Below are 115,343 nucleotides of genomic sequence, written 5' to 3'. Positions count from 1 at the left end.
ATTACACTGAACGTGACTTGGAGGAAATTGTCAAACGGACAGCGGATATATTTGAAGTGGAGATTGTGGATCAAGGAGCGCTTGAGATTGCATTGCGAAGCCGAGGCACACCACGTATCGCAAATCGCCTGCTGAAGCGCGTTCGAGATTTTGCACAAATTATGGGTGACGGTCGCGTAGATAAAGAAATCACAGATAAAGCACTTCAGATTTTAGATGTGGATAATGCGGGACTTGATTATATTGACCAAAAAATCTTACGCACAATGATCGAAATGTATAATGGAGGTCCTGTAGGTTTAGGAACGCTAGCGGTTAATATAGCAGAAGACCAAGAGACTGTTGAAGATATGTATGAGCCTTATCTGATTCAAAAAGGGTTTATCATGAGAACTAAGCAAGGGCGTAAAGCGACACCCAAAGCTTATGAACATTTGGGCTATCCTTATCAAGAGAAATAAAAAATACTCCGTATGGAGTATTTTTTATATGTCTTACTTAAGTAAATTTCCATTATATGATATTTTTTATGCTCATAGCTGTGCTATAATGAAGATATGGAAAAAATAGTATTTGTCTGCTTAGGTAATATTTGTCGAAGTCCCATGGCTGAGTTTGTCATGAAGGACTTAGTTGAAAAAGAGGGGAAAAATTTCGAGGTGGAAAGTAGAGCCACATCGAGCTGGGAACACGGGAATCCCATCCATCCAGGGACACGTTCTCTTTTAACTACGTATGGCATCCCATTTGATGCTGCCAAAGGGAGCCAACAAATCTCACGGGAAAATTTCCAATATTTTGATCAAATTATTGCAATGGATGAATCTAACAAAGAAAATTTAGAGAAAATGGCTCCTGCAGATCAAAAATATAAAATAAAAATGCTTTTGAATAAATCAGTCCCAGATCCTTGGTATACGGGAGATTTTGAGGAAACTTATCGCTTGGTAAAAGAGGGTTGTTTAAATATTTTAGAAAATAATGGCAATTGATGTTATATGATGTGACATAAACCTTTGACAAGAGATAAAACTAGGTTTATAATATGGCCATAGAGTTGAAGTTGAGGAGATGACGGGTGAAAGAACGTGAATTGAGACACTCCCTAGCAGTGCTACCTATTGGTACTGTTATGAAACTAACAGGATTGAGTGCAAGACAAATTCGCTATTATGAGGAACAAGGTTTACTTTTTCCAGAGCGTAACGAAGGTAACCGTCGGATGTACTCTCTTAATGATATTGAGATTGTTTTTGATATTGCTGATTTACTGTCGGAAGGCAATAATATCGCTGATATTAAGCGTATCTATGCTCAAAGACAGAAAAAAGCTATGAAAAATCTCTCTATCAGTGAAGTACATCTTGCTTTAGAACGTGAATTTGCACAGCAAGGACGCTTCGGACATCCAACATCAACTCATTTTAACCAGCCGCGTATGTAATAAAAACTTACATCAAAGAAATTGAAGCATCGTTTATTCTTAAAAGGAGCCGTATTATGGGAATCACAGCAGCAAACATCCGTCGTGATGTCAAAGAAAAAAATATTAAGTTTCTACGTCTAATGTTTACCGATATTTTAGGAACACTTAAAAACGTAGAAGTTCCAGCAACTGATGAACAGTTAGACAAACTTTTTGACAACAAGATGATGTTTGATGGCAGTTCAATTGAAGGCTTTGTCCGCATCAATGAATCAGATATGTACCTCTATCCAGATTGGGACACATGGATTATCTTCCCTTGGGGAGATGAGTACGGAAAAGTAGCTGGCGTTATCTGTGATGTTTATACAGCAGAAGGACAACCTTTCCCAGGAGATCCACGTGGCGTATTGAAACGTAATCTTAAAAATATGGAAAAATTAGGCTTTAAAAAATTCAATCTTGGTCCAGAACCTGAATTTTTCCTCTTCAAGCTTGATGAAAATCAAGAACCAACACTGGAAGTAAACGATAAAGGTGGATATTTTGATCTCGCACCGACCGACTTGGCAGGAAATACACGTCGCGAAATCGTAAATGTCCTTACTGACCTTGGTTTTGAAGTAGAAGCAAGCCACCATGAAGTAGCTGTTGGGCAACACGAGATTGACTTCAAGTATGCCGATGCATTGAAAGCTTGTGACAATATTCAAATCTTTAAACTTGTGGTAAAAACAATCGCACGTAAACATGGTTTACACGCAACCTTTATGGCCAAACCTAAGTTTGGTATTAATGGATCTGGTATGCACTGCAACATGTCGCTCTTCACAGAAGATGGGCAAAATGCTTTCTATGATGAAGCAGGTGATATGGGACTTTCGGAAGCTGCAAACTACTTTATTGGCGGTTTGCTCAAGCACGCTTATAACTATACAGCCATCACTAACCCAACAGTTAACAGCTACAAACGTTTAGTGCCCGGATATGAAGCACCAGTTTACATTGCCTGGGCTGGTCGTAACCGCTCACCGCTAATTCGCGTACCAGCATCCCGTGGTATGTCTACACGTGTCGAGCTTCGTTCAGTAGATCCATCAGCCAATCCTTACTTGACAATGGCTGTTCTCCTTGCCTCTGGTCTTGATGGGATTGAAAATAAAATCGCCGCACCAGAAGCTGTTGAAGCGAATATTTATGTAATGACCGAAAGTGAACGTAAAGCACATGGTATTACAGACTTGCCGTCGACTTTACACAATGCTGTGAAGGCACTACGTGAAGATGAAGTAGTAACAGCTGCCTTAGGTGAGCATGTTTTGGTTAACTTTGTGGAAGCTAAAAAAATCGAATGGGCGAGCTATGCACAATTTGTAAGTCAATGGGAAATCGATAACTATTTGGAACTTTACTAAAAGAGATAAGCATCTTTAAGATGCTTTTTTTGAATTTTTATACTAAAAAGACTAAACTATACATATGGATATAAAAGAAAATTTAAAAAATATTATAGATAAATTAGACTATGGACAGGTTGCAAAACTTGCAATGTTGGAGAGAGGAGCTTATGCAGTATCTGGACCGCAGGAAGCAGCTGCTGATGGTGACCTGTTTGAGGACTTTGCATCCAAATACTTGTCGGAGAATGAAGATTTGACGGTTGTTAATCGCAAAGACCCAGAAGTTGCACTTCAACCAGAAGATTTTGAGGTATTGCTTGATCAACTGAAAGCTCCTCAACATATCATTTTCGTAGAATGTCTTGAATTAGGTACAACTGAAATTAAGGGCTTTTTGAATACTCTACTCTCGGCTGGTTTAATCGAAAGTAGCAAGGTAGTTCTCTTGGACTTGCCACAATTAGAATATATGGCATTACGTTCAAGTATGAAAGGAAAAATCGCTATTTAAAGCGATTTTTTTCTTGATATTCTCGGGAACGTTTCATAATTTCTTTATAGATAGAGTGGATAGCTGGCTCGTATTGGAGTTTCTCTGTCTTTTTTTTTATCTTTTCGAGAATAAAGTATTCTCGATCCGCATCGTAGACATTTTTATTTTCTTCTGCCTTAGCTGTGATTACCTCGTCAACCAAGGACATGCGTCTTTCTAAAAGCGCAATAATTTGATCGTCTAGTGCATCAATTTCTTTACGGGTTTTTTCTAAAGTCATATTTTTATTATGACACAAAAGCTTCTGGAGGACAATTTTTAAATAAAAAAAGCAATCTACATTTATTAAAATGAAAAAGTTTGTCTTTCGACTTTAATAATGTTAAACTTTAATAAATAATATTAAGGTTGGAGAAATTATGGATTGGTTTTTTAATCTGGAAGATGAAGAACAAGAATTTATCAAACAATTTATTTTTGCATCGGGTTCTTTGAAAGAGTTGGCCAGGTATTATGGGGTGAGTTATCCTACAGTGCGGTTGCGTGTAGACCGTTTAATTGAGAAAATTGCTCTGAATGACACTAAAAAGGATTCCTTTGAAGTGAGTATTATGCAAATGGTTATTGATGAAAAAGTGAGTCTGAGCAGTGCAAAAGAGATTATAAGAAAACATAGGGAGATTTGAGATGAATCATTTAATGGATATAGCAATAATTGGAGTCATTATCGCATTTCAGACATTAGCGGGTTATAGGGAAAATAAGTACTTGGGTGCCATACTTCCGCTTGCTTTCTTGGCCGCTGTAGGTGTTTTCTTATACAGAGGTGCTCTCGGGTTTAATTTTAAAGATATTGTGATGCCCTTTGTTGGACTCTTTGTCTTAATCATGCTGTATGAAGGAGGAAAAGAGTCAAGAAAAAGCAAGATAAATAAAGAGTTAGAGAAAATGAAAGCCAAAGATATTTCAAAAAGAAAATAAGAGATAATTTAACCGCAAGTATTGACTCTATTGTGGGTTAAGTTTATAATTATAAGATGAATAAAAGCGAAAAAATTGAAGGATATGAACTCCTTAACCTACAATTGAAAGGTTTACTTTCAACACAAAACTATACATTGTCAAATCTCTCCAACGCATCAGCTCTTCTTAATGACTTCTTGCCTAATCAAGTCTTTGCAGGGTTTTATTTGTACAACGGCGAACAACTTATTTTAGGTCCTTTTCAAGGTGGGGTTTCTTGTGTCGAAATAAAGTTAGGCGCTGGAGTATGTGGTGAAGCCGCAGAAAAACGCCAAACATTGATTGTTGACAATGTTAAAGAACATAAAAACTATATTTCTTGTGACAGCCGAGCACTGTCAGAAATTGTAGTACCGATTATTAAAGATGGCGAATTAAAAGGAGTTTTAGATTTGGATGCTTCAGAAACTTCCTTTTATGATGATGTCGATCAAAAATATCTTGAAGAATTTTGCCACATTTTGTCAGATATGACTGATTGGAAATTTTTTTGAGCGAGGTAAACAATGAAGGAAACAGTAAATAACTTTATAGCAGATAAATTTGGTACCAGTGAGGTGAAGCCTGTAGGTTTTAATGCTTTGGCTCAACCTAAAGCATTTGCTCAAGATTTGGGTAACTTTGTGTATCAGTTGCACCAATTAGAAGCAACGGGAGCCGAAAGCCCAGCCTTAATGTTGCCGGTCATCGAAGCTGAATTTTTGACACTGTTGGATCAAATGAAAAGAATTGCACCTGTAGAAGGTCTGCGCTTGTATTGGGATAAAGCTTCTAAAAATCCATGGACTAAGCCCGCGGTCGTGTTACATGGGGATTTGAACTTAGATACCGTGTGGAAGATGGCCGACAAATTTTCGGGAGTGGCTGAAACAACAGCTTCCATAGTTGGCGATCCAGCCTGTGATTTGACTATTGCATGGGAAATATTTGATGAGAAACAAAGAAAGATATTTTTCTCCGCCGCTGAAGCCGATAAGGCAACAGTCATCCGCGCTCGCGTTTGGGCTATTTACAAGGCAATGAAAAATTATAACGCTGCCGATATTGATCAGTCTATACTGGCGCGTGATGTTCTTTTCCGAATCAATGAAGAGCTCGGTCTTGGCGCAGAGCCAGACCTTTATTAGAAGGAATGAAAAATGGCTTACCAAGCTTTATATAGAAAATACCGTAGTCAAAGATTTGATGAGATGGTTGGCCAAGAAGTGGTGGCCACAACCTTAAAGAATGCTATCGTTAATGGGCAGATTTCCCACGCTTATCTTTTTAGTGGTCCACGTGGGACAGGAAAAACTTCCGCGGCAAAAATTTTTGCCAAAGCAATTAACTGTCCTAATCAGAAAGAGGGAGAGCCTTGTAACACTTGTGATATTTGTCAAGCTATTACCCAAGGCAGCCTTGAAGATGTGATTGAACTTGATGCTGCTTCGAATAATGGGGTTGACGAAATCCGTGAGATTCGAGATAAATCAACCTATGCAGCCAGTCGCGCAACTTATAAGGTTTATATTATCGATGAGGTTCATATGCTTTCAACGGGAGCATTCAACGCTTTACTGAAAACCTTGGAAGAGCCTACAGATAATGTTGTCTTTGTTTTAGCAACAACTGAGCTTCAAAAAATTCCGGCAACAATTATTAGTCGTGTGCAAAGATTTGCTTTTAAAGCTATCACAACAAATGATATTCGTCAGCACTTAGCAGAAGTTTTAGCTGATGAGAAGATTGAGTTTGAAGATGCGGCACTTGATGTCATTGCAAAATCTGCCGAGGGAGGAATGCGTGATGCCTTGAGTTTATTGGATCAGGCCTTAAGTTTTTCTGATGGCAAGCTTGCAGAGAAGGATGCTCTTTTAGTGACAGGCTCCATTGCCAATGAAGCGCTTGTCTCTTATGTTGCAGCATTGATCGCTTCAGATGGACCAACTGCACTTGATGCTTTGGAGAAAATCTTTCTTGAAGGTAAAAATATGTTACGTTTTACGGAAGATCTCTTAACTTATTTCCGTGATTTGCTTTTGCGGGAAAATAATGAAATCCCACGACCTCGTCTTTACCAATGGATCAATATTGCGATTGAGTCTCTGAAAATTATTAAAGAAACAACACAGAGTAAAATTGCTGCTGATGTGATGACGATGCGTCTTGTAGATGCAGGTGCTTATTCTTCTGCGGAAGATAAGGAAGTTCCGGAAAGTTTGAACCATGAGCTTCAGGCTTTAAAAGCAGAAGTTGCAGAGCTAAAAGCTAAAGTGGCAGAAACGGGCAGCCAAACGGTGGTATCCACTGTCAGTCAAGAAGTTCAAATTAAGCAGCAAGTGAAAACGAAAACAGTCACCGAAAAGTACACTGTAAATCAAGATTTGGTTTTTAAAGCTTTAAAGGAAGCGACCAACGAAGCTCGTCAAGCAGTTTTTGGTGCATGGCCTGAGATTGTTTCCAGCTTTACCAAACCTTCAGACCGTGCCTTAATCAATAATACTGCCCCCGTGGCAGCCTCAAGCAATTTTGTGGTAGTTACTTTTCCTCATGGTAATTTAGCAAAGCGTGTTACGGAAAATGAAAACCTACAATTAACTTTTGGCAATTTAATGTCATCAATATTGGGATTTTCGCCTGAGATTATTGCTTTAGCAGAGCAAGATTGGCAGGCTGTACGTCAAGAGTATGTCTTAAGCCTTAAAAAAGGGGAGCAGCATGTTACAAAAGATACGGAATCTGAGCCAGAAGAAGAAGAAGTTCTTGTAAGTAAGGCCAAAGAATTTTTTGGTGAAAAAGTGAAGATAATCAACGACTAAAAAAACGCCTTATGGCGTTTTTATATTCGTTTTAATCAATATCACGGCTTAAATCAACTTCTTCAAGCGGAATAAGTTTTGTTTTCTTCACGATTTTGTAAGAGAAATATAAAATCAAGAAGAGAGGTAAAGCAAGGTAGGTTGTAATGATGCTTTGCGCATTCATCGTTACGGTAGTAATTTGCCCGATAACGATAATGATTGAAAGAATAAGAGCGATGATTGGCCCAATAGGGAACCATTTAGCATGGTAGCCTAACTCAGAAAGTTTGTGACCTTGTTTAATAAAAGCACGGCGGAAGCGGAAATGACAGATAGCAATTCCAATCCAAGCCAAGAAACCAGATAAACCGGAAGCAGCGACCAAATAGAAATAAATCTCAGTTCCGAAGATACTTGTTAAGAAGGCCAAAAGACCGATGGCAACAGTCGCTAAAATTGCATAAATTGGTACCCCGTTGCTTGTATTTGTTTTAGCGAAGATTTTCGGTGCATGCCCCTCTTTTGCCATACCAAAAAGCATGCGAGAAGCAGCATATAACCAAGAATTGGCAGATGAAATAACCGAGGTTAAGATGACAGCATTCATAACGGATGCAGCAGCAGCTAAGCCAGCACGTTCAAATACCAAGGTAAATGGAGAAACGGTAATGTCGCTTTGGGTTGCTGCACGGAGAAGACTTGGGTCTTTATAGTAAACCAAGGCACCGATTACGAATATTGAGAGGAAATAGAAAATAATAATCCGCCAAAAGACTTGTTTAATCGCTGAGGGTACATTTTTCTCAGGGTTTTCTGACTCGCCGGCTGCGATACCAACGATTTCTGTACCTTGGAAAGAGAAGCCTGCAATCATGAAGACAGCAATCATACCTCCAATACCACCGACAAAACCATGATTTCCTCCAGCAGAAAGATTGCGTGCCACATCTGGCTTATAACTCATAACTCCAAAAATTGTTGCGAGACCAATCACGATAAAGGCGATAACAGCGATGACTTTAATTGTCGCCATCCAAAATTCTGCTTCACCATAAGCTTTAGCTGAAATGAGGTTAACCAAGAGGATGAGCGCAATCACAATAGTCGACCATATCCATGTGGGCACATGGGGCAACCAGAACTGCATAATAACACCAACTGTAGCTGCCTCAACCGCTACAGTAATTGCTGAGTTAAACCAATAGTTCCATCCCATAGCGAAGCCGAAAGCTTTATCTACATAACGGTCAGCGAAAGAAGCAAAAGAGCCTGATACTGGAAGATAGGAAGCCATTTCACCTAAAGACGTCATAAGGAAGAAAACCATGAGCCCAATGGCGACATAGGCAACTAACGCGCCTAAAGGTCCAGCTTGAGAAATCGTTGCGCCTGATGCAACAAATAGCCCGGTACCAATAGTTCCTCCTAAGGCAATCATTGTTAAGTGACGATGTTTAAGGCCACGTTTAACTTGCGTGGATGGCGTGGCCTCATTATTTGAAGTATTATCCATTACTTCTCTCCTAAATTTATAAATATTAATACAAAAAGCAATCCCTAGAGATTGCTAAACGTCAGAAAGATCTTTCATCCGAATAGCGCATCATGGTCATAGTTAGACCACGACAGTTTAACAGGTATTTCCCGCTAAACCAAGAAAAGTCGGTGAGCATAACTTCTCTTTCGGCAACCGCTCCTGGGCTAAACTTCTCAGCATGCTCTAGCTCTGCTTAGCTTATTATTGGTTGCGACCTCTATCGTTTATTAAGTATTTATGAATATTTTAGATTAATTTGAGAGGGATGTCAAGGACGAGCCTACTAGATTTGAATAATTATACATGCTGTTGTTTAAAATTACAGATTTTTTAATGTTTAGCCATTAAAAATCTAGACATTTGTTTTAGAGATTAAAAAGAGTTATAATATAAGAAGAGATGATTGCGTTTTCATCTCAATTATATCTGGAGGTGGTTTTCAATGACGTTTACCCCAAAATATGTATCTCCAACTTACGCGGGAGAAAAAATAGTATGCGTAACCCGTAGCCAGGAAGGGGAAATTTCCCACTTATACCAGCGCTTTGATAGCCGTTGCAAGTTGCATTTTATCGTGAAAAAGCTTGGCTATTATCAATCGAAAGAAGGTGAGTATCGCTACATTCCAGCTAATGTGCTTGATGTAGTCGCTTAATAATAAAAAATGATGAGAAATCTTCTGCAGAGGCAGAGGGTTATTTTTTATTTTATAATAGAATAAATAAGATAAATCAACTTGCAAAATGTAGCTAAATTTGATATAATATATACTTGTGAGTAAAAACTCATAACTTACACAGGCTCCAACCTGTGTCATTAGTCCAAAAGGAGGAAAAATCAATGACAAAATACGAAATTCTTTATATTATTCGTCCAAACATTGAAGAAGAAGCAAAGAAAGCCCTCGTTGAACGTTTCGATAGTATCTTGACTGACAACGGTGCTGCTAATCTTGAGTCTAAAGACTGGGAAACACGCAAACTCGCTTACGAAATTCAAGACTTCCGCGAAGGTATCTACCACATCGTAACTCTTGAAGCTGCTACTGATTCAGAAGCTTTGAGCGAATTTGACCGTCTTGCTAAGATTAACGGCGACATTCTTCGTCACATGATCACTAAAGTAGAAGCTTAATTCTAGTTTAGCTGGACAAATTTAAAGGAGAAGCATCATGATTAATAATGTTGTTTTGGTCGGACGCGTTGTGCGTGACCCTGAACTGCGATACACACCGCAAAATACTGCGGTTGCTACATTTACGATTGCTGTTAACCGTCGTTTTAAAAACGCGCAAGGCGAACGTGAAGCTGATTTCATTAACTGTGTCATCTGGCGCCAATCTGCTGAAAACTTGGCAAATTGGGCTAAAAAAGGTGCCTTGATTGGTGTAACAGGTAGTATTCAAGTGCGAAATTATGAGAACAAAGAAGGTCAACGTGTTTACGTGACTGAAGTATTGGCTGATAACTTCCAAATGCTTGAAAGTCGTGCCGCACGTGAAGGTGGCTCTGGTTCATATTCTGCACCACAGCAACAACAATCACAAAATCGTCCTTTTGCTGGCTCTAACAGCTCAGCAGGAAATTCAACACCTGATTTTGGTCGTGATGCAGATCCATTTGGTGGCTCACCAATGGAAATCTCAGATGATGATCTTCCATTCTAATAAGTAAGGCAGCTGTATAAGGCAGTCTATCTGAGCCCTATTCGTTGAGTATAAAAGCGGTATCCGTATTGACTTTTCTACTCAACAACATCATACAATAATATAAGGAGAAACACACTATGGCTTTTCAAAAACGTGGTGGCTTCAAACGCCGTAAAAAAGTTGACTTTATCGCAGCTAACAAAATCGAAGTTGTTGATTATAAAGACACTGAACTCTTAAAACGTTTTATCTCAGAACGTGGTAAAATCTTGCCACGTCGCGTAACTGGTACTTCAGCTAAAAACCAACGTAAAGTGGTTACAGCTATCAAACGCGCACGTGTTATGGCTCTCTTGCCATTCGTAGCTTCTGACGAAAACTAAGAAATAACTAGGCACCTTCGGGTGTTTTTTTGTTACGTGCTTTGATACAATAAGGAGCGTGAATCTCATTATGAAGAATAAAAAATCTGAATATGGTAAAATAAAGCAATGACATGGATTATAATTTTACTTTTCTGCCTTTTGGCTTATGGTATTTTCGTTGAACCGCATTTAATGCGTGTGCGACAAGTGAAAATTTCAAACACAGCCGGGCTGAAAGTTGCACACTTTACCGATACACATTTTAATTGGCACACACATCCACGCCGCTTTTTTAAATTTTCAAAACACATAAATAAAACACAACCTGACTTGATCTTGTTCACAGGCGACTTATTTGATAAAGTCGATTGGGCGCAAGCGCATGATGTTGATAAGGTAAAAGAAATTTTAGCAGAACTTGAAGCACCCTTAGGAAAATTTGCGATTTTGGGTAATCATGATTTTTCGCATGAAGGGGATGCTAACTATATAAGAACTTTTCTAAAGGAAGCGGGTTTTACTGTACTTACCAACCAATCACTCATGTCAGGAACAGTAGTATTAACCGGACTTGATGATTTACGTGAAGGACAACCAAATTTTAGTATGGTCCCTGAGCAAGGAAAGTTTTCGATTTTAATGATTCATGAGCCGGATACGATTTTGCAAGTAGAATTTCCTGAAAAATATGATTTAGTCGTTGCAGGACATAGTCATGGTGGGCAAATTCGTCTTGGTAATTTGCGCTTACGTAATGATGGCTCAAAGGTGTATGATTCTGGTCTATACTTATTAGGGAAATATACAAAACTTTTTGTCAATGCCGGTATTGGCTTAACCTTTTTACCAATCAGATTTGGTGTTCCTCCAGAAATCGTCTATTATGAAATTTAAAAAGTCTCCAGAATTTTATCTGGAGACTTTTGTTTAACGTTCTTGTGAAGAGATAATGGTTTCTTTACCATTATTATCAACAGCATGGAAATGCCGAGGCCAAGAATTATTAAAAGGGTATTGGAAATCAACTGTAATGGTTAAAGGATTGTGCGGCTGTGAAAATTTCACAGAAAGAAGTCCTTTTTGGTTGAGTAATTCAAAATTGATAAGAGGCTCAAGCGGGATAACGCCTTTTAGCTGATTGTCAATGATGAACCAAAAACTGTCAATGATTTCACCAGGAATACTAGAGACAGTTCCATAGCTTGCATAGCGTCCTTTTGTTTCAGTAAATGCCATTTTGGTCCTCCTTTATCATTAACTTTCTAGTTTAATTTAAACGGGTTTGGCTGATCACTTCTCGAATGTTTTCCAAAGTATCTTCGATTGAATCCTGAGCTTTCATCCCGTACATCAAAAAGATGGCATCTAGAAGACTAATTTGAGAGACGGTTGAAGCGACAGCTTCAGGTCGAAAAGATATTTCTTCAGCGATTGAAATAAGTGCCAAGTCGCTTTTTTTCACCAAGGCTGAGTTGGCAAATGACGTAATGGCAATCACAGGAACGTGATTGCTCTTCAAAATATCAACGATTTTCAGTGTATCTTTGTTTTTACCAGTATGTGAAATAACAAAAGCACAGTCTTTTTCGGTCAGTTTAGAAGCCAACATTTGTTGATAATGAAAATCCTGATGATATACCGTTTGCAGTGGCATACGCAAAAATTTATGGTAAGCAATTAAAGCAACGGCATTAGAGCCACCCAGACCAAAAAAACCACATGTTTTGGCGGATAGGAGGATATTCATAACCTTATCCAAAGTTTCGCTCTCTATCAGCTGCAATGTTGCATTGAGAGAAGAAATATTACTTGTAAAATTCTTGGCAAGAATATCTTTATAGCTATCTTCTGGCGATAGTTCGCTGAAAAAGTTGTCGGATTTAAATTTTTCGGTGCTGTGGATAGCTAACTTTAAATCTTGAAATGAATCAAAACCGATTTTTTTGGCAAAACGCGAAATGGTTGCAGTAGATACTTTAGTATTTTTTGCGAATTCTTGAATGGACAAGCGGGCAGCTGTGTCCATATTTTCAATCAAGTAATTTGAAATGGCTTGATCAGATTTACTGAGATTATCGTAATAAGAGTTGATACGTGTGATGAGAGATTGTGTCATATGCTTTCCAGTCTTGCTTTTATTATATCATAACACAATTTTGAGGTGGAAAATGGGAAATGCTTTTAAAGAGAAAGTTGATTTATTCCTCTTCAAAATCATAGTCTCGTATTGCGCTAGAAATATCACTAAAGTCGAATCCTTTACGGGCTAAGGCTTGGGTGATGCGTTGCTTAAGCTCATAGCCTTCGTATTTTCTACTGTATTTACGGGCACTTTTGTCGAGTTCAGTGTAAAGGAGCTCTAACTCATTTTCTTCATCCACTTCAAGTTCTAGACTTTCAAGAGCTATAGCGCTAATGGCATAGGAAAAACCCTTAGCAGTGAGTCCTTGTATGATTTTTTGTTTAAGCTGCTGTAGAGTGTGACGACTTGCTTTTTGGTGGACTATCTTTTCCGCAAGAGCGACAGCCACGTCAATTTGTTTTTCTTCATTAAAAACTTGCGCTATACCCTCATCAATAAGTTGTAAATCTAGCCCCTTTAGGTGGAGTTTCTGTTTGATCTGATAAGGACCAGCACTTGCTGTGCGTACTTTTCCCTGGATATAACTTTCGATATAAGCTCGGTCGTTGAGGAGACCATTTTTAGTAAGGCTGTCAATGATCGCTTCGATTTGAATTGGTTGGATATTATGGTCAGAGAGATATTTTTTGACTTCTGATGATGTCCGAGCTTTGAAGGAAATAAAGTAAAGTGCTAAAGATTTACCTTGTGCAAAATTATCAAAAGCTAACAGTTGCTCCAGCTCAGCTGTAGAAAAGGCTTTATCCCTCGTCAGCATATATTTTACAACTGTATCCTCACAGACGTAAATTTTATCTTTAACTTCCTCCCAGTCCTTATATGAAAAAGGCTCTGTTAGTATAACTTTATAAAGCTTTTTGAGTTTTGTGATTTCCTTGATTTTTATCATAACTTTATTATAACAGAGTATCGGATGAAGGGGAAATAGATTTTTTGGATCTAAGAAAAAAGCACTAGCGAATGAACTAGTAGCTTTTTCTAAAGTTGTCTTTGTTTTTTATCTTGGAGTGATTTATTTGATAGCAACTTTTTGTTTTTGAGCCCCAATAATGAGAAGCATAGCAAGGAGGACAATAACAATCCCTGCAAGTGGTGTATAGATAACACTACTTACTTTTGCCACCTCGCCCCCCGTAAATGAACCCAGTGTAATACCAATGTTGAAAGCTGAAATATTAAAAGCTGAAACAAGAGTGATGTCTTGGGGAGTAAATTTTTCAGCCAGTTGGACAACATAGAGTTGTAAACCAGGTACGTTCATGAAGGCAAATAAACCCAGCAAGAGCGTTGCAAGTAATCCAAGCCACTGAGAAGCCATTAGTGCTGCTATAAAAAGGATAAGCAAACTTGCAGTTAAAGCACCAAACATTTTGAGTAATACAGGTAAAATATTTTTATTTGAGTAATGTCCACCGATAGTATTACCGATTGCTACCATTATACCGTAAGCGACCAGAACGACAACAACAGTACTTGAGCTGAAATTAAAGGTATCTTCTAATAAAGGAGCTAAATAAGTATAAGCAGCAAAGGTACCACCGTAACCAAAAGCAGTAATAAAGAAAGAAGTCATAATGTATTTATTGCGGAAAATTCTCGCAAAACCACTTAAGTTTACTTTGCCTGGTATAGGGAGGTTTGTCGGAATTAAAAAGATGCTCGCTAATAATCCAATCAATCCAATTGCAGCAATGAAGATAAAGGACATATGCCATGTAGAATGTTGTCCGATAAAAGTTCCCAAAGGCACACCGATAACAGTTGCTACAGTAAGTCCTGTAAACATCAAAGCAATAGCAGAAGCACGTTTTTCAGGACGAACTACATTTGCAGCAATAAGTGTTGACACCGACATAAAGATACCATGTGCTAATGATGCTAAAATACGTCCAACTAAGAGCAGGAGGAAAGTTGGAGCAAAAGCAGATAAGAGATTACCGCTGATAAAGAGTAGCATAATAGCTAACATTAATGAGCGTCGATTCCATGTGCCTGTAACAATCGTAAGAAGAGGTGCTCCAATAGTCACACCTAAGGCATATAAAGAGACGGTAAGTCCTGCTTGAGATAAATTGATATTAAAAGTGTTCACAATCATCGGCATAAGACCAACACTGATGAATTCTGTTGAACCTATGGCAAAGGCATTAATGGCTAAAGCCAATAAGGTTAGGTTTGGTGAAATTTTTTTCATGAAGGTTTCCTATTTTTTAAAAATTAAATGTTTCTGGATCTGGTCCCACGCGAAGATTTTCATCAAGATTATTGAGGAGTTCCATATCATCTTGATCCAGAGAGAAATCAAAGATATCACGGTTGGCACGCATACGTTCTATTTTGACAGATTTCACGTTAACCAAAATACCTTGCTCTAAATGCCAACGAAGGATAACTTGTGCTGTTGATTTATTGTGTTTCTGAGCAATTGTTTTAATTGTTTCATTGGCTAACAGTTGTCCTTGCATCAATGGTGACCAAGCTTGTACTTTAATATCGTGTGCTTCTAAAAAGTGATGCAGTTCTTTTTGAGCAAGTTTAGGGTGAAGCTCGATTTGATTTACTGCAGGGATAATTTGTGCATAGCTAAAGAGACGCTCTAAGTGATGTTTTTGGAAGTTACTTACACCAATAGCTTTGATACGTCCGTCTTTGTAGAGGTCTTCCATAGCTTTCCAAGAAGCTTCAAACCCATAATCAGTACCTGGCCAGTGAATGAGATAAAGATCAAGGTAATCCAGACCTAATTTTTCTAAACTTGTTTCAAAGCTTTGAATGGTTTCCTCATAAGAAAGGTTGCTGCCCCATAGTTTTGATGTGATGAAGAGATCTTCGCGTGTAAGATTTGTGTCTTCAAGGCCAGCCTTGATCCCTTGTCCTGTGCCTTCTTCGTTACCATAAATTTGGGCGGTATCGATCAAACGATAGCCATTGATGATTCCGTTTTTTACGACTTCAGCAGTTTCCTCATTTGAGATTTGGAAAACGCCTAATCCTAATTCGGGGATATGTGTTGTATTGTTAAGTTTCATTGTCTTTTCTCCTTAGGTTTTCTTTTGACAAAAAATAGTATATAATAAAAATAACTTGTTGAATAGTACCTACTTTTTTGTCATATACATACAAAAAAGTTAGTTTTGTTTGAAATAAAGGATTTAGAAAGGAAATTTTTTTGGAAAAAACTTATAACATAGGTGTAGAAGCCACAATGGACGTCATTGGTGGAAAATGGAAATCTATCATTTTGTGTAACCTCAGACACCAACCCCGCCGTCCAGGGGAACTTAAACGAAGTATTCCAGGGATCAGTCAAAAAATGCTTACACAACAATTACGTGAATTAGAGCTGGATAATATCATTGTCCGCACCGTTTACAATCAAGTGCCGCCAAAAGTTGAATATTCGCTTAGCCCATATGGTGAAAGCTTGAATAACATTTTAGATAATCTTTGTTCTTGGGGGGAAGATCACGTCCGTAATCTCAAAGCTCAAGGAGAAGAAGTCTGCATCTTGGAAGAAGATGAGCTTAAGCCTTAAGAGTTAGAAGATAAGATAGAGGGAAACATGTATACACCAAATTTTAAGAGCATACATCATATCGCTATTATAGGGAGTGATTACGAAAAATCACGACACTTTTATGTAGATATTCTGGGATTTCCAGTAATCAGAGAAAGCCATCGTCCGGATAAAGGGGATGTGAAAATCGATCTTCAAATGAATGACAGTACGGAAATAGAGCTCTTCATTAAAATTAATGCGCCTGAGCGTGTCTCCTATCCAGAGGCGAAAGGTTTACGCCATTTGGCAATACAGACCGATGATATTGAAGCAGACATGGCTTATTTATCGGATCAAGGAATTAAAGTTGAAGAACTGCGCGTGGATGAGATTACCAATAAAAAGATGGTTTTCTTCTATGATCCTGATGAATTGCCAATAGAATTACATGAATAGAAAAAAATTCCAGTGAAGGTACTGGGATTTTTCTTTACAATTAGGAGAATCCTTGGATTTTAGTGGTCCAATTATAGGGAAATTATGTTAAAATTGGAATATGATTAATCTGAAAATTGGACAAAAAATCCCACTCAATATCGAGCGTATGGGTATCAATGGCGAAGGAATCGCCTCTTATCATGGGCGCTTGGTATTTGTGCCTTATGCACTGCCTACAGAAGAAATTTTGGCAGAAATTACAGAAAATGCCCGCAATTTTTCACGCGCAAAAGTTGTCAAGATAAATAAAAAGTCAAAATACCGTGTTAAGCCTGAAGATCGTGTTTACCATGAGCTGAGCGGCTCACACATCATGCATCTTGCTTATCCGCAACAATTAGAGTTTAAGCGTGATTTGCTCCGTCAAGCACTTGAAAAATACCGTCCAACAGGTTGGAAGAAGTACGAACTTCTGCCAACACTTGGTATGGAAAATCCTTTGCGTTACCGTAATAAGTTGCAATTTCAAGTGCGTCGTCTAAACAATGGCGATGTCATTGCTGGATTGTACAAAGAAGGCACACACCATTTGGTGAATTTAGAGAATTGCTTGGTTCAAGACGAAGTCATTCAAAATATCGCTAATCGTATCTGCCGTTTGATTGAAAAATACAATTTACCTGTTTATGATGAGCGTAAAGTCATGGGGATTCGCACCATCGTTGCGCGACGCAGCCAAAAAAAAGGTGAAGTCCAAATTATTTTCGTGACATCTGCACGCATTAGTCTAGATGGACAGGTTTGGCCTGCCCCACGTGAAGAGCTCTCAAAACGTCAACGCAAAGACTTGGTGAAGATGGATAATATTTTATCTGACTTGACGGAAGAGTTCCAAGAGATTGTTTCTGTATCAGCCAACTTCCATCCGAAGAAAACCAGCGAAATTTATGGTGACCGTACACAGATGCTTTTTGCGGAAAAAGAAACGATTACCGAAGGCGTTTTGGATTATGACTTTGAGTTGTCACCACGTGCTTTTTATCAACTCAATTCAGAACAAGCTAATGTGCTCTATGGTGAAGCTGTACGTGCGCTAAATCCGAAAAAAGATGACCGTGTGATTGATGCCTACTGTGGCGTTGGGACAATCGGTTTTGGTGTGGCCAAGAAAGTAAAATCTGTCCACGGAATGGATATTACGCCAGAATCTATCGCAGATGCTAAAATCAATGCAAAACGTCTTGGCTTTAAAAACTGTCACTATGAAGTAGGTAAGGCGGAGCGTATCATTCCTAACTGGTATAAGTCAGGCCATAGAGCCACAGCCCTTATCGTTGATCCACCGCGTACAGGATTGGATGATGCTTTGTTGGAAACAATCACCACTTATACACCAGAAAAACTGGTTTACGTGTCTTGTAATGTTTCAACATTGGCAAAAGACTTAGTGATTCTTTCGCAATTTTACAGCATCGAATATATCCAATCTGTCGACATGTTCCCACATACAGCGCGTACTGAAGCGGTAGTGAAAATGCGTAAACTTGCCCAACCTTTGGCAGCACCTTTCCGTGCGGAAAAACCAAAGCAACAATATGACAAGCCACGTAGAAAAAGAAAATAAAATAAAATAGTGCTTTTAGTTTGAGCGGGGAGAAAAAACATGATTTATTTAAGAAAGGCAACCACAGCAGATATCGTAGCTATTATGCCGATTATTGCTCAGGCGCGTGAATTTCTGGGCAAATCAGGCAGCGATCAATGGCAAGCAGAGTACCCCGCACAAAGTGATATTGAAAATTTTCTTCACAAAGCTGTAGGTTACGTTCTGATTGTAGATGAAAAAGTTGCAGGCTTTTGCGCGATCATTACTGGCGAAGATACGCAATATACGAAAATTTATAACGGTGAGTGGTTAAATGATAGCTTAGACTATGTCACTGTCCATTGTTTAGCACTGTCTGACCAATACCGTGGTCTGGGTCTGACAAAATATCTTTTTTCAAACATCTTTACTCTGATGCAAGCACGCGGATATAAGGACTTCCGCGTGGATACGCATCCAGCTAATGCAGTGATGCAGGCAGTCTTTGAACGTGAGGGCTTTGAAAAGCGCGGCATGGTTTTCTACGAAGGAGATCGCTTCGCTTATCAACTCCTTTTAGGAGAATAAGATGGATAAAGAAAACTGGCTAGAGTTTTGCTTAGCGCTTGGTCCAACTTTTGCAGATACACCTTTTGCAAAGTTGGAAAAAGGGCCAGCGACGATTGTAGTGAAGCATCTAAAAAATAAAAAATCTTTTGTCTACATCTCGGAGCGTGAAGGCGAGCTTGTTTTGGCTGTCAAAGGTTTACCTTCAGTCAATGAGGAACTGCGTGAATCTTTTGTCTCAATACGACCAGCTTGGCACATGAATAAAACGCACTGGAATGATATTCATTTTGGTGGTGACGTTTCAGAGAAGTAAGCGAAACAGATGATTGAGAACAGTTATCATTTAATCAAACCAAAAAGAGAATAAAAATGGAATATAAAGAAAAATTTTTAAAAGATTTTAGTGAGTGGGTGGACCAACAGGTTCAACTTTCAGAAATTGCAATGAAAGCCGCAGAAAAAATTGCGCATGAAGATAAAAAAATTGAAGCAAAAGAAGCAGCTATTCGTTATGAAAGTCGTCTCGATGCCTATCAATTTATTCAAGGGAAATTTGAAAACTATAAAGCAGGTAAAGATTTCCACGACGTACCAGACTTAGGTACCAAAACTTTTTAAGTAATAAGGAGGGTTTTATGAAATTAAATCCTATGGTTGGTAAACAAGTGCGAGTAACTGCTCTCGCGTAAGTTTACCGCTAAGTTAACAATATTCTCACTTAGCGGATAGTTAAGGAGAAAAAATGAAAGCATACGAATACAACAGAATAAAATACCTTACCTTTGACCTCATCAATGTCTACCATTCGGTTAATGATAAAGCCACGGTAGAAGCAGTTTATGCTCAAACTGTAGCTGAAATAGAAGAGCTCTCGAAAGCAAAAGAAGTCGGGGACTTTTTAGAGAGAATTGCTGACAGTAAAACAACTAAAGAGCAAGCAGAACGAGATTTGCTCCATTTAAAGAATTTAGTTGAACCTTTTGCTTTACCATCTGAAAGTCAGATTAAAAAGATTTTTAAGAAGGTTAAAAAGCTTAAAGTTCCAGCGCAAGCATCTTGGGACATGAAAGAAATCACCTATTTTGCTTGGAATGAAATTTCCAGTCAGCGAAAATATATCGTGACAAGTGACGGACGAGGTTTTTATGGGACGACTTCTGGAAGTATAAAAAATATCTGTGCGATTTGTCAAAAAACAAGCCAAGTGACACAGTTTTTAGCAACCACTAAAAGAGGTTCTGATGGTACCTATACTAAGAACGGAACATATATCTGTGTTGATAGTGTGAACTGTAATCGACAAATGCAAAAAATAGAAGGTTTAGAGCATTTCTTAGAAATAATCAAAGAACGCTGAGCGACCTTGCAAAAAACTGACAAATCTGATAGAATAAAAACACTAAATGAGGAGTAACAAGTCTAGTCTTTGAGAGAGAAATCGGTCGCTGTGAGATTTCAGATGAAACTTGTGAAGGTTGCATTGTGGTCAGTTAAATAAAATTAAGTGTCTGCTTTAAAAAAGGCAGGAATTTAGGTGGTACCGCGCGTGAGCGTCCTATTTTGGATGTTTAGGTGCGGTATTTTTTTATTGACATACTCTTGAACTTCTCCCTCGACATTATTAACTGTTTTCATACCGAAAGGAAAAATAAATGACAGAAGAATTATCAACAAAATTTAATCCTGCTGAAGTCGAAGCAGGGCGCTATGAAAAATGGCTCGAACAAGGTGTTTTTGCCCCTTCAGGGGACAAAAAAGCAAAACCCTATAGTATCGTTATCCCACCACCAAACGTAACAGGGAAGCTCCATTTAGGACATGCTTGGGATACAACCTTGCAAGATATTATCATCCGTCAAAAACGTATGCAAGGTTTCGATACCCTCTGGTTGCCAGGTATGGACCATGCAGGAATTGCAACGCAAGCCAAAGTGGAAGCACGTTTAGCTGAAGATGGTATTTCCCGTTATGATTTAGGCCGTGAGAAATTCTTAGACAAGGTTTGGGAATGGAAAGACGAATATGCCTCAACCATCAAAGAACAATGGGGTAAAATGGGTATCTCTGTTGATTATAACCGTGAACGTTTTACTCTAGACGAAGGTTTGTCTGCTGCAGTCCGCAAAGTTTTTGTTCAACTTTACAAAAAGGGCTGGATTTACCGTGGTGAGTTTATCATTAACTGGGATCCAAAGGCCATGACTGCGCTCTCTGATATTGAAGTTATCCATAAGGATGTCGAAGGTGCCTTCTATCACATAACTTATCCTTTGGCGGATGGTTCAGGTGCACTTGAAGTAGCGACAACGCGTCCAGAAACTTTCTTTGGAGACACTGCTGTTGCTGTTAACCCAGCAGATGAACGTTATGCCAAATACATTGGTCAAAGTGTTATTCTCCCTATCATTAACAAAGAAATTCCTATTGTTGGTGACGAACACGCAGATATGGAAAAAGGGACAGGTGTGGTTAAAATTACCCCTGCCCATGATCCTAACGACTTCTTGGTTGGTCAACGTCATAACTTGCCACAAGTTAATGTAATGAATGCTGACGGTACAATGAACGAGCTCACAGGCGAATTTAATGGTATGGATCGTTTTGAGGCCCGCGAAGCTATCATTAAAAAATTAGATGAGCTCGGCAACTTAGTTAAAGTTGAGAAAATGATGCACTCCGTTGGGCACTCAGAACGTACAGGTGTGATGGTTGAGCCTCGCTTATCGACACAATGGTTCGTTAAGATGGAAGAGCTGGCTAAAAATGCAATCGCAAATCAAAAAACAGAAGATGCGGTTGAGTTTTATCCTCCACGTTTTAACGACACTTTCCTCCAATGGATGGAAAATGTACACGACTGGGTTATTTCACGCCAACTTTGGTGGGGACATCAAATTCCTGCATGGTACAACGAAGCTGGCGAAATGTATGTTGGCGAGGAAGCCCCAGAAGGTGAAGGTTGGGTTCAAGATGAAGACGTACTTGATACATGGTTCTCTTCAGCCTTATGGCCTTTCTCAACTATGGGCTGGCCGGATGAAAAGGCAGAAGACTTCCAACGTTACTTCCCTACATCGACCTTGGTTACGGGCTATGACATCATCTTCTTCTGGGTTTCGCGTATGATTTTCCAATCACTTGAGTTTACAGGAAAAGCACCATTTAATAATGTACTTATCCACGGTTTGATTCGTGATGAAGAGGGACGCAAGATGTCCAAATCTTTGGGGAATGGTATTGACCCAATGGATGTGATTGAAAAATATGGTGCCGATGCTTTGCGTTGGTTCTTGTCCAATGGTTCAGCTCCTGGACAAGATGTGCGTTTCAGCTACGACAAAATGGATGCAGCTTGGAATTTCATCAATAAGATATGGAATGTTTCACGCTATATCCTGATGAATGCAGGAGATATCACAGCAGAAGAAATTTCTACTCATCTTGACCAAGTGGCAGCGAAAACAGCAGGTAATGTTACCGATCGCTGGATTCTCACACGTTTGAACGATACAATTGCGCGTGTTACGGAACAAATGGATAAATTTGAGTTTGGTGTTGCAGGTCATATTCTGTATAATTTCATTTGGGATGAGTTTGCCAACTGGTATCTTGAGTTGACTAAAGAAGTAATGTTTGGCGATGATGAAGCAGAAAAAGACGTCACACGTTCAGTACTTGTGCATCTCCTTGATCAAGTGCTTCGTCTGCTACACCCAATCATGCCTTTCTTCACAGAAGAAATCTTCGAAAAACTTCCGACAGCTGAAGGCAAATCTATTGTGGTGACTGAATATCCAGAAGTACGTCCAGAATTTGATGATGCAGAAGCTGGAGATGGAGTTGCCATGCTCATTGAAATCATTACCGCTGTACGTAATATTCGTGCGGAAGTGAATACGCCTTTATCAAAAGCCGTGCCAATGATGATCAAATCAGACAAAGAAACCTTCCTGAACAAGGTAGCGCCTTATATCAGACGTTTCACTAATCCAAGCGAGTTAACTATTGCAGCGGATGTGGCAGCACCAGAACAAGCCATGTCAGCAGTTGTTACTGGTGCGGAAATCTACCTTCCATTAGCAGGCTTGATTAATATCGAGGAAGAAATTGCTCGTCTCAATAAAGAACTAGACAAATGGCAGAAAGAACTCGATATGGTTAACCGTAAGCTTTCTAATGAAAAATTTGTGGCAAATGCCAAAGCAGAAGTTGTAGATAAAGAACGTGCTAAATTAGCAGACTATCAAGAGAAGTTTGAAAGCACACAAGCCCGTATTGAAGAGTTACAAAAATAGTTTATGAGACGTGGAAAAGTTCCTAATTGTGGGAACTTTTTCTTTTTGGTATAGATAGGTTTACAATATCTTAAATTTTCATTTCTTGTTAAACCTATGGAAAAGTGATAAAATAAACAAAGAAAAAAACTCTAAGGAGAGATATAAGATGGCACATATTAAATTTGACTATTCTAAATTGAAACCATTTGTAGCTGATAAAGAACTTGACGAAATTCAATGGCAAGTTGATGGCGCAGATAAACTTCTTCGTGAAGGAACCGGTGCTGGTTCTGACTTCATCGGTTGGTTAGATCTTCCAGAAGACTATGATAAAGAAGAATTTGCACGCATTCAAAAAGCAGCAAGCAAAATTCAATCTGACTCAGAAGTTCTTATTGTTATCGGTATCGGTGGTTCATACCTTGGTGCCCGCGCTGCAATTGACTTCTTGAACAACAGCTTTGTTAATCTTCAATCAAAAGAAGAACGTAAAGCACCACAAATTCTTTATGCAGGAAATTCAATTTCTTCAAGCTATCTTTCAGACTTGGTAGAATATGTGGCAGATAAAGATTTCTCTGTTAATGTTATCTCTAAATCAGGAACAACAACTGAACCAGCAATTGCTTTCCGTGTCTTTGAAGAACTTTTGGTTAAAAAATATGGCCGTGAAGAAGCAAATAAACGTATCTATGCAACAACAGATAAAGAAAAAGGTGCCGTTAAAGTTAATGCTGATGCAAACAACTGGGATACTTTTGTTGTGCCGGATTCAGTTGGTGGACGTTTTTCAGTTTTGACAGCTGTTGGTCTCTTGCCTATCGCAGCATCAGGTGCTGATATTACAGCTCTTATGGAAGGTGCTAACGCAGCGCGCAAAGAATATACAGCCACAGACGTACGTGAAAATGATGCTTATGCTTATGCAGCGCTTCGTAATATCCTTTACCGCAAAGGTAAACTTTCAGAAATCTTGATTAACTATGAGCCATCATTGCAATACTTCTCAGAATGGTGGAAACAGTTGGCAGGTGAATCTGAAGGCAAAGATCAAAAAGGTATTTATCCAACATCAGCAAACTTCTCAACAGACTTACACTCATTGGGTCAATTTATCCAAGAAGGTACACGTTCTGTATTTGAAACAGCTATTCGTGTTGAAAAACCACGTAAGAACATTAACATTCCTGAACTTGAAGCAGATCTTGATGGTCTTGGCTACTTGCAAGGTAAAGATGTTGACTTTGTCAACAAAAAAGCAGCTGACGGTGTTCTCCTTGCACACACAGATGGTGACGTTCCAAATATGATCGTTACTTTGCCTGAGCAAGATGAATTCACTTTAGGTTACACTATCTACTTCTTTGAGCTTGCAATTGCGATCTCAGGCTACTTGAATGGTATCAATCCATTTGACCAACCAGGTGTTGAAGCTTACAAACGTAACATGTTTGCACTTCTTGGCAAACCAGGATTTGAAGAATTGAGTGCTGAATTGAACGCACGTCTTTAATCAAAAATGAGATAAAAACAAAAACCACAGTACATCATTGAACTGTGGTTTTTTTGATGCTTGTGGGCGAAGAAGACACAGTGTGCTATAATAGAACAATGAGAGTTGTAGCAGGAAATTATGGTGGTAGACCACTGAAAACATTGGCAGGAAAAACAACACGTCCAACGACAGACAAAGTTAAAGGAGCAATTTTTAATATGATTGGTCCATATTTTGAAGGTGGACGAGTTCTGGATTTATTCTCAGGTTCGGGTTCGCTTGCTATAGAAGCTGTATCACGTGGGATGGACAATGCTGTAATGGTTGAAAAAGACCGTTCAGCACAGCTGGTGATTGCAGAAAATATTAAGATGACCAAGGAAGAGAAAAAGTTTCAACTTCTTAAAATGCCAGCAGAACGTGCTTTGGCTAATCTTTCTGGACAGTTCAACTTAGTTTTATTAGACCCACCTTATGCGAAAGAAAGTATTGTTGCTAACCTAGAAGAAATGCAGAAAAAAAACTTGTTGGCAGATGATGCTGTCGTGGTTTGTGAGACGGATAAGGAGGTCACACTTCCGGAAAATATCGGTCACTTGTCGTTAAGTAAAGAAAAAGTATATGGAATTTCAAAGGTAACCATCTATGAAAGATAAAATCGGTTTATTTACGGGCACTTTTGACCCGGTCACAAAAGGCCATCTTGATATCATTGAACGTGCCAGTAAGCTTTTTGATAAGCTTTATATCGGTATTTTTAAAAATGAAGCTAAAAATCCTTTGTTCAGTCTAGAAGAACGTGTAGCTCTAATCGAAACAGCCTTAGCAGATTTACAATTAACCAATGTGTCAGTCATTGCACATGCGAGTGATCTGACAGTAAATATTGCGGAGAAACTTGAGGTAACAGCGCTTGTTCGGTCCGTTCGCAATGCGGCTGATTTAGACTATGAGAAAAATATGATTTACTTTAACCGTGAAATGACAGGGATCGAAACCATCCTACTGACTGCAAAACCAGAACTCGAAAATATTAGTTCTACCCGAATGCGTGAACTTTATCATTTTGGTCAAGACCTAAGTCGATGGTTACCTGCAAATGTTATTGAAACATTGAATGAGAAAAAAGCACATGAAAAATGAAAAAATAAAAAAGCATAAAAAACTAAAGCTATTCTTTGCCATCGCGCTACCGCTTCTTATTGTAGTGGGTTTATTCTTCCCCTTACCTTACTATATCGAGCAGCCAGGAGGAACCATTCCAGTTAACCAAATGGTTGATGTTGCAGGGAAAAAAGACGAACATAAAGGCAACTTTTATTTAACGACAGTTGAAATGGTTCGCGCCAATGCAGCAAGTATGCTTTATTCCAAGTCGAACTCTTTTGCCACTGTTGTGAGTAGTGAAGAGATGACGGGTGGAATGACCAATCAGCAATTTGACTTGGTCAACCAGTTTTATATGCAGACAGCGCAAAACACGGCTATTTATCAGGCCTTTAAGTTGGCAGGGAAACCTTATGAGATGAAGTATCAAGGTGTTTATGTTTTGAGCATCACTGAGGATTCAACCTTTAAAAATGCCTTACAACTTTCAGATACGATAACGGCAGTTAATGGACATACTTTCAAATCTTCAACTGAGATGATTGATTATGTATCGCAACAAAAAGTTGGGGATAGCGTTACCATCAAATATACACGTGTGGATGGCAGTAATCATGAAGCCACAGGTAAGTACATTAAGTTGAGTAATGGTAAAACAGGGATTGGTATTGGTTTAGTAGATCATACCCAGGTTGTGACAGACCCTAAAGTTAAAATCGATGCTGGAAGTATTGGCGGGCCAAGTGCTGGTATGATGTTTACCTTGGAAATATATAGCCAAATTACAGGCAAAGATTTACGTCAAGGACGCGAAATTGCAGGTACTGGAACGATCAATGAGGATGGCAGCATCGGGCAAATAGGTGGCGTTGATAAAAAAGTTGCTACAGCAAGTAATGCGGGCGCAAAAATTTTCCTTTGCCCAGATGAAACGGAAGAACAGACAAAGGCTTCTGGTACAACAAATAACTACACAGATGCACTTGCGGCAGCTAAAAAGTTGAATACAGATATGAAAATTGTACCTGTAAAGACAATTCAAGATGCGCTAGATTATCTCGAAAAATAAAAAAAGCTGTAATTTACAGCTTTTTTTATGCTTAATATTGATCTTGTAAGAGTGTTTTAAGCTCTGAAATACTTGGCTGGCGTGGATTTCCAGGTGTGCATTGATCATCATAAACAAGGTTTGCAAGCTTATCGAGTTCACACTCCAAGTGGTTTTTATCAACACCATTTCCTGATAGAGTGACATCGATATCGATGCTGTCCGTCAATTTTTTAATTTCCTTAATAAGTTTGTCTACGAGTTCCGCATCATCTTTACCTGTAAGACCAATATAACGCGCAATTTCAGCGTAATCTTCTTGGGCACGGTAAATCTCATAACGTGGGTATGGTGTACGTTTAACGTTTCCTGTTACAGCGTTAAATTTAATGACGTGAGGCATAGCGATAGCGATAGCTAAACCATGTGGTAATTCAAACTCACCCCCCACTTTGTGGGCTAGGGAGTGATTAATACCGAGAAATGCATTGGCAAAGGCCATACCAGCTAAGGTTGCTGCATTGTGCATATTGGCGCGTGCGACTTGTCCTTCTTTAGAAGGCTTTGATGGGTCGTAGTGATATGAGGTTGTCAAATTATCAAAGATTAACTTAATGGCACGAAGTGATAATGGTTTAGTATAATCCGAAGCCATGACTGAAACATAGGATTCAAGCGCGTGACTGAGGGCATCAATACCTGACCAAGCCACAGTACGTTTTGGCACGGTCATAACAAATTCAGGGTCAACAATAGCTACTTGAGGTGTAAGTTGATAATCAGCTAAAGGATATTTAACATGGGTTTCATCATCGGTGATAACAGCAAAGGGCGTTACTTCAGAACCTGTACCAGAAGTGGTCGGAATACATACCAATTGCGTTTGATCTTGATGCGGGAATTTGACGATACGTTTACGAATATCGATGAATTTTTGCGCCAACTGCTCAAAGAGAGCTTTTAGTGCAACGTCATCATTGAGGTCAACCTCTCCACGAACAGAGTATTCATAAATCAAGCGGCCAATTTTTGCTGCATCAAGTGGAGAACCACCGCCGAGTGCGATAACTGTGTCAGGTTTAAAATCAGCCATTTGTCGAGCAATTTCAATCGCTTGTGAAAGTGTTGGGTCAGGTTTTACAGAACCATATATTGAAGTTTGAACTTGTGTTTCACGAACGGCCAATTGCTCAAGCATGTGGTCGACAAAGCCAAATTGCAACATGCCGTGGTCTGTGACGACAAAAGCACGCTCGATATTAGGCATTTCTTGTAGGTAAGAAATAGAGTTGTTTTCGTAGTAAATTTCTTTTGGCAGACGAACCCATTGTGGGCGATTACGACGACGTGCCACTGTTTTGATATTCAATAGATCATATGTACTCAAATTGTGTGAGATTGAATTTTTCCCCCATGAACCAGTTCCTAAAGTCAGCGATGGACGCATTGCATCAGTATAGATATCACCAACGCCTCCAATAGAATCTGGTTGGTTAACTAAGATACGTGCAGCACCAATAGCATCAGCATATTCTTTCACAAAAGGATCGTCTTGTGCACCTATCTGGATAGCCGCATTATGCCCAGCGCCTTGATAAGCCAAAAGTTTCTGAACGATGGTGGTACCATTTTCGCGTGAGGTAGATTTGTAAATTGACAAAAGCGGGCTAAGCTTTTCAGAAGAGAGAGCTTCACCAATGTTTTTTTCTTCCAATTCAAAGAGAAGAACATCTTTTCCTTCAGGTACTTTTACGCCTGCTTGTTCAGCAATCCATGGGCCAGGACGGCCGGCAACTGGACCAGTTACTCCGAAGCCCTCACCCGCACGCTCAACAAAAACAAATTTTTCGATGGCTGAATAATCTTCCTTTGGAACATTGTAAGCACCGTGAGCTTGAAGTTTTTCGAGGAATTCATCGTAAATTTCTGCAGCAACTACAGCAGAGTTTTCGGTAGCGCAAATCATGCCGTTATCAAAACGTTTAGAAAGTAGCAGGTCTTCAACTGCACGATCCACATTTGCAGTAGCATCAACGAAGACGGCACCATTACCTGCTCCCACTCCTAGTGAAGGGTTGCCTGACTTGAGTGCTGCATTAACCATTCCGGGTCCACCTGTAGCTAGAATAGAAGCAATACCGTGGTTTTGGATAAGTGCAGTAGTGTTGTAAAGACTTGGATCTTCGACCCATTGGATAAAGTTCTCAGGTGCCCCAGCTTTTAGGGCAGCTTCGTAGACAATACGTGCGGCATGAGAGGAACAATTTTGGGCTTGAGGATGAAAGGCGAATACGATAGCATTTCGTGTTTTTGCTGTTAAAAGTGATTTGAAAATTGTTGTAGAAGTAGGGTTGGTTGTTGGTACAATTCCTGCAAGCACACCCAAAGGGGCTGCAATTTCTACTGAGCCAGCAACTTTGTTCTCGCTGATTACTCCTACTGTTTTATCATTTTTAATTGAATTATAAACAGATTCTGAAGCAAAGCGGTTTTTAGTATCCTTATCCTCAACGATTCCTCGCCCTGTTTCATTATGAGCTTCGTGCGCAAGTTCCAGGGAATGTTCGCTTGCCGCTAAGGCCATTGCTGCGACAATTTTATCTACTTGCACTTGTGTGTAGCCTTCAAATTGTAAAGCGGCTTGATGTGCTTTTTTGACAAGACCGTCTGTATATTGCTCTGCTTTTTCCGCAAGTACAGCTTTATCAGCGGTTGTTAGTTCTTTTTTGGTATTCTTGCTTGACATATTTAAATTTCTCCTTTGTGAAATTTATCACGTATTATTTTAACAAACTTTGAAAGTGCTGTCAAATAATATTGTGTAAAACCACACAAACTTTTTTTGATAAAATACTATCTGCATTTTAATGATAAAAAAACCGCCTTAAGGGCGGTTTTCATTAGAGTGTTGGTAAAATACATGTGCCCTCTGGGCTATAAAAATCTTTTTGCTTAAGTGTGAGCATTCCTGTTTTCCTATTACGGCGGAAAAGACTAATATTATCGCTATCTTGATGTGCTACGATAATAAAATCTTCTGTACTGTTGAAATTGAAATCGCGGGGCGTTTCCCCTTCAGTTTTTACAATATCTTCTAAAGTTATCTTTGTCCCTAAGGGGCTCACACTGTAGATGGCGATAGAATTATGTCCACGATTTGAAGCATAAAGAAATGCACCATCGGAAGAAAGACGGAGAGCAGATGCGCTCTTTGTGCCTTCAAAATCTACTGGAAGAGTACTGATTGTTTCCAGTGCAGCAAAGCGTCCTTTTTCTTCATTATAGCTGAGAACAGTTACAGTAGAAGAAAACTCACCAATAGCATAAGCAATCTTACCATTGGGATGGAAAGTAAGATGACGTACTCCAGTACCTGCAGGCATACGATAGAGGCTTACAAGAGAGAGCTTGCCTTCTTCACCAACAACATCGTAAACTGTAATCTCATCTGTACCCAAATCACAAGTAACTAAGCGTCCGTCAGGTGTAAGATCTGTGTAATGCACGTGAGGGCGTTCTTGGCCAGGGTGTACTTTTGATCCCTCGCCTTCATGTTTTACAGTGTCTGTTAAGGTAAGCGACCCATCTTTTTGAATTTTGTAGACACGGATTTCCCCTAAGTGATAATTGGCACCGTAAACAAAACCACGTTTATTATCAACGGCTACATAGCACAGAGGTGCGCCAACACTAGTAACATAGTTGAGAAGCTCTGTTTTACCTCTTTTATAGCTGAGAGCAGCAATACCGCCACCATTTTCATCTGCAGCACAAGTGTAAAGGTGCTGTTTTGTTTTGTCCAAAGCAAAATAAGTAGCATTTTGAACATGAGCAACTTCAGTTAGATTAGAAAGTTCTTCCTTTGCAATATCTAGGTCAAAACTATAAATCCCCTTTGATTCACGCTTAGTGTAACCGCCAACTAGAATTTTTTCACGCATATCTTGGCTCCTTTAACATTTAATATTCGTATAATTATTTTATCATAAATGAGCGTTTTCAGGAAACTAAATCTCTTGGAATTTGCGAAGATAGGACAGCCAACAAAATGACACAACAAGCTCTTGCAATAAGGGAGTGTTTAGTGTATAATAGTACTGTTGTCTATGGGCAATAATTTCACATTTTGACTTGACAGTGTCGTAGTGCACTTGTGTAGCGGCATTGGCTGACAGTTAAAAGAGGAAAAACTATTTTAAAAGGAGACATTAATATGTCAGTTATTTCAATGAAACAACTTCTTGAAGCTGGTGTTCACTTCGGTCACCAAACTCGTCGTTGGAACCCAAAAATGAAACCATACATCTTCACAGAACGTAATGGTATCCACGTTATCGACCTTCAAAAAACAGTTAAACTTGTTGACGATGCTTACAACTATGTACGTAACGCTTCATCTGAAGGTGCTGTAGTACTTTTTGTTGGTACTAAAAAACAAGCTTCAGAAGCTGTTAAAGAAGAAGCACTTCGTGCTGGTCAATACTATGTAAACCACCGTTGGCTTGGTGGTATGCTCACTAACTGGAATACTATCCAAAAACGTGTAGCACGCCTTAAATCAATCAACAAAATGGAAGAAGACGGAACTTTCGAAGTATTGCCTAAGAAAGAAGTTGTTCTTTTGAACAAAGAACGCGAACGTCTTGAAAAATTCATCGGTGGTATCGCTGACATGCCTCGCATCCCAGATGTGATGTACGTTGTTGACCCACACAATGAACAAATCGCTATCCAAGAAGCTCAAAAATTGGGAATCCCAGTTGTAGCAATGGTTGATACAAATGCTGACCCAGATCCAATCGACGTTATTATCCCAGCAAACGATGATGCTATCCGTGCAGTTAAATTGATCACTGCTAAAATGGCTGACGCTATCATCGAAGGTCGTCAAGGCGAAGATTCAGTAGAAGCTGAACTTGCGGTTAAAGATACTGCTGCTTCAGAAGAATCACTTGAAGAACTTGCTGAAATCGTTGAAGGCAAATAATTTGTAATGAATAATACAGGCGAGGCCCTACGCCTCCCTGTTTTTTTATAAAATATAATAATAGGAGAATTATACAATGGCAGTAACAGCAGCTCAAGTAAAAGAATTGCGTGAAAAAACTGGTGCAGGTATCATGGATGCTAAACGTGCACTTGTTGAAACTGATGGAAATATGGAAGCAGCCGCTGAGCTCCTTCGTGAAAAAGGTATTGCGAAAGCTGAGAAAAAAGCTGACCGTATCGCCGCTGAAGGTTTGACAGGTATCGCTGTAAATGGTAATACTGCAGCACTTATCGAATTGAACTCAGAAACAGACTTCGTTGCTAAAAATGAACAATTCGTTGCTATCGTTAAAGAAACAGCTGAACTTATTGCAGAGAAAAAACCTGCAACTAATGAAGAAGCTTTGGCTTTGACAACTGCAGAAGGTATCAGCCTTGAAGATTCTTACACACAAGCTACAGCGACAATTGGTGAAAAAATTTCATTCCGTCGTTTCCAACTTATCGAAAAAACAGATGCGCAAACCTTTGGTGTTTACCAACACAACCAAGGTCGTATCGGTGTAGTTACAGTTGTTGAAGGTGGAGATGCTGAGCTGGCTAAAGCAGTTGCAATGCATATCGCTGCGATGAACCCAACTGTTCTCTCTTACAAAGAGTTGGATGCTGAGTTTGTTCATGATGAGTTAGCTAAATTAAACCACACAATCGATGAAGATAACGAAAGCCGCAAATTGGTAAACAAACCAATGCTTCCACATCTTGCCTACGGATCACGTAGCCAATTGACTGAAGAAGTTCTTGCAAATGCTGAAGCAGAAATGAAAGAAGAACTTTTGGCTGAAGGTAAACCAGAAGCGATCTTGGGTAAAATCATCCCTGGTAAAGTTGCAAAATTCATCATTGATAACACTAAAGTCGACCAAGCCTACACACTTCTTGGACAACTTTATGTTATGGATGACAGCAAAACAGTAGAAGCTTTCCTTGAGTCTAAAGGGGCTAAAGTTGTAGCATTTACACGTTACGAAGTGGGTGAAGGTATCGAGAAAGCAGAAAATAACTTCGCGGCTGAAGTTGCTGAAGCAGCAGGTCTTGCTTAATTATAAAAAAAACAGTTCATTAGAGCTGTTTTTTTTATGACTATTTGTGTGAAGCGCTTCTTTTTCATGGTTTTAAACTTATAGTGTGTGTAATCTAAAAAATGTAGAAAAGTGATGTAAAATCAAATATAATGTGCTATAATAAAGAGTGAAACTTTGTATTTAAAAATAAGTTTAAATAAAAAGATAAAATTACCTAAAGTTTTGGAGAGAAGATGTCAAGTACAATAATTATTCTTTTGGGCGTTCTCATAGTGATTGTCGTTGGATTCTATGTATTTTCAATGGTAATGCGTAAGAAAACAGAAAATCGTATTCTTGAGTTGGAAGAGCGCAAAGAGCTGCTTTTTGATTTACCTGTGCAAGAAGAATTAGATGCCGTCAAGAAGATGCATCTCGTTGGACAGTCACAGACCATTTTCCGTGAGTGGAACCAAAAATGGATTGATTTGTCATCAGATTCATTTGCTGATTTAGAAAACCATATTTTTGAAGCTGAGCAATTGAATGACTCCTTCCATTTTTTCCGTGCACGTGAGTCTGCTGATGATAGCGAAGCACAAATCGAAGTTATGGAATCTGAAGTCGAAGCGATTCGTGCAGGTGTTGCAGAGTTGGTCGAACAAGAAAAACGTAATTCGACAAAAATTCAAGAATCTCTTGACCTTTATGAAACACTCCGCGATGAAATCACTGATAACCAAGAAAAATATGGTACAGTTATTGACGAAATTAACCGTCACTTAGCAAACATAGAAACAGAATTTTCACAGTTTGTTACGCTTAACTCAACAGGGGATCCGATTGAAGCAGCCGAAGTGTTAGAAACTGCGGAAGAACATACAATTGCTTTGCGTGCAATTACAGAGCAAATCCCAGACTTGCTTGTTGTTGTCGATAAAGAGTTGCCAAAACAAATTGAAGAGTTAGAAGAAACAGTTCATAAGTTCGAAGAGGAAGATTACGTACTTCCTGCAAGTGTTAACCTTGAGAATGAAATGAAAGCTATCCAAGATGATTTGGAGGAAGCTAAAGCCCTTCTTGACAGTTTTGAACTTGAAGCAACGGAAGCCCGTATTTCTTCAATTAATGACCGTATTAACGGTATTTATGACATTTTTGAGCGTGAATATAAAGCACGTCGTAGCGTAGAAAAACGCGTCAATATTCTCCGAAGCTATATCGAACACACACGTGCAAACAACAAAAACCTCTTGTTAGAAATCGACCACACGATGCAGTCATATTTGCTGTCTGACAATGAAAAAGCAGCTGTACGTAGCTACTCTGAGCATCTTGATATCCTCGAAGGGGAAGTTGACAGTGTGCTTGAAGCAGTTAAAGAAAAACAAAAACCTTACTCTGCTTTAGGTGGAAATGTAAATTCAATTATTGAAGCTTTGGAAGATATCGAAAAGAACCAAATTAGTATTAGTGAAGGACTTGCTAACTTACGTGAGCAAGAAAAAGTTGCACAAGAAGCTGCTGATCGCTTTGACTCAGAATTACGCATCATCAAGCGTTATGTGGAAAAACGTAACCTTCCAGGTTTACCGAAAGATTATTTAGATCTCTTCTTTGCGACAAGTGAGCGCTTAGAAGCCCTCTTTAAAGAATTAGGTAAAGTACGTATTAATATTGATGTAGTGAACCATCAACTTGACACATCTACTCAAGATATGGAAGCCTTGAAAGATGCAACAGATGATTTAGTAGATCATGCCGTTCTTGCAGAACAGTTGATGCAATATGCTAATCGTTATAAAGCAAGTGATGAACGTATTGCTGGAGCCATTGCTCGAAGCTTACAACTCTTTGATCGTGCGCGCAACTATGATGGAGCTTTTAACGAAATTTCAAACGCTCTAGAAATGGTTGAACCAGGAGCAGCAGAACGTATTGCAAATGTATACAATAATCACAAAGAAAAACCAGATTATCGTTAATAAAAAGACGTAAGGAAACTTACGTCTTTTTATTTTATATCATTTTAAAATGTCCTTTCCTAACAAGCTCAAGTCTCGAATAAAAGGACAAATGGTTATTGTATGAAATATGTTATAATAGGCCTTTAACATAAAAAGAGTTTCTATGGCAGTAGATATATGATTTTGGAAAAGTAAATTTGAAACTAACCAAAAAACTAACCAAGCTCGTAAAATAGTGTGTATATAAAATTTATAAAATAAAGGATTGCTGAGATTGAAAACTTTCAGCAATTTTTTACTTTGTAAGTCTTATTATGTTATTATGTAGATAATATAAGTTGGAGGAAAGAATTTAATGAGAAATAAAAAGTGGTATATTATTGGATTAGTAAGTATAATTGTAATTTTATCAGGTGTTTTTTTAGGTCTAAGACAAGTGAAGTCAAATAGTATGAATGGTACATATTATGAATATTATTCTAATGATAAAGTAGGAGGAGAATATTTTAAAGAGGGGGATAAGATTGTTATTAAAGGGGATGTATTAACATATATTCCTGATACTATTGATTCTCCTACTTCTTGGATATTAGATAAGAAACGTAAAACAATGAAATACACTAATGTTGCAGAATATCCATATGACTATAAAGATGATGTTTTTAGTTTTAATAACTTAGATTTAGTTAAAGAAAATTCTAAAACTTATAAAAATAGTAAAGAAAAGTAGTAGATATGGAATTTTGGACAACTTTTTGGACTGCAGTTGGTTCGATTGTAGGAGCATTTGTTCTTGTAGTTACGGTATATCAATTAATACAACAAAACAAAAGGCAAAATGAATTAGATGAACGTCAGAAAAAAATAGAAGAACGTGAAAAATATCAAATTGACTTAAATATTAAGCAATCTTTATTTGAACGAAGAGTTACGAGTTGGAAAATTATTAAAGCGCTATATCTGTCTATCGATGACGAAAATTTTATCCTTAACAAGGAAGATAGTGAGTTTCCAATTTTCATGTATATAAAATTAACTAACAATTATTATTTACAAGATATTGGGAATTCGATTAGGGGGAAAAATGAAAAAGACCATACTTGGCGAAGAAAGCAAGACAGTTTCTTAATGAAAATGAATGATATGACGTTACTTTCTTATGAAATTCCTTTATTGTTTTCAGGAAAAGAAGGGGAGCACATCAGTAATTTTATTAATTCATATAAAGAAATGATTAAAAGTGTACGTAGGTATGAGTGGAATATGGATAATCTGCGAGAGCTATCTGAGCTGGAAAAAGAAGTATTTAATAAACATACCGATGTATCTAAAATAAAATCTCAGAGAGAAGATTTGTATGAACAGTACAAATTACTTTTTGAAATGTATAAAGAGATTAAAGAAAATAAGTATATTGATGAATTGTATCAACAGATAAAATTCACAAAATAAAAAAGAGTGGAATTCAATATCTACTCTTTTTTTGTTACCAAAAATTTAGTATTCAGCTTGATATTTTTTTAAAGCTTCAGAAATTACTGGTTTATAATACTCAGGATCAACTCCAAGATATTCCGCAATTTTTAAATAGTTAGGCTGAGGTATTTCTTCAGTTGCTAGTAAAGATATTAAATCCGCAATTCCATCTTTATTTGCTGAAGCTTCTACTTTAAGTATTTGTAAAGAATTATAAAATCCTATATCGCCATGTCTAACATGTTCTAATTCATGTAAGATTACTTTTAATTCTTCTAATTCAGGAAGTCCTGCTCGAACAATAATATAATCATTTCCGTTATCATGGATATATTTTCCTTTAGATTTTAAAGTTCCTGTATAGTCGTAAAGAAGGGTAACATTTTCGTCTTTACAAAATCGCCATACTTTATGTATCAAAAAATTACTTTCCTTTACTCTCGAGATAATCCTTTATTAAGTTATGGATAATTTCTTTATCCTCATCATCTAGGGGGCTTCCATCAAAACTTTTTGAGTTTTCAATACTTTCATCAAGACGTTTAGAGTCATAATCTTTAGCAGTAGTATTTCCGAGGAGATAATCTGTACTAACATTAAAATATTCCGCTAATTTAGTCAGTTTATCATTACTAGGATTTACTTTTTTATAATGATACATAGAATTTTTGGAATAACCTAAATCGGCTTCGATTTCGTTAAAAGATTTTTTGTTTTCTTTTGCGAGAGATTTTAGGCGTTCGTAAAACATTTTGAGACCTCCTTAAAAATAATAAAAAAATATAGTTATCAGTTGACAAAATTAACCTGTTGCGTTAAAATGATAAATGTAGTTAACGCCAAACGTTAAAAAACTACAAAAAGAATAAGCAAATAGCCCCAGTGAGTGGAGCTTCTTGCAAGTTGTTATTTAATAACATAGAACATTATTATTATAACAATTTTTAAGGAGAAAAGCCAATGGCGACAAATGCTTATAAAGGGTTGCTACTTACAGCACGCTTAGCAGAGCGTAAATTGTTATAGGACGAGAAATGAAGACAGCCACCTAGATTATTCTAGGAGTGTATAAGTTGTACGCTTGAAGAAGTCGGGAAAGTTTTGGGAAGTCAAGTATGCTTAGAGTAACGCTTGCTTCTGTCTAACAGGTAATACAAGGGGTATTATTTCAAGGAAAACAAAATTTTCATTTTAAAACCGATACTGTACCCACTCACAGCTAAGGGGTTATCGCAGTCGCTGTACGAATCCTACCGTCGCCTATTTCTCTATAAGTCTTGAAATAGGTCTTAAGTGGTTGACTGTCGAGATGATAGACAATGGCGGAAGGTTAATAGACGAAAAACTGTCTGTTAACTTATGAATACTTTTTTGGTATTCATTTTAATAGACAATAAGATAAAAAGAAAGCCTTAAAAATTAGGGCTTTTTATTATGAATGAAGTAAAAACTTATATTTTCTTGTGGGTGTGATAATGACTACCTAAGACAAGAGCTATAAGTTTTTTTATGGGTACATAAGATAATGGCTAGTCCGCAAGTCTCCAAAACTTGCTGTGGGGGTTCAAATCCCTCTGTACCTGTTCTACTTTGTGATATACTAAGAGTAGAAAGAGATACTTCTGAAAGGAGACAACATGATTTTAACTATTGAAGAAATTACAGAAAAAGTAGCACCTATTGCGAAAAAATATAATTTGAAAGAAGTTTATTTATTTGGCTCTTATGCAAGAGGTGAAGCAAGAGAAGATAGTGATATTGATTTATTGTATGTGAAATTTGATAATTCAATGTCACTAACAACTAAGTACATGTTGCTTGATGAACTAGAAGATAGTTTAGGAAAGAAAGTAGACTTAGTTTCATTACAGGCTTTTGTAATGAATAAAAAAGTACCAGGCACAGATGAAATCTTAGAAAATATTGAACAGGAGAGAGAAGAAATTTATGCAGCATAACCGTGATTTATACTATTTAGAACAAATGGTATATCATGCAGAGGAAGCTCTTGAATTTTTTAGTCAAATTGATAACTCAGAAGAACGTTTATTTAATGATAGCCTATATCAAAAAGGTATTTCTAAGAGCTTAGAACAAATGGGGGAAATGCTTGCGGTTGGTCGTATTTCTGAGGAGTTACAGGAACGGTATAACTATATTCCATGGCGAGCTATTAAAGGTTATCGAAATATGGGTGTACATGAATATGACCGTATAGACTGGAGCGAGGTTTCAGCATTATTAAAATCAGAGCTAAGAGGTAATATAGCAGATTTACAAATGATTATTCAAAAAGAAAGAATGAGAAATAAACAGCTTTAAGGCTGTTTTTTTTATTGGATTTTTTATGATTTCGAATAGAGAACAGTTATTTATTAATATTGAAAAATTAGAAGATAAAGTACAGAAGTATGAACAACTTTTTTTATTAAATATCTCTGTAGATGTAAATAAAGAAATTAAACAGATTATCTTTCAATTGAAACAGGGATTGTTTATAAATTACTTGGTTCTTTTGATTTCATATAGTTTTTAAAGGAGAATACTATGACATCAATTTCTCAAAATTTAATTGGGTTAAGACGTGCAAGAAGTTTAGAGCGTAAAGAAGTATGCGAAGCTTTAGGACTGCTTCCTACAAGCTATGCAAGATATGAAACAGGCTTACGTGTCCCTGATATAGAATTATTAGGAAAGTTTGCATGCTATTATAACGTTACGATTGATTACTTAACAGGTCACACTGATCTAGTGAGTAAAGAAGAATACTTTCAAGAAGTATTAGAAATGATTGCGGATATGGGCGGTTGTGCAGGAGCTATGGCAAGTGAAGCCTTGAATGCGTGGAGCAAATGAAATTTCCAGTTAGTGAGTGTAAATATTGTGGAGGTAATTACTTTGAAGTGAAGGGAACTACAAAGGGAGTATTTGCAGACTTATATAATTCAGATGGCGAATTTATCAATACTACAGAACCTACGGATAGTTTATCTTATAAGTACGGAAAACGTTGGTTTTGTGCTAATTCAAAATGTGGACGGCAATTGTTTACAGAAAAAGATATTAAGGGGTAAAAAAATGATTGATATAAAAAAACATACAGTAACAGAAGGAAAAACAACTTATGATGTACGTATTTATACTGAATTGAGTAAGTTACCTCATAAATTTATTCAACGAGTGAAGCTCACAAAAGAAGAAGTATTAAAGGTTATTGATACTTATAAGCCATCACCAACTGTATTAAGTCAAAGAATTTATAATAATTTGCTTGGGATTAAGGAGAATTAAATATGGAAAAAGAAGCTATTTCTCATGCCTCAATTTTACGTTATGCTAAACGTTCAGGTATTCTGGGCTTGTTAGAAAAAATGTAGATATTTACAGTTCATTGAATCCTTATTTTATCTACATTATTTTAATATAGAGTTTTCTGTGTTTATATCCTTAAGTGTTTTATCTATAAGATATTTTATTATTACTATTTATAAAGTAGACATAAAAAATCTATTTAAGAAAAGATCTTATTCCTATAGATATGTTATAATTATCATAGTAAGAAGCTGTTGAATTGATATTTCAAAGCAGCGAATAATAATTATATAGGAGAAAACTATGGGTCTATCATTAGAAAATTGGAAGGAACTTTCAGAGAGTGAAAAAATAAAAGTTGTAGAGTTTTTAAAGGATAATTGTCGAATTGATCGTGAATTGGCAGAAGCCCCGGAAAACAAACCTAATGCCTATATTATAAAAGAAGGAGTAACTTCTGGTGGTTTTCCTAAAAAGTATGGAGATCAGTACCGAATTAATATTACGGATATTACTGATATTCCGGAATTTCTAGCAGCTGAATTAAAGGAACCAGGAAAAAGAAATAGAATAGGAGGGTCAAAAGCAATAAGAGAAATCATGGATTTTGGTGGTTTTAGAATTGGAAGAAATTGATTATCTTTCTATTAAGCTTGCGAAAGTATGGTAATAAAATTATAGAAAAAAGTACAAAAAGAAACGAGTTAGCAAATATCTGTCTCGTTTCTTTTTGCATTTTTGACAAAAGAATAAAAATTTTAAAAAATAAACTTAAATTCATGTTATAATGAAAAAATGCTATTGAACCAAAAGTATATGAAGTTAATATTTTTTCGACGAAGTGACTATTGATTATTAAAATAGCAGTATATTAAATAAAATAGATTTAACACTCATAAGTCTCTGCTTAATCTCAAGGTGGATTAAGTTGAAGTTTAAAGGAATAAAATAGTGTTTTAGATATGCTCTGAGTAACATACAGAGTTTTTTGTTGTTTACGAAATTTTTTAATGAAATTAAATATTTTTTAAACGAACAATGAGGTATTGAAGGATGAGAGGAAACTCAATTTTAAATAAAGCAAAGCACTCAGGAAATACTGATGAGTGGTATACAGATTATCAAACTGTAGAAAATGAAGTTAGTAGGTATAAAGATCAGTTTGAAGGAAAAATTGTACTTTGTAATTCAGATGATCCCTTTGAATCGTCATTTTCTAAGTATTTTATAAATAATTTTAATGATTTGAAGTTGAAAAAATTGATATGCACATCGTATAGTTTTTCAAGAATATATGAAATGGTTAATTGTGAAAATGAGTTAGGTATAGAACAGGGATATGGAATGATTGTGGAAAACATTCCTAAGCAATTAAGTCAAAAAGATAATGAAAACTATCTTGTGGATTATATTAAAAAAAATGAAAAATTATTTAAATTAAAAGGAAATGGGGACTTTAGAAGTGAAGAATGTATAAACTATCTAAAGGAATCAGACATTATTGTGACTAATCCACCTTTCTCAAAGTTTTCTGAAATGTTTTCGCTATTAGTAGAGCATAAGAAAAAATATTTGATTATAGGTAATCAAAACGCATTATTATATAAGGAAATTTTTCCGTATATTAAAAATAATTTAGCATGGGTTGGTTATCATTTTGGAGATATGGCTTTTAAAGTACCTAGCGATACTTTACCAAGAAAAACAAGGTTTTGGGAAGATGAAGATGGTCAAAAATGGAGAAGCTTAGGGAATGCTATGTGGCTCACTAATCTTCATGTTAATAAAGAAAATATGAAGTTAGTTTTGAAACACAGATATTTACCAGAACTATATCCCAAATATGATAATTTTGATGGGATTCATGTTTCTAGAGTAGCTGACATTCCTTTTGATTATGAGGGAATTATGGGGGTCCCACTAACCTATATTAAATATCATAATGAGGATGACTTTGAAATAGTTGGAGAAGCAAACCATGGATCAGACAATGAGTATGATTTATTCAAACCAATAGTTAATGGAAAAGAAGTTTTTAAACGCATATTGATTAGAAAGAAAAAGAGAAAAATAAATGTTTAAAATATTAGATTTGTTTTGTGGTGCTGGGGGAATGTCTCATGGAATGCATATGAATCCTAATTTTAAAACAGTAGTTGCAGCAGATATAAATGAGAATCTTGCACAAACTATGAAACAAAATAATATAGATGTTGAATTAATAGTAGGAGATATTCAGGAAAAATCTGTAAAGGATCATATTATTAATCTTTCTCGAGAACGGAAAGTAAATATGGTGATTGGTGGTCCACCGTGCCAGGGCTTTTCACTAAAAGGAAAAAAACTAGGTTTAGATGACCCTAGAAACTTTTTATTTCTAGAATATCTAGATATAGTAAAACAATTAAAACCTGAAGTTTTTGTAATTGAAAATGTAAAAAGTTTACTATCTACTTCAAATGGATGGTTTAAGGATCAAATTCTTACTGCAATTAATGATTTAGGGTATCAAGTATCTGTGGGTATATTAAAAGCTATAGATTATGGTGTTCCACAGAAACGAGAAAGGACAATTTTTTTATGTTCCAAATATAAAAAAATTTCCTTGCCTGCTCCGACTACAAAGGATATTGTTACAGTTAGAGAAGCAATTGGCGATCTTGCTTATCTAAATTCAAATGAAGGTGATTTTGAACAAGAATATATAACTGAAGCAATATCTGATTATCAGAGAATGATGCGATCTAACAGTAAAAAACTTTATAATCACAAAGCTTCTAATCATAGTAATATAGCAATTGAAAAGCTTAAGATGATTCCGGCAGAAAAAGGGAAGGAGTTTTTACCTAAAGAATTATTGGGAAAACAAAAATTTAAAACTACATGGGGAAGGCTAGTGTGGGATGAGCCATCAGGTACAATTGATACTAGATTTGATGCTTCATCAAACGGGAAAAACAATCATCCGTTTTTGCACCGTTCCATTACTCCCAGAGAAGCTGCAAGATTACAATCTTTTGATGATCAATATATTTTTTATGGAAAGAAAGTTGACATAAGGACCCAAATTGGTAATGCTGTACCTCCTCTTATGGCTAAGGCGATAGCAGATCAAATTTATAATACATTAAATTCTCAGAACTAATAGAGAGAACTTGTAAAAAAACTGAGTATCTTATTTAATGTGAATTACTTATTGTGAAGATAGTATTATGATGATTGATAACTGTAGAAAATTCCGATAAAAATTTTAATAATAAAGCAAAATAGATATTTGGAGCTATGACGTACATATATCATAGCTGTGTTTAAGCTTTCTACTTTTTGAAGCTAAAAAAGAGTGCAAATTTTTGCTTCAAAAAGAATAAAAATATACTAATGCGGTGAGCTAATTGCTCATTATTAGTACTTATATTTATATTAAAAATCTACACTATTTTAGTGTAGATTTTTTGCATTTAGGGTCTAAAGAGGTTTTTCCTTTACTTCTAGGGCAAGACACTTATATTGTGGCTATATAAGTAATACAGGTTCGATTCCTGCTAAGTGCTTTGTCAGAAATGACGTTAAACATTAAAAATAAAGAGCATAAGGAGAAAAAATATGCAATTACAAGAAGTTCCTGTAATGGAATTAAAAGAACTCACAAATGATGGTAAGGTCTATGTTTTACCAGAATATGAAACTGTCGCACGTACAGCAGATATGCCTGAACATACAGTTTTCTCAGGCGCAGGTGATGGGGAGAAAAACTTCCATATCGTCTGCTTTGGTAAAGTGCCTAAAAAGGACGAGTTACGAAAAGCCGTTCTTGGTGGATTGGTTGAAATTGAAGTCGAAGGACATGAACCAACACTTATTGATTTTAATTATGCAGAAAATGGTGTTACAAAAAATCAAATGGCTTTACGCTTAAATGAAGTCAAAATCAAAGGAGGAAAATAACAATGGCAAAATACGGACTTAATCAATTCAATCGCACAATTACACAAAACCCTAAAAAACTTTTTGGCACTATGACTTATCTTGGTATTGAAAATATTCCAGAAATGGTTTATTACGATGAAAATGGTGAAAAATTTGAAACACAAAATGAAGAAGGTACACTTAAAGCAGTTCCTACTGGTGAAATTGCTGAAAAGTATATTATGATTGCTTCTCCAAATTATCCAAAACAAATTGATATTAAAGTACCTCTTGACTTTGATGAAAAAACAGTTCCTTTCCGCAGTGAAATTGAACTTGTTGAACCTGTGACAGCTTCTGTATACAAATCAAATCATGAAGTTGTAGGAAATAATGGTCGTGTACAACGTGTTCCTAAAATTACTTTCCCGTTGAAGGCATCAGGTGTTAAAGTTGTGACAGGTTCAAATTCTAATGTAAATACGAACTCTGAACCACCACGTACAAATGCACAAGAAGAGCAGTCTAAGCCAAAAAATAAATAAAGGATAGGAGGGAAACATGAACAAATTGTTTCCAAAAGGTCATCGTTTAAAAAAGCGTGACCGTCGCATTCCTTTAAGATTGTATGCTCTTGTTGCTGTTCCAGTATTTTTAGTGACAGGGGGCGCTAGTGTTGCTCTCTATCTGCTTTACGGAAAAGCTAAAATTGCTCTTGTTGGAGGGCTTTCCTTTGGGCTTATTCTTTTTGGGTTCTTGCTTTCATATTGGCTGTATCGGATTCTCTTGAAAAAGAGTTTTTTCTTTATACGTAAAAATAGGCATTTTCTTTTATGGCGCTTTATGTACCAAAATAATTTCTATTTTACGAAAGAAAGAAACAGTAATAATAGGCAAGGAAAACCTAAAATATATTTTCCTAAGGTTTATCTTAAGCAAGAAAAATATGAGCTTCGAGCAAGTTTTCAACTTGAAGGGATTAAGTTCCAGGAACAATTCCTCAAACTAGGAGGCATACTTGAAACAATGTTCTCAGGTGACCTTATGGGAACTTCGGACGAGAAGGGCTATGTCGTGTACTCTTATGCGATAGACTCTGTACGTAGTCGTATTTCTGCTAAAGATGTTGTGGCGGATGTTAAACAAGGTGTGAAGCTCGCAGAGGGTGTATATTGGGATTTTGTTCATGATCCGCACTTAATTGTCGCAGGTGGTACTGGGGGAGGTAAGACGGTGTTCTTGCGCTCACTCTTGACTGGTTTGTTACGTATAGGTGTAGTAGAAATTCTTGACCCTAAGCAGTCAGATTTTGTAAAGCTAGAAAATCTTAATGTTCTAAAAGGTCGAGTGACCTATACGACAGAAGAAATGGGGCAACGTTTAATTGACCTCAAAGAAGAAATGGAACAGCGTTATGAAATCATGCGCCAAAGATCAGAAGAACAAAATGAGGAAGAATTAGGTGCTTTTTATAAGTATGACATGAAACCTCTTTTTATTTTAATTGATGAAGAACCTTCTCTTGTTTCTGCTTTAGAAGATTTGCCTTATGGCGGTGTGATAGATTCTATGAAAGTCATGAGTGCTTTAAAGCAAATTATTCTTAAAGGACGTCAAGCAGGTGTTTATGTTATTATTTCGACTCAAAATGTGAAAGCTGATGATTTACCTTCAACATTTAAAGATAATATGATGACTCGTATAACTTTAGGTCGATTGGCACAGTTTAGCTATGACACGCTTTATGGTGAAGAGAATAAACAAAAACACTTTAAATACGTTGAAAAAGACGGAGACACAGGTAAAAAGATTTTTGGACGAGGCTATTATGGTATTTTTGGAGGGAGTGCAAGAGAATTTTACGCTCCTTTACTGCCTGACCCTAAAACCTATAGTTTTTATATGGACTTTAAAACCTTGCCACGTATTGAAAAAGAAACGTCACCTATTATTGTAGTTGAGGAAAAATTCACACTTGAAGAAATGGCAAATGAGCTTAATTCTGATGTGAGATTGCTCAAAAAAATAAAAAGTAAACTGATAGAAAATAGCTATGAGTTTGCTTCAAAAGACTACTCCCTGAAAGATAAGGGGCTATTTGAAGAAATTCTTAAAGTGAAGTCAGGTAGTTCTGATACCTTAGAGGACATAGTTTGTAATGTTGTGAGCCAATATTAAAACGGCTCGTCTTTGGCTTCTCTCGAAGTGGCGAAGGTAAGCTATAGACAAAGAAAGCCGATAAAGTGTAGGTTAAACGCTGACGTGGCGAACGAGGGGCGAAAGCCCCGGAGTGAGTGCGAAGCGGAGAACCGTACAAATTTACGGTCTTTTTTTGTCGTGAAGTAGCGGCTGAGTGCGAGAGAAAGAGCCATTAGAAAGAGTCTTAGTCCAGACGTAGTCTGGGCTAAGCAAGTGTTTGCGGTACCCCGTTTGGTAACACGGGGTACAAGTAGTATACCAATACAACAACCTTAGTAGCTTACAGGGTTTATTGAGGTATACCCCTTAAAAATATAGAGAGGTTGAAAGTGGATTTATTAAAAGTTAGAAAGTCTTTTGGGCTTTCTCAAAATGATGTATCAAGAATTATGGGGGTGAGTAAGGGCTTTGTATCGGCTGTAGAAAATGGGCGTAAAACATTAACGGCAGAAAAAGAAGAAAAACTCGTTGCTTACTTGAACATAAAGCCAAAAGCTGATGTGACCGTTTTGATTGACTATTTAAAAATTCGTTTGAAAACTTTTCAATATGAAAATGTTGTAAAAAAACTCCTTCAAATTCCATTGGATAAGTTCAATGTAGGGCGAGGGGGAGGTCAAGGTTATCCTTGCCGTATCGAACATGGCAATATTAAAGTGTATTATCAGATTGAAGATAATGAACATGAAGAAAATATTGATATGGGTGTTCTGATTGAAATGACAGGGAGTGGCTGCCGTTTATTTGAAACGTTCTTAAAAGAGCAGGATCGCACATGGCGAGAATTTCTAAGAGATTGTCGTTCTTATGCAGTAAAGGCGACACAAATTGAAGGTGAAATAGATGAGGAAGCTGTAGAAGATTATCTTAATTTTACTCAGTTTGATATTGCTTTAGATGAACGCTATAACCCTGAATATAATTATGATTTATTCAAATTGTGGGGGAAAGTGAGAAATAATCAAGTCAAAACTTTATTTAAGCACTTTGAACCACATGAAGCATTCTCTCCTGTAGGTGGTCTTTTTCAGTCTAAAGGATTGTCTTTAGCATTTGGTAAAAGAGGTGGCACAATAGCTATGGAGTTTTACGAGAAAGACAAAGAACAAGCACTGAAAAGAGAATTACCTGTAGAAGATGTACAACAAATTTACGGTTTTAAAAATCGGTATGAGGTGCGTTTGAGTCATGATAAGGCAAAACAAGTCATTTATGATTATGCTTTTAAGGAGTCAAACTTATTCGAAGTTGCGGTGTGTATCATTTCAAGTTATCTTACATTTTATGATGATGAAGGAGATTTAGACCGTGAATGGCTCGATGTTTTAGGAAGTTCTAAACGCTATAAGTTCATTACTGAGCCTAAAGAAATTTCACCAGAAAAACGTAGACGTTGGATTACACGTCAACTCTTAAGAGAATTAAGTATTGAATATGCGGTAAACAAGAACACAGGGGTGCATTTTTTAATGGACTCTATAAGAAGTTATGATTTTTCAGAAGAAGAAGAGTTGCGGATTGAGGAAGAAACAAAATATTTGAAGAATAAAGAGTTCCAGTATCAAGCAAGGTCTACTTCTAAGGGTCGTAATCTTCTTGAAGCAATAGGAATGGGGGAAGGTAGAAGTGAGTAGGCAAGAAGAAAATCAAAAGCGAAGAGAATACTCTGACCGCTTAAGACAACATATTGCAAGCCGTCTTGACCTTCCTGAGTGCCAAGAGTTGCGTTTAAAAATAGACTGCCTGTGTTCACGGCATTATGCGCCTGATAGTGAGGAAGCAAGACAATATATTGAAAAAGCAAAAAATTATAGTGTCAAAAGACGACTTCACTTTATTAGGCTCTATCAAAAACGTTATGATGAACTACTTTATAAAGGTTGGGAGGGCTAAAAAATAAAAGAAAATATGAGGTAAATATCATGGCATATAATAAAAAAGAAGCACAAGGTAAAATTCAAAAACTCGGTGAGTTAATGACTGCAAAAAAATATGATGAAGCGTGGACTTCAGCAGGTGATTTAAATGCTTATCTTAAAGCAAATAAAGATGTAATGACAGGTTCAGATTATGAAGCTATCAATGGCATTCTTAAGAACTATTACAATATCAATAACCAACTTGAAGCAGTAGGCAAACGTGCTTATGGCATGGGTCAAAAAGCCCTAAATACTCAACTCTAAAAATCAATGAGGGTGGAGTTCTTTATAAAGAAGTTCTCACAAGTTCAAGGTTCGACTCCTTGTTCTTGTTTTAAAAAATAAAAAAGTTCTTGCAGGGTGCAAGCTAAAAGAAAAAGGAGTAAAAGTGAACATTAACAAATTAGAGGAACTTGAAAAAATTAAAAAATTGGCAAATAAAATTGATTTAGATGTCTTATATCTGGGAGAGAGAAGTTCTAAGTTTGACCGTATGGCATTTATTGCAGGCTCAAAATTAAAGGAAGCACTTATTGCAACAGAAACTGCTTTAAAAACAAAAGAATGATATAATATGCTTTTTCTTGACTTGAAATACAATGCATGATATAATATGCATATAGTAATTAAGGAGGGCATTTTGAATAAGGTAACAGATAAAGAGTGGCAAACAGCGACAAAGGAATTATTTGAAATGGATAAGGACTATAGAGAGGACTGGGCGTTCTCAGAAGCTAAGCGAGAGTTAGCGCTCAATTTGAATACGGCTCGTCTTGAAAAGGGCTTAACTCAACAGGAGCTAGCAGACTTAAGCGGTAAAAAGCGACAAAATATAGGTGCTATAGAACGTGAGAACGTGAACCCTTCGATTAAGTCACTTGCGGAAATAGCTGTAGCTATGAATAAGAAATTAGTTGTCAGCTTTGAAGATATTGATTAAGAAATTATTTTAGGAGAAAATTTATGAAATTAACAAAAAAACAAATTATTGTAGGTGGAGCTGTCGCAGTTCTTTTAGCAGGGGGTGTTACAGCAAGTGTGGTGCATAATAACAATGTCCAAGCGGAGAAAATTGCACAACAGGCAAAAGATGAACATGATAAGCTTATTCAAAGTGTAAAAGAAAAGACTTCACAAGCTGAAACTTATAAATCAGAAAGTGATGTGAAAACAGCGCAAGATTTGATTAAACAACTTGACGATAAAGAAAAGCCAGACTATGTTAATCGTATAGAAAAAGTACAAAAAAATTGGAAACTCGTAAATGAAGCAAATAAAAATGTTGTCAATGCTGAAAAAATCCAAAATGATAATAACGTAAAAACAGCCCAAAAAGCGATAGACAATTTAAAAGATGAAAAAATCAAATCTAAAAAGACTGCATTGCAGACACGTTTAGATAAGGTGAAAACTTCTATAAAAAACACAAAGAAACAAAAACAAATGACTTCTCAAAAAGGTTTAAATAAAGAAAAAGAAGAAGTTGCTAAAAAAGTAGATAACTCTAGTCAATCTGTCAGTGCTAATAATTCAGAAGTTAAACAGGCACAAGTAGAAAGTCCAACTGTTACTGATCCGACACCTACAGATAATGGAGGTGTTTCAAATGACAGTGTTTACCAACCTACTCCTCAAACCCCACAAGCTCCAACAACAGGAGGGAACACAGGAAGTGGGAATACTTCAACTACCAATCCACCAAGCACAGGTGGCGGTAATACAGTAACACCTCCAACAGGAGGAGGAAACTCAGGCGGTAATAGTAATACAGGTGGAAATAATGGAGGGGGAACAGTAACTCCTCCTCCTGCAGAAACATTTACTGGCTGGGTAAGAAATAAAGAAGGACAAATTGTTTGGCAACAAGGAGGTTTTAGCTCTTTAGCTGAAGCTGGAAGTGCCGCAACTGCATGGTGTAATGCTAATGCGACAAGTGGTGGTTGGTCATCAGGTGCTTATTAATTAATATAAAAATAAAGCGGTAGTTTCTTGTGAAACTGCTGTTTTTCTTTTGCCCTCAATCATGGCATAAAAAGGATTGTAGCTAGGAGGTGCAATATGAAACATTAGTTATTTAATATTTAAAGAAAGCCTGAGCCAAGACAGGCTTTTTTATTTTGCGCAGAATAAAAAAGAAAAACAGGAGAAAATCAATTATGTCGAATTTTAAAAAGAAAAAAATACAAAAAGCTCTCACAGAAGAAAAAAACACACGTTTCCGCATGCATAAAAAAGGGAAGCATATGGTCACAATGTCTATGCTCGTTTTGACTGTAGGTGGTTCTCTCGCAGGTCTTGCACAAGCAGATGTTTTAAATATCAGTCCATTTTCAAGCCCTGCACGTTCGCTTAGCCTTCCGGATAAAGGGCCAGTCAACTATAAGTTTTCAGGTACAGGGACGGTTAAATGGTCGAATGGGCATGAAGCTTCCGCAAACTTTATGGAGGTTAATGGTGCAACAACGTTCTGTTTGGAGCCGTTTGTAGATGTCTTTAATGGCGCTTATGCGACTAGAGCAGGACAAAATGAAGCCGTCTATAAGTTATGGACAGAGATGACAGAGTATCAACGTAACCTCATTACCAATATTACTTACATTGGTGAAGTGAATAATGCGGAAGCAGATAAAAACATTAACCTTGCGACACAATTTGCTATGTGGCTCGTTGAAGCAGGACAAAATGAAGTATCAGGGTTACTTCCTAAAGTTTCAGAGGTTGACACTTCAAAATTGAATAACGTTGTGGGTGGGCATAAAATTACAGGCTTAGAGTCCACTGGTGCGGATATTAATAAGGTCATTGAACATGCGACAGTTATTCTTAAGCAAGCAGTCGCAAGTTCTAAAAATCCAGATTTTAACCCTAATCCTTTAACAGTTATTGCAGGTTCAAGTGCAACTGCCACAGATAAGGCAGGCGTTCTTGCAGGTGAAGCAGGGGGATATGGATTGCCTTTTGACCATATCAACTCTAGTGAAGGCTTAAGTGCGGTACGTAAAGGGAACACTCTTGAAGTTTCAGCTACTCCAAAGGCAATTGGAACAAAAGGGGTTATTGATGTTTGGAATAATAGAAAGGATTTTAACCCCTCTTATATTTACGGCACAATCAATCCCGATGGAAAAGTAGGACAAACACTTTATGCTACAACTGACCCAGCCAACTTAGAAGGACAGCTTGAAGTTAAAACGATTGGTCTTGGTGAAGCAACGCTTCTGAAACAAGATGCCGATACAGGCTCTACTGAAACACAAGGAGCGGGTCATCTTGAGAATTCTGAATGGGGACTTTTCTATAAATCAAGTGGAAAACCTGTCACTTGGAAAGATGGCAATGAAGGCTATCCAATTACAGCAGTCGCAGGCGAAAAAGTCGCAGGTGATAATATTGTCCTTCGTATGACAGATGTTTCTAAAGGGGTAAAACTTAAAAATCTGAACTTCTCAGATAAAGTCTACTGGCAAGAAACAAAAGCTCCTGAAGGCTATGAGCTTTCAACGAAAAAATATGATGTTGAATTTGATGAAAAAGACAAATACAACTCAGATACAAAAAACTATGTTGAAGAAGCCACAGCCAAAGACCGTGTAGGTAAATTTGGGGTGGTTTGGTCAAAAGTACAAGATGTTAATGGTTCACTTACTGGATTGAATGGTGCAGTCTTTGAAGCCAAACCAATCAATGATACAAAAGGTGAACCTGTAAGAGTGACTTCTAAAGCAGTCACTGACCCTAGCACAGGGATTACAACTAATGGTGTTGTAGATTTCAAAGATTTACTTACTTTTGGGGATCATGAGTTTACAGAAGTTGAAACACCTGACGGCTTACAACCTATCAATCCATTTACAGTTACACACACAACTAATCGTGATAAGGACGGCAACATTACAAGTTATACGTTCGTCTTTAAAGATACTGTCACAGGTCAAATTATCTCTACAAATGATGTTGATATTTCCCACATGACAGATAACAATATTATGTTCAACTTGAACCTTGGTACGTTTACAGACAAGCCAGAAGAAAAACCAACACCAACCATTACCACTACTGCTAAGGATAAAGCAGATGGCGATAAGACCCTTGGTGTAGGTCAAGCACAAGTGACAGATATGGCTCAAATGTCAAACCTTCCTGCTTCTAAAGAACTCAACCTCAAAGGTAAAGTTGTTTACAAAGACTCAGGTAAAGAAGTTAAAGATGATAAAGGTAAAGCTATTACTGCCGAAAAGAAATTTACAACGGACGAAAATGGTAGTGCCACAGTTCAGTTGGATTTCCCAGTCATTAACACGGTGAAAGACCAAAACAAGGACTATACCGTCACTGAACTTGTCACAGATGAAGAAGGAAACAAGGTCGTTGAAGAAAACAACTACAAAGACAATCCTTCTCAAACGGTCAAAGTAGATGAAGCAGATGGGCATACGGAAGTTCAGGATAAAGAAATTACACCTGAAACAACGACAGTGACGGACAAATTCTTCTATGAAGGCTTGGTTAAAGGGGATACTTACACGGTTAAAATCACACAAGCTTATGACCATAACTTGAAAAAAGTAATTGATGTAGACGGTAGTTTGACCTTCAAAGCTGAAGATACTTCAGGTACTGTGGAAGTTCCTGTCAAAGTAGATGCGAAGCAATATGCAGGGCATAAAATTACTTTCTATGAGGACGCATGGCACGGTGAGAAACCAAATGAAGAAGAGCCACCACTGATCTCTCACCATAACAAAGATGATGAAAAGGAAACTTTCACAGTGAAGAAACCTGAAACACCTAAAAAAGAAACACCAAAAACTCCGGACAGTCCAAAGAGTATTCTCCCTTCAACAGGTGAAGAAAAAGCCCTTTGGAGTATTGCAGGACTTGGAATGCTTCTTTTAGGTTTAGCTGTTTGGCAACGTGAAAAAATCAAAGGTCTTTTTAACAAAAAATAATAAATATTAACTGAAAAAAAGCGGTGCAGTGGTGGGGTGGAGGTATAAATAAAATGGAGGTAACATTTGAAAATTTATGAATTGGCAAGAGACTTGGGCGTGGATAAAGAAGCGCTCCTTTTTCTTGCTCAGAGTCAGGGGATAGAAGCCAAAACAATCGCAAAAGTTCTAACTTCAAGTGAGGTGGACGTTCTTATTGCGGAGTTTGAAGAACGCGGGGGTGTAGAAGCACCGCCTAAACAGGAAGTAGAAAGTAGAGTTCATGATGTAGAGAAAGTTTCCGTTTCTACAGATGAAACACCTACTTTTGTTATTCCAGAAGAAAAAAAGAAACGTTCGCCTTTTTCTAAATTTAAAAAGAATTTAGAAGGGTATGAAAAAATTCCAAAAGAGCCTGATTATGTAGAAGCTAAAACTGTAAAAGCAAGCCGTGCCAAAGGATTTTATCGTGCGTTTTGTGTTCTAGTTATACTTTTCTTTGTAGGGCTAGGTAATTCAGCTTATCAAGCAAATGTACAAGTTCAAAAATTGACCGAAGAAGTAAATAGTACGACTAAGGTTTTGAATGAAAATCAAGAAGCGCTCTCAAAACAAGAAAAGTCTCTTGATTCCAGATTAAAGAAACTTGAAAAACAGGAAGCTTCATCTAAAGAAGATAAGAAAGTTTCTACTGATAAGAAAGCTCCGACAAAAACACCTGAAAAGGCTAAAAAATAAAAGAAAGTAGGAAAAATAAATATGGATTATGCAACTATAACAAGTGGTTTGATTACGCTATTGGGGATTATTGCTTTCTTCCTCATTTTGAAACATTGGAAAGCAGGGGCTTGGGCAGAAGTTCTTTCTGTGCTCGGAATTGCAGCCGTCTGTTGGGCTATGCTCTCAGGAAAAGACATCTTTTCCATTGTATGGGATTTCTTGACAGGATTCCTCAATGTGTTTGGTGTCAATGTGAAGTAGAGGTAAGCTGTGGAAAAATTGCATTATGATTATGCTGTTGGTTTATCAACACCCTACTGGATTCAAGAAGTGCGATTAAAAGGGAAATTGTATTGGTCGTTTCAAACACCTATTTCATTGCCATTTATTGGTATTGGATTGGTGAGCGGAATATTAATTTTTCTCTTGATTGTGAATCCTTTGATTTTTATATTGAAGGAAGTTCCATTTATACCAGTAGCTTTATGCACGGTTGTGCCATGGAAAATCGGAAAACTATACGTAGAGTATGAGCCAGATGGAAAGAAGCTCCATCATTATTTATACGGTTCATTACGATATTTAAAGGATTTTGGTTGGGATTCTCGTGCAATATATGGACAACAACGGCGAAAAGAAGTAGAACAAAAAATAGTATTTGAAAAAACAAGGCTTTAAAAGTAGAAAGTGAAGGAGTATGAAATTAAGTTATCCCATTGAAAAAACCAAAGGCAACCTTGCCTTAACGAAAGAAAGAGAAGTAATTGCCTATTATACAGTTCCTTATTTTTCTTCGTCAGTTGTAAATATCAAAAAGAAAGAAGAAACAAAGGGATTAATTGAATCAACGCTCAAAAAACTTTTGCCTAATAAGTTTTTTGAAATTTCTCTTATCCCTCGTGATTACCTTTTACCAGAAAAAATGTCTGATCTTGCAAAAACACTTGATTCTAACTATCAAGAATCAGGGGAAATATATTTAAATGAGTACACGGAACGTATCACAAAGGAAATGGAAATTCCTTACCACTATGTGTGGCTTATTGGTATTCATCTTTCTAAAGATGGAGAAGTATTTACCTTTAAAGAGCTTATTCAAGAGATGGTCACAAAACAGACACGTCTTCTTATAGAATTCTTTAATTATCGAGTGCGAGCAGAGGACAACTGGGCGGATTCGTGGTTAATGACAGAAATTGAACTCCGACAAAAAATTTCAGCTTTAAAGCCTGCTCCACTTTCAGATGAGCAACTTTATTATTATCAACGGCTACAATTCTTACCTTATATTCCACACACATTCAAAGAAGTTATGGATTCAAGAAGTGTTGAGAATATTACAGATACGATGATTTATGCTAATAACTTAGGTGAGCTTGAATTTGTAAGTCCATATGGTACAAGTTATTTATCTATCTTGCCTATTGGGCGGACAGAAGGTGTACTTACAAATAATCATATTGGGGAAATTGTACAAACTTTTAATTATCCTATTGGGTTGAAGTTTAAAGGGCAGTTTCCAGATATGAAAAGTTCGTTTGGCTTAAAGTCTAAAATGACACAAGGTATGACTCGTGCAAAAACTATAGGACGTGAAACCGCAAAAACAGGTAATGTTCAACATGACCGTATACGCATAGGGCATTTAGGACTTAATGATATGGCACAGAAAGTACAAGCAAAAGTTCCCATTATTGAATATGGGGGCTTTTTATTTGTGGCGGGGTCAAGCAGAACTCAATTGAGACGGAGGGTAAAAACAGCAATTAATGCTTTTTCTACACATGGTATTGCTTTAGAACGTGCACGTATGGATCAAGCGTATTTATTCCAAGCTTTATTATACGGTGCTAAATTAGAGAAAACTACTCATTATTGGTATCATGTGACCGATTCAGGGGGCTTTGCACAACACTTACCTTTCACAACGACAAAGAGTGGTTCGGATTCAGGGTTTCCTATTGGTCGTGTAGATACAAACTATTATAAATGGGAAAATCTTGATACAGCAATTCATGCTTCGAGAAACCTCGTCCTCTATAATCCTATGCTTGCAAATAAAGAAGATATTCAAGGTAAAGTGACAAAGAATTTGTTAGAAACAATAACAGGTATGACAGGGTCAGGGAAAACGATTCTTGCTCAACAAAAATTCTTACAAGCTGTTCATTCAAAAATTAAGACGCTTTATATTGACCCTAAACGTTCTATTCGTAAGCAATGGGAGTCAAAATTAAAAGATAAGAAATGGGCAAGTCAAAATCCAGAATTAGTTGAAGTTGTTAAGAGCATTAATTTTGTGACTTTAGACTATAAAAAATCTTCAAATATTGGAGTACTTGACCCTATTGTATTTTTGAGTCCAGAAGATGCTACAACAGTTGCCAAAACAATGCTTAAATTCTTGGGTGAAGGTACGTGGAAAAAAGAAGAAACAACGGCTATTTCAAAAGCCGTTAAAGATGTAGTGAAACAAAAGGTCGAAGGGGAAACGGTAGGTCTAATGAATGTCATAGACATCCTGAGAAGTTCAGATAAGCCTGTCATTAAAGAAGCGGGAGAATATCTTTTTGAGATAGTCGAAGGCTCACTTTTACAATTGGCATTTTCTCGTGGAGATGTTGAGGGGATTTCTTTTGAGGAACATGGAACAGTGCTTGAAATTGCGGACTTGGAATTACCAGATTCAGATTCAGAAGATGAAATGGCAGATGACGAACGCTTATCAGTAGCCTTGATGATGGCTTTAGGTACATTTTGTAAACGTTTTGGTTCAATGAATGATAAAGAGGAAACAATCGAGTTTATGGACGAGGTTTGGGTTATCATGACCTCAAAAGAAGGTAAGAAAATCATAAAATCTATGAAACGTGTAGGACGTTCTCAAAATAATAAACTTGTGTTGATTTCTCAATCAGTAAACGATGTGAAAGACTCAGATGATACAACGGGTGCAGGGGAACGCTTCTGTTTTTATGAGGACGGGGAAGAAGAAGAAATTCTTAAGACTCTGAAACTTGAAGTGTCTGAACGTAATATTCAATGGATTCGTAATATGAATCAAGGGCAGTGTGTGTACTTAGATGTGTTTGGAAATATTAATCGTATTTCTATTGAAGTGCCTAAAGCATGGCTTGAATTGTTTAGTCCTGAACAGGATTCTGAGCAATCACGTTTGGAACAAATGTATAAAAAACGTTAGAAAGGAGAAAAATGCACGAAGAATTATCAAAACTTCATGAACTCGTCAGTAAATTTGGTGTCTATCATGAATCTGTTCCTGGAGGTGCGCTTCAACCTGTTTCACTCTTTTGGAATTCTTTTTCAGGAATGGTGGTTGATTTACCCTTTCAGCTTTTGCAATGGTTTGTGGAAGTAGTAGGTGGCTTATCAAGCTTACTTAATATTTCAAGCAGTCTAAAACCTATTCAGGCAGATATGATGGGAAAAGCTCGAACGATGTTTCTTTCTTTTATTGGAGGAAGTAATGGTACGATTGCTCAATTCTCAGGGGCGGGGTTATTGCTCATTATTACTACAATGTATCTGTTTTATCAGTTCACAAATGGTAAGGGGCACTTTATGCGCTCCTTGTTTCATTTATTAGCAGTTATTGCAACAATGTTTTTCTTCTTTGGGAACTTCTCTTACAATGCGGAAGGCAGTGGGCGTAAAACTGCAATGGGAGGACAAATTCTCTTTGATACAGTCACAAACACTTCTGATAAAGTTAAAAATGGTATCGAAAGTGGGCTTGTTGGCTTGGCTGATCCTGATGACGCTAATTTTTTAGTAGATTATGTTTTAAAACCTACTGCAAATACAGTAAATACGGGTAACCCTGAGGGAAAAATCGGAGATACAAATGAAAAGTTTGACTATGAAGCAGCTGCAGGAAAAAAAGAAGGCAGTAATGGGAAAAAAGGTCAAAAATATGTGGACGCAGTCTCTAAAGATTCTCCTTTTCTCAAAAATGATGGTAAAAACATAGGATTCCAGTTTATAGCAACTTTCATGGGAGGGATAAATCTTTGGATATATGTTATTCCAATTTCAGCGGTTAATTTGACCATCTCAGGGCTTAGTTTATTGTTGTGTGTGTTTATCTTGTTGATTCCTGTGAGTGCTTTATTAAGCTTTGTTCCATGGTGTAGAAATGCTTTTTGGGGTGTGCTTAAGCATGTGTCGGGCTTATTGGTTGCACCAAGTATTTTGGGTGTCACTCTAAGTATTTTATTTTATATCATGTCACAGGTTGATTTGATTGTTTTAAAACTAATGACTGGTGGTGCTTCAAAAAGCTTGCTTACAGGAGTCTCTGCTTTAACAGGGAGTGAGTTTCTTATATTTATCCCTGTAGTCGTCTTAATTAAGGTAGGTTTTATGATAATGCTTTGGAAGAGTCGAACAAGTATTACACAAATTGCGATGGGTCAAAATAATGGTTCAGCTTTTGTGAACGACTTGAATCAAATGAAAAATCAAGCACGAAATAAAGTTGAGGGTGCAGTAGAAGCTGGTGCAGGTGCTTATACAGGTAACCCTTCACTTGCAATGGACGGTGCGCAAAAACTTGCGCCTGAAAATGAAGAAGTAAATGCTTCAAATAATCAAGAACAAGCCGTGAAACCAGAAATGAAAACAGAATCTGAGACAGAACCAGAAGAAGTTCTTCAAGAGACAGAGGAAGCTGTAGAGTTTGAACAAGAACCAGAAGATGGTTTTGAACTTGAAGATGACAATATTAATCTTGAAGAATCTTTAGATTCAGCAGAAGAACAAGAATTAGAAAATCTTGATGTTGAAAACCCTCAAGACCTTGATTTAAGTGACAGTACCGTAGAAACAGAGGGTGAGAATAATATTCAAGACGAAGGTGATACTACTTCTGAACCAGAAGTGACAGAGGTACAAGAAGAAGTATTTATTGAACCAGAAGAGATGACACAGAATGAAGAAGTAGAGTTTGATACGCAAGACCACGTGACGTGGGAAGAAGCACAAAGTGATTTAGAAGCAATGAGGGCATAAAATGAAAAAGAAATTTATCTTTGGAGGAATTTTTGGCTCTCTTGTTATTTTCTTTGGGGTGATGTGTGTCATGTTAGGGTCAATGGTTAGTATTGGAAGTATCAAGGAAGATGATACTCCGACTATATCAGGGAGTGGTACACCACCTGTAACAGGGGAAGCGCTCCAAGTTGCGACAAAAACTTATGAACATCTCATGAAGGAACATAAATTTACTTCTGCAGGCGCTTCTGGCGCTTTGGCTGTTGGGCAACGAGAAAGTGGTTTTAATCCACAAGCAATTAATCCATCAGGAGGAGTTGCAGGGATTTTTCAATGGTCAGGGTGGGGTAATTTTATCAATGGGGATAGGATACATTCCGAGGGTTCAATTCAAGGAATGGACTTGTCTACACTGACACTTGAAAATGAGCTTAAGCTTATGGATAAAGAATTGAATGGTTCTTATTCAAAGGTGAAAACCTTATTAAGTAAATCTAAAGACCCTGTGCAATCTGCTAAAGATTGGTCACTTTATTATGAAGGTGTAAGTTTATCTGACGGACAAACAAATTTAGAGATGATTTCTCAACTGGCGAATCAATGGTATGCTTATTTTAATGGTTCAGGTTCATCAGGAGGGGATATTAAACTTCTTAATGATGTTTTAGGACAAACAGTAGGTTCAGGTCAATGTTATGCTTTATCTGATTATTATGTGAATAGTATTAGTGGGTTTCATCTTCAAGGGCTTTGTGCTTTTAATATAGGCTCAGATAACTTTAGTGCTTTTACTTCTCATGGTTGGAAAGTCATTATGAAGCCAACAGCGGATCAATTAGTGGCAGGTGCTGTTGTAAATTGGGGATTTGGGGCTGTAGCAGGTTCAGCAAGTGAAAATCCATATGGACATACGGGCGTTATCAGTACTGTAAAAGGCAGTAGCTTTACCACTTATGAGCAAAATGTAGGTGGTGTACAAATTGTACAAAAAATGAATCGTACGTGGGATAGCAGTATCACAAGTATTGCAATTCCACCACAAGGAGATAAAAAGTGAAAAAATTAAGTATTATGATAATAGGATTATCTTCTATTTTCTTGCTTTCAGCTTGCGGAAAAAATCAAGTATCAGAGCCAAGGAAAATAGAAGTGTCTTCTTCTGTAGAGCAGGTACAAAGTTCATCTTCAAAAGTAGAAAATTCTAAAGCAAGTGAGACACCACAACCAAAAGAAAATAAATTTGATTCTACAAAGGCTAAAGGTGCAGTGGAAGGTTTTATCCAAAGTTACTATAATTATACTTCTGAAAATAAGCGTAATGAAGCAACTCAGCCTTTATGTACATCAGAGGTACAAAAGAAATTGCATTTGGTGAAATCAGATAAAGAAATAAAGATGGAGTCTAGACTGACTGACTTTGAAATTTATCAAGGAAGTAATGATGAATATTTAGCTTTAGTTTCTTATACTTTAAATGATAATCAGGTTGCACCGCAAATCGTTAGACTTACAGTTGATTTGGAAAACAATCACTATCTTATGAGTAGTGTTGAATTTCCTTTAATGAATTAGGAGGTTATTTTGAGTACAAACAGAATAAGAGATGAGTCAAAAGCTCATTTTATTGCATAAATTAAACAAAGACTTGTCAAAATAAGACAGTCTTTTTATTTTTTAGGAATTAAAAATGTTACAAGAAAAATATGAACAACTGATTAAAGAAAAAGGGACAGATTATGTATTAAGTGGTCTAACTGATATGGCTGGAGCAGAAATTGTCTTGTCCTTTTTGAGATATTTCTCAGAAGGAGATTATGTAGAAGATACAGGGTGTTATCCAGAGCTATATCATGTCAACCAAGATTGGTTAGATGAAAATGCCTTAGATAAGACGTTAAGTAATGAAGATGTCTTAGCAGCCTTTCAAACTTATGTAGGTTCATTTAGATTTTCACAGTACATACAATTTTTATTAAAAGATGAAGATGTTGATGTATATTTTGAAGACGATGAAATTTAGGGTACGAAATGTGCTCTTTTTATATTGGAGGAAATCATGGAAGTAAAAGAAATGCGCCGTTTGGCGCTTATTGATTTGAAAAATAAGAAGTTTGTCCCAGATAGTATGTGGGAAGGTGAGCGGACTTGGGTAGGTATTTATGCTCGACCAGTCGGAACACCTAAGTATGGGGTTGATCCCGTTGATGAAGAAGAAGCACAAGCTATGGACGGTAAAGATTATTCGGAATGGTTTGAATGGTATCCAGAAGATTTATTGGAGTTGCAAAAGCAATACCCGCAATAGAATTAGGGAGCGTTTTATGGATTTAACACAGCTTCGTAATCAAGTAAAGAATGCAGAAAGTCAGTGGAACATGAAGTATATTGCCTTTGATAAACGGTTAAGAGAAATTGAACAGGAATTATCTCTACCGCCTTATGCTAGACTATCTGATGTTATTCAATGGTGCGAGAAATTGATTACTTATGAACGAAAAATTGAACTTATGCGTCAGTCAACTATGACGTTATCAAAGGAAGCATGGGGGAAATTAGAAAAAAATATAGTTGATTATCAAAGTAAAGATGATAGAGCAATTACTATTATGTCTGAGTTTGTGAGCTTCTTAGTGAGTTTAGATAAAAGATATAGTCAACGTTTGGAAGTCTTTTTAAATTTCTTAGATAACTGTGTTCGCTACGTGAGAGGTTATGCGGAGGATTTAGAAAAAAATGGTCTTTCAATAAATTCTACATTACAGAAAGCTAGGCAATTAGGGTCTATGCATTGGATAAATGGTAAATCTTATCAATTAAAATTGGAGGGCTAAATGATTGTTTACAGATTAAGAGGAAATAGATTTGTGAGCTTGTACTGTTCAGATGTACCTGAGAGGTCTATTTATCCTGAATATGATTATGTATCTTTTTCATTAGATAGAAACTTTAATTATACAGGAGGGGCGATAGCCTACTGTAAAAATGAAATAGTAGAGAAATTTATTATCAAAAGAGATAAGGAGGGGAAAATTGTAAGACAAGAATTATAGTAGTTAAAATAAAATCGGTGAATATGAAGGGTGGGAGAAATCTCGCCCTTGTTTTTTTGTATATAGGGGGAGGATTATGATTGTAGACTTAAAAACAAAATATCAACTGGCTTCAATTTTTCAGTGGTCAGTAAAAACGGTAGAAAAACATTTAACAGAAATGGAAAGAAATGAATTTTCAAAGTATATCTTAGAACCTTCACAAGGCTTAAGACGGGTAAGTTTGTCGGGGTACTATAAGTATATGGAATATAAGCAAGAACAGCGTAGGAAAATGTTATAATACAAAGTGCACACATTTTCTTGCTTGGAGAACAAGGAGAAAAATGTTTTATAAAAAATTAGATAATGGGAAATATCGTTATTTTGAGAAATATTTTGATGATAGTCAAGGAAAGTGGCGACAAGTAACTGTTACCATGAATTCGAAAAGTCGAGTATCGCAGTCAGAAGCTAAAAGTAGACTTTCTAAGAAGATTGAGAAGAGGATAAAAGAAAGTACAGCTAGCAAAAGTGAAATTTTACCCTCAGTTCAAGAAGTATTTGATGAATGGCGAATTATACGGGATCAAGAATTAAAAGCATCATCTCAATTTGTAGAAATAAGTGCTTTTAATATTTTTTTAAAGGAATTTGGTAATTTAAAAATAAGAGAAGTGACTACTGCTAAAGTGCAGAAATTCTTCATGGGATTACGTTTAGCGCCTGCAACTCTTAGTTTAAGGAAAACTTACTACAGATTGCTTTTTTCTTATGCAAAGAGAATAGGTTATGTTAAAAATAATCCAATAGAAAATATAGTTTTGCCTAAAGTTAAGTTGACTCACGAACAAATTCAACAGAAAAAAGAGAAATTCTTAGACAAGAGAGATATGAGAAAACTTCTTGATTATTTGTATCAAGATAAGTGGCATTTCAGAAAAGCGTTGATGTTTGAGTTCTTATTTTTGACAGGACTGAGAATAGGTGAACTTTTGGCGATAAAATGGGAAGATGTTGACCTTGATAATCAGAAGTTACATATTAGGCATACGTTAAATATTCATGGTGTTCCTGCTCGAAATAGGGAGTTGTTATCTCCGAAAACTAGTCATTCTTACAGAAGTTTAATGCTGGATAATAGGTCTATGGAAATATTAGATTTTTTTGCTAGTGAGCATAAAGATGAAAATTTTGTATTTGTTGGAACTAAGAAGCAAACTTACGGACCTGATACTTTATCTAGAGTTTTTAAAAAAGCATGTACAGAGATTTTAGGAGAAGGACAGTATAATTTACATATGCTTAGACATTCGCATATTTCTTTATTAGTTGAAATGAATATTCCTATTAAAGCGATAATGGAACGTGTGGGGCACTCTGATGAAAAGATGATATTACAAATTTATAGTCATGTGACAGAAAATATTCAAAGTAGTTTATTAACGAAATTGAATGATTTAACTTTTTGAAAACTAACCAAGAAACTAACCAAAAATTAAAGGAGATGAGAGGAACACGTAGGAAGTTATCAATTTTCGAAACTCAAAAATAATGTCCTGATGTAGAAGCATAGGAGGTTAGAGGTAAATAGGGGAGAATAATAACTTGAAAAGTGTTAAAATAGGCCTATGAATGAAACTGAAAATATTATGGAAGAATTGCATTGCATTGGCTGCGGTGCATTGATTCAAACAAAAGATAAAAATGCCTTGGGTTTCCTGCCTGCAGGAGCGCTAGCGAAAAGAGGAGAAGATGACGCACTGTACTGTCAACGTTGCTTCCGCCTTCGTCACTATAATGAAATCGCTGATGTCAGCTTGACAGACGATGATTTTTTGCGCCTTTTGAGCGAAATCGGTGAGCATGATGCGTTAATCGTGAATGTTGTTGACATCTTTGATTTTAATGGCTCCTTAATCCCAAGCTTGCATCGTTTTACGGGCAACAATCACCTTCTCTTAGTAGCCAATAAGAAAGACATTCTGCCGCACTCATTAAAAGTTGGTAAAATGAGCGCTTGGCTCAAGGAGCAAGCAAAGAAAGCTGGTCTCCGTCCTCTTGATGTTCTTGTAACTTCAGCTAAAAATCAAGATGATGTTCGAGAACTCATGGAAAAAATTGAGAAAATGCGTAAAGGTCGTGATGTTTACGTAGTTGGTGTAACGAATGTGGGTAAATCTACATTAATTAATGCCATTATCAAACTTGTCACAGGGGATGACAATGTGATTACCACTAGCCGTTTTCCAGGGACGACTTTAGATAAGATTGAGATTCCTCTTGATGATGATAGCTTGCTTATTGATACACCGGGGATTATTCATCGTGGACAAATGGCGCACTATCTTGAAGCAAAAGACCTGAAACTCGTTTCACCTAAAAAAGAAATCAAGCCTAAAACTTATCAACTTAATGCAGGGCAAACTCTATTTTTAGGGGGGCTTGCACGTTTTGACTATATACAAGGTGAAAAACAAGGGCTTACTGTTTTTTGTGACAATGAGTTAGATATTCATCGTACAAAATTAGAAGGAGCTACTGAATTTTATGAAAAACATGCGGGTGGTTTACTTCAACCGCCACGTGCGAAAAATCTTTCGGACTTCCCAAAACTCATCCGTAAAGAATTTTCTGTCAAAGAAAAATCAGATATTGTCTTCTCTGGTCTAGGATGGATTCGGGTTGCGGAACGTGGCGTTGTGGCAGCATGGGTACCAGAAGGTGTAGACGTAGTTCTGCGTAAGGCATTGGTATAAGTATGATAAATCTAGAAGAAAAACAAGAACGTGTCTTACTCGTTGGCGTAGAGACCTTTGAAAATAGCGAAAATTTTGAAAGCTCGATGCTTGAACTTGCTGAACTCACAAAAACAGCAGGGGGGCTTGTGATTGATGCCTTTACACAAAAGCGGGACAAATACGATACTAAATTTCTGATTGGAAGCGGCAAGCTTGAACAAATGAGGTGGGCAATTGAAGTCGGAGAAATAGACACGGTTATTTTCAATGACCGTCTGACACCTCGCCAAAACATTAATCTGGAAGAAGCTTTAGGAATCAAAGTTATTGATCGGATGCAATTGATATTGGATATTTTTGCATTGCGGGCGCGGTCTCATGAAGGGATGCTTCAAGTCGAACAAGCTCAGCTTAGCTATTTGTTACCACGCTTGGTCGGCCAAGGTATCATGCTCAGTCGTCAAGGAGGAGGTATCGGCTCCAAAGGTCCTGGTGAAAGTAAACTTGAAACAGACCGTCGTTATATTCGGACACGTATTGAAAATATAGATAAACAGCTCCAAAAAGTTGAAAAAACCCGTGAAACGATTCGGAAAAAGCGTAAAGAAAGCTCTATCTTTAAAATCGGATTGATTGGCTATACGAATGCCGGGAAGTCAAGCATAATGAATGCTTTGACTGAAAAAACGCAATATGAAAAAGATGAACTTTTTGCTACACTAGATGCAACAACCAATCTGGTAAAAATAAAAGAGGATTTTACAGTCAGTCTTACAGATACAGTTGGTTTTATTCAAGATTTGCCGACGGAGCTGATTAAGGCATTCAAGTCGACTTTAGAAGAGTCGACTCATGTGGATTTACTCATCCATGTCATTGACGCGAGTAATCCCCATCATGAAGTCCATGAAAAAACAGTCCAAAAATTGATGGAAGAAATGGATATTCAAGGTATTCCTGTGTTAAATGTCTATAATAAGATGGATATTGCTAAGGATTTTGTACCTACTTTGACACCAGCAGTACAGCTTTCGATTAAGTCAGACGAAGGTGTCCAGTGGTTGCGTACGGCAATTTTAGAAAAATTGCATGAGCTCTTTGTTGCTTTTGAGTTAGATTTGCCTTATGCAATGGCTTATAAACTACCTGAACTGAAAAAAATAGCCATGGTCAACGAAGTTGTTGAAGGTGAAACAGCTTATAAAGTTAAAGGGATCATTGCTCCCAGCATGACCTGGAAGCTGGATAATTATTAGAAAAGAGAATTAAAATGGAATTAACTGGAAAACAAAAGCGTTACCTGCGAAGCCTCGCAGTAAATATTCGCCCCATAGTTCAAATCGGAAAATCTGGACTGTCGAACGAAATTCTTACAAGTATTCGCCACGCTGCAGATGCGCGTGAATTAATTAAAGTTAACATCTTACAAAACTCTGATGAAACTGCCAAAGATGTTGCAGCGATGATTGATGAAATGGGGCTCAACGTTGTCCAAATTATCGGACGTAATGTAGTAGTCTTTAAGGTTAGTGATCGTAAAGAAAATCGTAAAATTTCAGAAGATGTAAAAAAGGTATAAGTTATGTCGCTTGAACTTCTAACACCTTTTACTAAGGTGGATCTACAAGAGGAAAATGCTCGTGTTCGCCGTGCCATCGGTCTTTTTTGGGGAAGTTTCAATCCTGTACACATCGCACATTTAACAATCGCTGATCAAGTGCGTCAGCAGCTGAATTTAGAACAAGTTGTGTTTCTTCCGGAACATAATACCGATGGGCATGTTACCCGCATGTTAGAGCTAGCACTGGAAGGGAAAGAAGGTCTTGTATTGAACAAATGCCGCTGCCAAGCAGATGAAGGCATATATGAAACAGTAAAGGCCCTCAAGGAAGAACATCCCAATACAGATTTTTACTTTATCATTGGGGGAGATTTAATCAATAGTTTACCAAGTTGGAAAAATATTGAGCAACTTTTAGAATTAGTACAGCTGGTTGGCGTACGTCGACCACGCTTCCGCGCGGGGACAAGTTATCCTATTTTGTGGGTGGATGTACCGGGAATGGATATCTCTGGTAATATGATACGTGAACAATTTAGCCGAGGGCTTGTTCCAAATTTCTTGTTAGCACCCAAAGTACTTGCTTATATTAAGAAAGAGGGACTTTATGTTTGATTTTTATCCAGAAGTAAACTTGTCAAGAGAAGAACTACTTGCGAAGATAAAAGCTCAAATGTCTGAAAAACGTTTCCAACATATCCTAGGAGTAGAGAAAGCAGCAGTTGCACTTGCTGAAAAATATGATGTAAATGTGCATAAAGCAAGTCTTGCTGCTCTGTTGCATGATTACGCAAAAGAAACAGCAGATGACATCTTTTTAGAACTGATTGAAAAGTATAACTTGAATCCTGATTTGAAAAATTGGGGCAATAACATATGGCATGGTACAGTGGGCATCTATAAAATGCAAGAAGATTTAGGTTTGAAAGATACCGAAATTCGACATGCAATCGAGGTGCACACTGTAGGGGATGCAGCGATGTCTGACTTAGCAAAAGTACTTTATGTGGCGGACTATATTGAAGAGGGACGTGATTTCCCGGGTGTTATTGAAGCGCGAGCTATCGCGGATTACTCTCTGAATATGGCAGTTGCCTTTGAGACAATGCGACTTATTGATTATCTGGCTGAACTTCGTGTAAAAATTTACCCCCAAAGTATCGAAACATATAACGCATTTATCAAATATCTTAAAAAATAATAATAAAAATAGAAAATAGGAATAAAATGAATTCAAAACAATTACTCGAAACAGTTGTAAAAGCAGCCGATGATAAAAAAGCTTTAGATATTGTAGCACTTGATGTCGCTGCTGTGTCAGGCGTTGCAGATTATTTCGTTGTCCTTGAAGCAATGAATACGCGCCAGATTGATGCGATTGTCGATAATGTTGCTGAAGAAGCGGATAAACTTGGTGTGCAAGTAGCAGGACATATCGAAGGGGATGCCCGTACAGGATGGGTTTTAGTTGACTTAGGTGACGTGATTGTCAATGTTTTTGACCATGATTCACGCTTGCGTTTTAACTTAGAGAAACTATGGTCAGATGCACCACTTGTTGATATTAATGAATGGATTTCTGAATAAATGACGGCTTCTTATGAGGAATTTGCCCGGGTCTATGATTCCGTAATGGATGAGGAGCTCTATGACTTGTGGTTTGAGTTTAGTCAAAGACATTTTCCAGCAAAAACGCAAAATATCATGGAATTGGCATGTGGTACAGGGATTCTCTCGATAAGATTTAGTCAAGCAGGCTATGAAGTAACCGGTGTTGATTTGTCAGAGGAAATGCTGACCATTGCAGATAAACGTGCACGTCAGATGGGGGCAAAAATTACTTTTGCTGCCGGAGATATGCGTGAATTATCAGGAGAAACCACATTTGATGTTGTGACTTGCTATTCGGATTCGCTTTGTTACATGTCGAATGCTTCTGAAGTTCAACGCGTTTTTGATGGTGTTTATAATTCTTTAAATGCGGAAGGTGTGTTTATCTTTGATGTCCATTCGACATATCAAGTGGATTCGGTCTTTCCAGGTTACTCTTATCACGAAAACGATGAAGATTTTCTTTTCTCTGGGATTCTTTTGTAGGGGATTACCCTCATTCAGTCGTCCATGAATTGACTTTCTTTGTTAAAGATTCCGATGGAAAATTTGTGCGTAAAGATGAAGTACATCAAGAGAGAACGTACCCAATAAAGGAATATTTGACAAGACTTCAAAAATTTTCTAAAGTAGAAGTATATGCTGATTTTGAAGATGAAAAACCTGAAGAAGAAAGCTTACGTTGGTTCTTTGTATGCAAAAAATAATAGGAATTGTTGCTGAGTTCAACCCTTTTCACAATGGACATAAATATTTATTAGATCAGGCAGGCGATGGTATAAAAATCGTTGCCATGTCTGGTAATTTTATGCAAAGGGGTGAACCGGCTCTTTTTGATAAATGGACAAGAGCTGAAATGGCTCTAAAAAATGGTGCAGATATCGTGGTTGAGCTTCCTGTCATGGGAGCTGTCCAAGCTGCTGATTTTTTTGCACAGGCAGCAGTGGATATTCTTGATAAAATGGGGATTGGTGAACTTGTTTTTGGTTCGGAGTCTACCCTTGATTATCAAAAAATCGTGAATCTTTATGAAGAGAAGTCAACCGAAATGGAGAACTTCATTAAAGATTTACCTGATACATTGAGTTATCCCGAAAAAACTCAGATGATGTGGCAGAAATTCTCAGGCTTACATTTTGATGGAAATACACCCAACCATGTCCTGGCTCTTGCTTATGCCAAAGCCAGTGCGGGCAAAGATATAAGACTACAAGCCATTCAGCGTAGTAACGATTTTCATTCTCGTAGTTTATCTGGTGAAATTGCTTCAGCAACAGCTATTAGAGCAAATATCGACCAACAAGATATTTTGAATTTTGTGCCGGAAAATTTAAAACAACTCTATCAGCACCCCAGAGTTTCTTGGGATAATTATTTCACTTTGCTTAAGTATAAGATAATCTCCCATGATTTGAGCCTTATTTTTCAAATGAATACAGAGTTGGAAAGTCGGATAAAAACAGCCATCAAGCAAGTGAATACTGTCGATGAATTGATAGAGGCAGTGCATACAAAACGATATACTAGAGCACGTGTAAGACGGCTTTTGACCTATGTTTTATTGGATATTCCATGTGATTTTCAGTTGCCTCAAAACATTCATGTTTTAGGTTTTACAAAGCAAGGACAACAACATCTGGCTAAAGTGAAGGATAAGCTTGTGACTCGCATTGGAAAAGAATCATGGGACTTACTTACGCAAAAATCAGATGATATTTATCAATTAGGAAATCGTAATTTTAAAGAACAGAACCATGGGCGCAAACCATTGATTTTGTGATATAATATTTAAGAATAAATTGAAAATAGGAGGTGTCCCATGGGACGCAAATGGGCCAATATTGCCGCAAAAAAATCAGCTAAAGACGGAGCAACATCAAAAGTTTATGCAAAATTTGGTGTTGAAATATATGTAGCCGCAAAGCAAGGGGAGCCAGATCCAGAGTCAAATACAGCGCTCAAGTTTGTTATTGAACGTGCGAAACAAGCACAAGTTCCAAAGCATGTTATTGATAAAGCGATTGACAAAGCTAAAGGTGGAGCAGAAGAAGCTTTCGTTTCTGGACGATATGAAGGATTCGGACCGAATGGATCAATGATTATCTGTGAAACGTTAACTTCAAATGTAAACCGTACAATTTCTAATATCCGCACAATTTTCCATAAAAATGGTGGGAATATTGGTGCGGAAGGTTCTGTAGGCTACATGTTCGATAATACAGGTGTGATCGTCTTTGCTGGTGATGATGCTGACGAGATTTTTGAATATTTGATTGAACAAGAAATTGACGTCCGTGATGTTTCTGCGGAAGAAGGACAAATTATTGTTTATACAGAACCTACAGATTTACACAAAGCAATTGCTGCTCTCAAAGAAAAAGGTATTACTGAATTTACAACAACTGAACTTGAGATGATTGCACAGAGCGAAGTTGAACTTTCTGGTGAAGATTTAGAAACCTTCGAAGGTTTGGTAGATGCTTTAGAAGACGACGACGATGTTCAAAAAGTTTATCATAATGTGGATATGTAAATAAAAAGATGGCCAAGTGGCCATTTTTTATTTACATAACGATGTTCTTATCTTAATTAACAGGAAATCACAAAAAAAATAAATGGCGTAAAGCCCAGTAAATGGGGGATAAACCGAACAAAGGTAAAATTTTTTAAAAAAATCACAGTTTATTCTTGACAGAACAAAGTGAGTTTGATAGAATATAATAGTTGTCGCGAGAGAGCGTATCTCTTACGAGAGCGATAGACCTTTGAAAACTGAATAAAGTAGAATGACTATATGCGAGAAGTTAACTTCTTGTATACCAACTGTCAATTCAATAATGAAAGACAAAACAACAGCCAGTTCATTTGATGAACTAAATTTAAATGAGAGTTTGATCCTGGCTCAGGACGAACGCTGGCGGCGTGCCTAATACATGCAAGTCGAGCGATGATTAAAGATAGCTTGCTATTTTTATGAAGAGCGGCGAACGGGTGAGTAACGCGTGGGAAATCTGCCGAGTAGCGGGGGACAACGTTTGGAAACGAACGCTAATACCGCATAACAATGAGAATCGCATGATTCTTATTTGAAAGAAGCAATTGCTTCACTACTTGATGATCCCGCGTTGTATTAGCTAGTTGGTAGTGTAAAGGACTACCAAGGCGATGATACATAGCCGACCTGAGAGGGTGATCGGCCACACTGGGACTGAGACACGGCCCAGACTCCTACGGGAGGCAGCAGTAGGGAATCTTCGGCAATGGGGGCAACCCTGACCGAGCAACGCCGCGTGAGTGAAGAAGGTTTTCGGATCGTAAAACTCTGTTGTTAGAGAAGAACGTTAAGTAGAGTGGAAAATTACTTAAGTGACGGTATCTAACCAGAAAGGGACGGCTAACTACGTGCCAGCAGCCGCGGTAATACGTAGGTCCCAAGCGTTGTCCGGATTTATTGGGCGTAAAGCGAGCGCAGGTGGTTTCTTAAGTCTGATGTAAAAGGCAGTGGCTCAACCATTGTGTGCATTGGAAACTGGGAGACTTGAGTGCAGGAGAGGAGAGTGGAATTCCATGTGTAGCGGTGAAATGCGTAGATATATGGAGGAACACCGGAGGCGAAAGCGGCTCTCTGGCCTGTAACTGACACTGAGGCTCGAAAGCGTGGGGAGCAAACAGGATTAGATACCCTGGTAGTCCACGCCGTAAACGATGAGTGCTAGCTGTAGGGAGCTATAAGTTCTCTGTAGCGCAGCTAACGCATTAAGCACTCCGCCTGGGGAGTACGACCGCAAGGTTGAAACTCAAAGGAATTGACGGGGGCCCGCACAAGCGGTGGAGCATGTGGTTTAATTCGAAGCAACGCGAAGAACCTTACCAGGTCTTGACATACTCGTGCTATCCTTAGAGATAAGGAGTTCCTTCGGGACACGGGATACAGGTGGTGCATGGTTGTCGTCAGCTCGTGTCGTGAGATGTTGGGTTAAGTCCCGCAACGAGCGCAACCCTTATTACTAGTTGCCATCATTAAGTTGGGCACTCTAGTGAGACTGCCGGTGATAAACCGGAGGAAGGTGGGGATGACGTCAAATCATCATGCCCCTTATGACCTGGGCTACACACGTGCTACAATGGATGGTACAACGAGTCGCCAACCCGCGAGGGTGCGCTAATCTCTTAAAACCATTCTCAGTTCGGATTGCAGGCTGCAACTCGCCTGCATGAAGTCGGAATCGCTAGTAATCGCGGATCAGCACGCCGCGGTGAATACGTTCCCGGGCCTTGTACACACCGCCCGTCACACCACGGAAGTTGGGAGTACCCAAAGTAGGTTGCCTAACCGCAAGGAGGGCGCTTCCTAAGGTAAGACCGATGACTGGGGTGAAGTCGTAACAAGGTAGCCGTATCGGAAGGTGCGGCTGGATCACCTCCTTTCTAAGGAATATAAAAAAAGATGTTGTTCTACTTTATTCAGTTTTGAGGGGTCTATAAAGACCAAACAAGCAGTCTTTTGATGCAAGATAGAGAAGATTGCGTTGAGAGAAGGGGCCTTAGCTCAGCTGGGAGAGCGCCTGCTTTGCACGCAGGAGGTCAGCGGTTCGATCCCGCTAGGCTCCATAAGATACGACAGTATCTTGTCAACGAAGACGTTAAAATAGGAATTGATCATTGAAAACTAAATAACAATATCTTATAACGATAAATAAACCGAGAAATGGTAAAACATTTCTGTAAAGCTGCGAATTATTTTAAATAGTTCGAAAAAACTTATACTTGTTTTAATGGCAAAGTTAATAAGGGCGCACGGTGGATGCCTTGGCATTAAGAGCCGAAGAAGGACGTGACTAACGACGATATTCTAGGGGGAGCAGTAAGTACGCATTGATCCCTAGGTCTCCGAATGGGGAAACCCACTATGTTATGCATAGTATCCGTAAGTGAATACATAGCTTACGAGAAGGTAACGCAGAGAACTGAAACATCTAAGTACCTGCAGGAAGAGAAAGTAAAAACGATTTCCTAAGTAGCGGCGAGCGAACGGGAAACAGGCCAAACCAAGAAGCTTGCTTCTTGGGGTTGTAGGACTGCAACGTGGACTTAAAGTCTATAGAAGAATTACCTGGGAAGGTAAGCCAAAGAGAGTAATAGCCTCGTATTTGAAATAGACTTTATACCTAGCAGTATCCTGAGTAGGGCTGGACACGCGAAATCCAGTTTGAATCCGGGAGGACCATCTCCCAAGCCTAAATACTCCTTAATGACCGATAGTGAACCAGTACCGTGAGGGAAAGGTGAAAAGAACCCCGGGAGGGGAGTGAAATAGCACCTGAAACCGTGTGCCTACAAGAAGTTCGAGCCCGTCAATGGGTGAGAGCGTGCCTTTTGTAGAATGAACCGGCGAGTTACGTTATGATGCGAGGTTAAGCTGAAGAGGCGGAGCCGTAGCGAAAGCGAGTCTGAATAGGGCGCTTTAGTATCATGATGTAGACCCGAAACCTAGTGACCTATCCATGAGCAGGTTGAAGGTGCGGTAAGACGCACTGGAGGACCGAACCAGGACACGTTGAAAAGTGTTTGGATGACTTGTGGATAGCGGAGAAATTCCAAACGAACTGGGAGATAGCTGGTTCTCTCCGAAATAGCTTTAGGGCTAGCGTCGCAATTTAAGTGTATTGGAGGTAGAGCACTGTTTGGATGAGGGGCCCATCTCGGGTTACCAATTTCAGATAAACTCCGAATGCTAATACACATGTGCGGCAGTCAGACTGCGAGTGCTAAGATCCGTAGTCGAAAGGGAAACAGCCCAGACCACCAGCTAAGGTCCCAAAATATATGTTAAGTGGAAAAGGATGTGGGGTTGCACAGACAACTAGGATGTTAGCTCAGAAGCAGCTATCATTCAAAGAGTGCGTAATAGCTCACTAGTCGAGTGACCCTGCGCCGAAAATGTACCGGGGCTAAACATATTACCGAAGCTGTGGATTTAATATTAATTAAATGGTAGGAGAGCGTTGTAATCAGCGATGAAGGTATACCGTGAGGGGTGCTGGAGCGATTACAAGTGAGAATGCCGGTATGAGTAGCGCAAGATAAGTGAGAATCTTATCCACCGTAAGACTAAGGTTTCCAGGGGAAGGCTCGTCCGCCCTGGGTTAGTCGGGACCTAAGGCGAGGCCGAAAGGCGTAGTCGATGGACAACAGGTTGATATTCCTGTACTAGTATTGTTAGTGATGGAGGGACGCAGTAGGCTAAAGGGAGCCAGTTAATGGATTCTGGTCTAAGCAGTGAGGTGTGGAATGTGTCAAATGCATTTTCCTTTAACATTGAGCTGTGATGGGGAAGCAACTACGGTTGCGAAGCCCTTGATGTCACACTGCCAAGAAAATCTTCTAGCGTTTAATTCAATACTACCCGTACCGCAAACCGACACAGGTAGTCGAGGCGAGTAGCCTCAGGTGATCGAGAGAACTCTCGTTAAGGAACTCGGCAAAATGACCCCGTAACTTCGGGAGAAGGGGTGCTGTAGAAATACAGCCGCAGTGAAAAGATCCAAGCAACTGTTTATCAAAAACACAGCTCTCTGCTAAACCGCAAGGTGATGTATAGGGGGTGACGCCTGCCCGGTGCTGGAAGGTTAAGAGGAGGGGTTAGCTTAGGCGAAGCTCTGAATTGAAGCCCCAGTAAACGGCGGCCGTAACTATAACGGTCCTAAGGTAGCGAAATTCCTTGTCGGGTAAGTTCCGACCCGCACGAAAGGCGTAATGATTTGGATACTGTCTCAACGAGAGACTCGGTGAAATTTTAGTACCTGTGAAGATGCAGGTTACCCGCGACAGGACGGAAAGACCCCATGGAGCTTTACTGCAGATTGATATTGAGTACCTGTGAAGCATGTACAGGATAGGTAGGAGACTTTGACCTTGGGACGCTAGTTTCAAGTGAGTCGCTGTTGGGATACTACCCTTGCTTCATGGTTGCTCTAACCCACACGCATAATCGGCGTGGGAGACAGTGTCTGTCGGGCAGTTTGACTGGGGCGGTCGCCTCCTAAAGAGTAACGGAGGCGCCCAAAGGTTCCCTCAACATGGTTGGAAATCATGTGTAGAGTGTAAAGGTATAAGGGAGCTTGACTGCGAGAGCTACAACTCGAGCAGGTAGGAAACTAGGGCTTAGTGATCCGGTGGTACCGCATGGAAGGGCCATCGCTCAACGGATAAAAGCTACCCTGGGGATAACAGGCTTATCTCCCCCAAGAGTTCACATCGACGGGGAGGTTTGGCACCTCGATGTCGGCTCGTCGCATCCTGGGGCTGTAGTCGGTCCCAAGGGTTGGGCTGTTCGCCCATTAAAGCGGCACGCGAGCTGGGTTCAGAACGTCGTGAGACAGTTCGGTCCCTATCCGTCGCGGGCGTAGGAAATTTGAGAGGATCTGCCCTTAGTACGAGAGGACCGGGGTGGACTTACCGCTGGTGTACCAGTTGTTCCGCCAGGAGCACCGCTGGGTAGCTATGTAGGGAAGGGATAAGCGCTGAAAGCATCTAAGTGCGAAGCCCACCTCAAGATGAGATTTCCCATTCTTTATGAATTAAGAGCCCTGAGAGATGATCAGGTTGATAGGCTGGAAGTGGAAGTCCTGCGAGGGATGGAGCGGACCAGTACTAATAGCTCGAGGACTTTACCAAGTAATAGAACATATGAGTTCAGCTTTACTTATTTATCAAGAGATTGTTATTTAGTTTTGAGTGTTCAATACATTCAGACCATGATTTGGTATTCATTGCATAGGAGATACACCTGTTCCCATGTCGAACACAGAAGTTAAGTCCTATTACGCCGGAAGTAGTTGGGGGTTGCCCCCTGCGAGATAGGGTAAATGCCAAGTGAAGTAAAGAAGCTAAGGCTTCTTTTTTTTTATAAATTTAAGGTATAATAGGAGTTATGGAAAACAAGAAAAATAAATTACTGCTTATTGATGGTTCTTCATTAGCATTCAGGGCTTTTTTCGCCCTCTATAATCAAGTAGATCGTTTTGTGGCTCCGAGTGGCTTACATACCAATGCGATATATGGCTTTCATCTTATGCTTAATAATTTGGTCGAAAGATTAGAACCTAATCATGTTCTGATTGCATTTGATGCAGGAAAAACAACCTTTAGAACGGAAATGTTTTCTGCTTACAAAGATGGGCGAGCACGTACACCGGATGAATTCCGCGAACAATTGCCTTTTATTAAGGAGCTGATTGAAAAGTTAGGCTATAATCATTATGAGCTTAAAAACTATGAAGCAGATGACATTATTGGTACTTTAGATAAAATGGCTGAACTCCCTGAAGCTGGCGATTATGATGTTACAATCGTAACTGGGGATAAGGATTTGATTCAGTTAGTGGACTCAAATACGACAGTCGAAATTTCGAAAAAAGGTGTGGCTGAGTTTGAAAGCTTTACACCGGCTTATTTATTGGAAAAAACGGGCTTAACGCCACAACAGTTTATTGATCTTAAAGGTTTGATGGGTGATAGCTCGGATAATTATCCAGGTGTAACAAAAGTCGGCGAAAAGACGGCTATGAAGTTGCTTCAAGAGTGGGGATCTATTGATAATCTCTATGAGAATATTGATTCACTTAAGAAAAGTAAGATGAAGGAAAATCTTATTGCTGACCGTGAAATGGCCTTTTTATCTCGTACTCTTGCAACGATTGATACGAAATCTCCGATTGAAATTGATCTTGCTGATACTTTGATTAAGCCTGTGGATGCAGCAGAATTGATCAAGTTTTATGATGAGATGGGATTTGCGCAATTCAAAGCCAAACTTGAAACGGCAGAAGCAGATGAAGTTACGCTTAGTTTTGAAGTTGTGGAAGATGCAACAGATATTTTAGTGGACAAAGATGATTTCTTTTATATTGAAATTTTAAATGAGAATTACCACAAAGAAGATATCATTGGGTTTGCTTGGGGAAATGAAGAAAAAGTTTTTGTATCAAAGAATACAGAACTCCTAAAGAATTTCCCTTTTCCTGAAAATACATATGATTTTAAGAAAAATAAAGTTTTGCTTCATCGCTTAGGTATTGAACTACCGACAGCCAAGTACGACAGTATGTTAGCTAAATATCTTATTTCTACAACAGAAGATAATAAGGTTGAAACTATTGGTCGATTATTTGCTAACAAGTATATATCTACTGATGAAGAAGTTTACGGCAAAGGAGCAAAACGTCGTATTCCTGAAGATGAAATTCTTTTCAAACATTTGGCAGGTAAAATTCATGTCTTAGCTACAACGAAAGCGGTAATGATCCAAAATCTCGAGGAAAATGAACAATATCATCTTTTGACAGAAATGGAACTTCCCTTGGCCAACGTGTTAGCTAAAATGGAAATAGCAGGAATAGCTGCTGAAGTGAGCACCTTAGAAGAAATTGGTGCGGCAAATCAGAAGATGATTGCTGATTTAACTGAAAAAATTTATGAACTTGCAGGTGAAGAATTTAATATTAATTCGCCTAAGCAACTTGGAGTCATTCTTTTTGAAAAATTACAGTTGCCGCATGGGAAAAAAACAAAGACAGGCTATTCAACAGCAGCAGATATTTTAGAAAACTTGGCTCAAGACTATGAACTAGTAGCCAAAATACTCGAATATCGTCAAATATCAAAAATTCAATCCACTTACGTGCAAGGGTTGATTCCGCAAATAGCTGAAGATGGCCGTATCCATACACGATATGTTCAAGATTTAACGCAAACAGGTCGTCTCTCCTCGATTGATCCAAATCTGCAGAATATTCCAGTACGCCTAGAAGCTGGACGCTTGATTCGTAAAGCTTTTGTCGCAGCTGAAGATAATATTCTTTTGAGTTCCGACTATTCGCAAATTGAACTTCGGGTTTTGGCACATATGTCTAAAGATGAACATCTTATTGATGCTTTTAATCATGGTGCTGACATTCATAGCAGTACAGCAATGCGTGTTTTCAACATAGACAAGCCTGAAAATGTTACGCCTAACGATCGTCGCAATGCGAAAGCTGTCAATTTTGGTATCTCCTATGGAGAAACAGAATATGGACTCGCTAAACGCTTGAGTATTTCCAATAAGGAAGCAGCAGAGATGATCCAAGCTTACTTTGAGCGTTATCCTGGAGTTGCCAATTATATAGCGGAAACAAAACGTGAAGCCAAGGATAAAGGCTATGTAAGCACGATGTTTAATCGCCGGCGTAAACTGCCAGAAATCAATAATCGCAACTTTATGGTGCGACAAGGTGCAGAACGTCAAGCAATTAATGCCCCGATTCAAGGGTCAGCCGGAGATATCTTGAAAATTGCCATGATTAATCTTGATGCAGCATTGTCAGAAGGCAAGTTTAAAGCCAAATTATTGCTACAAGTTCACGATGAGATTATTCTTGAAGTACCTAAGGAAGAACTTACGGCGGTTCAAAACTTGGTGAAACAAACTATGGAATCTGCAGTAGAGTTAAATGTTCCCTTACTTGCAGATGAAAATACGGGCGACAGCTGGTATGAAGCAAAATAAATTTTTAAAAATAGAAAAAAACACTCTCTAACAATAGAGAGTGTTTTTTTAGTAGTTTTGACTGCTTACCGTACGAATTAACCAGATGAAGAAGGCAATAATCGCTAGTGTGAAAAGGAAATGAGTATTGAAGAAGAGAAAGAGTCCGCCCAGAAAAAGTTTTGCAAGGAAGATAAAAAGAAGCAATGGCAAGATGAACTTAACAAAGCCCTTGAGAAATAGATAAGTGCATAGAATAAAGAATAATAAGAATAGCATAGTCGTTAACCCTCTCGATTTATTTATATCTTTATTATAACATTCTAAAATCTAGGGACAATCAGTCTTTCGAATGAATTTTAAAACTCTCCTTTGTTGTTCGTAAAACTTATGTAGACGAACAGGTGAGGCAAATGTGAAGCTTCAGGAAATTAAAATAGGCAGAAAAATGATATAATAATATGTAACTAAAATTAAGCTATAATCAAAAAATGCTAGGATAAGCTCTCGGAAACGGGAGTTTTCCTGCTTTTTATTTGATTGATAGCGGATACAAGTGAAGGAGAAAAATGAAAAAAGAAAAGTTATGGACGCCAAGTTTTATTATTAATATGCTACTCAATTTTATATATTATTTAGTATTTTATATTCCAACGATTGTTATTGGTACACATGCGATGGCAAAGTATAATGCTTCTGCGGGTACAGCCGGAATTTTGACAGGTCTTTTCATTGTAGGTAGCTTATTTGCACGTCTTTGGGCGGGGAACAACATTGCAAAATGGGGTGTTAAGAAAATGCTCTTTATGGGAACAAGCATTTATTTGCTCTTTGGTTTGGTATACTATCTTGTACCAAGTGTTGAGAGCTTGCTCGTTCTTCGTTTCCTACATGGTATTGGTTTTGGTATAGCAACAACAGCTTCAGGGACTTTAGCAGGAGCAACGGTTCCTTCTTCTCGGCGAGGGGAAGGTATCGGTTATTATGCTTTATCGGTAACGATGTCTTCAGCTATCGGTCCTTTCCTCTCCATGTTTCTTTATGGTAAATATGGTTTTACACTCTTAATTCATCTTTCAAATGTGCTCTTGCTACTTGCACTTATTGGTATCTTCTTTATTAAAGCGCCTCATACAACTGTAGCTAGTTCAGAAAGTATTAAGAAGAAATTTTCTTGGTCAAATTATTTTGAAAAGAAAGCTGTTTCTATTTCTGTAATAGGGATGCTGATAGGTATTGCTTATTCAAGTATTTTGGCATTTATGAATACTTATTCCTCAGAAATTGGGCTTGCAACAGCCGGATCTCTGTTCTTCCTTATTTATGCCTTAGCAATATTGGTTTCACGCCCTGTAACTGGTCGTATCTTTGATATCAAAGGTGATAATTATGTAATGTACCCTGTCTTTATCTTTTTTGCAATTGGCTTGGTACTGATCGGTTGGGCACAGTCTTCAATCATTCTACTGGTGGCAGCTATTTTTATTGGACTGGGTTATGGTTCATTTTCACCTTTTGGTCAAGCTATTGCAATACGTAGCTCAGGCGTTGATCGTTTAGGTGTAGCCACATCGACATTTTTTGGCTTTTTAGATATGGGTGTAGGTTTTGGTCCTTTCATCATGGGGCTTCTCGTTCCATTTTTAGGTTATCGTAATTTGTATTATGCATCAGCAATATTTATAGTTTTAATCATTGTAATCTATTATTTCACCCATGGGAAAAAAGTAAAAAAAGAAGCTCAGTAAGAGCTTCTTTTTAATATGCAGTTTGATTCATGCTTCTCTTCGTATCGATTAAGTTTTGATAATAAGCGATAGTAGACATTTCGATATATGGGGTTGTCCAGAATTTAGCAAGACCTAGAGTAATACCTGAGAGGATATACCATAAGATGAAGCTCAACAAGAAGAGGAAATAATCCCCACGTGAGCCACGCATTACTTGAGCAGAGGCATTGAGCACGCCCCAAATACCAGTATAAGTCCCAGATTCTAATTGGTCAAAAAGAATGTAATCTTTTTGTGACCAACCTAGGCCAAGATAGATAGCAAAAGGGATACCAATAATCGTCACTGTTAAAAGACCAATGAGGAGTGCAGTCACTAAGTGAAGAACAAATATTTTTGTCCAACTGCCGTCTTTAAAAGGAGTAAAGACATTTTTAAAGCGTGGATTTTCTCTTTCGCCACGGTATATTTTAATATAGTTGAAACGCGCACCCACAGTGATAACATCTATAATGACCGAAATCATAAGGCCAATCAGCCCGCCGATAAGTATTCCTATGAGTATAGAAAGTAATAGTCCTGTTGTAATAGTATTGGCATCAAAATTATTGACTGTATCCATATTGGAATTATAATTTGATTGGTAAGTCATGTTTGTTGAGATAATTCCCCAGAAAATTGGAATTAAGAACAAACGTAATTTGGCACCAAAGTTTTCTCTCAGAGCATCCTTAGCTCTTTCTTTTAAATCTTTAAACTTCATAGTATCCTCCATTTCTTAGAATACCATAAAAGACGGGGCTTCACAACCAAAAACTTTTAGAGAAAGGAGGTTATAGACTGGCTGGGAAAAATCAAAGAAATTTGGTATACTTGTAGAAGTTTAAAGGAGTTTACATGACTGAACATGCAATAAAATACAGACTGATTAAAAAAGAAAAACATACAGGCGCGCGTCTCGGTGAAATTATAACGCCACATGGGACTTTTCCAACACCTATGTTCATGCCTGTAGGAACACAAGCCACGGTTAAGACACAATCCCCAGAAGAACTTAAAGAGATGGGTTCTGGGATTATTCTTGCCAACACCTATCATTTGTGGCTTCGACCAGGCGATGAGCTTGTTGCTCAAGCAGGCGGTTTGCACAAATTTATGAACTGGGATCAGCCTATTTTAACAGATAGTGGTGGCTTCCAAGTCTATTCTTTAGTACAAAACAAGAAAAATATCAGTGAAGAGGGTGTTAAGTTTAAAAGCCATCTCGACGGTCGCGAACTTTTCCTCAATCCAGAAAAAGCGATTTCTATCCAAAATAATTTAGGTTCTGATATCATGATGAGCTTTGATGAATGTCCACCTTTCTATCAACCTTATGATTACGTCAAAGCTTCTGTGGAACGTACATCCCGCTGGGCAGAGCGTGGCCTAAAAGCGCATCAACGCCCACATGATCAAGGACTTTTTGGTATCGTGCAAGGTGCTGGCTTTGAAGATTTACGCCGCCAATCTGCGCGTGATCTCGTCAGCATGGATTTCCCTGGTTATTCTATTGGCGGACTTGCTGTAGGTGAGTCTCACGCTGAGATGAATGCCGTACTTGACTTTACAACACCGCTTTTACCAGAAGATAAACCACGTTATTTGATGGGTGTTGGTGCACCTGATAGTTTGATTGAAGGTGTCATTCGTGGTGTAGACATGTTTGACTGTGTGCTACCCACACGTATTGCTCGTAATGGTACCGCAATGACAAGTTTCGGCCGTGTGAATATTAAAAATGCCAAATATGAGCTTGACTTCACACCCCTTGATCCAGAATGTGATTGCTATTGCTGCTCAAACTACACCCGTGCTTACTTGCGTCATTTATTCAAGGCTGACGAAACTTTTGGTCTGCGCCTTTTAAGCTACCATAATTTACATTTCTTGATTAACTTGATGACAAATGTTCGTCAAGCTATCATGGATGATAATCTTCTAGAATTCAGAGAAGATTTTTGTGAAAAATACGGCTATAATAAGCCAAATGCTAAGAACTTTTAAAAATAAAAAACAGAGAAAATTTACGTTTTCTCTGTTTTTGTTTAAATCCCTCATAAAAATATAATCCAACATCTAAAAATGGTAAAATAAGGGAAAGATTGTCACCATGATTAAGAGGAGGTTTCTCAGAATGTTAAATATTTTGCAGTATGATCCATACCTAGAACCATATAAGGAGGACTTATCCTACCGCTTATTTGAATTTTCAAGAACGAAGAAGAGATTGCTAGGAATGGAGGGGAAACTTACAGATTTTGCCAATGGTCATAAATATTTTGGCTTTCAACAAGAAAAAGAGTATTGGACTTTCCGTGAATGGGCGCCTCATACTGAAAAAGCTTTTTTAGTAGGGGACTTTAACGATTGGACAGACAAACATGAACTAAAGGCAGCTTATGGTGGTGTATGGGAAATAGCTGTACCAGGAGATTTACCACTTGGTTCCAAGGTAAAGGTTAAACTTGTTATCAACGGAGCTGAAGTTTATAGAGTGCCTTCTTATGCGCTCTATGCTGTTCAAAATGAACATTTCGAACTGGACGGTGTGATTGTTGCCCCACAATATCAATTTCAGCATTCTTCGCCTCTCTTAGAAGAGGAAGCACCACTTATTTATGAAGCTCATATTGGAATTTCTAGTGAAGAGCATAAAATAAATACTTATCAAGAGTTTACACGGGATATTTTACCTCGTATTAAGGCAGCGGGCTATAATACGATTCAGCTTATGGCTATTATGGAGCATCCTTTATATGCAAGCTTTGGTTATCAAGTTTCTAACTTTTTTGCAATATCAAGCCGTTTCGGAAAACCTGAAGATTTGATGGCTTTGATTGATACAGCACATGGGATGGGACTTCGTGTTTTATTGGATGTGGTCCATTCACATGCTGTAAAAAATGTTGGAGACGGTCTGAATCTTTTTGATGGAAGTAGTGATCAGTACTTTCATCAAGGCGCGCGTGGCGAACATGCAGCTTGGAACACAAAGTTGTTTAACTATGGTAAAGATGAAGTTATTCACTTTCTTTTATCTAACCTCAAGTTTTGGTTAGAGACTTATCATTTTGATGGTTTCCGCTTTGATGGGGTCACGAGTATGTTGTATCATCATCATGGACTAGGGACAAGCTTTGATAGTTATAAGAAGTATTTTTCAACAGAGACAGACATTGAAGCAGTTGTTTATCTTATGCTGGCTACTGAACTTGTCCATCAAGTGAATCCACAGGCAACACTGATTGCAGAAGATATGTCAGCCATGCCAGGAATGGCACTTCCTATCTCTGAGGGAGGGATTGGTTTTGACTATCGCCTTTCGATGGGGGTGCCGGATTATTGGATTAAGCAATTTAAAGAAAAATCTGATGAGGACCTTGATTTAATGCAACTTTGGTGGGAATTAACCACAAGACGTCCCGGAGAAAAGAACATTGGCTATGTGGAAAGTCATGATCAGGCTTTGGTTGGAGATAAGACGCTCATGATGTGGCTGGCCAATGAAGCAATCTATGATGCGATGGATATCCACAGTGAATCAATGGTGGTTGATCGCGCCGTTGCCTTGCATAAAATAGTACGCTTGATTACCTTTAGTTTAGCCGGAGAAGGCTACCTCAACTTTATGGGAAATGAATTTGGTCATCCAGAGTGGTTGGATTTTCCAAGAGAAGGCAATCATGATAGTTTTCAACATGCTCGTCGTCAATGGTCTCTCGCAGCAAAGGAGCATTTGCGTTACCAATACCTGCTCAAGTTCGATCATGACATGATTGCTTTAGAAAAAAACTATCACTTTTTGAAACAAAGTGATAGCTTGCAACAATACTGGATAAAAAATGAGAATAAGCTTTTAGCTTATCGTAAGGGAAATTTGCTGTTCGTTCTTAATTTCCATCCGACCATGGAACAACGACTCCAGCTCGATGTGCCTAATCCTCCGACATTTCTTCTCGATACAGATGATCGAAAATATGGAGGATTTGGTCCTCGATCAAGCTTTTCTTATCAAAAAGAAACGGGAAAACTTAAACTTTCATTAGCTGCACGCACAGCGATGGTCTTTCAATTGTAAAAGTTAGAGCGAGCATTGTCTCGCTTTTTTTGTCTATCTGCTTTTCATCAAGAATTTTAGAAATGAAAATTGTATAATAGAAGAATGACTAAAATCGAATTAAAAGCTGGTGAACGTATAGATCAAATCGCGGCATCGAATGTCCAGATTATTCAAAGTCGAGAGGTTTTTTCCTTTTCGATTGATGCTATTCTCCTTGCAAGATTTCCACGCCTTCCAAAAAAAGGAAAAATTGTGGATATGTGTGCGGGAAATGGAGCAGTGGGCCTTTTTGCCAGCTCAATGACTAATGCACATATTACAGAAATTGAATTGCAAGAACGTCTAGCAGAAATGGCACAGCGCTCCATTAAACTAAATGGCTTACAAGAACAAATGACTGTTATCAATGATAACTTGAACAAGTCTTTAGACTATATCAATACCTCAACAGTTGATTTAATTTTTTGTAACCCACCATATTTTAAGCTGGATGAAGCGAGCCATATTAATAATAATCACCATTACACACTTGCACGCCATGAGTTAGCGACAAATCTTGATGAAATTTTTGAAACCAGCAAGCGTCTTTTAAAAACAAATGGTCATTTGGCTCTGGTCCATCGTCCCGATCGTTTTTTTGAGATTATAGATAAAATGAGGGCTCATAATCTGATTCCCAAACGCATTCAGTTTGTTTATCCGAAAGCCAATCAAGCAGCAAATATACTACTGATTGATGCGATTAAAGACGGGAAAGCTGGGGGAGAAGTTTTTCTTCCACCTTTGATTGTACACGGAGAGGATGGCGCTTATACAGAAGAAATTCGTAAAATCTATTATGGTAAAGCATAAACGTTTTAAGATTGATTATGCCAGAGATTATCTGGTATTTTTTTATAAGAAAAAATGTAAAATTTTACAAAAAGACGATTTTTACGAGAAAATATTTTCAAAAAATCTATTCTTATGTTATAGTAGGTATCTATTAAATTTTGGGAGAATTTTATTTAATGAATAAACGAATTTTAACACTTGGTGCACTTGCACTTGCCTCCGTAACTATTCTAGCTGGCTGTCGTGGACGTAATAGTGAATCAGCGGGTGCTGCAACAGACTTAAAGGTAGCACTTGTTCCAAGTACAGGTGGGGTAGATGACCGTTCATTTAATCAATCCGCTTGGGAAGGCCTACAAGAGTGGGGCAAGGAAAACGGTTTGTCACAATCAAAAGGTATCAACTACTTTAACGCAAGTGCTGTTTCTGAATATACAACCAACTTTAACTCCGCTGTTTCGGCAGGTTATGGTTTAGTATTCGGTGTTGGATTCGACCTCCAAGAAGCAACATCGCAGGCAGCAAAAAATAATCCTGATACAAAATTTACAATTATTGATTCAGTGATAAAAGATCAAGACAATGTTGCCTCAGCAACTTTCGCAGATCAAGAAGCAGCTTATCTTGCAGGTGTAGCTGCAGCAAAAACCACCAAAACAGATAAAGTTGGTTTTGTAGGCGGGATGCAATCGGATATTATCACTGCATTTGAAAAAGGTTTCACCGCTGGGGTAAAATCAATTAACCCTGATATAAAAATTGAAGTACAGTACGCGGGTACTTTTACTGATGCAGCCAAAGGCAAAACAATAGCTGCAGCAATGTATGGTTCAGGTAATGATGTTATTTATCAAGCAGCAGGTGGTTCTGGTGCCGGTGTCTTTTCTGAAGCTAAAGCTCTTAATGCTACAAAAAATGAAGCAGATAAAGTGTGGGTTATTGGAGTAGACCAAGATCAAGAGTATCTTGGAAATTATAAATCTAAAGACGGAAAATATTCGAACTTTGTCTTGGCTTCATCTGTTAAAGAAGTTGGTGTTGCTGTAAAAGATATTGCGAACAAAACCAAGGATGGTAAATTTCCTGGCGGACAAGTTCTTAACTACAACCTAAAAAATGGAGGGGTTAGCCTTGCCAAAGACAACTTGTCAGATAAAACTTGGAAAGAAGTTGAAGTAGCAAAACAAAATATTATTGATGGTAAAGTTACAGTACCGGAAAAATAAAAAAAACCATCAAAGATGGTTTTTTTGTTTAATAAATCATATCGTAAAGTTCAATCGCTACAAGGTCGATATCATCAAAGATAGCAACATCTTTTTGTTTTGGATATTTGATAGAAAAGGCAGTTTCTTCTGGCACGAAGCTTACAGTTGCAATAACTTCACCTTCGCGCTCAAAGTTGTAAGTTTCTTTTGGATCAGCCGTTTCAATCAAACGATTCAAACGATCCATGATTGCCATCAAATGTGATTTCATTATTTCCTCCAATGCTTATTTTAAGGGACCTTTTAATTGTCCCACAAGCCTTATTTCATATTTTCTTTATCTATTTTAACATAATTCTGTAGATTTTTAGCGAGTTTAGTTGCTTTTTTTGTTAAATATTGCGCCCTAATTTTTTCTCTACGAATAGAACGTTTCATTTGTCTTGACCATCTTTGAGTAACCACATCAAATTCTTCTAAAAAATGCTCAGAATTTTTACGTGCTTGATATTCAACAATGGTGTCTTGATAGAAGTTATAGACTTGTTGTGCGAAGTTTTCTGCAGAAATTTCGTACAATTTTTTAGCAAATTTTTCTTGATCAAGTGTTTGACTTTCTTGTACCGCTGCGACGACCGTATCAACGATTTCTTCATCAGAAGCAAAGAGTCGGCCAAACTCCTTATCATCAATAAGCTCTGTGAGATATGGGTTTACGGTTGCTAAAACACGTGTGCCGGCAGCTAGTGCTTCAAGATAAGTTAAACCTTGCGTTTCAGAAGTTGAGGCTGAAATGAAGAAGTCTGCAGCTTTATAGTAGTAAGCCGTTTTGGTATTTTCTACAGCCCCTGTAAAGACAACGTATTCTTCCATCCCTAGCTCAGCCACTTGATCTTGGAGATTCTTCATATATGGACCATCTCCGACAATGACCAATTTTACAGCAATTTGTTCAACCAACTGTGGCATGGCTGCTACAACTGCTTGAATGTTTTTCTCCGCCGCAATTCGTGAGAGGCTAAGAAGCATTGTTTCATCATCTTTAAGTCCTAAGCTATGACGTAGATCTTGAATCTCCTCGTGAGTAATTTCATCTCGTTTGAAACGAGACAAATCAATCCCTGTAGGAATAATTCGTTTAGGTAAGTCGATACCGTAGCCATTGACAGTATCTAAGACCATTTGGCTGGGGCAAATAATAGCCTCACTACCTCGAAGGAAGTTTTTGATGATATACTTCACCATACTAGGGCGTATCAAATGACCCTTAGCAATATAATGGACGTAGTCCTCATATTTTGTATGTAAAGTATGGATGACAGGAATTTGAAGCTGTTGTGCGACCATTTTTCCTAAGAGTCCCATACCAAACTCTGTTTGTGTGTGGATAATATCAAGCTGGTAAGTTTGTGCAATCTGATAAGCAGCAAAAACTCCCTTGATTACAATCTTACGTTCAGCAAGTGATACAAATGGCACACTTTGGAAACGTATGATATTTTCAGGCTCATGATCGACATCAGCGTGTGGATCTGTTGTAGTAAAGATAAAAACCTGATGTCCGAGTTTTTCTAACTCAATAGTTAAGCTTTGAATACTTGTAGCCACACCACTAATTTGTGGAAAGTAGCTGTCTGTAAAAATTCCGATTCTCATAGTCTTTCTCTTTTATAACTCCAAAGTTTGGCGATAAGCAGCAGCGAGTTCAGCGGCGACATGTTCAATGGCGCGTGTTTGTGCAACTTGATAGCCTTTTTCTGTTTTATCAATTGTGCCGTTCAGTACTTTTTCGAGCTCAGCTACAAAACCATCAACATCTGTGGCTAAACTAGCTGATGTGGTATCGAGCCATCCTTTATAAACTGGTATATCACGTACCACAACATCTTGATGACTGGCCAGTGCTTCTAAAACTACAATACCTTCGGTTTCCTCACGTGAAGGAAAGAAGAAGGCATCAGCAGCAGTCATTGCTCCTTCATAGATATCCCCTTTGATATAGCCGGGGAAGCGTACATTATCAGGATGGTTCTTTTTAACGATTCGACGTACCCATCCAGGGATGGTCCAAAGGTTTTGATAGCCGAACCAGATGAACTGAACATTTGGCATTTTTTCGGCAACTTTAACGAAATCGTCAATGCCCTTCCGTTTGAAATAAAGTCCGGCACAAATGACCACTTTTTGTTCGTCTTTAATCTTAAAATATTGACGGAAAGCTTCCTCTTTCTCAGGTTTAGCTTGATATTTGTTCAAATCAATCCCATTGGAGATGGGCAAGATAGGACAAGTCAAGCCGTACCCACGTAAAAGTCCAGCTGAATAGTCTGTAGGCGTGATCACCAAATCAGCTTTACGATAAAAACGCATCAAATAGCGTTTAAACAGAGGTGCAATTAAGTTAGAACCGATAAATGAATCTCGGAAATCTTCCTCTGTAGAGTGTCCATGGAAGATAACTTTTTTTCCAGCTTTTTTGGCTTTTTTGAGCATCCGCCAACTTTGAGGCCCATAAGTATTGAGATGGAGAATGTCATAGTCCTCATTGGGATTTTGGGTCCACTCTACTTGCATTAAATCTAATGCTCTTTGTTGATGTTTCATTGCACGACCAATTCCTGAGCGGCTCAAAATTTGTTCGGCTTCTAAATAAAGTAATATTTTCATGCTTATCACTATTTTACCATAATTCTATTAATAAAAAATAAATATTTATTATAATTCCTTATCAAAAAATCCCCTGTTTCAAGGGGATGTAATTTTTTAATTTTGTTTGTCAAAGTTGATATCACTACTTGTTTTATCCAATTTGATATTCGCAGTAGCCTGTTTTCCGTCACGATAATAAGTTACCTTAATCGTATCACCAATTGAAGACTTATAAAGTGTACTTTGAAGGTTCACGCTTGAAGTGATTTCGTCATCATTGATTTTGACAATAACGTCGCCTTGCTTGAGTCCAGCTTTGGCAGCAGGCATTCCTGATTGAACTTCAGCGATAGCAACACCGTTAGTCACGTTTTCAGGAAGGTTAAGTGAAGCTAACATGTTTTGGGAAAGACTTGACAAGTTGACCATTTGTACACCGAGAGCAGGTCGAATAACTTTGCCATCTTTTTCCAACTTATTGATAATGTTAACGACATCATTGGCTGGAATCGCAAATCCCATACCTTCTACAGAGACACCACTACTGCTTGTTCCGCTTGGTGTTGAGGTAATTTTACTTGAGGTAATCCCGATGACTTGTCCTTGAATATTTATGAGTGCACCACCAGAGTTACCGGGGTTAATAGCTGCATCGGTTTGAATAGCGTTAACATTAATTGTTTGGCCTTGGCTGTTTTGCAGTGTAACATTGCGATTTAGACTTGAAACAATTCCTTCTGTTGCTGAGTTTGCATACTCACTTCCAAGGGGAGAACCCACCGCGATAGCGGGCTCACCAACAGTAAGTTTGTCAGAGTTGCCGAATGTTGCTGTTTCTTTGACATACTTAGCATCAATTTTGAGGACAGCTAAATCAGAATAAGCATCAGAACCAACAACTTCAGCAGTAACTTTTTGACCGCCGGCCATGAGAACTTCTAAGGAAGAAGCACCTTCAATAACGTGATAGTTGGTGACGATATATGCTGTATTGCCATCCTTTTTGTAAATAACACCAGAACCCTCTCCAGCCAGCTGTGGCGTATTACTCTCATTGCTACTTGTATCGCCTCCGCCGAAAATCTTCTCAAAATCGTTGCTTGAGGACGATTTTTGGTAATTAAGAACGGAAACAACAGTGTTCGAAATTTTCTTGATTGCTTTTGTAGTATCTGTATTTACTTGGACGTTAACTGTACTTACAGAATTGTCCGAAGTGTTGTTAGATGACGGCGTGTTGGTCATATTTTGGTAGATAGCACTACCTCCGAGAGCGATAGCACCCCCGGCTACGCCTGTAATAAGTAATGAGGCGATATTTTTTTTTGCCATAGTACAAGAATCTCCTTTTCCAGTAAGAAATATTTATACACAAGTATAATGTACATTCCTTAAATAATCTTTAATATAATACTTATAATTGCGGGATACTCACATTTATATAATACCTTAAAAGCCACTAAAATGGAAATGGAAAAAGAAGTTTTCCACACTTCTGTGTAGAACTCAATAATAATTGTGAACAAGTGAATAAAATTCACAGCTTTTCCACAAGAATGTGGATAAGTTGTGAAAAATGTTGATAAATCTAGCTTTCATTTTGCTTTCAACTGGGGAAAAAGATAAAATAGAAGAATGAAGATAAAATTAATTGTTGTAGGAAAGCTTAAAGAAAAGTATCTCAAGGATGGCATAGCCGAATACCAAAAGCGTATGCGCACGATGAATCCTGTGGAAATTATTGAGTTGCCGGATGAAAAAATTCCCGACAATGCTTCAGACAAGGAAAAAGAAGCAGTAAAAAATCGAGAAGGTGAAAAAATATTGGCTCGAATTGATGATGGGGATAAGTTGGCAGTTCTTGCCATTCAAGGCAAGCTAATGACCAGTGAGAATCTGGCCGAATTTGTGAAGAACTGTGAAATTTATGGTACGCGTCACTTAGTTTTAGTTATTGGAGGATCTCTGGGGCTATCTGATGCTGTTTATAAACGAAGTGATTTACAACTATCTTTTGGGCGTTTTACTTTACCCCATCAATTAATGCGGCTTGTGCTTATTGAGCAAATTTATCGCGCACAAATGATAAATAGAGGGAGTGCCTATCATAAATGAAAATCATAGAAGACTTTCAGGCCCATGCTGATACAGAAAAGGCAAAGAAGCAAGAAGCTTATTTGCGCAACCAGTTTAAATTTTTAGGGATTTCAACACCGGTTCGTCGCGACTTATCAAAAAGTTTCTTAAAGGAAAAAGCTGAAGAAAAGATAATCGATTGGCAACTTGTTAATCGTTTGTGGTCAGAAGAAGAAAGAGAATTTCAATATTTGGCATGTGACTATCTTCGAAAAATGAAGAAGTATCTAAAGACTACAGATTTACCCCAAATTTATCAGCTAGCAACGACCAAATCTTGGTGGGAAACAGTGGATAGTTTGGATGAGTTGGTGGGAACTCTCTTGCTTAGTGGAAAGATAAAATCACAAGATATTTTGAATTGGTCAATAGATGAAAATTTTTGGATTCGTCGTATCTCAATTGATTGTCAGCTTGGTTTTAAAGAAGCGACAGATACAGAACTCCTGTCCTCCGTAATTCGAAATAATCTGGGGTCAAAGGAATTTTTTATTAATAAGGCTATCGGCTGGGCTTTAAGAGATTATTCGAAGACGCATCCAAAATGGGTCGCCCACTTTCTTTCAGAAAATGAAGAAAAACTTGCAAATTTGTCTTTGCGTGAAGCGTCCAAGTATTTATAGACAGCCCTTACAAAATGTGCTATAATAGTCCTATTGTCTGTGGATAATCAATGTTTTAAAGGAGAATTTAATAAATGAATGTTATGTCTTTGATCTTTATGGTTGTTGTTGTAGGTGGGATGATGTTCTTCATGAACCGTAGCCAAAAGAAAGCTCAACAACAACGTCAAGAACAATTGAACTCAATGGTTATTGGCGCAGAAATCGTAACTATTGGTGGTTTACACGGTGTCTTGAGTGGTATGAATGAAGCTGATGCAACGATTGAATTAGATTGTGAAGGCGTTATTTTAACTTTTGATCGTGCAGCTGTTAAAACAGTAAAAAACAATACTGCTGCAGCACCAACAGTTTCTGAAACAACAGTTGTTGAAGAAACTAAAAAAGAAGATAACCCAATCGAAGAATAAGCAGTAAAAGATAAGTTTAAAAGCCTATCACTCGTGATAGGTTTTTTGTTTTTCGAAAACACCATGATTGTATTGTAAAAAACAGGTCTTTTTCTCTTTAGAGAGCCATTGCTGCAGTGACTTCAGAGCAAAATGTATCGAATTTACCTGTGTTTTTATCCAAAATATGATAAAATGGGAGTACTAACTGTGAGGTGCTATGTTTAATAACTTAAAAAATAACTCGCAAGAGCAAATTCCAGTGCCACGGCATATTGGAATAATTATGGATGGAAATGGCCGTTGGGCTAAAAGTCAAGGGAAACCAAGAATTTTTGGGCATAAGGCCGGAATGGATGCCCTAAAGACGGCAGCTATCCACGGACAAAGACGTGGTGTAAAGGTAATGACTGTTTATGCTTTTTCGACAGAAAACTGGTCTCGTCCTATGGATGAGGTCAAGTTTATCATGAGTTTGCCCATTGATTTTTATAGTAAATATCTTCCAATTCTTAATGAAGAAAATATCCAAATTCGGATGATTGGTGAGCGCGAAGGTTTACCGAAAGCAACTTTAAATTCAATTGACCGTGCAGCTGCTGAAACAGCCAATAATACAGGAATGACTCTTAACTTTGCCATGAATTATGGCGGACGTCGGGATATCCTTTTGGCTGTTCAAGAGTTGGCAAAAAGTGGCAAAGATTTGGCGGAAATTACAGAAGAAGAACTTTCTGCTCATTTACAGACAGCAATTTTACCTGAAGATTTACGGGATCCTGATTTGATTGTCCGAACATCAGGGGAATTACGTTTGTCTAACTTTTTACCTTGGCAGGCTGCCTACAGTGAGCTTTATTTTACAGACGTAGCTTGGCCAGATTTTGATGAAGCAGCTTTAGATGCTGCTATTTTAGAGTTTCAAAAACGTGATCGCAGATATGGAGGAGTAAAATGATAAAGCGTATAATCACTGCTATTATCGGAGGAGCCGTTTTTATTGGCCTAATGTTGGCAGGCGGTGCCTATTTTCAAATTTTAATAGCATTGTTGGTTATTATAGCGATGAATGAACTGTTCAAGATGCACAAACTACAATTGATGTCTTTTGAAGGAATATTATCAACTATGGCGGCCTTATGCTTGGCTTTGCCGATTGGAAAATATTTCTTTGGCATGGATGTTGAAGGAAGTACTCTTCTCTTCATGCTTTGTTTATTTGGCATGTTGACCGCTATGGTTTTTTCCAAAGGTTCATATAGTTTCGAAGATATTGGCTTTCCTTTTCTCTCAGCCTTTTATGTAGGTATTGGCTTTCAAAGCTTACTCTTGGCACGTGAAAGTGGATTAGCTGTCGTCTTCTTGGCTTTATTTATTGTTTGGTCTACAGATATTGGGGCATACTTTGTCGGGAAATCAATTGGGAAACGAAAATTAATCCCCGATGTTTCACCAAATAAGACGGTAGAAGGTTCTATTGGAGGTATCTTATCTGCAGTAGTCGTTGCAATTTTGATGTTTATTTTTTATAAAAATGACTTGCCTCAAATCGGCTTCGTAAAACTTGTTCTCTTTACCATTGTCTTTTCTATCGTAGGACAAATTGGTGACTTGGTAGAGTCAAGCATCAAACGTCATTATGGGGTAAAAGATTCAGGGAAACTTTTACCGGGACATGGAGGCGTGCTTGATCGCTTTGATAATTTAATCTTTGTCTTCCCAATTATGCATTTATTAGGCTTGTTCTAAGCCTTGAGGTAAAATAATACGAAATAAAAATACTCTCACTTCACATTTTATTACGCTTTAGGTAAAATAGAGTGTTAAGGAGGGTTTTATTTCAAAGAAAATAAGAAATAAATACACCTTTAAAGTTATTCGCTCACAAGCTGATGAAAAGCTAGAAGATTAAGGGAGGATCTTTATTGATTCAAACATTGGTAACATTTATCATTGTCTTTGGTATTATTGTTGTTGTACATGAGTATGGTCATCTATTCTTTGCTAAGCGCGCGGGGATTTTAGTCCGCGAGTTTTCCATTGGAATGGGCCCCAAAATTTTTGCACATCAAGCCAAAGATGGCACGTTTTATAGCATTCGTATACTTCCTCTTGGAGGTTATGTCCGCATGGCGGGCTGGGGCGATGATACAACGGAAATAAAAAAAGGAACCCCGGCATCTTTGATGATTGTTGAAAATCAGGTGGTTAAAATTAATCTTTCTGAGCGGGTGACTTTGGAAAATAGTGTCCCCATGCTGGTCACTGAATACGATTTTGAAGAAGCACTTTTCATCGAAGGAGAAGTTTTTGGTGAAACAAAACGTTATTCAGTTGACCATGATGCAACAATTATCGAAGCGGATGGCACGGAACTTCGTATCGCTCCACGCGACGTACAATATCAAAGTGCCAGCGTTCTCGGCAAGATTTTAACAAATTTTGCTGGTCCTTTAAATAACTTTATTTTAGGGATTATAGCTTTTATTATCATCACTTTTATGCAAGGTGGTGTACCTTCTAATACAAATCAAATCGGACAAGTCCAATCTGGCACCCCTGCTTATTCGGCAGGTTTACAGTCAAAGGATAAAATCCAAGCAGTCAATGGTGAAAAAACCAATAACTGGGAAGAAGTTGTCCAAAGGATCGGTGCAAATGATGGCAGTGAAATCAAGCTGGATATCGAACGTGCAGGTGCGACGAAGACACTGGAGCTCAAGCCAGAAAAAATTGACGGAAGATACCGCATTGGTATCACTCAAACAATCAAAACTGGCTTTTTAGATAAGCTAACGGGTGGCTTTACTCAGGCTGCTAACGCAACAACGTTGATATTTAAAGCTTTAGGTAACCTCATTGCACAGCCAAGTCTTGATAAACTTGGTGGACCCGTTGCCATTTATGATTTAAGTGGGCAAGCAGCCCGAGAAGGTCTAGTATCTGTTATCGCTTTACTTGCCATGCTCTCAATTAATCTGGGAATCGTAAATTTAATCCCAATCCCCGTCCTTGACGGAGGGAAAATTGTCCTCAATATTGTTGAGGCCCTACGAGGCAAACCACTTTCACAAGAAAAAGAAGGAATCTTAACACTTGTTGGTCTTGTCTTTATGGTGGTCTTGATGATTGCTGTGACTTGGAATGATATCCTCCGAGCCTTTATTAGATAAGAAACGAAAAATTTAAGGAATAAAATATGAAACAATCAAAAATGCTTATACCAACGCTTCGCGAAATGCCAAGCGATGCACAAGTTATCTCACATGCTCTTTTAGTTCGTGCGGGATATGTCCGTCAAATCTCTGCAGGTATTTACGCTTACTTGCCATTGGCAAATCGTGTGCTTGAAAAACTTAAAACAATCATGCGCGAAGAATTTGAAGAAATCGGTGCAGTAGAACTCTTGGCTCCTGCACTTTTGACAGCAGATCTCTGGCGTGAATCAGGACGTTACGATACTTATGGGGAAGATCTCTACAAGTTGAAAAACCGCGATCATTCCGACTTTATCCTAGGTCCTACACATGAAGAAACAATGACGGCCCTGGTACGTGATGAAGTTACTTCATATAAAAAACTTCCTTTAAACGTTTACCAAATTCAATCGAAATATCGTGATGAAAAACGTCCACGTTATGGGTTGCTCCGCGGTCGTGAATTCATCATGAAAGACGGTTATAGTTTCCATGCGGACTATGAAAGTCTTGATGAAACTTACAACGACTACAAGCGTGCTTATGAAAAAATCTTTAGTCGTGCGGGTCTTGATTTCAAAGCAATCATTGGTGACGGTGGTGCAATGGGCGGTAAAGATAGTCAAGAGTTTATGGCTATCACAGCTGATCGCACGGATCTGGAAAAATGGTTGGTTCTTGGAAATTCTATTGAATCAATTGACGAAATTCCAAACACAGTCATTGAGCAAATCCAAGAAGAACTTGCCAAATGGCTTGTTGCAGGTGAAGACACAGTCGTTTATGCTGACGGTGGTGACTATTCTGCTAACTTGGAAATGGCAACAAACAAGTTTGAAAATATCGCTAGCTATACGGAAACTTTAGAGCTTGAAAAAGTTGCAACACCTGACGCGAAGACAATCGATGAAGTTGCTGCCTTTTTAGAAGCTGACGTTGCTGAAACGATTAAAACACTTGTTTTCCGTGCTGATGAAGAGTTGGTTGTAGTACTGATGCACGGTAATGATGAGTTGAATGAAGTTAAACTCCAAAACTACTTAGGTGCAAGTTTTGTTGAACCTGCTACAGAAGCAGATGTTGAAAACTTAGCTGGAGCTCACTTTGGTTCACTTGGTCCTATCGGTTTGAAAGACGTTAAGATTATTGCTGACCGTGAAGTTCAAGCGGTTAAGAATGCTATCATCGGAGCAAATGAAGATGGTTTCCACTATCGTAATGCTAATTTTGGTCGTGACTTTGAAGTAGACGAATTTGTTGATTTACGTACGGTTAACGAAGGCGAAATGTCTCCTGACGGTCGTGGCACACTTAAGTTTGCGCGTGGTATTGAGATTGGACACATCTTTAAATTAGGCACACGCTACTCAGATTCAATGGGCGCTAACGTTCTTGACAAAAATGGTAAGGCAGTGCCGATCGTTATGGGTTGTTATGGTATCGGCGTGAGCCGTTTGCTTTCAGCAATTCTTGAACAATTTGCCCGCATTTACGTAGAGAAAACACCACGTGAAGAGTACAAATTCAGCTGGGCAATCAACTTCCCTAAAGAGCTTGCACCATTTGATATTCACTTGGTACCTGTCAATACAAAAGATGAAGAAGCGATGGCTGTAACAGCTGAACTAGAAACGGCCCTTCGTGGTAAAGGCTATCAAGTTCTTGTGGATGACCGCAATGAACGTGCAGGAGTTAAATTCGCAGACAGTGATTTGATTGGCTTACCTGTTCGTGTAACAATCGGTAAAAAAGCAAGTGAAGGTATCGTTGAAGTTAAAATTCGTGCAACAGGTGAAGTTGTTGAAATCAATAAAGAAGAACTTGTCAATACGATTGAGATTTTGACGAAATAAGATATCACAGATTAAGCCTCTAAAACTTATCTGGTAAGTTTTTAAAGTATAAATGAAAAGATTGAGATTGGAATTGTCTCAATCTTTTTTATATCTTTTCTTGAAAGGAAAAGATTATGTTACAATTTCTTTAAATAATTTAATAAAATATTAAGAGCAAAAATATATTTAGAGGAAGTTCCTCTTATTCTATTAAGAAATTAAGCAAAGATTATCATGGGAAAAAATAAAGTTAATACTGAAAGGCTTGCAAAGCGATGTAAAATACCTAAAATAATTCTGGCCTATATCTGGTATATTTGTACTAAAAAATGAATTTACTATTAGGTGTATTAAGTTGATGAAATTAAATAAAATAACAACTTTATGGCTTAATAGTAACGATCGGCTTTATTATTTTGCTGTTAATTATCCTTTATAAACTCTTTAAAAGAACTTATAATATCCCAAAGGTGAGGTGTAATATTATGAAATTATTTTTTTGGGGTTTAGCATTTATGCTAGGCACCAATTTTTTGAGGAGATTTGTGCAATGGGGGCTTGTGGCTTTCCTCGAATTTCCCCTCAATCTGACGACAGAATTATTAAGTCTAGCCATTTCAGGTCTTTTCTTATTAGCAGTTTTTATGCTTGGACCTCGGAAAATTGACATCCTAAAGTTAATTTTTTTATCATTTTTATTGCTCACCCATTTTTTCAGTCAGCTTTTCAATCACATGCTTGTGTCTGGTTTTGATTTTCCTGACACTCTAGCTATAGACTTGTTAAGTTTTGCTCTCCCCGCTCTTATCTTTGGAATACTTTTTGCTATCCTAGGGCGAAAGGCTGATGTTTTTAAGTGAAATTTACGTGTTTTTTCTAAAATTAAAAAGGCTGACATCACTTTCAGCCTTTTTAACTTCATAATAATTTCCGATAAAAAGCACAGATGTTGCTTTTTTGTTATAATGGAGGATACAGAAAAAATAGAGATATGCGGAGAAAAAATGGAAAATCTTTTTGAAAAACTGATGGATCAAATAAAAATGCCAAACCAAATTCGCGAATCGGCTCTTTTTTCCAGTGGAGAAATTGAAAATGTCGAAGTACATACGGAACGGAAGCTTTGGAAATTCCAATTAAAATTTGAGAAAATCTTGCCAGTTGAACAGTGGAAGGTTTTGTCTGGATTGATTGAGTCTGCTTTTTCAACTATCGCTGAGACGGAACTTTCGATAACAGTGGACCAACCTGAATTTGATGAGGCGATGCTTAACGATTATTATCAGCTTGCATTGACTTTACCAGACTTAGCAGATACAGCTTTTGCGAATATCTTTAAAAAATATCAGATAGAGCAACGAGGCGTTCAGATCAATCTTTTGGTCGAAGATAATCCTCAGTTGGATCATTTTGTAAAAAAAGACTTCCCTATCTTAGAAGAAAAGTTAAAGGATTTTGGCTTTGGAGCACTTACTATTCGCCCTGTTGTTGACGAAAAGTTAACCTTGGAAAAACGAGAAGCACATGAGCGTAAAGTGCATAACATGCTGGCTGCAGAGTCAGCCTCGCAACAGCAGATAAGTGAACTCAAAAAGCAACGCACAGATGAAGCTAGTGCCAAAACCGAAAAAGCTCCTGAAAAAATTGATACAGCCTTGTCAGAAGGAATTTCATTTGGACGTAAAATTAACGGCACAAGCCCCGTGACTTCGATGAGCTTTATCGCTGGCGAGGGAAGTGGCGTTGTTTTTGAAGGTTACGTCTTTGATGCGCATCATCGTGAGTTTGCCAGCAATGGTACAGGAAAAGTCAATCATGTTTTGGAGATGAAGATTGCGGATGAAACTTCCATCTTCCAAGTTGTTAAATGGGGGCGCAAAGACAATGAAATAGCTCAATTTAACACCATCGTTGAGAAAGTCAAAGCGGCCAATACAAGTGAAGATGGCTCGATTCAATTTGAACAAGGCATTTGGCTGCGTGTGCGTGGAAATATTGCACATGATGTTTATAAAGACGATCTAGTCATGACCGCAAATGATGTCGTTGAGATTGCTAAAAAAGAAGATTGTAGCCGAGTTGCGGCACAAATTAGTGCTGTAAAATCAGATAAAATTCAGATAGGGCGCGAAATTAAGAATTCTGAGCCAATCACACCGATGCGTTCGGTCAGTGAATTTTCTACTCATGGCTCTTTGGTGTTTGAAGGTTATATCTTCAAGAGTGAGCTGCGCGAGATTAAATCACGCAAGACAGGAAATATTAGCCATCTGTTAGAGATTGAAATGACTGACTATACATCCAGCTTTTATATCTCAAAATGGGTTCGTGGAGATGAAGAAATTGCTGTGGCTAAGCAGCTTACAGGCATTTGGGCGCGGGTACGCGGCACAGTGCAGCATGATGACTATAAAAAAGATCTTGTTCTCCAGATGAGTGACTTACAAGAAATACCGACACAAAGAGTGCGGAAAGATAAGGCGGCTGAAGGAGATAAACGTGTGGAATTCCATAGCCATACGAATATGTCAACCATGGATGCGATGCCTCCTGCAAGTAAGCTTGTTGCTCAAGCTGCGAAATTTGGTCATAAAGCAATTGCCATTACAGACCATGCGGGTCTTCAAGCTTATCCTGAAGCCCATCAAGCCGGGAAAAAACATGGTGTAAAAATTATCTATGGCGTAGAGGCAAATCTGGTAGAAGACAAGATCCCTATTGTGTTCAATGAAGAAGATGTCAACATGTATGAGTCAACTTATGTTGTCTTTGACGTGGAAACGACAGGACTATCTGCTGTCCATAATGACTTGATTCAAATTGCCGGAACGAAGATGCATAAGGGAAATCCCATCGGCGAGTTTGATGAGTTTATTAACCCTGGTTATGCCATTAGTGATTTTACAACAGAATTAACAGGTATTACACAGGATCATTTAAAAAATGCGAAGCCTCTATATGATGTTTTAAAAGCCTTTCAAGAATTTTGTCAAGGCAGTATCTTGGTAGCCCATAATGCTACTTTTGACGTAGGCTTTATGAATATGAATTATCAGCGAAATGGCTTACCTATCATTAAGCAACCTGTAGTGGATACTTTAGAATTCGCTCGTAATCTGTACCCAGAGATGAAGCGTTTTGGTTTGGGACAATTGACGAAAAAGTTTCAGATTGGTTTAGAGCATCACCACATGGCCAATTATGATGCGGAAGCGACGGGACGTTTATTGTTTGTCTTCCTTAATGAAGTTCGCGATCGTTTTGGCTGGACATCACTGCTTGACTTGAACGACAAACTCGTAGCGGAAGATTCTTATAAGAAAGTCCGTCCAAAACACGTTACACTTTATGCTCAAACACAAGCAGGTTTGAAGAATTTATTTAAACTTGTAAGTTATTCTAATGTTAAGTATCTTGCTGGTGTACCACGTATTCCGCGTTCCGTTTTGCAAGAACATAGAGAAGGCATCATTGTTGGCTCAGCCTGCAAATCAGGCGAAGTTTTCGATGCAATAACCAATAAAACCTTTGAAGAAGCTTTAGAAATTGCCAAGTTTTATGACTTTATTGAAGTTATGCCGCCAGCGCTGTATCAATCTCTTGTTGTCGGGGGTAATTTTAAGAGTGAGAAAGAGCTGCAACAAACGCTGAAAGACTTGATTAAGCTCGGCAAGAAGTTAGGCAAACCGGTCTTAGCTACTGGTGATGCTCATTACCTTAACCCAGAAGATGCGATAAATCGTGAGATTATTATACGTTCGCTGGGTCAAGGGGCAGAAATCAACTGGAATCAAGGAAGAGGGGAGCATGCAAAACCTCTACCTTTACCCGAAGCGCATTTCCGTACGACAGATGAAATGTTGGACGAATTTAGCTTCTTAGACGAAGCCACAGCGCGTGAAATTGTCATCACCAATACGCAAGAAATGGCAGAGCGGTTTGAAGAATTAACACCTGTAAGAGATGATCTTTATACACCGAAAATGACCTTTGAAGGTGGAGAAAGTTCTGAGGAGCGCATCACGCGTTTGACTTATGAGAAAGCGCACGAGTGGTATGGCAATCCTTTGCCAGATATTGTAGATGCGCGTTTGGAAAAAGAGTTACGTTCTATTATAGGGAATGGTTTCTCCGTGGTTTATATTATTTCGCAAGAACTTGTACGGCGTTCAAATGAACGTGGTTATATAGTAGGTTCTCGTGGATCAGTGGGTTCATCACTTGTAGCTACAATGATTGGTATTACCGAGGTTAATCCTCTTGCACCGCATTATCGCTGCCCGGAATGTCAATATTTTGAATGTTATGATGATGGGAGCTACGGCTCAGGTTATGATATGCCTGATAAAAAATGTCCAAAATGCGGACATAAGTTGGTAAAAGATGGTCATGATATTCCCTTTGAAACTTTCCTTGGTTTCAAAGGTGACAAAGTACCCGATATTGACTTGAACTTCTCGGGGGATGATCAGCCTTTGGCCCATTTGGATGTCCGTGATATTTTTGGAGAAGACTATGCTTTTCGTGCGGGAACAATTGGTACGGTAGCCGAAAAAACAGCCTTTGGTTTTGTCAAAGGTTATGAACGAGATTACAATCAGTTTTATAGCAATGCTGAAATTGATCGTTTAGCCATGACTTCAACAGGTGTTAAACGTACAACTGGACAACACCCGGGCGGGATTATCGTTATTCCAAACTATATGGATGTCTATGATTTTACACCTGTACAATATCCAGCTGATGATGTGCGTGCGGAATGGCAAACTACCCACTTTGATTTCCATGCGATTCATGATAACATCTTAAAACTTGATATTCTTGGACATGATGATCCGACGATGATTCGAAAACTCCAAAGTTTATCGGGGATTGTCCCACAAGATATTCCCATGGACGATGAGGAAGTAATGAAACTCTTTACAGGTACAGAATCGTTGGGAATTACGGAGGAACAACTAGGCGCAAAACTTGGTACGCTAGGTATTCCTGAGATGGGGACCTTCACTTCAATGAACATGATTGCTGAAGCTAAACCTAAAACTTTTGCAGATTTATTGCAAATTTCAGGACTTTCACATGGTACGGACGTATGGGCAGGTAATGCCCAAGAATTAATACGCTCAGGAATTGCTGACTTGTCCAGCGTTATCGGTTGTCGGGATGATATTATGGTTTACTTGATACATGCTGGTTTAGACGAATCCATGGCCTTTAATATTATGGAACGAGTGCGTAAAGGGATGTGGAGCAAGATTGGGGCAGAAGAAAGAGAAACCTATGTTAATGCGATGCGTGAGCATGGTGTCCCAGATTGGTATATTGAATCTTGTTCGAAAATCAAATATATGTTCCCGAAAGCCCATGCTGCTGCCTATATTATGATGGCTCTTCGTGTTGCTTATTTCAAGGTACATAAGCCAATTCTTTACTATTGTGCATGGTTTTCTATTCGTGCAACAACATTTGATGTTGCAACGATGGGAGCAGGTTTAGATGCAGTCAAGGCGAAGATGAAGGAGATTCGTGATAAAGGTTTCGATGCAACCAACACTGAGGTCTCTTTAATGACAACGCTTGAGCTTTGTAACGAAATGCTTGAACGCGGCTATAAATTTGGTAAAATTGACCTTTACCGCAGTGAAGCTACAGAATTTGTTATCGATGGCGATACATTGATTCCACCATTTATCACAATGGATAGCTTGGGCGAAAACGTTGCAAAACAACTTGTTGAAGCCCGTAAAGAAGGAGAGTTCTTGAGTATTATGGAACTTCGTAAACGAGGAGGCGTGTCACAAACAGTTGTTGACAATATGAAATCTATGGGAATCCTCCAAGGAATGCCAGAAGATAATCAATTAAGTCTCTTTGAAGACCTCTTTTAATAAAAAACAGGAAACCAGACACAATGGTGTCTGTTTTTTTATAGTCTTTAAACGTGACAACGGCGGGGTTTTCCGAACGAGTGTAAAAAAAAGGGAGAAAAATCACAGTTTATTCTTGACAGAACAAAGTGAGTTTGATAGAATATAATAGTTGTCGCGAGAGAGCGTATCTCTTACGAGAGCGATAGACCTTTGAAAACTGAATAAAGTAGAATGACTATATGCGAGAAGTTAACTTCTTGTATACCAACTGTCAATTCAATAATGAAAGACAAAACAACAGCCAGTTCATTTGATGAACTAAATTTAAATGAGAGTTTGATCCTGGCTCAGGACGAACGCTGGCGGCGTGCCTAATACATGCAAGTCGAGCGATGATTAAAGATAGCTTGCTATTTTTATGAAGAGCGGCGAACGGGTGAGTAACGCGTGGGAAATCTGCCGAGTAGCGGGGGACAACGTTTGGAAACGAACGCTAATACCGCATAACAATGAGAATCGCATGATTCTTATTTGAAAGAAGCAATTGCTTCACTACTTGATGATCCCGCGTTGTATTAGCTAGTTGGTAGTGTAAAGGACTACCAAGGCGATGATACATAGCCGACCTGAGAGGGTGATCGGCCACACTGGGACTGAGACACGGCCCAGACTCCTACGGGAGGCAGCAGTAGGGAATCTTCGGCAATGGGGGCAACCCTGACCGAGCAACGCCGCGTGAGTGAAGAAGGTTTTCGGATCGTAAAACTCTGTTGTTAGAGAAGAACGTTAAGTAGAGTGGAAAATTACTTAAGTGACGGTATCTAACCAGAAAGGGACGGCTAACTACGTGCCAGCAGCCGCGGTAATACGTAGGTCCCAAGCGTTGTCCGGATTTATTGGGCGTAAAGCGAGCGCAGGTGGTTTCTTAAGTCTGATGTAAAAGGCAGTGGCTCAACCATTGTGTGCATTGGAAACTGGGAGACTTGAGTGCAGGAGAGGAGAGTGGAATTCCATGTGTAGCGGTGAAATGCGTAGATATATGGAGGAACACCGGAGGCGAAAGCGGCTCTCTGGCCTGTAACTGACACTGAGGCTCGAAAGCGTGGGGAGCAAACAGGATTAGATACCCTGGTAGTCCACGCCGTAAACGATGAGTGCTAGCTGTAGGGAGCTATAAGTTCTCTGTAGCGCAGCTAACGCATTAAGCACTCCGCCTGGGGAGTACGACCGCAAGGTTGAAACTCAAAGGAATTGACGGGGGCCCGCACAAGCGGTGGAGCATGTGGTTTAATTCGAAGCAACGCGAAGAACCTTACCAGGTCTTGACATACTCGTGCTATCCTTAGAGATAAGGAGTTCCTTCGGGACACGGGATACAGGTGGTGCATGGTTGTCGTCAGCTCGTGTCGTGAGATGTTGGGTTAAGTCCCGCAACGAGCGCAACCCTTATTACTAGTTGCCATCATTAAGTTGGGCACTCTAGTGAGACTGCCGGTGATAAACCGGAGGAAGGTGGGGATGACGTCAAATCATCATGCCCCTTATGACCTGGGCTACACACGTGCTACAATGGATGGTACAACGAGTCGCCAACCCGCGAGGGTGCGCTAATCTCTTAAAACCATTCTCAGTTCGGATTGCAGGCTGCAACTCGCCTGCATGAAGTCGGAATCGCTAGTAATCGCGGATCAGCACGCCGCGGTGAATACGTTCCCGGGCCTTGTACACACCGCCCGTCACACCACGGAAGTTGGGAGTACCCAAAGTAGGTTGCCTAACCGCAAGGAGGGCGCTTCCTAAGGTAAGACCGATGACTGGGGTGAAGTCGTAACAAGGTAGCCGTATCGGAAGGTGCGGCTGGATCACCTCCTTTCTAAGGAATATAAAAAAAGATGTTGTTCTACTTTATTCAGTTTTGAGGGGTCTATAAAGACCAAACAAGCAGTCTTTTGATGCAAGATAGAGAAGATTGCGTTGAGAGAAGGGGCCTTAGCTCAGCTGGGAGAGCGCCTGCTTTGCACGCAGGAGGTCAGCGGTTCGATCCCGCTAGGCTCCATAAGATACGACAGTATCTTGTCAACGAAGACGTTAAAATAGGAATTGATCATTGAAAACTAAATAACAATATCTTATAACGATAAATAAACCGAGAAATGGTAAAACATTTCTGTAAAGCTGCGAATTATTTTAAATAGTTCGAAAAAACTTATACTTGTTTTAATGGCAAAGTTAATAAGGGCGCACGGTGGATGCCTTGGCATTAAGAGCCGAAGAAGGACGTGACTAACGACGATATTCTAGGGGGAGCAGTAAGTACGCATTGATCCCTAGGTCTCCGAATGGGGAAACCCACTATGTTATGCATAGTATCCGTAAGTGAATACATAGCTTACGAGAAGGTAACGCAGAGAACTGAAACATCTAAGTACCTGCAGGAAGAGAAAGTAAAAACGATTTCCTAAGTAGCGGCGAGCGAACGGGAAACAGGCCAAACCAAGAAGCTTGCTTCTTGGGGTTGTAGGACTGCAACGTGGACTTAAAGTCTATAGAAGAATTACCTGGGAAGGTAAGCCAAAGAGAGTAATAGCCTCGTATTTGAAATAGACTTTATACCTAGCAGTATCCTGAGTAGGGCTGGACACGCGAAATCCAGTTTGAATCCGGGAGGACCATCTCCCAAGCCTAAATACTCCTTAATGACCGATAGTGAACCAGTACCGTGAGGGAAAGGTGAAAAGAACCCCGGGAGGGGAGTGAAATAGCACCTGAAACCGTGTGCCTACAAGAAGTTCGAGCCCGTCAATGGGTGAGAGCGTGCCTTTTGTAGAATGAACCGGCGAGTTACGTTATGATGCGAGGTTAAGCTGAAGAGGCGGAGCCGTAGCGAAAGCGAGTCTGAATAGGGCGCTTTAGTATCATGATGTAGACCCGAAACCTAGTGACCTATCCATGAGCAGGTTGAAGGTGCGGTAAGACGCACTGGAGGACCGAACCAGGACACGTTGAAAAGTGTTTGGATGACTTGTGGATAGCGGAGAAATTCCAAACGAACTGGGAGATAGCTGGTTCTCTCCGAAATAGCTTTAGGGCTAGCGTCGCAATTTAAGTGTATTGGAGGTAGAGCACTGTTTGGATGAGGGGCCCATCTCGGGTTACCAATTTCAGATAAACTCCGAATGCTAATACACATGTGCGGCAGTCAGACTGCGAGTGCTAAGATCCGTAGTCGAAAGGGAAACAGCCCAGACCACCAGCTAAGGTCCCAAAATATATGTTAAGTGGAAAAGGATGTGGGGTTGCACAGACAACTAGGATGTTAGCTCAGAAGCAGCTATCATTCAAAGAGTGCGTAATAGCTCACTAGTCGAGTGACCCTGCGCCGAAAATGTACCGGGGCTAAACATATTACCGAAGCTGTGGATTTAATATTAATTAAATGGTAGGAGAGCGTTGTAATCAGCGATGAAGGTATACCGTGAGGGGTGCTGGAGCGATTACAAGTGAGAATGCCGGTATGAGTAGCGCAAGATAAGTGAGAATCTTATCCACCGTAAGACTAAGGTTTCCAGGGGAAGGCTCGTCCGCCCTGGGTTAGTCGGGACCTAAGGCGAGGCCGAAAGGCGTAGTCGATGGACAACAGGTTGATATTCCTGTACTAGTATTGTTAGTGATGGAGGGACGCAGTAGGCTAAAGGGAGCCAGTTAATGGATTCTGGTCTAAGCAGTGAGGTGTGGAATGTGTCAAATGCATTTTCCTTTAACATTGAGCTGTGATGGGGAAGCAACTACGGTTGCGAAGCCCTTGATGTCACACTGCCAAGAAAATCTTCTAGCGTTTAATTCAATACTACCCGTACCGCAAACCGACACAGGTAGTCGAGGCGAGTAGCCTCAGGTGATCGAGAGAACTCTCGTTAAGGAACTCGGCAAAATGACCCCGTAACTTCGGGAGAAGGGGTGCTGTAGAAATACAGCCGCAGTGAAAAGATCCAAGCAACTGTTTATCAAAAACACAGCTCTCTGCTAAACCGCAAGGTGATGTATAGGGGGTGACGCCTGCCCGGTGCTGGAAGGTTAAGAGGAGGGGTTAGCTTAGGCGAAGCTCTGAATTGAAGCCCCAGTAAACGGCGGCCGTAACTATAACGGTCCTAAGGTAGCGAAATTCCTTGTCGGGTAAGTTCCGACCCGCACGAAAGGCGTAATGATTTGGATACTGTCTCAACGAGAGACTCGGTGAAATTTTAGTACCTGTGAAGATGCAGGTTACCCGCGACAGGACGGAAAGACCCCATGGAGCTTTACTGCAGATTGATATTGAGTACCTGTGAAGCATGTACAGGATAGGTAGGAGACTTTGACCTTGGGACGCTAGTTTCAAGTGAGTCGCTGTTGGGATACTACCCTTGCTTCATGGTTGCTCTAACCCACACGCATAATCGGCGTGGGAGACAGTGTCTGTCGGGCAGTTTGACTGGGGCGGTCGCCTCCTAAAGAGTAACGGAGGCGCCCAAAGGTTCCCTCAACATGGTTGGAAATCATGTGTAGAGTGTAAAGGTATAAGGGAGCTTGACTGCGAGAGCTACAACTCGAGCAGGTAGGAAACTAGGGCTTAGTGATCCGGTGGTACCGCATGGAAGGGCCATCGCTCAACGGATAAAAGCTACCCTGGGGATAACAGGCTTATCTCCCCCAAGAGTTCACATCGACGGGGAGGTTTGGCACCTCGATGTCGGCTCGTCGCATCCTGGGGCTGTAGTCGGTCCCAAGGGTTGGGCTGTTCGCCCATTAAAGCGGCACGCGAGCTGGGTTCAGAACGTCGTGAGACAGTTCGGTCCCTATCCGTCGCGGGCGTAGGAAATTTGAGAGGATCTGCCCTTAGTACGAGAGGACCGGGGTGGACTTACCGCTGGTGTACCAGTTGTTCCGCCAGGAGCACCGCTGGGTAGCTATGTAGGGAAGGGATAAGCGCTGAAAGCATCTAAGTGCGAAGCCCACCTCAAGATGAGATTTCCCATTCTTTATGAATTAAGAGCCCTGAGAGATGATCAGGTTGATAGGCTGGAAGTGGAAGTCCTGCGAGGGATGGAGCGGACCAGTACTAATAGCTCGAGGACTTTACCAAGTAATAGAACATATGAGTTCAGCTTTACTTATTTATCAAGAGATTGTTATTTAGTTTTGAGTGTTCAATACATTCAGACCATGATTTGGTATTCATTGCATAGGAGATACACCTGTTCCCATGTCGAACACAGAAGTTAAGTCCTATTACGCCGGAAGTAGTTGGGGGTTGCCCCCTGCGAGATAGGGTAAATGCCAAGTGATTGGGAGTTTAGCTCAGCTGGGAGAGCATCTGCCTTACAAGCAGAGGGTCAGCGGTTCGATCCCGTTAACTCCCATAGGTTCCGTAGTGTAGCGGTTATCACGTCGCCCTGTCACGGCGAAGATCGCGGGTTCGATTCCCGTCGGAACCGTTTCAAGTTGATAGACTTGAAAGGTAATAAAAGAAATAGACTCGTTAGCTCAGTTGGTAGAGCATTTGACTTTTAATCAAAGGGTCGCTGGTTCGAGCCCAGCACGGGTCATACTTTAACAATAGGTTGAGGTATAAAGCGTAAAAGAACTTGTCAAGCGGATGTGGTGAAATTGGCAGACACGCTAGATTTAGGTTCTAGTGCTTTAGGGCGTGGGGGTTCAAGTCCCTTCATCCGCATTTCTTTTATAGCCGACTTAGCTCAGTTGGTAGAGCATCTGATTTGTAATCAGAGGGTCGCGTGTTCGAATCATGTAGTCGGCATTCCTTTAACTGTTGGACCTAGTGTAGTGCAGCTAGAGGTATTTAGAAAGTTTTTCTTTCTTTAAGCGTTGCGAACGTAGTTCAGGGGTAGAACACAACCTTGCCATGGTTGGGGTCGCGAGTTCGAATCTCGTCGTTCGCTTTGTTAGTTCTCCCTTAGTGGGGGGATTTTCCATATTTTGCCGGGGTGGCGGAACTGGCAGACGCACAGGACTTAAAATCCTGCGAAGGGTAACCTTCGTACCGGTTCGAAACCGGTCCTCGGCATCAGTCAAACCAAGAGTTTTATGACTCTTGGTTTTTTTATATAATTTTTATTAATAACTAGGTTAGTGACCTAGTTATTTTATTGACGAATAAGTTTGTTTGTTAAATATCAGAGAATTGTTATTTATTACTCTAAGATGAAAAGATACGTGCTAATATTCTAGTTTTTTTGATAAAATGTCAATTTATATTCTGTAACTTAAAAAATGTCCATAATTTCGATTATATTTTAGAAATTTAAAAAATAAAAATAATTTGATAATTGTATTTAATTGAAGCTATGGTATTCTACTATATAGGAGTAGGGCATATCACAAAAGGAAGGGGGAACATAATAAATTACGATAAGTTGGAAGTTATTCTAGAGGGGAGAAAAAATATAAGGATGGAGCATAATTTAGATATGGAGCAGCTGGAAGAAATATTTCATTCTGTCCAACATATTGTGTGGAAAAGCAGTCGTTTAATTCCGATAAATTTTTGGACGATTGATGACTATCAGCAGGAAGGGCGCTTGGTATTATATGACTTGCTTAGCGACGGTGTGACACAAAGAAATTTATTTTGCCATTTTAAGGTGCGCTATAAGCAGAGACTTATTGATATTAAAAGAAGGGAGCGGGCTTTTAAAAGGGGTTTTGATTGTGGGACTGGCTTAGACATATACGAATATTCGGATGCTTTAAAAGGTAAAGCGGCCAGTCCAGAACATACGCTGATTTCTGGAAGTTTACTAGAAGAAGTTTTTGAAAACTTAAGTTTACGTTACCGACGGCTCCTGAAAAGTTATCTCGCGGGCGATGAATTGCATCGTATGGAAAAGTATCGTTTGAAAGAAAAAATAACGAAAATATTGTATGATCAGCAGTGAGTTTATTGATAATGCTTGGAGAGAAAGTTTTGCCTAAATTGTGATATAATTACTTTATTACTAAATAAAAATTTATAGGAGATTTCCAGAAAATGGCAAAATTGACTGTTAAAGATGTAGATCTTAAAGGAAAAAAAGTTCTTATTCGTGTGGACTTCAATGTCCCACTTAAAGATGGTGTAATTACTAATGATAACCGTATTACTGCAGCTCTTCCAACAATCAAGTATGTACTTGAACAAGGCGGACGTGCAATTCTCTTCTCTCACCTTGGTCGTGTTAAAGAAGAAGCAGATAAAGCTGGTAAATCTCTTGCTCCAGTAGCAGCAGCTTTGGGCGAAAAATTGCGCAAAGAAGTGGTCTTCCCAGGAACTACACGTGGTGCTGAATTGGAAGCTGCTATTGCTGAATTAAAAGATGGCGATATCTTGCTTGTTGAAAACACTCGTTTTGAAGATGTTGATGGTAAAAAAGAATCTAAAAATGATCCTGAACTTGGTAAATACTGGGCTTCACTTGGAGATGGTATCTTCGTAAATGATGCATTTGGTACTGCTCACCGTGCGCACGCTTCAAACGTAGGTATTTCTGCTAACGTGGATAAAGCAGTAGCTGGTTTCTTGCTTGAAAACGAAATTGCTTACATCCAAGAAGCTGTTGAAAACCCAGTTCGCCCATTCGTAGCGATCCTTGGTGGTTCAAAAGTTTCAGATAAAATCGGTGTTATTGAAAACTTGCTTGGTAAAGCAGACAAAGTTATCATCGGTGGTGGTATGGCGTACACATTCTTCAAAGCACAAGGTATCGAAATCGGTGATTCTTTGGTTGAAGAAGACAAACTTGACTTGGCAAAAGAATTGCTTGAAAAAGCAGACGGTAAACTTATCTTGCCAGTAGACTCAAAAGAAGCAAATGCTTTTGCTGGTTACACTGAAGTGAAAGATACTGAAGGTGAAGCAGTCGATGCAGGTTTCCTTGGCCTTGATGCTGGTCCTAAATCAGTTGAACGTTTTGCTAAAGAGCTTGAAGGTGCTAAAACAGTTGTTTGGAACGGTCCTATGGGTGTCTTTGAAAACCCTGATTTCCAAGCAGGTACTATTGGTGTTATGGATGCTATCATTTCTCAACCAGGTGTAAAATCAATCATCGGTGGTGGTGACTCAGCAGCTGCAGCAATCAACCTTGGCCGTGCAGATAAATTCTCATGGATCTCTACAGGTGGTGGTGCTTCTATGGAACTTCTCGAAGGTAAAGTTCTTCCAGGACTTGATGCTCTTACAGAAAAATAATGCAATAAAAAACAGACCATGGTCTGTTTTTTTTGATACAATAATACTATGAAGAAAATCACAGTAAAAAAGCAGGCTGCACTTAAGCTTCGTCGCGCTTTTCCCTTAATTGTTACCGAAGATTTAAAGTCTACTCCACAGGAAGATGGGTTTATTGACTTTGTTGATGAAAAAGAAAACTTTTTAGGAAGAGGCTATTTATCGAAGCAAAATAAAGGCGCTGGTTGGCTTTTAAGTCAAATCCCAGAGGATATAAATCAGCGTTTCTATGAAAAGAAGTTTGAGGAAGCTAAGCGCGCACGTCTTTCTTTTTTCCAAGATGACCTAACAACAGCTTTCCGGATTTTTAATGGTGAAGGCGATGGCTTAGGCGGTATAACTGTTGATTATTATGCTGATTATGCTGTTTTTAGCTGGTACAATCCTTTTATCTATACGCAAAGTACAGACATTATAGCTGCCTTTCGCTCTGTTTATCCTGAAATCAAAGGAATTTATGAAAAAATTCGTTTTGATGGACTAAGTTTTGAAACGCGACATATAGGCGGTGAAATTGCCCCAGAACCATTGGCCGTTATGGAAAATGGTGTGACCTATGCAACATATATGAATGAAGGGCTGATGACAGGGATTTTCTTAGATCAGAAAGAAGTGCGTGGTACTTTAGCAAGTGGTTTAGTGGCCGGTAAGACTCTTCTTAATATGTTTAGTTATACAGGCGCTTTTTCGGTTGCAGCAGCGTTTGGAGGAGCAAGTCAGACAACCTCAGTAGATTTGGCCAAACGTTCTTTGGATAAAACGCGAGAACAATTTACAATGAATGGCATTGATTCAGAGAGTCAACGTATCTATGTTATGGATGTTTTTGGCTATTTTAATTATGCCAAGAAAAAAGAATTAAGTTATGATGTTGTAGTTTTAGATCCACCAAGCTTTGCTCGCAACAAGAAGAAAACTTTTTCGGTGGCAAAGAATTATGGGGAACTCGTTCAAGAATCAATCGATATTTTAAATAAAGAAGGACTTTTGATTGCGTCTACAAATGCTGCTAATGTTAGCCGTGAGAAATTCCGTACAATGGTAGAACAGGCTCTGAAAAATAAAAAAGTTAAATTTGATATTTTTCAGGAAGAGCACTTGCCTGCCGACTTCAAGGTGGCTTCTTCTTTCCCGGAAGGTGATTATTTGAAAGTCTTGTTTATTCAAATCAAAAAATAAGAAAAAACTGTTGGAAAGTTGCTCCAGCAGTTTTTTAATAAGCCATAAATTACTGAAATGTAAGAGAGGATGTACAATTCTCCTTTATAATAAAAAGGTATCAGTTTTTTTTTAAAAAGCCGTCTCAGTAAAAGTAGTTCTCTTGATTCTTAACTATCTTCATCTAGGCTGGTTTCTTCTAGAAAATCTGTTTCACAAATAAGGGAGAACAGAGTATGAAAAAAATTTTTTCTAGCTATGATTTAAAAATTATAGGTATAGTATTTATGGTTATCGACCATATTAACATTTATCTTGGAAGTTATTTGGGCTTACCTACCTGGATAGGCTTTTTAGGGAGATTTGTCGCACCTCTATTTGTCTTTATGATGGTCGAAGGCTTTCATTATACAAGAAGTCGAAAAAAATATTTTTTAAGGCTTCTAGGTGGTGGTCTACTAATGTATGCCATCAATATTAGCTTCAACTTGCTGACACGGAGCAGTTTTGAGGACCCATATGGGCAATTTGATATATTTTTACTTCTTGCAGGTCAAAATATTTTCATGACGCTGGCGCTCTTATTTGCTTTAATCTGGGCAATTGATATTATTCGTAAAAATCAAGGGACGAAGCTTAAGTGCTTTTCATATAGTTTAGTCATTATATTACTTTTGCCCCTTATCCTGTTGAGTGAGGGTGGCCCATATGAGCTTGTATTGGTCCTCATTTTCTATTTTTTCCGAAGAAGATGGGCAAAAATTTCAGCAGGGATTATTACTTTTAGTCTTCTTTTGCTTATATGGAGTTTGGTGGGCTATTTTACAGGCAGTGCAGCAGGTACGCTTTACCAGGTACTCAGTTTTTCAAATGAATTTATGATTATTACTGTTTTACCTTTCATTTATCTCTACAATGGTCAACGTGGCGGCAATGGCGCACAGTGGCAAAGAGATCTTTTCTATTATTTTTATCCCGCACATTTGCTTATTCTGTACATCTTACGTTATGCCTTGGTAGGTGTAGTATAACAAAAACACACGGTCATTCATTAACCGTGTGTTTTTATATTGGTAAAAAGCTATATAATAAAGCGAAGAAAACAAAACCAATGAGGCTCATAACCCATATTTTATTGTGTGATAAGAGGGCCACGTATTCACGTATGAGGGCTGTGGGTAAGAAATAAAGTGCTGTTGGTGCACCAACCCCTTCAGCCTTAAGATGCACTCTACGGGCATATAAACGTGCACGGAGCACATGATAATTATTGGTTGAAAAGATAATACTTGGCGCTGGGTGGCCACCCTCAAATCTTGTGAGCCAATCTTCTTCAATAAGCTGTTTTGAAAAAAGCATATTTTCATAAGTTGTAGTTGATTGATCTTCTAAAATAATCATATTTTCAGGAATATGCTGAGAGAGGAGGTATTTACGCATAGCATAAGCTTCAGAAACAGGCTCATCAGCACCTTGCCCACCACTCACAACAAATTTCGCATTCGGATTTTTGTAGAAATATTCAATCCCTTTGTCCAAGCGGCTTTTAAGAAGCGGTGGAACGTATTCACTAGAAATACCAGACCCAAGTACAATAATATAGTCAATATGCTTTTTAAGCGGCAGCATCTGGTACATCCAAGAATAAAAGAGGTAAGCAATAAAGATGAAGGACAGTATTAAATCAAGTAAGAGGATAAATAACAAAATTATATCCAGAAAAAGTGGTAGTTTGAACATACCCGTGATTAAAAATAGAAAAAGAGGGAAACTGATGATTAAATTTAAGCCCATGGCAGCGGAGAGCTTTGCAGTTAAACTTTTTCCTTCTTTAGTACGCATCGTTTGTGAATTGAAAATGAGATAGATGCATACAGCTAAAAAGATGAGAGGGAGAAGTAAATAAAAAATTGCTAAAGCAAGCATTGAACCATGAGAGGAGGTTTTATCAAGGAAAACGAGTCCAAGAATTAAAAGGGTGAAAAATGAGAGAATCAACCCAGCAGCAAAAAGCAGCCCGCCCAAGATACTGCGATCTTTAAATTTTATTAGCAAATAGCCTATCCCAGAAATAGCGAGAAAAAAGAGTAGATATAGCATAAAGTCCTCCAATAGATAAAATTAGTATACCATGTTCGCGCCTTGGTAAACTAGTATTTTGTATTACTCGCTGACGCTAAGGACTACTGTGAGAAACAAAAACTTAAAATTGCCTAAGAAAAGTCCATATGCTGGGAAGATGTTTTGAATTTACTAAGAAAAATATTACAATGGATATATGTTTGTTATCTTAGTTACTTAAAAGTAATGTTTATAATTGTTCAAACAGATCGTACAGAATGAAGGGACTTTTTCTTATGGAGGAAACGCTATATATCGTTGTAATGATTCCCGCATGGAATGAAGCGGGGAGTATAGGAGAAGCGGTAAGCAGCATTTATGAACAAACGAGATTACCTGATCGCATCTTTGTCGTACCCAATAACACAACGGATTTGACCTCTGTAGAAGCTATGGCCGCTGGGGCAGAAGTTTTGGTTATGCCAGGGAAAAATGAGAAGAAAAAAGCAGGTGCACTTAACTGGGCACTAGAAAAACTTTCTCCGACATTAGATGCTCAACGCTCTGCTGTTTTAGTTATGGATGCGGATACGATGATAGAGCCTGATTTCATCGAAAAAGCTGAGAAAAAAATGATAGAAGAAGCGCGTGTGGGTGGGGTCAGTTCTATCTTTGTTGGACGTAATTCAACCAACTTACTTGGGATTTTACAACAAATGGAATTTGCTCGCTTTGCCCGCTTAGTTCACAAAAGAGCTGAAGTTTATGTTTTGTCAGGAACAGCTAGCTTGATTAGTTGGGATGTTCTCAAAGAAATTAAGGGAGCACGTTTAGAAGGTAAGCTATTACCAGAGGGGGGAAGCTACTATGATGTCGATAGCATGACAGAGGATAATGAGCTGACTTTGGCTATCCTCGTTTTAGGCTTTTCAGTACCTCATGTAGGTGTGAAGTCCATAACTGATGTTATGGAAGATTATAACTCGCTTTACCATCAGCGTAAACGCTGGTATATTGGTGCTTTACAAAATATTAAAGAATATGGCAGAAAAATGCCACCTTGGATGCGGATGATTTATTGGGTGCAACAAATCGGGCTGTATATGGCGCTTGCTATCACTCCGATTGTTCTTTTTGCCTTTACGATTTATTTGATTCAGGTAGTGCTTAGTGAGGGAGCGGTTTTGGGATGGTCTAGAATAACTTCTATCGTACTTCTCATACTTTATCTCTTCGTTCAAGTGACTACCGTTTGGGATCAAGGCTGGAAATGTCGCCTTGTGGCACTCAGTTATTTCCCCGAAATTGTCTATGCCATCTTTCTCTTGATTTTCTATGCCGCGGCTCTATGGTCTTTCCTGACAGGTAAAGATATGAAATGGAAGCACACTTAAAAAAGAGGGGGGGAAACGACAGGCCACAGCTGATTTGTTACAAATTATCTAAATATTAACGCATAAACTAGTCATAGTTTAGCGTTTTTTAGTTATT

At 38.5% G+C, this 115,343-nt stretch carries 107 protein-coding genes, 10 tRNA genes, 6 rRNA genes, 3 pseudogenes, 1 riboswitch and 1 other annotated feature (1 of these 128 running past the window's edge); of the genes and pseudogenes, 109 read left to right on the top strand and 17 right to left on the bottom strand.

Annotation, left to right across the window (positions count from 1 at the left end):
* From ruvB to P3G65_RS10775, 5 genes are all read left to right on the top strand, one after another.
* Window positions 1–461, top strand: the 3' portion of a protein-coding gene (gene ruvB, locus P3G65_RS10795) for a Holliday junction branch migration DNA helicase RuvB (RefSeq protein WP_019291964.1). Its footprint begins 538 nt before the window's first position; 461 of the gene's 999 nt are visible here — the last part of the coding sequence; its start codon lies off the left edge, out of view; the stop codon is at window positions 459–461.
* Window positions 462–557: 96 nt separating this feature from the next.
* Window positions 558–992, top strand: coding sequence for a low molecular weight protein-tyrosine-phosphatase (locus P3G65_RS10790; protein WP_284071200.1), 435 nt, complete (start codon window positions 558–560; stop codon window positions 990–992).
* 86 nt (window positions 993–1,078) lie between these two features.
* Window positions 1,079–1,444, top strand: a complete 366-nt coding sequence (locus tag P3G65_RS10785; RefSeq protein WP_003133119.1) for a MerR family transcriptional regulator — start codon at window positions 1,079–1,081, stop codon at window positions 1,442–1,444.
* 56 nt (window positions 1,445–1,500) lie between these two features.
* Window positions 1,501–2,841, top strand: coding sequence for a type I glutamate--ammonia ligase (gene glnA / locus P3G65_RS10780; RefSeq protein ID WP_019291962.1), 1,341 nt, complete (start codon window positions 1,501–1,503; stop codon window positions 2,839–2,841).
* A 64-nt stretch (window positions 2,842–2,905) separates the two neighbouring features.
* Window positions 2,906–3,337: a hypothetical protein gene (locus P3G65_RS10775; protein ID WP_019291961.1), complete on the top strand. Its 432-nt coding sequence runs from the start codon at window positions 2,906–2,908 to the stop codon at window positions 3,335–3,337.
* Here the strand turns inward: P3G65_RS10775 and P3G65_RS10770 are convergent.
* Window positions 3,330–3,599 carry a chorismate mutase gene (locus P3G65_RS10770; RefSeq protein ID WP_019291960.1) on the bottom strand — a complete coding sequence of 90 codons (270 nt, stop codon included), beginning with the start codon at window positions 3,597–3,599 and terminating at the stop codon, window positions 3,330–3,332. The genes P3G65_RS10775 and P3G65_RS10770 overlap by 8 nt on opposite strands.
* A gap of 139 nt (window positions 3,600–3,738) precedes the next feature.
* Here P3G65_RS10770 and P3G65_RS10765 point away from each other — a divergent pair, with 139 nt between their 5' ends.
* The 5 genes from P3G65_RS10765 to dnaX are packed head-to-tail and all read left to right on the top strand — an operon-like array spanning window position 3,739 to window position 7,140.
* Window positions 3,739–4,005, top strand: coding sequence for a DUF2089 family protein (locus tag P3G65_RS10765; RefSeq protein ID WP_019291959.1), 267 nt, complete (start codon window positions 3,739–3,741; stop codon window positions 4,003–4,005).
* Window position 4,006: 1 nt separating this feature from the next.
* Entirely contained in the window at window positions 4,007–4,300 is a 294-nt protein-coding gene (locus tag P3G65_RS10760; protein WP_019291958.1) for a hypothetical protein, read from the top strand.
* Between the two features lie 56 nt (window positions 4,301–4,356).
* Entirely contained in the window at window positions 4,357–4,836 is a 480-nt protein-coding gene (locus P3G65_RS10755; protein WP_003133125.1) for a GAF domain-containing protein, read from the top strand.
* Between the two features lie 12 nt (window positions 4,837–4,848).
* Window positions 4,849–5,469, top strand: a complete 621-nt coding sequence (locus P3G65_RS10750) for a hypothetical protein (RefSeq protein WP_003133126.1) — start codon at window positions 4,849–4,851, stop codon at window positions 5,467–5,469.
* A gap of 12 nt (window positions 5,470–5,481) precedes the next feature.
* Window positions 5,482–7,140: a DNA polymerase III subunit gamma/tau gene (gene dnaX / locus P3G65_RS10745; protein WP_019291957.1), complete on the top strand. Its 1,659-nt coding sequence runs from the start codon at window positions 5,482–5,484 to the stop codon at window positions 7,138–7,140.
* Window positions 7,141–7,171: 31 nt separating this feature from the next.
* Here dnaX and P3G65_RS10740 read toward each other — a convergent pair whose 3' ends face one another.
* Window positions 7,172–8,635, bottom strand: coding sequence for an amino acid permease (locus tag P3G65_RS10740; RefSeq protein ID WP_019291956.1), 1,464 nt, complete (start codon window positions 8,633–8,635; stop codon window positions 7,172–7,174).
* 75 nt (window positions 8,636–8,710) lie between these two features.
* A riboswitch (Lysine riboswitch) is annotated at window positions 8,711–8,887 on the bottom strand.
* A 214-nt stretch (window positions 8,888–9,101) separates the two neighbouring features.
* On the opposite strand from P3G65_RS10740, the gene P3G65_RS10735 reads away from it, so the two are divergent.
* The 5 genes from P3G65_RS10735 to P3G65_RS10715 all read left to right on the top strand — a co-directional run bounded on the left by P3G65_RS10735 (window position 9,102) and on the right by P3G65_RS10715 (window position 11,566).
* On the top strand, window positions 9,102–9,314 hold the full coding sequence (locus P3G65_RS10735; RefSeq protein ID WP_019291955.1) for a hypothetical protein: 213 nt from the start codon (window positions 9,102–9,104) through the stop codon (window positions 9,312–9,314).
* 185 nt (window positions 9,315–9,499) lie between these two features.
* Complete coding sequence (rpsF, locus tag P3G65_RS10730; RefSeq protein WP_003133129.1) at window positions 9,500–9,793, top strand: 30S ribosomal protein S6; 294 nt, start codon at window positions 9,500–9,502, stop codon at window positions 9,791–9,793.
* 37 nt (window positions 9,794–9,830) lie between these two features.
* Window positions 9,831–10,325, top strand: a complete 495-nt coding sequence (ssb, locus tag P3G65_RS10725; RefSeq protein WP_017369521.1) for a single-stranded DNA-binding protein — start codon at window positions 9,831–9,833, stop codon at window positions 10,323–10,325.
* 119 nt (window positions 10,326–10,444) lie between these two features.
* Entirely contained in the window at window positions 10,445–10,690 is a 246-nt protein-coding gene (rpsR, locus tag P3G65_RS10720) for a 30S ribosomal protein S18 (RefSeq protein WP_003133134.1), read from the top strand.
* Window positions 10,691–10,798: 108 nt separating this feature from the next.
* Complete coding sequence (locus tag P3G65_RS10715) at window positions 10,799–11,566, top strand: metallophosphoesterase (RefSeq protein ID WP_040087034.1); 768 nt, start codon at window positions 10,799–10,801, stop codon at window positions 11,564–11,566.
* A 33-nt stretch (window positions 11,567–11,599) separates the two neighbouring features.
* On the opposite strand, the gene P3G65_RS10710 is transcribed toward P3G65_RS10715, so the two are convergent.
* The 5 genes from P3G65_RS10710 to P3G65_RS10690 all read right to left on the bottom strand — a co-directional run bounded on the left by P3G65_RS10710 (window position 11,600) and on the right by P3G65_RS10690 (window position 15,844).
* On the bottom strand, window positions 11,600–11,908 hold the full coding sequence (locus tag P3G65_RS10710; protein ID WP_019291953.1) for a DUF960 domain-containing protein: 309 nt from the start codon (window positions 11,906–11,908) through the stop codon (window positions 11,600–11,602).
* Between the two features lie 31 nt (window positions 11,909–11,939).
* Window positions 11,940–12,788 carry a MurR/RpiR family transcriptional regulator gene (locus P3G65_RS10705; protein WP_019291952.1) on the bottom strand — a complete coding sequence of 283 codons (849 nt, stop codon included), beginning with the start codon at window positions 12,786–12,788 and terminating at the stop codon, window positions 11,940–11,942.
* An 82-nt stretch (window positions 12,789–12,870) separates the two neighbouring features.
* Entirely contained in the window at window positions 12,871–13,704 is an 834-nt protein-coding gene (gene recX, locus P3G65_RS10700) for a recombination regulator RecX (RefSeq protein ID WP_019291951.1), read from the bottom strand.
* A 123-nt stretch (window positions 13,705–13,827) separates the two neighbouring features.
* The gene (locus P3G65_RS10695) at window positions 13,828–15,009 is read right to left on the bottom strand and encodes an MFS transporter (protein ID WP_019291950.1); all 1,182 of its coding nucleotides are present in this window, start codon (window positions 15,007–15,009) and stop codon (window positions 13,828–13,830) included.
* A 16-nt stretch (window positions 15,010–15,025) separates the two neighbouring features.
* Window positions 15,026–15,844, bottom strand: a complete 819-nt coding sequence (locus tag P3G65_RS10690) for an aldo/keto reductase (RefSeq protein ID WP_019291949.1) — start codon at window positions 15,842–15,844, stop codon at window positions 15,026–15,028.
* 140 nt (window positions 15,845–15,984) lie between these two features.
* On the opposite strand from P3G65_RS10690, the gene P3G65_RS10685 reads away from it, so the two are divergent.
* The 12 genes from P3G65_RS10685 (at window position 15,985) to P3G65_RS10630 (ending at window position 26,855) form a co-directional block, all read left to right on the top strand.
* On the top strand, window positions 15,985–16,350 hold the full coding sequence (locus tag P3G65_RS10685) for a helix-turn-helix domain-containing protein (RefSeq protein ID WP_019291948.1): 366 nt from the start codon (window positions 15,985–15,987) through the stop codon (window positions 16,348–16,350).
* 27 nt (window positions 16,351–16,377) lie between these two features.
* Window positions 16,378–16,770, top strand: coding sequence for a VOC family protein (locus P3G65_RS10680; protein WP_019291947.1), 393 nt, complete (start codon window positions 16,378–16,380; stop codon window positions 16,768–16,770).
* A 100-nt stretch (window positions 16,771–16,870) separates the two neighbouring features.
* On the top strand, window positions 16,871–18,376 hold the full coding sequence (gene rlmD, locus P3G65_RS10675) for a 23S rRNA (uracil(1939)-C(5))-methyltransferase RlmD (RefSeq protein WP_019291946.1): 1,506 nt from the start codon (window positions 16,871–16,873) through the stop codon (window positions 18,374–18,376).
* Between the two features lie 39 nt (window positions 18,377–18,415).
* Complete coding sequence (locus P3G65_RS10670) at window positions 18,416–18,925, top strand: GNAT family N-acetyltransferase (protein WP_019291945.1); 510 nt, start codon at window positions 18,416–18,418, stop codon at window positions 18,923–18,925.
* Between the two features lies 1 nt (window position 18,926).
* A complete protein-coding gene (locus P3G65_RS10665) occupies window positions 18,927–19,220 on the top strand; it encodes an MmcQ/YjbR family DNA-binding protein (RefSeq protein ID WP_050810940.1) in 294 nt (97 codons plus the stop codon).
* A 56-nt stretch (window positions 19,221–19,276) separates the two neighbouring features.
* Window positions 19,277–19,525 (top strand): DUF1912 family protein, encoded by a 249-nt coding sequence (locus P3G65_RS10660; RefSeq protein ID WP_003133144.1) that lies wholly within the window; start codon window positions 19,277–19,279, stop codon window positions 19,523–19,525.
* A 124-nt stretch (window positions 19,526–19,649) separates the two neighbouring features.
* The gene (locus tag P3G65_RS10655; RefSeq protein ID WP_019291944.1) at window positions 19,650–20,264 is read left to right on the top strand and encodes a FusB/FusC family EF-G-binding protein; all 615 of its coding nucleotides are present in this window, start codon (window positions 19,650–19,652) and stop codon (window positions 20,262–20,264) included.
* A gap of 33 nt (window positions 20,265–20,297) precedes the next feature.
* Window positions 20,298–20,468 (top strand) — a binding site (T-box leader).
* Between the two features lie 91 nt (window positions 20,469–20,559).
* Window positions 20,560–23,202 carry a valine--tRNA ligase gene (locus tag P3G65_RS10650; RefSeq protein WP_019291943.1) on the top strand — a complete coding sequence of 881 codons (2,643 nt, stop codon included), beginning with the start codon at window positions 20,560–20,562 and terminating at the stop codon, window positions 23,200–23,202.
* Window positions 23,203–23,350: 148 nt separating this feature from the next.
* On the top strand, window positions 23,351–24,697 hold the full coding sequence (locus P3G65_RS10645) for a glucose-6-phosphate isomerase (RefSeq protein ID WP_003133148.1): 1,347 nt from the start codon (window positions 23,351–23,353) through the stop codon (window positions 24,695–24,697).
* Between the two features lie 98 nt (window positions 24,698–24,795).
* Window positions 24,796–25,335, top strand: a complete 540-nt coding sequence (gene rsmD, locus P3G65_RS10640) for a 16S rRNA (guanine(966)-N(2))-methyltransferase RsmD (protein WP_019293304.1) — start codon at window positions 24,796–24,798, stop codon at window positions 25,333–25,335.
* Window positions 25,325–25,822, top strand: coding sequence for a pantetheine-phosphate adenylyltransferase (coaD, locus tag P3G65_RS10635; RefSeq protein ID WP_019291941.1), 498 nt, complete (start codon window positions 25,325–25,327; stop codon window positions 25,820–25,822). The genes rsmD and coaD overlap by 11 nt, the downstream gene beginning before the upstream one ends.
* Window positions 25,812–26,855: a SepM family pheromone-processing serine protease gene (locus tag P3G65_RS10630; protein WP_019291940.1), complete on the top strand. Its 1,044-nt coding sequence runs from the start codon at window positions 25,812–25,814 to the stop codon at window positions 26,853–26,855. Before coaD ends, P3G65_RS10630 begins: the two co-directional genes overlap by 11 nt.
* Window positions 26,856–26,886: 31 nt before the next feature.
* Here P3G65_RS10630 and adhE read toward each other — a convergent pair whose 3' ends face one another.
* Both adhE and P3G65_RS10620 read right to left on the bottom strand, forming a co-directional pair.
* Entirely contained in the window at window positions 26,887–29,580 is a 2,694-nt protein-coding gene (gene adhE / locus P3G65_RS10625) for a bifunctional acetaldehyde-CoA/alcohol dehydrogenase (protein ID WP_284071199.1), read from the bottom strand.
* Between the two features lie 154 nt (window positions 29,581–29,734).
* A complete protein-coding gene (locus P3G65_RS10620) occupies window positions 29,735–30,775 on the bottom strand; it encodes a lactonase family protein (protein ID WP_019291938.1) in 1,041 nt (346 codons plus the stop codon).
* A gap of 272 nt (window positions 30,776–31,047) precedes the next feature.
* Here P3G65_RS10620 and rpsB point away from each other — a divergent pair, with 272 nt between their 5' ends.
* The 5 genes from rpsB to P3G65_RS10595 all read left to right on the top strand — a co-directional run bounded on the left by rpsB (window position 31,048) and on the right by P3G65_RS10595 (window position 36,306).
* Window positions 31,048–31,821 (top strand): 30S ribosomal protein S2, encoded by a 774-nt coding sequence (gene rpsB / locus P3G65_RS10615; RefSeq protein WP_003133158.1) that lies wholly within the window; start codon window positions 31,048–31,050, stop codon window positions 31,819–31,821.
* A gap of 76 nt (window positions 31,822–31,897) precedes the next feature.
* Window positions 31,898–32,926: a translation elongation factor Ts gene (gene tsf / locus P3G65_RS10610; RefSeq protein WP_003133160.1), complete on the top strand. Its 1,029-nt coding sequence runs from the start codon at window positions 31,898–31,900 to the stop codon at window positions 32,924–32,926.
* A gap of 215 nt (window positions 32,927–33,141) precedes the next feature.
* Window positions 33,142–34,872, top strand: coding sequence for a septation ring formation regulator EzrA (ezrA, locus tag P3G65_RS10605; protein ID WP_017369501.1), 1,731 nt, complete (start codon window positions 33,142–33,144; stop codon window positions 34,870–34,872).
* A gap of 337 nt (window positions 34,873–35,209) precedes the next feature.
* A complete protein-coding gene (locus tag P3G65_RS10600) occupies window positions 35,210–35,584 on the top strand; it encodes a hypothetical protein (RefSeq protein WP_284071198.1) in 375 nt (124 codons plus the stop codon).
* Window positions 35,585–35,589: 5 nt separating this feature from the next.
* Complete coding sequence (locus tag P3G65_RS10595) at window positions 35,590–36,306, top strand: hypothetical protein (protein WP_253019537.1); 717 nt, start codon at window positions 35,590–35,592, stop codon at window positions 36,304–36,306.
* A 45-nt stretch (window positions 36,307–36,351) separates the two neighbouring features.
* Here P3G65_RS10595 and P3G65_RS10590 read toward each other — a convergent pair whose 3' ends face one another.
* Together P3G65_RS10590 and P3G65_RS10585 are read right to left on the bottom strand one after the other, a co-directional pair.
* Window positions 36,352–36,750 carry a hypothetical protein gene (locus tag P3G65_RS10590; protein ID WP_253019536.1) on the bottom strand — a complete coding sequence of 133 codons (399 nt, stop codon included), beginning with the start codon at window positions 36,748–36,750 and terminating at the stop codon, window positions 36,352–36,354.
* Window positions 36,751–36,754: 4 nt separating this feature from the next.
* Window positions 36,755–37,081: a helix-turn-helix transcriptional regulator gene (locus P3G65_RS10585; RefSeq protein WP_206886726.1), complete on the bottom strand. Its 327-nt coding sequence runs from the start codon at window positions 37,079–37,081 to the stop codon at window positions 36,755–36,757.
* A 760-nt stretch (window positions 37,082–37,841) separates the two neighbouring features.
* Here P3G65_RS10585 and P3G65_RS10580 point away from each other — a divergent pair.
* The 47 genes and pseudogenes from P3G65_RS10580 to P3G65_RS10350 all read left to right on the top strand — a co-directional run bounded on the left by P3G65_RS10580 (window position 37,842) and on the right by P3G65_RS10350 (window position 79,545).
* Window positions 37,842–37,913: transfer RNA gene (locus tag P3G65_RS10580), tRNA-Trp, on the top strand.
* A gap of 54 nt (window positions 37,914–37,967) precedes the next feature.
* Window positions 37,968–38,288 carry a nucleotidyltransferase family protein gene (locus P3G65_RS10575; RefSeq protein WP_284071197.1) on the top strand — a complete coding sequence of 107 codons (321 nt, stop codon included), beginning with the start codon at window positions 37,968–37,970 and terminating at the stop codon, window positions 38,286–38,288.
* The gene (locus P3G65_RS10570; protein WP_284071196.1) at window positions 38,278–38,652 is read left to right on the top strand and encodes a DUF86 domain-containing protein; all 375 of its coding nucleotides are present in this window, start codon (window positions 38,278–38,280) and stop codon (window positions 38,650–38,652) included. Before P3G65_RS10575 ends, P3G65_RS10570 begins: the two co-directional genes overlap by 11 nt.
* A 225-nt stretch (window positions 38,653–38,877) precedes the next feature.
* Window positions 38,878–39,186 carry a helix-turn-helix domain-containing protein gene (locus tag P3G65_RS10565; RefSeq protein WP_284071195.1) on the top strand — a complete coding sequence of 103 codons (309 nt, stop codon included), beginning with the start codon at window positions 38,878–38,880 and terminating at the stop codon, window positions 39,184–39,186.
* Between the two features lie 47 nt (window positions 39,187–39,233).
* On the top strand, window positions 39,234–39,404 hold the full coding sequence (locus P3G65_RS10560) for a hypothetical protein (protein ID WP_284071194.1): 171 nt from the start codon (window positions 39,234–39,236) through the stop codon (window positions 39,402–39,404).
* 4 nt (window positions 39,405–39,408) lie between these two features.
* Entirely contained in the window at window positions 39,409–39,621 is a 213-nt protein-coding gene (locus tag P3G65_RS10555; protein ID WP_284071193.1) for a hypothetical protein, read from the top strand.
* A gap of 324 nt (window positions 39,622–39,945) precedes the next feature.
* Window positions 39,946–40,278 carry a hypothetical protein gene (locus P3G65_RS10550; protein ID WP_284071192.1) on the top strand — a complete coding sequence of 111 codons (333 nt, stop codon included), beginning with the start codon at window positions 39,946–39,948 and terminating at the stop codon, window positions 40,276–40,278.
* A 417-nt stretch (window positions 40,279–40,695) separates the two neighbouring features.
* Window positions 40,696–41,724 carry an adenine-specific methyltransferase EcoRI family protein gene (locus P3G65_RS10545; RefSeq protein WP_284071191.1) on the top strand — a complete coding sequence of 343 codons (1,029 nt, stop codon included), beginning with the start codon at window positions 40,696–40,698 and terminating at the stop codon, window positions 41,722–41,724.
* Window positions 41,717–42,787, top strand: coding sequence for a DNA cytosine methyltransferase (locus P3G65_RS10540; protein WP_284071190.1), 1,071 nt, complete (start codon window positions 41,717–41,719; stop codon window positions 42,785–42,787). The genes P3G65_RS10545 and P3G65_RS10540 overlap by 8 nt, the downstream gene beginning before the upstream one ends.
* A gap of 458 nt (window positions 42,788–43,245) precedes the next feature.
* The gene (locus P3G65_RS10535; RefSeq protein WP_198495095.1) at window positions 43,246–43,587 is read left to right on the top strand and encodes a hypothetical protein; all 342 of its coding nucleotides are present in this window, start codon (window positions 43,246–43,248) and stop codon (window positions 43,585–43,587) included.
* Window positions 43,588–43,589: 2 nt separating this feature from the next.
* On the top strand, window positions 43,590–44,093 hold the full coding sequence (locus P3G65_RS10530; RefSeq protein ID WP_240265566.1) for a hypothetical protein: 504 nt from the start codon (window positions 43,590–43,592) through the stop codon (window positions 44,091–44,093).
* Between the two features lie 16 nt (window positions 44,094–44,109).
* Window positions 44,110–45,726, top strand: coding sequence for an FtsK/SpoIIIE domain-containing protein (locus P3G65_RS10525; protein WP_284071189.1), 1,617 nt, complete (start codon window positions 44,110–44,112; stop codon window positions 45,724–45,726).
* Between the two features lie 350 nt (window positions 45,727–46,076).
* A complete protein-coding gene (locus tag P3G65_RS10520) occupies window positions 46,077–47,381 on the top strand; it encodes a replication initiation factor domain-containing protein (RefSeq protein WP_284071188.1) in 1,305 nt (434 codons plus the stop codon).
* Window positions 47,374–47,640 carry a hypothetical protein gene (locus tag P3G65_RS10515; protein WP_240265563.1) on the top strand — a complete coding sequence of 89 codons (267 nt, stop codon included), beginning with the start codon at window positions 47,374–47,376 and terminating at the stop codon, window positions 47,638–47,640. Before P3G65_RS10520 ends, P3G65_RS10515 begins: the two co-directional genes overlap by 8 nt.
* 29 nt (window positions 47,641–47,669) lie before the next feature.
* Window positions 47,670–47,930 carry a hypothetical protein gene (locus P3G65_RS10510; RefSeq protein WP_270744608.1) on the top strand — a complete coding sequence of 87 codons (261 nt, stop codon included), beginning with the start codon at window positions 47,670–47,672 and terminating at the stop codon, window positions 47,928–47,930.
* A gap of 124 nt (window positions 47,931–48,054) precedes the next feature.
* A complete protein-coding gene (locus P3G65_RS10505) occupies window positions 48,055–48,234 on the top strand; it encodes a hypothetical protein (protein ID WP_265149397.1) in 180 nt (59 codons plus the stop codon).
* Window positions 48,235–48,306: 72 nt separating this feature from the next.
* Window positions 48,307–48,606, top strand: a complete 300-nt coding sequence (locus P3G65_RS10500; RefSeq protein ID WP_240265561.1) for a helix-turn-helix transcriptional regulator — start codon at window positions 48,307–48,309, stop codon at window positions 48,604–48,606.
* 23 nt (window positions 48,607–48,629) lie between these two features.
* On the top strand, window positions 48,630–49,628 hold the full coding sequence (locus tag P3G65_RS10495) for a hypothetical protein (protein WP_284071187.1): 999 nt from the start codon (window positions 48,630–48,632) through the stop codon (window positions 49,626–49,628).
* A 194-nt stretch (window positions 49,629–49,822) separates the two neighbouring features.
* Complete coding sequence (locus P3G65_RS10490; protein ID WP_284071186.1) at window positions 49,823–52,615, top strand: VaFE repeat-containing surface-anchored protein; 2,793 nt, start codon at window positions 49,823–49,825, stop codon at window positions 52,613–52,615.
* A gap of 66 nt (window positions 52,616–52,681) precedes the next feature.
* Window positions 52,682–53,332, top strand: coding sequence for a hypothetical protein (locus P3G65_RS10485; protein ID WP_265149390.1), 651 nt, complete (start codon window positions 52,682–52,684; stop codon window positions 53,330–53,332).
* Window positions 53,333–53,353: 21 nt separating this feature from the next.
* Entirely contained in the window at window positions 53,354–53,575 is a 222-nt protein-coding gene (locus P3G65_RS10480; protein ID WP_240265557.1) for a hypothetical protein, read from the top strand.
* A 9-nt stretch (window positions 53,576–53,584) separates the two neighbouring features.
* Window positions 53,585–53,992 carry a conjugal transfer protein gene (locus P3G65_RS10475; RefSeq protein WP_240265556.1) on the top strand — a complete coding sequence of 136 codons (408 nt, stop codon included), beginning with the start codon at window positions 53,585–53,587 and terminating at the stop codon, window positions 53,990–53,992.
* Window positions 53,993–54,011: 19 nt separating this feature from the next.
* On the top strand, window positions 54,012–56,516 hold the full coding sequence (locus tag P3G65_RS10470) for an ATP-binding protein (protein WP_284071185.1): 2,505 nt from the start codon (window positions 54,012–54,014) through the stop codon (window positions 56,514–56,516).
* An 11-nt stretch (window positions 56,517–56,527) separates the two neighbouring features.
* The gene (locus tag P3G65_RS10465) at window positions 56,528–58,345 is read left to right on the top strand and encodes a hypothetical protein (protein WP_284071184.1); all 1,818 of its coding nucleotides are present in this window, start codon (window positions 56,528–56,530) and stop codon (window positions 58,343–58,345) included.
* A 1-nt stretch (window position 58,346) separates the two neighbouring features.
* Complete coding sequence (locus tag P3G65_RS10460) at window positions 58,347–59,384, top strand: phage tail tip lysozyme (RefSeq protein WP_284071183.1); 1,038 nt, start codon at window positions 58,347–58,349, stop codon at window positions 59,382–59,384.
* A complete protein-coding gene (locus P3G65_RS10455) occupies window positions 59,381–59,899 on the top strand; it encodes an EF0163 family protein (protein WP_284071182.1) in 519 nt (172 codons plus the stop codon). The genes P3G65_RS10460 and P3G65_RS10455 overlap by 4 nt, the downstream gene beginning before the upstream one ends.
* Window positions 59,900–60,014: 115 nt before the next feature.
* Complete coding sequence (locus P3G65_RS10450; protein WP_284071181.1) at window positions 60,015–60,347, top strand: hypothetical protein; 333 nt, start codon at window positions 60,015–60,017, stop codon at window positions 60,345–60,347.
* Window positions 60,348–60,383: 36 nt separating this feature from the next.
* Window positions 60,384–60,632: a hypothetical protein gene (locus tag P3G65_RS10445; protein ID WP_284071180.1), complete on the top strand. Its 249-nt coding sequence runs from the start codon at window positions 60,384–60,386 to the stop codon at window positions 60,630–60,632.
* Window positions 60,633–60,648: 16 nt separating this feature from the next.
* Window positions 60,649–61,158 carry a hypothetical protein gene (locus tag P3G65_RS10440; RefSeq protein ID WP_284071179.1) on the top strand — a complete coding sequence of 170 codons (510 nt, stop codon included), beginning with the start codon at window positions 60,649–60,651 and terminating at the stop codon, window positions 61,156–61,158.
* Entirely contained in the window at window positions 61,159–61,377 is a 219-nt protein-coding gene (locus tag P3G65_RS10435) for a hypothetical protein (RefSeq protein ID WP_284071178.1), read from the top strand. It begins immediately after the preceding gene.
* A 76-nt stretch (window positions 61,378–61,453) separates the two neighbouring features.
* On the top strand, window positions 61,454–61,660 hold the full coding sequence (locus tag P3G65_RS10430) for a hypothetical protein (RefSeq protein WP_017371010.1): 207 nt from the start codon (window positions 61,454–61,456) through the stop codon (window positions 61,658–61,660).
* 43 nt (window positions 61,661–61,703) lie between these two features.
* Window positions 61,704–62,828 (top strand): site-specific integrase, encoded by a 1,125-nt coding sequence (locus P3G65_RS10425; protein ID WP_284071177.1) that lies wholly within the window; start codon window positions 61,704–61,706, stop codon window positions 62,826–62,828.
* A 180-nt stretch (window positions 62,829–63,008) separates the two neighbouring features.
* Window positions 63,009–64,115 (top strand): ribosome biogenesis GTPase YqeH, encoded by a 1,107-nt coding sequence (yqeH, locus tag P3G65_RS10420; RefSeq protein ID WP_029346086.1) that lies wholly within the window; start codon window positions 63,009–63,011, stop codon window positions 64,113–64,115.
* Between the two features lie 2 nt (window positions 64,116–64,117).
* Window positions 64,118–65,353, top strand: a complete 1,236-nt coding sequence (gene hflX / locus P3G65_RS10415) for a GTPase HflX (protein ID WP_019291525.1) — start codon at window positions 64,118–64,120, stop codon at window positions 65,351–65,353.
* 14 nt (window positions 65,354–65,367) lie between these two features.
* Window positions 65,368–65,676: a ribosome assembly RNA-binding protein YhbY gene (gene yhbY / locus P3G65_RS10410; RefSeq protein ID WP_017369498.1), complete on the top strand. Its 309-nt coding sequence runs from the start codon at window positions 65,368–65,370 to the stop codon at window positions 65,674–65,676.
* Between the two features lie 3 nt (window positions 65,677–65,679).
* On the top strand, window positions 65,680–66,273 hold the full coding sequence (locus P3G65_RS10405; protein WP_019291524.1) for a nicotinate-nicotinamide nucleotide adenylyltransferase: 594 nt from the start codon (window positions 65,680–65,682) through the stop codon (window positions 66,271–66,273).
* On the top strand, window positions 66,266–66,859 hold the full coding sequence (gene yqeK / locus P3G65_RS10400) for a bis(5'-nucleosyl)-tetraphosphatase (symmetrical) YqeK (protein ID WP_019291523.1): 594 nt from the start codon (window positions 66,266–66,268) through the stop codon (window positions 66,857–66,859). The genes P3G65_RS10405 and yqeK overlap by 8 nt, the downstream gene beginning before the upstream one ends.
* Window positions 66,860–66,885: 26 nt before the next feature.
* Window positions 66,886–67,245: a ribosome silencing factor gene (gene rsfS, locus P3G65_RS10395; protein WP_019291522.1), complete on the top strand. Its 360-nt coding sequence runs from the start codon at window positions 66,886–66,888 to the stop codon at window positions 67,243–67,245.
* Window positions 67,246–67,976: pseudogene (locus tag P3G65_RS10390) on the top strand (class I SAM-dependent methyltransferase). It begins immediately after the preceding gene.
* On the top strand, window positions 67,964–69,049 hold the full coding sequence (locus P3G65_RS10385; protein ID WP_019291520.1) for a nucleotidyltransferase: 1,086 nt from the start codon (window positions 67,964–67,966) through the stop codon (window positions 69,047–69,049). The pseudogene P3G65_RS10390 and the gene P3G65_RS10385 overlap by 13 nt, the downstream one beginning before the upstream one ends.
* Before the next feature lie 39 nt (window positions 69,050–69,088).
* The gene (locus P3G65_RS10380; protein WP_017369493.1) at window positions 69,089–69,802 is read left to right on the top strand and encodes a YebC/PmpR family DNA-binding transcriptional regulator; all 714 of its coding nucleotides are present in this window, start codon (window positions 69,089–69,091) and stop codon (window positions 69,800–69,802) included.
* A gap of 346 nt (window positions 69,803–70,148) precedes the next feature.
* A 16S ribosomal RNA gene (locus P3G65_RS10375) occupies window positions 70,149–71,697 on the top strand.
* A 110-nt stretch (window positions 71,698–71,807) separates the two neighbouring features.
* A tRNA-Ala gene (locus P3G65_RS10370) sits at window positions 71,808–71,880 on the top strand.
* Between the two features lie 166 nt (window positions 71,881–72,046).
* Window positions 72,047–74,946 (top strand): 23S ribosomal RNA (locus P3G65_RS10365).
* Window positions 74,947–75,030: 84 nt separating this feature from the next.
* Window positions 75,031–75,146 (top strand): 5S ribosomal RNA (gene rrf / locus P3G65_RS10360).
* The 16S, 23S and 5S rRNA genes sit together here with 1 tRNA gene alongside, the layout of an rRNA operon.
* Before the next feature lie 56 nt (window positions 75,147–75,202).
* Entirely contained in the window at window positions 75,203–77,818 is a 2,616-nt protein-coding gene (gene polA / locus P3G65_RS10355) for a DNA polymerase I (protein WP_019335280.1), read from the top strand.
* A gap of 548 nt (window positions 77,819–78,366) precedes the next feature.
* Window positions 78,367–79,545: an MFS transporter gene (locus P3G65_RS10350; RefSeq protein ID WP_019291575.1), complete on the top strand. Its 1,179-nt coding sequence runs from the start codon at window positions 78,367–78,369 to the stop codon at window positions 79,543–79,545.
* A 10-nt stretch (window positions 79,546–79,555) separates the two neighbouring features.
* On the opposite strand, the gene P3G65_RS10345 is transcribed toward P3G65_RS10350, so the two are convergent.
* Entirely contained in the window at window positions 79,556–80,290 is a 735-nt protein-coding gene (locus tag P3G65_RS10345) for a DUF975 family protein (protein ID WP_019291574.1), read from the bottom strand.
* A 134-nt stretch (window positions 80,291–80,424) separates the two neighbouring features.
* Here P3G65_RS10345 and tgt point away from each other — a divergent pair, with 134 nt between their 5' ends.
* The 4 genes from tgt to P3G65_RS10325 all read left to right on the top strand — a co-directional run bounded on the left by tgt (window position 80,425) and on the right by P3G65_RS10325 (window position 85,689).
* On the top strand, window positions 80,425–81,573 hold the full coding sequence (tgt, locus tag P3G65_RS10340; protein ID WP_284071176.1) for a tRNA guanosine(34) transglycosylase Tgt: 1,149 nt from the start codon (window positions 80,425–80,427) through the stop codon (window positions 81,571–81,573).
* A gap of 106 nt (window positions 81,574–81,679) precedes the next feature.
* Window positions 81,680–83,647 (top strand): alpha-amylase family glycosyl hydrolase, encoded by a 1,968-nt coding sequence (locus P3G65_RS10335; protein WP_284071175.1) that lies wholly within the window; start codon window positions 81,680–81,682, stop codon window positions 83,645–83,647.
* Window positions 83,648–83,731: 84 nt separating this feature from the next.
* The gene (locus tag P3G65_RS10330) at window positions 83,732–84,481 is read left to right on the top strand and encodes a tRNA1(Val) (adenine(37)-N6)-methyltransferase (protein WP_019291572.1); all 750 of its coding nucleotides are present in this window, start codon (window positions 83,732–83,734) and stop codon (window positions 84,479–84,481) included.
* Window positions 84,482–84,639: 158 nt separating this feature from the next.
* Window positions 84,640–85,689, top strand: coding sequence for a BMP family protein (locus tag P3G65_RS10325; RefSeq protein ID WP_019291570.1), 1,050 nt, complete (start codon window positions 84,640–84,642; stop codon window positions 85,687–85,689).
* Between the two features lie 28 nt (window positions 85,690–85,717).
* Here the strand turns inward: P3G65_RS10325 and P3G65_RS10320 are convergent, their stop codons facing one another.
* From P3G65_RS10320 to P3G65_RS10305, 4 genes are all read right to left on the bottom strand, one after another.
* Window positions 85,718–85,942 (bottom strand): DUF1797 family protein, encoded by a 225-nt coding sequence (locus P3G65_RS10320; RefSeq protein ID WP_003133519.1) that lies wholly within the window; start codon window positions 85,940–85,942, stop codon window positions 85,718–85,720.
* 50 nt (window positions 85,943–85,992) lie between these two features.
* Window positions 85,993–87,327: a glycosyltransferase family 4 protein gene (locus tag P3G65_RS10315; RefSeq protein WP_019291569.1), complete on the bottom strand. Its 1,335-nt coding sequence runs from the start codon at window positions 87,325–87,327 to the stop codon at window positions 85,993–85,995.
* Between the two features lie 12 nt (window positions 87,328–87,339).
* Window positions 87,340–88,338, bottom strand: a complete 999-nt coding sequence (locus P3G65_RS10310) for a glycosyltransferase family 4 protein (protein ID WP_019291568.1) — start codon at window positions 88,336–88,338, stop codon at window positions 87,340–87,342.
* 96 nt (window positions 88,339–88,434) lie between these two features.
* A complete protein-coding gene (locus tag P3G65_RS10305) occupies window positions 88,435–89,652 on the bottom strand; it encodes a S1C family serine protease (protein WP_019291567.1) in 1,218 nt (405 codons plus the stop codon).
* A 303-nt stretch (window positions 89,653–89,955) separates the two neighbouring features.
* Here P3G65_RS10305 and rlmH point away from each other — a divergent pair, with 303 nt between their 5' ends.
* The 25 genes and pseudogenes from rlmH (at window position 89,956) to P3G65_RS10180 (ending at window position 112,822) form a co-directional block, all read left to right on the top strand.
* Window positions 89,956–90,435, top strand: coding sequence for a 23S rRNA (pseudouridine(1915)-N(3))-methyltransferase RlmH (gene rlmH, locus P3G65_RS10300; RefSeq protein WP_019291566.1), 480 nt, complete (start codon window positions 89,956–89,958; stop codon window positions 90,433–90,435).
* Entirely contained in the window at window positions 90,432–91,079 is a 648-nt protein-coding gene (locus P3G65_RS10295; RefSeq protein WP_019291565.1) for a DNA alkylation repair protein, read from the top strand. The genes rlmH and P3G65_RS10295 overlap by 4 nt, the downstream gene beginning before the upstream one ends.
* Window positions 91,080–91,153: 74 nt before the next feature.
* Window positions 91,154–91,489, top strand: coding sequence for a preprotein translocase subunit YajC (gene yajC, locus P3G65_RS10290; RefSeq protein WP_014025468.1), 336 nt, complete (start codon window positions 91,154–91,156; stop codon window positions 91,487–91,489).
* 199 nt (window positions 91,490–91,688) lie between these two features.
* Window positions 91,689–92,426 (top strand): isoprenyl transferase, encoded by a 738-nt coding sequence (locus tag P3G65_RS10285; RefSeq protein ID WP_019291564.1) that lies wholly within the window; start codon window positions 91,689–91,691, stop codon window positions 92,424–92,426.
* Window positions 92,423–93,217 (top strand): phosphatidate cytidylyltransferase, encoded by a 795-nt coding sequence (locus P3G65_RS10280; protein WP_019291563.1) that lies wholly within the window; start codon window positions 92,423–92,425, stop codon window positions 93,215–93,217. Before P3G65_RS10285 ends, P3G65_RS10280 begins: the two co-directional genes overlap by 4 nt.
* Before the next feature lie 176 nt (window positions 93,218–93,393).
* Window positions 93,394–94,641: an RIP metalloprotease RseP gene (gene rseP, locus P3G65_RS10275; RefSeq protein WP_019335277.1), complete on the top strand. Its 1,248-nt coding sequence runs from the start codon at window positions 93,394–93,396 to the stop codon at window positions 94,639–94,641.
* A 26-nt stretch (window positions 94,642–94,667) separates the two neighbouring features.
* On the top strand, window positions 94,668–96,518 hold the full coding sequence (locus P3G65_RS10270; RefSeq protein WP_019291561.1) for a proline--tRNA ligase: 1,851 nt from the start codon (window positions 94,668–94,670) through the stop codon (window positions 96,516–96,518).
* A gap of 467 nt (window positions 96,519–96,985) precedes the next feature.
* A complete protein-coding gene (locus P3G65_RS10265; protein WP_019291560.1) occupies window positions 96,986–97,360 on the top strand; it encodes a hypothetical protein in 375 nt (124 codons plus the stop codon).
* 105 nt (window positions 97,361–97,465) lie between these two features.
* Window positions 97,466–98,110 (top strand): annotated as a pseudogene (locus tag P3G65_RS10260) (PolC-type DNA polymerase III N-terminal domain-containing protein); the annotation flags it as partial.
* A gap of 441 nt (window positions 98,111–98,551) precedes the next feature.
* Window positions 98,552–102,388: pseudogene (locus P3G65_RS10255) on the top strand (PolC-type DNA polymerase III); the annotation flags it as partial.
* Between the two features lie 306 nt (window positions 102,389–102,694).
* A 16S ribosomal RNA gene (locus P3G65_RS10250) occupies window positions 102,695–104,243 on the top strand.
* A 110-nt stretch (window positions 104,244–104,353) separates the two neighbouring features.
* Window positions 104,354–104,426: transfer RNA gene (locus P3G65_RS10245), tRNA-Ala, on the top strand.
* A 166-nt stretch (window positions 104,427–104,592) separates the two neighbouring features.
* Window positions 104,593–107,492, top strand: a 23S ribosomal RNA gene (locus P3G65_RS10240).
* Window positions 107,493–107,576: 84 nt separating this feature from the next.
* Window positions 107,577–107,692 (top strand): 5S ribosomal RNA (gene rrf, locus P3G65_RS10235).
* A gap of 4 nt (window positions 107,693–107,696) precedes the next feature.
* A tRNA-Val gene (locus P3G65_RS10230) sits at window positions 107,697–107,769 on the top strand.
* A 2-nt stretch (window positions 107,770–107,771) separates the two neighbouring features.
* Window positions 107,772–107,844: transfer RNA gene (locus P3G65_RS10225), tRNA-Asp, on the top strand.
* Window positions 107,845–107,882: 38 nt separating this feature from the next.
* Window positions 107,883–107,955: transfer RNA gene (locus P3G65_RS10220), tRNA-Lys, on the top strand.
* Window positions 107,956–108,001: 46 nt separating this feature from the next.
* Window positions 108,002–108,083: transfer RNA gene (locus P3G65_RS10215), tRNA-Leu, on the top strand.
* An 11-nt stretch (window positions 108,084–108,094) separates the two neighbouring features.
* Window positions 108,095–108,167, top strand: a tRNA-Thr gene (locus tag P3G65_RS10210).
* 70 nt (window positions 108,168–108,237) lie between these two features.
* A tRNA-Gly gene (locus P3G65_RS10205) sits at window positions 108,238–108,309 on the top strand.
* A gap of 39 nt (window positions 108,310–108,348) precedes the next feature.
* Window positions 108,349–108,434, top strand: a tRNA-Leu gene (locus P3G65_RS10200).
* Window positions 108,435–108,819: 385 nt separating this feature from the next.
* Window positions 108,820–109,305 (top strand): hypothetical protein, encoded by a 486-nt coding sequence (locus tag P3G65_RS10195; RefSeq protein ID WP_029343540.1) that lies wholly within the window; start codon window positions 108,820–108,822, stop codon window positions 109,303–109,305.
* Window positions 109,306–109,397: 92 nt separating this feature from the next.
* A complete protein-coding gene (gene pgk / locus P3G65_RS10190; protein ID WP_107106247.1) occupies window positions 109,398–110,594 on the top strand; it encodes a phosphoglycerate kinase in 1,197 nt (398 codons plus the stop codon).
* A gap of 48 nt (window positions 110,595–110,642) precedes the next feature.
* Window positions 110,643–111,812, top strand: a complete 1,170-nt coding sequence (locus P3G65_RS10185; protein ID WP_019291503.1) for a class I SAM-dependent rRNA methyltransferase — start codon at window positions 110,643–110,645, stop codon at window positions 111,810–111,812.
* Window positions 111,813–112,027: 215 nt separating this feature from the next.
* Window positions 112,028–112,822 (top strand): TraX family protein, encoded by a 795-nt coding sequence (locus tag P3G65_RS10180; protein WP_019291504.1) that lies wholly within the window; start codon window positions 112,028–112,030, stop codon window positions 112,820–112,822.
* Between the two features lie 34 nt (window positions 112,823–112,856).
* Here the strand turns inward: P3G65_RS10180 and P3G65_RS10175 are convergent, their stop codons facing one another.
* Window positions 112,857–113,891, bottom strand: coding sequence for a YdcF family protein (locus P3G65_RS10175; protein WP_029343539.1), 1,035 nt, complete (start codon window positions 113,889–113,891; stop codon window positions 112,857–112,859).
* A 257-nt stretch (window positions 113,892–114,148) separates the two neighbouring features.
* Here P3G65_RS10175 and P3G65_RS10170 point away from each other — a divergent pair, with 257 nt between their 5' ends.
* Window positions 114,149–115,246 carry a glycosyltransferase gene (locus P3G65_RS10170; protein WP_019336046.1) on the top strand — a complete coding sequence of 366 codons (1,098 nt, stop codon included), beginning with the start codon at window positions 114,149–114,151 and terminating at the stop codon, window positions 115,244–115,246.
* Window positions 115,247–115,343 lie beyond the last annotated feature (97 nt).

The sequence above is a fragment of the Lactococcus sp. bn62 genome (genome assembly GCF_029492705.2).
GTDB lineage: Bacteria > Bacillota > Bacilli > Lactobacillales > Streptococcaceae > Lactococcus > Lactococcus petauri.
Note: the sequence above shows the minus strand (reverse complement) of the source record. Positions and strands in the feature narration are given on the sequence as shown.

Bases quoted from the DNA above. Each gene is read 5' to 3' on its own strand.
- P3G65_RS10185 (WP_019291503.1), top strand. From the start codon at position 110,643: ATGAAGAAAATCACAGTAAAAAAGCAGGCTGCACTTAAGCTTCGTCGC.
- recX (WP_019291951.1), bottom strand. From the start codon at position 13,704: ATGATAAAAATCAAGGAAATCACAAAACTCAAAAAGCTTTATAAAGTT.
- P3G65_RS10315 (WP_019291569.1), bottom strand. From the start codon at position 87,327: ATGAGAATCGGAATTTTTACAGACAGCTACTTTCCACAAATTAGTGGT.
- adhE (WP_284071199.1), bottom strand. From the start codon at position 29,580: ATGTCAAGCAAGAATACCAAAAAAGAACTAACAACCGCTGATAAAGCT.
- rsfS (WP_019291522.1), top strand. From the start codon at position 66,886: ATGAATTCAAAACAATTACTCGAAACAGTTGTAAAAGCAGCCGATGAT.
- tsf (WP_003133160.1), top strand. From the start codon at position 31,898: ATGGCAGTAACAGCAGCTCAAGTAAAAGAATTGCGTGAAAAAACTGGT.
- P3G65_RS10445 (WP_284071180.1), top strand. From the start codon at position 60,384: ATGGAAGTAAAAGAAATGCGCCGTTTGGCGCTTATTGATTTGAAAAAT.
- P3G65_RS10710 (WP_019291953.1), bottom strand. From the start codon at position 11,908: ATGGCATTTACTGAAACAAAAGGACGCTATGCAAGCTATGGAACTGTC.
- P3G65_RS10195 (WP_029343540.1), top strand. From the start codon at position 108,820: ATGGAGCATAATTTAGATATGGAGCAGCTGGAAGAAATATTTCATTCT.
- rsmD (WP_019293304.1), top strand. From the start codon at position 24,796: ATGAGAGTTGTAGCAGGAAATTATGGTGGTAGACCACTGAAAACATTG.
- pgk (WP_107106247.1), top strand. From the start codon at position 109,398: ATGGCAAAATTGACTGTTAAAGATGTAGATCTTAAAGGAAAAAAAGTT.
- P3G65_RS10545 (WP_284071191.1), top strand. From the start codon at position 40,696: ATGAGAGGAAACTCAATTTTAAATAAAGCAAAGCACTCAGGAAATACT.
- P3G65_RS10440 (WP_284071179.1), top strand. From the start codon at position 60,649: ATGGATTTAACACAGCTTCGTAATCAAGTAAAGAATGCAGAAAGTCAG.
- rpsB (WP_003133158.1), top strand. From the start codon at position 31,048: ATGTCAGTTATTTCAATGAAACAACTTCTTGAAGCTGGTGTTCACTTC.
- P3G65_RS10425 (WP_284071177.1), top strand. From the start codon at position 61,704: ATGTTTTATAAAAAATTAGATAATGGGAAATATCGTTATTTTGAGAAA.
- P3G65_RS10770 (WP_019291960.1), bottom strand. From the start codon at position 3,599: ATGACTTTAGAAAAAACCCGTAAAGAAATTGATGCACTAGACGATCAA.
- P3G65_RS10790 (WP_284071200.1), top strand. From the start codon at position 558: ATGGAAAAAATAGTATTTGTCTGCTTAGGTAATATTTGTCGAAGTCCC.
- P3G65_RS10270 (WP_019291561.1), top strand. From the start codon at position 94,668: ATGAAACAATCAAAAATGCTTATACCAACGCTTCGCGAAATGCCAAGC.
- rpsR (WP_003133134.1), top strand. From the start codon at position 10,445: ATGGCTTTTCAAAAACGTGGTGGCTTCAAACGCCGTAAAAAAGTTGAC.
- P3G65_RS10660 (WP_003133144.1), top strand. From the start codon at position 19,277: ATGGAATATAAAGAAAAATTTTTAAAAGATTTTAGTGAGTGGGTGGAC.
- P3G65_RS10285 (WP_019291564.1), top strand. From the start codon at position 91,689: ATGTTTAATAACTTAAAAAATAACTCGCAAGAGCAAATTCCAGTGCCA.
- P3G65_RS10575 (WP_284071197.1), top strand. From the start codon at position 37,968: ATGATTTTAACTATTGAAGAAATTACAGAAAAAGTAGCACCTATTGCG.
- P3G65_RS10320 (WP_003133519.1), bottom strand. From the start codon at position 85,942: ATGAAATCACATTTGATGGCAATCATGGATCGTTTGAATCGTTTGATT.
- P3G65_RS10170 (WP_019336046.1), top strand. From the start codon at position 114,149: ATGGAGGAAACGCTATATATCGTTGTAATGATTCCCGCATGGAATGAA.
- P3G65_RS10460 (WP_284071183.1), top strand. From the start codon at position 58,347: ATGAAAAAGAAATTTATCTTTGGAGGAATTTTTGGCTCTCTTGTTATT.
- P3G65_RS10470 (WP_284071185.1), top strand. From the start codon at position 54,012: ATGAAATTAAGTTATCCCATTGAAAAAACCAAAGGCAACCTTGCCTTA.
- P3G65_RS10405 (WP_019291524.1), top strand. From the start codon at position 65,680: ATGTCGCTTGAACTTCTAACACCTTTTACTAAGGTGGATCTACAAGAG.
- P3G65_RS10775 (WP_019291961.1), top strand. From the start codon at position 2,906: ATGGATATAAAAGAAAATTTAAAAAATATTATAGATAAATTAGACTAT.
- P3G65_RS10600 (WP_284071198.1), top strand. From the start codon at position 35,210: ATGAGAAATAAAAAGTGGTATATTATTGGATTAGTAAGTATAATTGTA.
- P3G65_RS10735 (WP_019291955.1), top strand. From the start codon at position 9,102: ATGACGTTTACCCCAAAATATGTATCTCCAACTTACGCGGGAGAAAAA.
- ssb (WP_017369521.1), top strand. From the start codon at position 9,831: ATGATTAATAATGTTGTTTTGGTCGGACGCGTTGTGCGTGACCCTGAA.
- P3G65_RS10540 (WP_284071190.1), top strand. From the start codon at position 41,717: ATGTTTAAAATATTAGATTTGTTTTGTGGTGCTGGGGGAATGTCTCAT.
- P3G65_RS10325 (WP_019291570.1), top strand. From the start codon at position 84,640: ATGAATAAACGAATTTTAACACTTGGTGCACTTGCACTTGCCTCCGTA.
- P3G65_RS10435 (WP_284071178.1), top strand. From the start codon at position 61,159: ATGATTGTTTACAGATTAAGAGGAAATAGATTTGTGAGCTTGTACTGT.
- P3G65_RS10765 (WP_019291959.1), top strand. From the start codon at position 3,739: ATGGATTGGTTTTTTAATCTGGAAGATGAAGAACAAGAATTTATCAAA.
- P3G65_RS10295 (WP_019291565.1), top strand. From the start codon at position 90,432: ATGAAAATCATAGAAGACTTTCAGGCCCATGCTGATACAGAAAAGGCA.
- yajC (WP_014025468.1), top strand. From the start codon at position 91,154: ATGAATGTTATGTCTTTGATCTTTATGGTTGTTGTTGTAGGTGGGATG.
- P3G65_RS10620 (WP_019291938.1), bottom strand. From the start codon at position 30,775: ATGCGTGAAAAAATTCTAGTTGGCGGTTACACTAAGCGTGAATCAAAG.
- P3G65_RS10530 (WP_240265566.1), top strand. From the start codon at position 43,590: ATGGCAAAATACGGACTTAATCAATTCAATCGCACAATTACACAAAAC.
- P3G65_RS10465 (WP_284071184.1), top strand. From the start codon at position 56,528: ATGCACGAAGAATTATCAAAACTTCATGAACTCGTCAGTAAATTTGGT.
- rlmD (WP_019291946.1), top strand. From the start codon at position 16,871: ATGATTAATCTGAAAATTGGACAAAAAATCCCACTCAATATCGAGCGT.
- P3G65_RS10350 (WP_019291575.1), top strand. From the start codon at position 78,367: ATGAAAAAAGAAAAGTTATGGACGCCAAGTTTTATTATTAATATGCTA.
- P3G65_RS10750 (WP_003133126.1), top strand. From the start codon at position 4,849: ATGAAGGAAACAGTAAATAACTTTATAGCAGATAAATTTGGTACCAGT.
- P3G65_RS10585 (WP_206886726.1), bottom strand. From the start codon at position 37,081: ATGTTTTACGAACGCCTAAAATCTCTCGCAAAAGAAAACAAAAAATCT.
- P3G65_RS10665 (WP_050810940.1), top strand. From the start codon at position 18,927: ATGGATAAAGAAAACTGGCTAGAGTTTTGCTTAGCGCTTGGTCCAACT.
- P3G65_RS10305 (WP_019291567.1), bottom strand. From the start codon at position 89,652: ATGGCAAAAAAAAATATCGCCTCATTACTTATTACAGGCGTAGCCGGG.
- P3G65_RS10630 (WP_019291940.1), top strand. From the start codon at position 25,812: ATGAAAAATGAAAAAATAAAAAAGCATAAAAAACTAAAGCTATTCTTT.
- P3G65_RS10490 (WP_284071186.1), top strand. From the start codon at position 49,823: ATGTCGAATTTTAAAAAGAAAAAAATACAAAAAGCTCTCACAGAAGAA.
- yhbY (WP_017369498.1), top strand. From the start codon at position 65,368: ATGGAATTAACTGGAAAACAAAAGCGTTACCTGCGAAGCCTCGCAGTA.
- P3G65_RS10430 (WP_017371010.1), top strand. From the start codon at position 61,454: ATGATTGTAGACTTAAAAACAAAATATCAACTGGCTTCAATTTTTCAG.
- P3G65_RS10480 (WP_240265557.1), top strand. From the start codon at position 53,354: ATGGATTATGCAACTATAACAAGTGGTTTGATTACGCTATTGGGGATT.
- P3G65_RS10510 (WP_270744608.1), top strand. From the start codon at position 47,670: ATGGCATATAATAAAAAAGAAGCACAAGGTAAAATTCAAAAACTCGGT.
- glnA (WP_019291962.1), top strand. From the start codon at position 1,501: ATGGGAATCACAGCAGCAAACATCCGTCGTGATGTCAAAGAAAAAAAT.
- ezrA (WP_017369501.1), top strand. From the start codon at position 33,142: ATGTCAAGTACAATAATTATTCTTTTGGGCGTTCTCATAGTGATTGTC.
- dnaX (WP_019291957.1), top strand. From the start codon at position 5,482: ATGGCTTACCAAGCTTTATATAGAAAATACCGTAGTCAAAGATTTGAT.
- P3G65_RS10755 (WP_003133125.1), top strand. From the start codon at position 4,357: ATGAATAAAAGCGAAAAAATTGAAGGATATGAACTCCTTAACCTACAA.
- P3G65_RS10595 (WP_253019537.1), top strand. From the start codon at position 35,590: ATGGAATTTTGGACAACTTTTTGGACTGCAGTTGGTTCGATTGTAGGA.
- P3G65_RS10550 (WP_284071192.1), top strand. From the start codon at position 39,946: ATGGGTCTATCATTAGAAAATTGGAAGGAACTTTCAGAGAGTGAAAAA.
- tgt (WP_284071176.1), top strand. From the start codon at position 80,425: ATGACTGAACATGCAATAAAATACAGACTGATTAAAAAAGAAAAACAT.
- P3G65_RS10555 (WP_284071193.1), top strand. From the start codon at position 39,409: ATGATTGATATAAAAAAACATACAGTAACAGAAGGAAAAACAACTTAT.
- P3G65_RS10680 (WP_019291947.1), top strand. From the start codon at position 16,378: ATGTATACACCAAATTTTAAGAGCATACATCATATCGCTATTATAGGG.
- P3G65_RS10495 (WP_284071187.1), top strand. From the start codon at position 48,630: ATGAAATTAACAAAAAAACAAATTATTGTAGGTGGAGCTGTCGCAGTT.
- P3G65_RS10690 (WP_019291949.1), bottom strand. From the start codon at position 15,844: ATGAAACTTAACAATACAACACATATCCCCGAATTAGGATTAGGCGTT.
- P3G65_RS10760 (WP_019291958.1), top strand. From the start codon at position 4,007: ATGAATCATTTAATGGATATAGCAATAATTGGAGTCATTATCGCATTT.
- P3G65_RS10695 (WP_019291950.1), bottom strand. From the start codon at position 15,009: ATGAAAAAAATTTCACCAAACCTAACCTTATTGGCTTTAGCCATTAAT.
- P3G65_RS10175 (WP_029343539.1), bottom strand. From the start codon at position 113,891: ATGCTATATCTACTCTTTTTTCTCGCTATTTCTGGGATAGGCTATTTG.
- P3G65_RS10525 (WP_284071189.1), top strand. From the start codon at position 44,110: ATGAACAAATTGTTTCCAAAAGGTCATCGTTTAAAAAAGCGTGACCGT.
- P3G65_RS10705 (WP_019291952.1), bottom strand. From the start codon at position 12,788: ATGACACAATCTCTCATCACACGTATCAACTCTTATTACGATAATCTC.
- hflX (WP_019291525.1), top strand. From the start codon at position 64,118: ATGATAAATCTAGAAGAAAAACAAGAACGTGTCTTACTCGTTGGCGTA.
- P3G65_RS10330 (WP_019291572.1), top strand. From the start codon at position 83,732: ATGACTAAAATCGAATTAAAAGCTGGTGAACGTATAGATCAAATCGCG.
- yqeK (WP_019291523.1), top strand. From the start codon at position 66,266: ATGTTTGATTTTTATCCAGAAGTAAACTTGTCAAGAGAAGAACTACTT.
- P3G65_RS10570 (WP_284071196.1), top strand. From the start codon at position 38,278: ATGCAGCATAACCGTGATTTATACTATTTAGAACAAATGGTATATCAT.
- P3G65_RS10180 (WP_019291504.1), top strand. From the start codon at position 112,028: ATGAAAAAAATTTTTTCTAGCTATGATTTAAAAATTATAGGTATAGTA.
- P3G65_RS10380 (WP_017369493.1), top strand. From the start codon at position 69,089: ATGGGACGCAAATGGGCCAATATTGCCGCAAAAAAATCAGCTAAAGAC.
- P3G65_RS10740 (WP_019291956.1), bottom strand. From the start codon at position 8,635: ATGGATAATACTTCAAATAATGAGGCCACGCCATCCACGCAAGTTAAA.
- P3G65_RS10450 (WP_284071181.1), top strand. From the start codon at position 60,015: ATGTTACAAGAAAAATATGAACAACTGATTAAAGAAAAAGGGACAGAT.
- P3G65_RS10335 (WP_284071175.1), top strand. From the start codon at position 81,680: ATGATTAAGAGGAGGTTTCTCAGAATGTTAAATATTTTGCAGTATGAT.
- polA (WP_019335280.1), top strand. From the start codon at position 75,203: ATGGAAAACAAGAAAAATAAATTACTGCTTATTGATGGTTCTTCATTA.
- coaD (WP_019291941.1), top strand. From the start codon at position 25,325: ATGAAAGATAAAATCGGTTTATTTACGGGCACTTTTGACCCGGTCACA.
- P3G65_RS10655 (WP_019291944.1), top strand. From the start codon at position 19,650: ATGAAAGCATACGAATACAACAGAATAAAATACCTTACCTTTGACCTC.
- yqeH (WP_029346086.1), top strand. From the start codon at position 63,009: ATGGAAGAATTGCATTGCATTGGCTGCGGTGCATTGATTCAAACAAAA.
- P3G65_RS10650 (WP_019291943.1), top strand. From the start codon at position 20,560: ATGACAGAAGAATTATCAACAAAATTTAATCCTGCTGAAGTCGAAGCA.
- P3G65_RS10645 (WP_003133148.1), top strand. From the start codon at position 23,351: ATGGCACATATTAAATTTGACTATTCTAAATTGAAACCATTTGTAGCT.
- P3G65_RS10715 (WP_040087034.1), top strand. From the start codon at position 10,799: ATGACATGGATTATAATTTTACTTTTCTGCCTTTTGGCTTATGGTATT.
- P3G65_RS10280 (WP_019291563.1), top strand. From the start codon at position 92,423: ATGATAAAGCGTATAATCACTGCTATTATCGGAGGAGCCGTTTTTATT.
- P3G65_RS10565 (WP_284071195.1), top strand. From the start codon at position 38,878: ATGACATCAATTTCTCAAAATTTAATTGGGTTAAGACGTGCAAGAAGT.
- rpsF (WP_003133129.1), top strand. From the start codon at position 9,500: ATGACAAAATACGAAATTCTTTATATTATTCGTCCAAACATTGAAGAA.
- P3G65_RS10310 (WP_019291568.1), bottom strand. From the start codon at position 88,338: ATGAAAATATTACTTTATTTAGAAGCCGAACAAATTTTGAGCCGCTCA.
- P3G65_RS10385 (WP_019291520.1), top strand. From the start codon at position 67,964: ATGCAAAAAATAATAGGAATTGTTGCTGAGTTCAACCCTTTTCACAAT.
- P3G65_RS10670 (WP_019291945.1), top strand. From the start codon at position 18,416: ATGATTTATTTAAGAAAGGCAACCACAGCAGATATCGTAGCTATTATG.
- P3G65_RS10345 (WP_019291574.1), bottom strand. From the start codon at position 80,290: ATGAAGTTTAAAGATTTAAAAGAAAGAGCTAAGGATGCTCTGAGAGAA.
- rlmH (WP_019291566.1), top strand. From the start codon at position 89,956: ATGAAGATAAAATTAATTGTTGTAGGAAAGCTTAAAGAAAAGTATCTC.
- P3G65_RS10265 (WP_019291560.1), top strand. From the start codon at position 96,986: ATGAAATTATTTTTTTGGGGTTTAGCATTTATGCTAGGCACCAATTTT.
- P3G65_RS10535 (WP_198495095.1), top strand. From the start codon at position 43,246: ATGCAATTACAAGAAGTTCCTGTAATGGAATTAAAAGAACTCACAAAT.